This window comes from Croceibacterium ferulae, assembly GCF_003660445.1.
Classification (GTDB): Bacteria; Pseudomonadota; Alphaproteobacteria; order Sphingomonadales; family Sphingomonadaceae; genus Croceibacterium; species Croceibacterium ferulae.
In genome coordinates, this window is sequence record NZ_QZVQ01000003.1 from 115,344 (window position 1) to 230,686 (window position 115,343).

Annotated in this window: 94 protein-coding genes (2 of these 94 cut by a window edge); 44 read left to right on the forward strand and 50 right to left on the reverse strand. The window is 68.1% G+C overall.

Going from position 1 to position 115,343, the window contains the following annotated elements; all coding sequences use genetic code 11:
• Together D5S08_RS03690 and D5S08_RS03695 are read left to right on the forward strand one after the other, a co-directional pair.
• Positions 1-557 carry the 3' portion of a DUF6250 domain-containing protein gene (locus D5S08_RS03690; RefSeq protein WP_241557207.1) on the forward strand. 148 nt of this gene lie to the left of the window's left edge, so only the last 557 of its 705 coding nucleotides appear in the window; its start codon lies off the left edge, out of view; its stop codon occupies positions 555-557.
• Between the two features lie 130 nt (positions 558-687).
• Positions 688-2,664, forward strand: coding sequence for a rhamnogalacturonan lyase (locus D5S08_RS03695; RefSeq protein ID WP_479680437.1), 1,977 nt, complete (start codon positions 688-690; stop codon positions 2,662-2,664).
• Positions 2,665-2,685: 21 nt separating this feature from the next.
• Here the strand turns inward: D5S08_RS03695 and D5S08_RS03700 are convergent, their stop codons facing one another.
• From D5S08_RS03700 to D5S08_RS03730, 7 genes are all read right to left on the reverse strand, one after another.
• Entirely contained in the window at positions 2,686-5,031 is a 2,346-nt protein-coding gene (locus D5S08_RS03700; protein ID WP_121115679.1) for a glycoside hydrolase family 127 protein, read from the reverse strand.
• 65 nt (positions 5,032-5,096) lie between these two features.
• Complete coding sequence (locus D5S08_RS03705) at positions 5,097-6,068, reverse strand: glycoside hydrolase family 43 protein (protein WP_121115681.1); 972 nt, start codon at positions 6,066-6,068, stop codon at positions 5,097-5,099.
• Positions 6,069-6,085: 17 nt separating this feature from the next.
• Entirely contained in the window at positions 6,086-6,535 is a 450-nt protein-coding gene (locus tag D5S08_RS03710) for a tRNA (cytidine(34)-2'-O)-methyltransferase (RefSeq protein ID WP_121115683.1), read from the reverse strand.
• Positions 6,536-6,625: 90 nt separating this feature from the next.
• A complete protein-coding gene (locus D5S08_RS03715; protein WP_121115685.1) occupies positions 6,626-10,288 on the reverse strand; it encodes a TonB-dependent receptor in 3,663 nt (1,220 codons plus the stop codon).
• 337 nt (positions 10,289-10,625) lie between these two features.
• Positions 10,626-11,936 (reverse strand): MFS transporter, encoded by a 1,311-nt coding sequence (locus D5S08_RS03720; RefSeq protein ID WP_241557208.1) that lies wholly within the window; start codon positions 11,934-11,936, stop codon positions 10,626-10,628.
• A 51-nt stretch (positions 11,937-11,987) separates the two neighbouring features.
• On the reverse strand, positions 11,988-13,436 hold the full coding sequence (locus tag D5S08_RS03725; RefSeq protein ID WP_206610278.1) for a mannitol dehydrogenase family protein: 1,449 nt from the start codon (positions 13,434-13,436) through the stop codon (positions 11,988-11,990).
• Positions 13,433-14,950 (reverse strand): UxaA family hydrolase, encoded by a 1,518-nt coding sequence (locus tag D5S08_RS03730; protein ID WP_121115687.1) that lies wholly within the window; start codon positions 14,948-14,950, stop codon positions 13,433-13,435. Before D5S08_RS03730 ends, D5S08_RS03725 begins: the two co-directional genes overlap by 4 nt.
• Positions 14,951-15,017: 67 nt before the next feature.
• Between D5S08_RS03730 and uxaC the strand changes: the two genes are divergently transcribed.
• From uxaC to galA, 3 genes are all read left to right on the forward strand, one after another.
• Positions 15,018-16,433 carry a glucuronate isomerase gene (gene uxaC / locus D5S08_RS03735; RefSeq protein WP_121115689.1) on the forward strand — a complete coding sequence of 472 codons (1,416 nt, stop codon included), beginning with the start codon at positions 15,018-15,020 and terminating at the stop codon, positions 16,431-16,433.
• 15 nt (positions 16,434-16,448) lie between these two features.
• A complete protein-coding gene (locus D5S08_RS03740; RefSeq protein ID WP_121115691.1) occupies positions 16,449-17,477 on the forward strand; it encodes a LacI family DNA-binding transcriptional regulator in 1,029 nt (342 codons plus the stop codon).
• A 70-nt stretch (positions 17,478-17,547) separates the two neighbouring features.
• Positions 17,548-20,025, forward strand: a complete 2,478-nt coding sequence (gene galA / locus D5S08_RS03745; RefSeq protein WP_241557209.1) for a beta-galactosidase GalA — start codon at positions 17,548-17,550, stop codon at positions 20,023-20,025.
• Between the two features lie 44 nt (positions 20,026-20,069).
• Here galA and D5S08_RS03750 read toward each other — a convergent pair whose 3' ends face one another.
• Positions 20,070-20,966, reverse strand: coding sequence for an AraC family transcriptional regulator (locus D5S08_RS03750; RefSeq protein ID WP_121115693.1), 897 nt, complete (start codon positions 20,964-20,966; stop codon positions 20,070-20,072).
• A 153-nt stretch (positions 20,967-21,119) separates the two neighbouring features.
• Here D5S08_RS03750 and D5S08_RS03755 point away from each other — a divergent pair, with 153 nt between their 5' ends.
• Positions 21,120-21,845 carry an SDR family oxidoreductase gene (locus tag D5S08_RS03755; RefSeq protein WP_121115695.1) on the forward strand — a complete coding sequence of 242 codons (726 nt, stop codon included), beginning with the start codon at positions 21,120-21,122 and terminating at the stop codon, positions 21,843-21,845.
• Between the two features lie 21 nt (positions 21,846-21,866).
• Here the strand turns inward: D5S08_RS03755 and D5S08_RS03760 are convergent, their stop codons facing one another.
• Positions 21,867-23,465, reverse strand: coding sequence for a rhamnogalacturonidase (locus tag D5S08_RS03760; protein ID WP_175578865.1), 1,599 nt, complete (start codon positions 23,463-23,465; stop codon positions 21,867-21,869).
• A gap of 199 nt (positions 23,466-23,664) precedes the next feature.
• Here D5S08_RS03760 and D5S08_RS03765 point away from each other — a divergent pair, with 199 nt between their 5' ends.
• Positions 23,665-25,059, forward strand: coding sequence for a glycoside hydrolase family 88/105 protein (locus tag D5S08_RS03765; protein ID WP_162301918.1), 1,395 nt, complete (start codon positions 23,665-23,667; stop codon positions 25,057-25,059).
• A 6-nt stretch (positions 25,060-25,065) separates the two neighbouring features.
• On the opposite strand, the gene D5S08_RS03770 is transcribed toward D5S08_RS03765, so the two are convergent.
• A complete protein-coding gene (locus D5S08_RS03770; protein ID WP_162301919.1) occupies positions 25,066-25,704 on the reverse strand; it encodes a TetR/AcrR family transcriptional regulator in 639 nt (212 codons plus the stop codon).
• Positions 25,705-25,825: 121 nt separating this feature from the next.
• On the opposite strand from D5S08_RS03770, the gene D5S08_RS03775 reads away from it, so the two are divergent.
• Genes D5S08_RS03775 through D5S08_RS03785 form a run of 3 tightly spaced genes read left to right on the forward strand, consistent with a single transcriptional unit; the run spans position 25,826 to position 29,937 of the window.
• Positions 25,826-27,256 (forward strand): efflux transporter outer membrane subunit, encoded by a 1,431-nt coding sequence (locus D5S08_RS03775; RefSeq protein ID WP_241557210.1) that lies wholly within the window; start codon positions 25,826-25,828, stop codon positions 27,254-27,256.
• Positions 27,249-28,388, forward strand: a complete 1,140-nt coding sequence (locus D5S08_RS03780; protein ID WP_121115703.1) for an HlyD family efflux transporter periplasmic adaptor subunit — start codon at positions 27,249-27,251, stop codon at positions 28,386-28,388. The genes D5S08_RS03775 and D5S08_RS03780 overlap by 8 nt, the downstream gene beginning before the upstream one ends.
• 22 nt (positions 28,389-28,410) lie before the next feature.
• Positions 28,411-29,937 carry a DHA2 family efflux MFS transporter permease subunit gene (locus D5S08_RS03785; RefSeq protein WP_121115705.1) on the forward strand — a complete coding sequence of 509 codons (1,527 nt, stop codon included), beginning with the start codon at positions 28,411-28,413 and terminating at the stop codon, positions 29,935-29,937.
• Between the two features lie 4 nt (positions 29,938-29,941).
• On the opposite strand, the gene D5S08_RS03790 is transcribed toward D5S08_RS03785, so the two are convergent.
• From D5S08_RS03790 to D5S08_RS03810, 5 genes are all read right to left on the reverse strand, one after another.
• A complete protein-coding gene (locus D5S08_RS03790; RefSeq protein ID WP_121115707.1) occupies positions 29,942-30,958 on the reverse strand; it encodes a family 43 glycosylhydrolase in 1,017 nt (338 codons plus the stop codon).
• Positions 30,955-32,025 carry a cellulase family glycosylhydrolase gene (locus D5S08_RS03795; RefSeq protein ID WP_121116214.1) on the reverse strand — a complete coding sequence of 357 codons (1,071 nt, stop codon included), beginning with the start codon at positions 32,023-32,025 and terminating at the stop codon, positions 30,955-30,957. Before D5S08_RS03795 ends, D5S08_RS03790 begins: the two co-directional genes overlap by 4 nt.
• A 143-nt stretch (positions 32,026-32,168) precedes the next feature.
• The gene (locus tag D5S08_RS03800; RefSeq protein ID WP_162301920.1) at positions 32,169-34,838 is read right to left on the reverse strand and encodes a TonB-dependent receptor; all 2,670 of its coding nucleotides are present in this window, start codon (positions 34,836-34,838) and stop codon (positions 32,169-32,171) included.
• Between the two features lie 339 nt (positions 34,839-35,177).
• Positions 35,178-36,386 (reverse strand): D-mannonate dehydratase ManD, encoded by a 1,209-nt coding sequence (gene manD / locus D5S08_RS03805; RefSeq protein WP_121115711.1) that lies wholly within the window; start codon positions 36,384-36,386, stop codon positions 35,178-35,180.
• A 158-nt stretch (positions 36,387-36,544) separates the two neighbouring features.
• A complete protein-coding gene (locus D5S08_RS03810; protein ID WP_121115713.1) occupies positions 36,545-39,586 on the reverse strand; it encodes a DUF4982 domain-containing protein in 3,042 nt (1,013 codons plus the stop codon).
• A gap of 177 nt (positions 39,587-39,763) precedes the next feature.
• Here D5S08_RS03810 and lldD point away from each other — a divergent pair, with 177 nt between their 5' ends.
• The 6 genes from lldD to D5S08_RS03840 all read left to right on the forward strand — a co-directional run bounded on the left by lldD (position 39,764) and on the right by D5S08_RS03840 (position 46,493).
• Positions 39,764-40,921: an FMN-dependent L-lactate dehydrogenase LldD gene (gene lldD / locus D5S08_RS03815; RefSeq protein ID WP_121115715.1), complete on the forward strand. Its 1,158-nt coding sequence runs from the start codon at positions 39,764-39,766 to the stop codon at positions 40,919-40,921.
• A complete protein-coding gene (locus D5S08_RS03820; RefSeq protein ID WP_206610279.1) occupies positions 40,918-42,099 on the forward strand; it encodes a rhamnogalacturonan acetylesterase in 1,182 nt (393 codons plus the stop codon). The genes lldD and D5S08_RS03820 overlap by 4 nt, the downstream gene beginning before the upstream one ends.
• A gap of 91 nt (positions 42,100-42,190) precedes the next feature.
• Positions 42,191-42,505 carry an L-rhamnose mutarotase gene (locus D5S08_RS03825; RefSeq protein ID WP_121115716.1) on the forward strand — a complete coding sequence of 105 codons (315 nt, stop codon included), beginning with the start codon at positions 42,191-42,193 and terminating at the stop codon, positions 42,503-42,505.
• Positions 42,472-43,734: a glycosyl hydrolase 53 family protein gene (locus tag D5S08_RS03830; RefSeq protein WP_241557211.1), complete on the forward strand. Its 1,263-nt coding sequence runs from the start codon at positions 42,472-42,474 to the stop codon at positions 43,732-43,734. Before D5S08_RS03825 ends, D5S08_RS03830 begins: the two co-directional genes overlap by 34 nt.
• A gap of 29 nt (positions 43,735-43,763) precedes the next feature.
• Positions 43,764-44,879 (forward strand): beta-galactosidase BglB, encoded by a 1,116-nt coding sequence (bglB, locus tag D5S08_RS03835; RefSeq protein WP_121115720.1) that lies wholly within the window; start codon positions 43,764-43,766, stop codon positions 44,877-44,879.
• 99 nt (positions 44,880-44,978) lie between these two features.
• Positions 44,979-46,493 carry an MFS transporter gene (locus D5S08_RS03840; RefSeq protein ID WP_121115722.1) on the forward strand — a complete coding sequence of 505 codons (1,515 nt, stop codon included), beginning with the start codon at positions 44,979-44,981 and terminating at the stop codon, positions 46,491-46,493.
• A gap of 52 nt (positions 46,494-46,545) precedes the next feature.
• On the opposite strand, the gene D5S08_RS03845 is transcribed toward D5S08_RS03840, so the two are convergent.
• The 5 genes from D5S08_RS03845 to rhmD are packed head-to-tail and all read right to left on the reverse strand — an operon-like array spanning position 46,546 to position 53,092.
• Positions 46,546-49,308, reverse strand: coding sequence for an exo-rhamnogalacturonan lyase family protein (locus tag D5S08_RS03845; protein ID WP_121115724.1), 2,763 nt, complete (start codon positions 49,306-49,308; stop codon positions 46,546-46,548).
• Between the two features lie 54 nt (positions 49,309-49,362).
• Positions 49,363-50,268: an amidohydrolase family protein gene (locus D5S08_RS03850; RefSeq protein ID WP_121115726.1), complete on the reverse strand. Its 906-nt coding sequence runs from the start codon at positions 50,266-50,268 to the stop codon at positions 49,363-49,365.
• A 16-nt stretch (positions 50,269-50,284) separates the two neighbouring features.
• Positions 50,285-51,037 (reverse strand): SDR family NAD(P)-dependent oxidoreductase, encoded by a 753-nt coding sequence (locus D5S08_RS03855; RefSeq protein WP_121115728.1) that lies wholly within the window; start codon positions 51,035-51,037, stop codon positions 50,285-50,287.
• Entirely contained in the window at positions 51,034-51,891 is an 858-nt protein-coding gene (locus D5S08_RS03860; protein ID WP_121115730.1) for a 2,4-didehydro-3-deoxy-L-rhamnonate hydrolase, read from the reverse strand. The genes D5S08_RS03855 and D5S08_RS03860 overlap by 4 nt, the downstream gene beginning before the upstream one ends.
• A 13-nt stretch (positions 51,892-51,904) precedes the next feature.
• Complete coding sequence (gene rhmD, locus D5S08_RS03865) at positions 51,905-53,092, reverse strand: L-rhamnonate dehydratase (protein WP_121115732.1); 1,188 nt, start codon at positions 53,090-53,092, stop codon at positions 51,905-51,907.
• A gap of 150 nt (positions 53,093-53,242) precedes the next feature.
• Here rhmD and D5S08_RS03870 point away from each other — a divergent pair, with 150 nt between their 5' ends.
• Positions 53,243-54,073 (forward strand): IclR family transcriptional regulator, encoded by an 831-nt coding sequence (locus tag D5S08_RS03870; RefSeq protein WP_121115734.1) that lies wholly within the window; start codon positions 53,243-53,245, stop codon positions 54,071-54,073.
• A gap of 25 nt (positions 54,074-54,098) precedes the next feature.
• Entirely contained in the window at positions 54,099-54,866 is a 768-nt protein-coding gene (locus D5S08_RS03875) for an L-rhamnose 1-dehydrogenase Lra1 (RefSeq protein WP_121115736.1), read from the forward strand.
• 45 nt (positions 54,867-54,911) lie between these two features.
• Here the strand turns inward: D5S08_RS03875 and D5S08_RS03880 are convergent, their stop codons facing one another.
• From D5S08_RS03880 to D5S08_RS03890, 3 genes are read right to left on the reverse strand one after another with little or no spacing between them, the layout of a single operon-like run.
• Positions 54,912-55,724 (reverse strand): FadR/GntR family transcriptional regulator, encoded by an 813-nt coding sequence (locus D5S08_RS03880; RefSeq protein ID WP_241557212.1) that lies wholly within the window; start codon positions 55,722-55,724, stop codon positions 54,912-54,914.
• A gap of 46 nt (positions 55,725-55,770) precedes the next feature.
• On the reverse strand, positions 55,771-56,343 hold the full coding sequence (locus tag D5S08_RS03885) for an NUDIX hydrolase (protein WP_175578866.1): 573 nt from the start codon (positions 56,341-56,343) through the stop codon (positions 55,771-55,773).
• The gene (locus D5S08_RS03890) at positions 56,340-58,115 is read right to left on the reverse strand and encodes a DUF885 domain-containing protein (protein WP_421757446.1); all 1,776 of its coding nucleotides are present in this window, start codon (positions 58,113-58,115) and stop codon (positions 56,340-56,342) included. The genes D5S08_RS03885 and D5S08_RS03890 overlap by 4 nt, the downstream gene beginning before the upstream one ends.
• 160 nt (positions 58,116-58,275) lie before the next feature.
• Between D5S08_RS03890 and D5S08_RS03895 the strand changes: the two genes are divergently transcribed.
• Positions 58,276-59,373: a COX15/CtaA family protein gene (locus D5S08_RS03895; protein ID WP_121115740.1), complete on the forward strand. Its 1,098-nt coding sequence runs from the start codon at positions 58,276-58,278 to the stop codon at positions 59,371-59,373.
• Positions 59,370-60,128 carry a hypothetical protein gene (locus D5S08_RS03900; RefSeq protein ID WP_126665484.1) on the forward strand — a complete coding sequence of 253 codons (759 nt, stop codon included), beginning with the start codon at positions 59,370-59,372 and terminating at the stop codon, positions 60,126-60,128. Before D5S08_RS03895 ends, D5S08_RS03900 begins: the two co-directional genes overlap by 4 nt.
• 19 nt (positions 60,129-60,147) lie before the next feature.
• Here D5S08_RS03900 and D5S08_RS03905 read toward each other — a convergent pair whose 3' ends face one another.
• Complete coding sequence (locus tag D5S08_RS03905) at positions 60,148-62,907, reverse strand: DUF5695 domain-containing protein (RefSeq protein ID WP_121115744.1); 2,760 nt, start codon at positions 62,905-62,907, stop codon at positions 60,148-60,150.
• A gap of 127 nt (positions 62,908-63,034) precedes the next feature.
• Between D5S08_RS03905 and D5S08_RS03910 the strand changes: the two genes are divergently transcribed.
• From D5S08_RS03910 to D5S08_RS03940, 7 genes are all read left to right on the forward strand, one after another.
• Positions 63,035-65,416, forward strand: coding sequence for a glycoside hydrolase family 127 protein (locus D5S08_RS03910; protein WP_121115746.1), 2,382 nt, complete (start codon positions 63,035-63,037; stop codon positions 65,414-65,416).
• The gene (locus D5S08_RS03915) at positions 65,413-66,459 is read left to right on the forward strand and encodes an Ldh family oxidoreductase (protein ID WP_121115748.1); all 1,047 of its coding nucleotides are present in this window, start codon (positions 65,413-65,415) and stop codon (positions 66,457-66,459) included. Before D5S08_RS03910 ends, D5S08_RS03915 begins: the two co-directional genes overlap by 4 nt.
• A complete protein-coding gene (locus D5S08_RS03920; protein WP_241557213.1) occupies positions 66,456-68,255 on the forward strand; it encodes a DUF885 domain-containing protein in 1,800 nt (599 codons plus the stop codon). The genes D5S08_RS03915 and D5S08_RS03920 overlap by 4 nt, the downstream gene beginning before the upstream one ends.
• A 68-nt stretch (positions 68,256-68,323) precedes the next feature.
• On the forward strand, positions 68,324-69,238 hold the full coding sequence (locus D5S08_RS03925; protein ID WP_121115752.1) for a dihydrodipicolinate synthase family protein: 915 nt from the start codon (positions 68,324-68,326) through the stop codon (positions 69,236-69,238).
• A gap of 11 nt (positions 69,239-69,249) precedes the next feature.
• The gene (locus D5S08_RS03930; protein WP_121115754.1) at positions 69,250-70,248 is read left to right on the forward strand and encodes a 4-hydroxyproline epimerase; all 999 of its coding nucleotides are present in this window, start codon (positions 69,250-69,252) and stop codon (positions 70,246-70,248) included.
• The gene (locus D5S08_RS03935) at positions 70,245-72,506 is read left to right on the forward strand and encodes a S9 family peptidase (RefSeq protein WP_241557214.1); all 2,262 of its coding nucleotides are present in this window, start codon (positions 70,245-70,247) and stop codon (positions 72,504-72,506) included. Before D5S08_RS03930 ends, D5S08_RS03935 begins: the two co-directional genes overlap by 4 nt.
• 25 nt (positions 72,507-72,531) lie before the next feature.
• Complete coding sequence (locus tag D5S08_RS03940) at positions 72,532-75,657, forward strand: glycoside hydrolase family 2 TIM barrel-domain containing protein (RefSeq protein WP_241557215.1); 3,126 nt, start codon at positions 72,532-72,534, stop codon at positions 75,655-75,657.
• Positions 75,658-75,740: 83 nt separating this feature from the next.
• On the opposite strand, the gene D5S08_RS03945 is transcribed toward D5S08_RS03940, so the two are convergent.
• From D5S08_RS03945 to D5S08_RS03955, 3 genes are all read right to left on the reverse strand, one after another.
• Positions 75,741-78,650, reverse strand: coding sequence for a TonB-dependent receptor domain-containing protein (locus D5S08_RS03945; RefSeq protein ID WP_206610280.1), 2,910 nt, complete (start codon positions 78,648-78,650; stop codon positions 75,741-75,743).
• Between the two features lie 210 nt (positions 78,651-78,860).
• Positions 78,861-80,276 carry an amino acid permease gene (locus D5S08_RS03950; protein ID WP_121115758.1) on the reverse strand — a complete coding sequence of 472 codons (1,416 nt, stop codon included), beginning with the start codon at positions 80,274-80,276 and terminating at the stop codon, positions 78,861-78,863.
• Positions 80,277-80,300: 24 nt separating this feature from the next.
• Entirely contained in the window at positions 80,301-80,960 is a 660-nt protein-coding gene (locus D5S08_RS03955; RefSeq protein WP_121115760.1) for a GntR family transcriptional regulator, read from the reverse strand.
• Positions 80,961-81,128: 168 nt separating this feature from the next.
• On the opposite strand from D5S08_RS03955, the gene D5S08_RS03960 reads away from it, so the two are divergent.
• The 6 genes from D5S08_RS03960 (at position 81,129) to D5S08_RS03985 (ending at position 87,025) form a co-directional block, all read left to right on the forward strand.
• Positions 81,129-82,349: an NAD(P)/FAD-dependent oxidoreductase gene (locus D5S08_RS03960; protein ID WP_241557216.1), complete on the forward strand. Its 1,221-nt coding sequence runs from the start codon at positions 81,129-81,131 to the stop codon at positions 82,347-82,349.
• 13 nt (positions 82,350-82,362) lie between these two features.
• Entirely contained in the window at positions 82,363-83,547 is a 1,185-nt protein-coding gene (locus D5S08_RS03965; RefSeq protein WP_121115764.1) for a M24 family metallopeptidase, read from the forward strand.
• 128 nt (positions 83,548-83,675) lie between these two features.
• A complete protein-coding gene (locus D5S08_RS03970) occupies positions 83,676-85,430 on the forward strand; it encodes a DUF885 domain-containing protein (protein ID WP_206610290.1) in 1,755 nt (584 codons plus the stop codon).
• Between the two features lie 208 nt (positions 85,431-85,638).
• Positions 85,639-86,118: a 50S ribosomal protein L13 gene (rplM, locus tag D5S08_RS03975; protein WP_121115768.1), complete on the forward strand. Its 480-nt coding sequence runs from the start codon at positions 85,639-85,641 to the stop codon at positions 86,116-86,118.
• Entirely contained in the window at positions 86,118-86,651 is a 534-nt protein-coding gene (rpsI, locus tag D5S08_RS03980) for a 30S ribosomal protein S9 (RefSeq protein ID WP_121115770.1), read from the forward strand. Before rplM ends, rpsI begins: the two co-directional genes overlap by 1 nt.
• A 101-nt stretch (positions 86,652-86,752) precedes the next feature.
• The gene (locus D5S08_RS03985; protein WP_126665485.1) at positions 86,753-87,025 is read left to right on the forward strand and encodes a hypothetical protein; all 273 of its coding nucleotides are present in this window, start codon (positions 86,753-86,755) and stop codon (positions 87,023-87,025) included.
• A gap of 24 nt (positions 87,026-87,049) precedes the next feature.
• Here the strand turns inward: D5S08_RS03985 and D5S08_RS03990 are convergent, their stop codons facing one another.
• Genes D5S08_RS03990 through D5S08_RS16350 form a run of 3 tightly spaced genes read right to left on the reverse strand, consistent with a single transcriptional unit; the run spans position 87,050 to position 89,067 of the window.
• Positions 87,050-87,907: a metallophosphoesterase family protein gene (locus D5S08_RS03990; RefSeq protein ID WP_121115774.1), complete on the reverse strand. Its 858-nt coding sequence runs from the start codon at positions 87,905-87,907 to the stop codon at positions 87,050-87,052.
• Positions 87,904-88,755 carry a diacylglycerol/lipid kinase family protein gene (locus D5S08_RS03995; RefSeq protein WP_121115776.1) on the reverse strand — a complete coding sequence of 284 codons (852 nt, stop codon included), beginning with the start codon at positions 88,753-88,755 and terminating at the stop codon, positions 87,904-87,906. Before D5S08_RS03995 ends, D5S08_RS03990 begins: the two co-directional genes overlap by 4 nt.
• Positions 88,756-88,809: 54 nt before the next feature.
• A complete protein-coding gene (locus D5S08_RS16350) occupies positions 88,810-89,067 on the reverse strand; it encodes a hypothetical protein (RefSeq protein ID WP_126665486.1) in 258 nt (85 codons plus the stop codon).
• 248 nt (positions 89,068-89,315) lie between these two features.
• Here D5S08_RS16350 and D5S08_RS04005 point away from each other — a divergent pair, with 248 nt between their 5' ends.
• Positions 89,316-89,627 carry a UrcA family protein gene (locus D5S08_RS04005; protein ID WP_121115780.1) on the forward strand — a complete coding sequence of 104 codons (312 nt, stop codon included), beginning with the start codon at positions 89,316-89,318 and terminating at the stop codon, positions 89,625-89,627.
• A 20-nt stretch (positions 89,628-89,647) separates the two neighbouring features.
• Here D5S08_RS04005 and xth read toward each other — a convergent pair whose 3' ends face one another.
• From xth to D5S08_RS04020, 3 genes are read right to left on the reverse strand one after another with little or no spacing between them, the layout of a single operon-like run.
• A complete protein-coding gene (gene xth / locus D5S08_RS04010; protein ID WP_121115782.1) occupies positions 89,648-90,418 on the reverse strand; it encodes an exodeoxyribonuclease III in 771 nt (256 codons plus the stop codon).
• A 14-nt stretch (positions 90,419-90,432) separates the two neighbouring features.
• Positions 90,433-90,804, reverse strand: a complete 372-nt coding sequence (locus D5S08_RS04015; RefSeq protein WP_121115784.1) for a HesB/IscA family protein — start codon at positions 90,802-90,804, stop codon at positions 90,433-90,435.
• A gap of 32 nt (positions 90,805-90,836) precedes the next feature.
• Complete coding sequence (locus D5S08_RS04020) at positions 90,837-91,295, reverse strand: CBS domain-containing protein (protein ID WP_121115786.1); 459 nt, start codon at positions 91,293-91,295, stop codon at positions 90,837-90,839.
• A gap of 127 nt (positions 91,296-91,422) precedes the next feature.
• On the opposite strand from D5S08_RS04020, the gene D5S08_RS04025 reads away from it, so the two are divergent.
• Positions 91,423-91,722, forward strand: a complete 300-nt coding sequence (locus D5S08_RS04025) for a hypothetical protein (protein ID WP_121115788.1) — start codon at positions 91,423-91,425, stop codon at positions 91,720-91,722.
• On the opposite strand, the gene D5S08_RS04030 is transcribed toward D5S08_RS04025, so the two are convergent.
• The 4 genes from D5S08_RS04030 to D5S08_RS04045 form a co-directional block, all read right to left on the reverse strand.
• A complete protein-coding gene (locus D5S08_RS04030) occupies positions 91,707-92,168 on the reverse strand; it encodes a (2Fe-2S) ferredoxin domain-containing protein (protein WP_241557217.1) in 462 nt (153 codons plus the stop codon). The genes D5S08_RS04025 and D5S08_RS04030 overlap by 16 nt on opposite strands.
• Positions 92,161-92,607, reverse strand: a complete 447-nt coding sequence (locus tag D5S08_RS04035) for a DUF2497 domain-containing protein (protein ID WP_126665487.1) — start codon at positions 92,605-92,607, stop codon at positions 92,161-92,163. Before D5S08_RS04035 ends, D5S08_RS04030 begins: the two co-directional genes overlap by 8 nt.
• Before the next feature lie 32 nt (positions 92,608-92,639).
• Positions 92,640-94,112: a TolC family outer membrane protein gene (locus D5S08_RS04040; RefSeq protein ID WP_121116227.1), complete on the reverse strand. Its 1,473-nt coding sequence runs from the start codon at positions 94,110-94,112 to the stop codon at positions 92,640-92,642.
• Between the two features lie 100 nt (positions 94,113-94,212).
• Positions 94,213-94,839: a protein-L-isoaspartate O-methyltransferase family protein gene (locus D5S08_RS04045; protein WP_241557218.1), complete on the reverse strand. Its 627-nt coding sequence runs from the start codon at positions 94,837-94,839 to the stop codon at positions 94,213-94,215.
• Positions 94,840-95,016: 177 nt separating this feature from the next.
• Here D5S08_RS04045 and D5S08_RS04050 point away from each other — a divergent pair, with 177 nt between their 5' ends.
• Positions 95,017-96,345: a sensor histidine kinase gene (locus D5S08_RS04050; protein ID WP_121115791.1), complete on the forward strand. Its 1,329-nt coding sequence runs from the start codon at positions 95,017-95,019 to the stop codon at positions 96,343-96,345.
• A gap of 5 nt (positions 96,346-96,350) precedes the next feature.
• Positions 96,351-97,130, forward strand: coding sequence for a LytR/AlgR family response regulator transcription factor (locus tag D5S08_RS04055; protein WP_241557219.1), 780 nt, complete (start codon positions 96,351-96,353; stop codon positions 97,128-97,130).
• A gap of 15 nt (positions 97,131-97,145) precedes the next feature.
• Here D5S08_RS04055 and D5S08_RS04060 read toward each other — a convergent pair whose 3' ends face one another.
• The 9 genes from D5S08_RS04060 to D5S08_RS04100 all read right to left on the reverse strand — a co-directional run bounded on the left by D5S08_RS04060 (position 97,146) and on the right by D5S08_RS04100 (position 103,241).
• Complete coding sequence (locus tag D5S08_RS04060; protein ID WP_121115795.1) at positions 97,146-97,802, reverse strand: cell wall hydrolase; 657 nt, start codon at positions 97,800-97,802, stop codon at positions 97,146-97,148.
• Positions 97,803-98,040: 238 nt separating this feature from the next.
• A complete protein-coding gene (locus tag D5S08_RS04065) occupies positions 98,041-98,367 on the reverse strand; it encodes a DUF1491 family protein (RefSeq protein ID WP_121115797.1) in 327 nt (108 codons plus the stop codon).
• Between the two features lie 5 nt (positions 98,368-98,372).
• Positions 98,373-98,834: a PTS sugar transporter subunit IIA gene (locus tag D5S08_RS04070; RefSeq protein WP_121115799.1), complete on the reverse strand. Its 462-nt coding sequence runs from the start codon at positions 98,832-98,834 to the stop codon at positions 98,373-98,375.
• Positions 98,835-98,959: 125 nt separating this feature from the next.
• Entirely contained in the window at positions 98,960-99,526 is a 567-nt protein-coding gene (gene hpf / locus D5S08_RS04075; protein ID WP_121115804.1) for a ribosome hibernation-promoting factor, HPF/YfiA family, read from the reverse strand.
• An 89-nt stretch (positions 99,527-99,615) separates the two neighbouring features.
• A complete protein-coding gene (gene dnaQ, locus D5S08_RS04080; protein ID WP_121115806.1) occupies positions 99,616-100,320 on the reverse strand; it encodes a DNA polymerase III subunit epsilon in 705 nt (234 codons plus the stop codon).
• 20 nt (positions 100,321-100,340) lie between these two features.
• Positions 100,341-100,931 carry a dephospho-CoA kinase gene (gene coaE, locus D5S08_RS04085; protein ID WP_121115808.1) on the reverse strand — a complete coding sequence of 197 codons (591 nt, stop codon included), beginning with the start codon at positions 100,929-100,931 and terminating at the stop codon, positions 100,341-100,343.
• Positions 100,928-101,794 carry a shikimate dehydrogenase family protein gene (locus tag D5S08_RS04090; protein ID WP_121115810.1) on the reverse strand — a complete coding sequence of 289 codons (867 nt, stop codon included), beginning with the start codon at positions 101,792-101,794 and terminating at the stop codon, positions 100,928-100,930. Before D5S08_RS04090 ends, coaE begins: the two co-directional genes overlap by 4 nt.
• Positions 101,791-102,375 carry a Maf family protein gene (locus D5S08_RS04095; RefSeq protein WP_121115812.1) on the reverse strand — a complete coding sequence of 195 codons (585 nt, stop codon included), beginning with the start codon at positions 102,373-102,375 and terminating at the stop codon, positions 101,791-101,793. The genes D5S08_RS04090 and D5S08_RS04095 overlap by 4 nt, the downstream gene beginning before the upstream one ends.
• Positions 102,372-103,241, reverse strand: coding sequence for a pyruvate, water dikinase regulatory protein (locus D5S08_RS04100; protein ID WP_421757447.1), 870 nt, complete (start codon positions 103,239-103,241; stop codon positions 102,372-102,374). The genes D5S08_RS04095 and D5S08_RS04100 overlap by 4 nt, the downstream gene beginning before the upstream one ends.
• Positions 103,242-103,517: 276 nt before the next feature.
• Here D5S08_RS04100 and hemE point away from each other — a divergent pair, with 276 nt between their 5' ends.
• The gene (hemE, locus tag D5S08_RS04105; RefSeq protein WP_121115816.1) at positions 103,518-104,546 is read left to right on the forward strand and encodes a uroporphyrinogen decarboxylase; all 1,029 of its coding nucleotides are present in this window, start codon (positions 103,518-103,520) and stop codon (positions 104,544-104,546) included.
• Positions 104,547-104,603: 57 nt separating this feature from the next.
• Here the strand turns inward: hemE and D5S08_RS04110 are convergent, their stop codons facing one another.
• On the reverse strand, positions 104,604-105,656 hold the full coding sequence (locus D5S08_RS04110; protein WP_121115818.1) for a ferritin-like domain-containing protein: 1,053 nt from the start codon (positions 105,654-105,656) through the stop codon (positions 104,604-104,606).
• Between the two features lie 49 nt (positions 105,657-105,705).
• A complete protein-coding gene (locus D5S08_RS04115) occupies positions 105,706-106,686 on the reverse strand; it encodes a ferritin-like domain-containing protein (RefSeq protein WP_121115820.1) in 981 nt (326 codons plus the stop codon).
• Between the two features lie 111 nt (positions 106,687-106,797).
• Here D5S08_RS04115 and D5S08_RS04120 point away from each other — a divergent pair, with 111 nt between their 5' ends.
• A complete protein-coding gene (locus D5S08_RS04120) occupies positions 106,798-107,421 on the forward strand; it encodes a sigma-70 family RNA polymerase sigma factor (protein WP_241557220.1) in 624 nt (207 codons plus the stop codon).
• Complete coding sequence (locus D5S08_RS04125) at positions 107,411-108,118, forward strand: anti-sigma factor (protein ID WP_121115822.1); 708 nt, start codon at positions 107,411-107,413, stop codon at positions 108,116-108,118. Before D5S08_RS04120 ends, D5S08_RS04125 begins: the two co-directional genes overlap by 11 nt.
• Before the next feature lie 16 nt (positions 108,119-108,134).
• Here the strand turns inward: D5S08_RS04125 and D5S08_RS04130 are convergent, their stop codons facing one another.
• Positions 108,135-109,943: an AMP-dependent synthetase/ligase gene (locus D5S08_RS04130; protein ID WP_175578867.1), complete on the reverse strand. Its 1,809-nt coding sequence runs from the start codon at positions 109,941-109,943 to the stop codon at positions 108,135-108,137.
• A 133-nt stretch (positions 109,944-110,076) separates the two neighbouring features.
• On the opposite strand from D5S08_RS04130, the gene ggt reads away from it, so the two are divergent.
• Positions 110,077-111,822, forward strand: a complete 1,746-nt coding sequence (gene ggt, locus D5S08_RS04135; protein ID WP_121115826.1) for a gamma-glutamyltransferase — start codon at positions 110,077-110,079, stop codon at positions 111,820-111,822.
• Here the strand turns inward: ggt and D5S08_RS04140 are convergent.
• On the reverse strand, positions 111,819-112,850 hold the full coding sequence (locus tag D5S08_RS04140; protein ID WP_121115828.1) for a quinone-dependent dihydroorotate dehydrogenase: 1,032 nt from the start codon (positions 112,848-112,850) through the stop codon (positions 111,819-111,821). The genes ggt and D5S08_RS04140 overlap by 4 nt on opposite strands.
• Positions 112,851-113,246: 396 nt before the next feature.
• Here D5S08_RS04140 and D5S08_RS04145 point away from each other — a divergent pair, with 396 nt between their 5' ends.
• The 3 genes in view from D5S08_RS04145 to D5S08_RS04155 are tightly spaced (each overlapping or abutting the next) and all read left to right on the forward strand, a layout consistent with a single transcriptional unit that may run on beyond the window.
• Positions 113,247-113,663 (forward strand): SUF system Fe-S cluster assembly regulator, encoded by a 417-nt coding sequence (locus tag D5S08_RS04145; RefSeq protein WP_121115830.1) that lies wholly within the window; start codon positions 113,247-113,249, stop codon positions 113,661-113,663.
• Positions 113,660-115,183 (forward strand): Fe-S cluster assembly protein SufB, encoded by a 1,524-nt coding sequence (sufB, locus tag D5S08_RS04150; RefSeq protein ID WP_121115831.1) that lies wholly within the window; start codon positions 113,660-113,662, stop codon positions 115,181-115,183. The genes D5S08_RS04145 and sufB overlap by 4 nt, the downstream gene beginning before the upstream one ends.
• Positions 115,180-115,343: the start of a DUF559 domain-containing protein gene (locus D5S08_RS04155; RefSeq protein ID WP_121115833.1), read on the forward strand. 415 nt of this gene lie beyond the right edge of the window; only the first 164 of its 579 coding nucleotides appear in the window; it begins with the start codon at positions 115,180-115,182; its stop codon lies beyond the right edge, outside the window. Before sufB ends, D5S08_RS04155 begins: the two co-directional genes overlap by 4 nt.

The window sequence follows — 115,343 nt, forward strand, 5'->3', positions numbered from 1 at the left end:
AGCCCGCACAGGTCAGCGCCGCCCATGGCGTGCTCGACATCGCCGCCCCTGCCGGCATCACCGTGTGGTTCCGCCCTGAACTGAGCGGACCGGTGGCGATCGACTATACTGTGACGGCGATCGACCAGGGCGGCCCTTATGACGAGGTCAGCGACATCAACGCTTTCTGGATGGCGACGGACACGCGTGCAGCCACCGGCAATGTGCTGGATGTGGAGCGCAGCGGCGGCTTTGCCGGGTATGACCGGCTGCGGATGTACTATGTCGGCATTGGCGGCAACCGGAACACCAGCACCCGCCTGCGCCGTTATGTCGGGCGCGATGGCGACCGGCCGCTGCTGCCCGAACATGACCGGTCCGATCGCGCCGCCATGATCGTGCCCAACCGACCCATGCGCATCCGCCTGATCGCCGATGGCTCCCGCATCGCGGTGCTGCGCGACGGCGCGCCGCTGTTCACCATGCACGATCCCGACCCCTACATTCGCGGCCATTTCGGCCTGCGCACGACCTGGAGCCATCTGGCGGTCAGCGACTTTGCCGTCTGGCGGCTATAAGCATACAAATTGCGACAATTGGGACGCCGCTTCACATGGTGGGAAGGGGTTGCGTGATGCACCGGCTTGTACGACAACCGCCCTCACACAAGGAGCGGGCGGCAAGCCCGGGCGACAGGGAGACATGATCTTGCGGCACTCATTCACACTGCTGGCCTGCACGGCCACGATCGCGCTGGCGGGTTGCGCCACCACGGGCGGGCTGGCCACGGGCGCGGCGCCCGAGCCGGTGGCTGACGCGACAGGCCCCACCCTGCCGCTGAACGGCCGGCAGATGGAGCGACTGGACCGCGGCGTCGTCGCCGTTCCGGCGCAGGGCGGCGGCACGCTGGTCAGCTGGCGCCTGCTGGCGGGCGACCCGGCGGGCACCGGCTTTGCCGTCTATCGCGATGGCCAGCGCATCACGCCGCAGCCGCTGACCGGCGCGACGGTGTTCGTGGACGCATCCGGCGGCGCTGGCGTCCGCTACAGCGTGGCGGCGATCAATGGGGGCCGCGAAGGGCAGCAGAGTGCGCCCGCGCCGGTGCTGGCCGATGGCTACCTCAACGTGCCGTTGCAGCTGCCCGACGGCGGCACCACGCCCACCGGCGATGCCTATACCTACACCGCCAACGACGCCTCCGTCGGCGATCTGGACGGGGATGGCCGGTACGAACTGATCGTCAAATGGTATCCCAGCAATGCGAAGGACAATTCGCAGAGCGGCTACACCGGTCCGACCTTGCTGGACGCCTACACGCTGGATGGCACGCGCCTTTGGCGGATCGACCTTGGCCGCAACGTGCGGTCCGGCGCGCATTACACACAGTTCCTGGTGGCCGATTTCGACGGCGACGGCCGGTCGGAACTGGCGGTGAAGACAGCAGACGGCACGGTTGACGGCACCGGCGCGGTGATCGGCGACCCAGCGGCCGACTGGCGCGCGGGCGATGCCACGCTGCCCAGCACCGACCGCACGGGATCGGAAACCATGGCGGACGGAACCCGCGTGGCGCGGATCACCGGCCGCATCCTGTCCGGCCCCGAATATCTCACCGTGTTCGAAGGGCCGACCGGCCGTGCACTCGCGACCGTGCCGTTCGAACCGAAGCGGCACCCGGAAACCGACAATCCCACGCCCGAACAGATGCAGGCGACCTGGGGCGACATGTACGGCAACCGGTCGGACCGGATGCTGGCGGGCGTTGCCTGGCTGGACGGGCAGCGCCCCTCCATCATCATGGCGCGCGGCTATTACACGCGCACCAATGTGGCGGCCTACGACTTCCGCGATGGCCAGCTGACGAAGCGGTGGCTGTTCGATTCCACCGTGCCCGGCAACGAACGGTTCGCCGGCCAGGGCAATCACCAGCTCGCGGTGGCCGATGTCGATGCCGACGGGCGGGACGAGATCGTCTATGGCTCCATGGCGCTGGACGATGATGGCACCGGTTTGTGGAGCAACGGCATGGGCCATGGCGATGCCATGCATGTGTCCGACCTCGATCCCACGCGCCCGGGCCTGGAAAAGTTCGGCGTGCTGGAGAACATGCGCGCCAGCGGCAATCGCGGCTCTGCCATGCTGGATGCGCGCACGGGCGAGGTGCTGTGGTCCACGCCTGCGGAGGAGGATACCGGCCGCGGCCTCGCCGCCGATATCGATCCGCGCCATCCCGGTGCGGAGGCCTGGTCCAGCAACAGCCCCAACCTGTTCAGCGCCAAGGGCGAGGTGATCGGCCCCAACAAGCCGCGCGCCGCCAATTTCGCGATCTGGTGGGACGGCGATGCGCAGCGTGAACTGCTGGACGGCACGGTGATCACCAAGTGGGACTGGCAGGCCGGGCAGGAAAGCACGCTGCTGCAGCCAGCCGGCGTCGCATCCGGCAATGGCACCAAGCAGAACCCGGCACTATCGGCGGATATTCTGGGGGATTGGCGGGAGGAGCTGATCGTGCGGACGGAGGACAGCCGGGCGCTGCGCATCTATGCCACGCCCTATCCCACCGACCTGCGGCTGGTGACGCTGATGCACGACCCGGTCTATCGCGCCAGCGTGGCGTGGCAGAACACCGCCTACAACCAGCCGCCGCATCCCGGCTTCGACCTGGCGGGCAAGGCGGCAAAGTAAGGTCCGCCATGCACGATGGCGTCAGCTCTCCGTCTGAGCTGGCGCCATCATCCGCATCTCGTAGACCACCGCATCCTCCTTCGCGGCGGCGACGGTCACCTGCGCCTTGTCACGCCCCTGCTCCCCGGCGGAAGGGACCGGGTAATCGACGGCGGCCAGGTTGCCCACAGTCACGCCCGTGGGTTCGCCGCGCTCCAGCTCCTGCCCGTTGACGGTGACGATCATGTGCCGGTCCACATCGGCACGCGTCACCATCAGCCGCAGGACCGCGGGGCCGGGACGGCGGGCCAGCATCACCTCGAACGACTGGCCGGGCCGCAGGCGGCGGGCCGAGCGCCCGCTCCAGTTCACGACCTCGCTCCCGGCCGATGCGAACTGGTGGTCACGTTCTGGCTGCATCTCGCCCAGATACAGCACGTCCACCGTGCTGCGGGCCAGCGCCTGCGCTTCTTCCGCCGCGCGGACGTAATCCCCGCGCGCAGCCTCCCACCCGCCGGGGGTGAAGGTACGGAAATAGACGGCAGTGCGCTGGTCATACTGGTTGAAGAAGGGCGCGAAACGCAACCGCTCGCCCAGGGCGCCTGCCGCCTGGAAGCCACCGGCGCCATCCGCCGTCAGCGCCGCTGTCGTGGCCCCGGTGGCGACAAGAGCTGGGCCGACCCCCTCGAACTGCTCGTCCGCCGAACCCAGATCGGCGGCCAGCACCAGCGGGCCATGCGTGAAGGCGACGGTTGCCGGATCGTCGGGCGTCGGCTCCGCCTGCAGGCTCATCGGCAGGGTCACGCCGATCACGTCGCCCGCCTGCCAGCGCCGCTCCACCACGGCGTAGCCATCACGCGCGGAGAAGGAGGCCGGCTGCCCGTTCACGGTCAGGGTCGCGCCCGGGGCCCAGCCGGGCAGGCGCACGGCGATGGCGTGGGCACTGCGCGGTGCACGGCGCACGGTCAGCGTGGCGCTGCCTTCCAGCGGCATGGCCGTGTCCATCGTCACTGCCAGGTTCCGCTCTGCCCAGTCCAGGTCCGACGGGATGAACAGGTTGACGTAAAGCGTGGCGTCATCCGCCCACCAGATGGAATCGCCATGCTTGGCGTGGCTTTCCATCCCGGAGCCCACGCAGCACCAGAAGCTGTCCTCCGGACTGGAATAGACCCGCCGCGCCCCGGCGGCGAGCGGCATGAAATAGACAAAGCGGCCGGTATCGGGCCGCTGGTGCGCCATGATGTGATTGAGCTGCACGCGCTCGTAATAGTCGAACCAGCGCGCCTCCGGCTGCCAGCTGTACAGGTGCCGCGTCAGCTTCATCATGTTGTAGCTGTTGCACGCCTCGCACGTCGCCTCGGTGATGCGGGGGGACAGCTGGTCCGGCTCCCCGAAATGCTCGCGTTCGGAATTGCCCCCGATCACATAGGTGTGATGTCCGGTCACCGTATCATGGAAGAAGCGCGCCGCTGTGGCATGGGCCGGATCGCCGGTCAGCTCGTGCAGGCGGGCGAGGCCGATGACCTTGGGGATCTGCGTGTTGGCGTGCAGCCCCGCCAGCCTGTCCTGCTGCGCGGTCAGCGGGTCCAGCACCGCCTTGTGGCGAATCTTCTCCGCCAGGCGCAGCCAGCGCCGGTCGCCGGTCAGCGCGTAGGTTTCGGCATAGGTTTCGTTCAGGCCGCCATGTTCGGCATGCAGCACACGCTGCATCTGCTCGTCGGTCAGCGGCTCCAGCACGTCCGCCAGATAGCCGGCCATGGCCAGCATGATCGGCATGGCGCGGGCATTGCCGGCCAGCATGTGCGCATCCAGCAGGCCGGCATGCACCTTGTGCCAGGTATAGAGCGGCACCCAGCCGCCATTGAGATCGAACCCGCCGCTGCGGATGTCGCCCCGGCGCACCTCCTCGAACACCACCTTGCCGTCCACCGTCTCGCCATCGCGTTCCACGGTGGTGCCGCCGACATAGCCGTCGCCATGCGCGGCCTGGATGCGGGCCATCTCTGCCAGCGCATGGTCCAGCCGGCTTGCGACCTCCGCATCATCGCTGCCCGCGACGATCAGCGCGCAGCCGGTCAGCCAGTGGCCCAGCGAATGGCCGGCAATGCCCATCGCCTCCCACCCGCCATAGACGGGCTTGGGCGCGGGCAGACCGGCCGACAGGTAGAAATTGTGCAACAGCCGTTCGGGATCGAGCGCCATCAGGTAATCGCGATTGGCGCCGAACGAATCGGCGAACAGCGACGGGCGCAGCCGGACATGGCGCAGGGGCACCGGCTCCACCCGGCGGCGCGGCGTGCCGCCGATCTGCGCCAGCGCGCCGCCGGCGGTCAGCGAAACCGCGATGATGCTGGCGCTGCCGAGCAGCGCGCGACGGGTGATGAACATGGCAAACCTCTCCAGATGCCGATCTTTTGTCGGACATTAGCAGCAGCGTGCCCGTTTGCGAAGCCTCAGCCAAGCCCCGCGATCAGCGCCGCCGGTGCGCGCACGATCGTGCCATGGCGCGCCTCCGGCGGCATGGAGATCGCGGCCGAGGCATCCTCCCACCGCACCAGGTCGCGCGAACGGGCCGCGCCCCAGCTGCCCTCGCGATACCGGTCATAGACCACATAGGTCCATTCGCCGATCTGCACGGTGGCCGGCCCTTCCACCCAGTCGGGGGAGAAAGGAGCGGACAGTTCGCCGAACGGCCCCGTCGGCGACGCAGCGCTGGCGATCCGCAGATGCTTCTTCTCGGGCACCAGCGTCTCGTCCTTGACGATCAGGTGCAGGCCCAGCGTGGGGTGATCGTGGAAGGTGCCGTCGATCACGCTGAAGCCCGGATCGAACAGCAGCTGCGGCGGCGACACATCGCGGAAGTCGCGCGTGGTCGCGTAATACAGCCGGTGGTTCCAGGCATCTTCCGATGTGCCCGCGGTTTCCGGAAACCGGCCGGTCACCGTGCTGGACCAGAACAGCATGAAATGCCCCGCGCGCGCATCCCAGATCATTTCCGGCGCCCAGACATTCATCGCGCCGGGCACACCCGCCATCACCGGAATGGCCCGCTGCGGCGACCAGTTGATCAGATCGTGACTGGTCGCATGGCCCAGCGTCACCCCTTCCCAGGCGGTGGTCCACAACAGGTGCCAGGGGTCGCCCGCATTCGGCCCGCGCAGCAGGAACGGGTCGCGCATCAGCCGGCGTTCGCCAACCTCCGGCGCCAGCAGCACCGCGCCGTTGCGTACTGCCCTGTAGGTCAGCCCGTCCGTGCTGATCGCCAAGCGCAGCCCGTCGGCCTCTCCCCGTCCGCTGGTGAAGTAGCTGAAGACGAAACCGCCGGCAGCGCTGCCGGCACGCGGTGCATGGGCGCAGCCGGTGCCGGCCAGCATGGCGGTGCCGAACAATCCGGCGGCGGCCGTGCGGCGGGTCATCATGGTCATGGCAGTCCTTCGCGTGGTCAAGGCAGGGTGGCAGTCTGGCGCAGCCCCTCGCCCAGCGCCAGCGCGGCGGAGGTGGCGAGGTTCATGGACCGGACCTGTGGCCGCATGGGAATGCGCAGCCGCGCATCGCAGATGTCGGCGATGGTGCCGGGTACGCCGGCGCTTTCCTTGCCGAACAGCAGCACATCGTCAGCGCGGTAGGTGAACTCGTAGGCCGACTGCACCGCCTTGGTGGTGAACAGCACCAGCCGCGCCGGGCCGACCGTGGCGTGGAATGCCGCGAAATCGACATGGCGGGTGACGGTGACGTGATCGATGTAATCCATGGCGGTGCGGCGCACGCGGCGATCGTCCCAATGGAAGCCCAGCGGCTCGATCAGGTCCACCGCCGCACCCATGCAGGCGCCCAGCCGCAGCACGGCCCCGACATTGCCGGCGATCTCCGGTTCGAACAGGGCGATGCGCATGGGCCTCTCGGTAACGGGGTGTCGGCCGAGAGGAAAGGGCGCCCTCCGCTGGCGGAAGGCGCCCCCTGTCTCACACGGTCCGGTTGGCGATCAGCTGCCGAAGCGGAACCGCACGCCCGCCATGAAGCGGCGGCCGCCATAACGCAGGCGGTACACCTTGGGCGTGCCGTCGGCGAACTGCTGGTAGTCGCCGGCGCTCTCCGTCTGTGCTTCCTTGCGCAGGTTGCGCCCTTCCACATAGACCTGGAACATCGGGTTGATGTTGTAGGCCAGCTTGGCATCGATGAAGGTCGTCCCATCGATGAAGCGCGGGTTGCCCGGGCTGTAGCCGCTGCCCGCCAGACGGACATTGGTCCACTGTTCGCCCGGATAGTTGAAGTCGATATTGTTGCCACCGCACGGCGTGATGCAGGCAAAGGTCGAGGTGCGGTTCTGATAGGTCACGCGGGCCTGGAACTTGCTGTCATCATACCACAGCGAAACGTTGGTGGTGTACTTCGATTCGTCGGGCACGCCCATGATGTCGCCGGTCAGCGGATCGCGCTGGCCGGTGGTGACGGCGGAGGACAGGATCGCGAGGTTCGCATCCGCGCCGGTGTGACGGAAGATCCACGGCAGGAAGGTGAACGCCGTCTTGGCCTGGAACTCCCAGATATCGCGCGAATAGCCAGGACCATCGGCAAAGGTCGGGATGGTGAAGGTGTAATCGGACAGCGGCAGGCCGGTGCCCGGATCGATCTGGTCGCTGCCCTGGAACGGGCGGGCATCACGCTGCACGCCGATCGGGTTGCCGACGCTCACATCCAGCCGCCCGAAAGTGGCCGACAGCAGCGTGTCGCGGTTGGGGTACCATTCCAGGCTGGCATTGTAGCTCCACGCCTTGAACGGGCTCAATCCCGGATTGCCGACGCGGCCGCCGCAACCAAAGTCGCTGTTGCCGTCCAGCACGTCGCGTTCGTCGATCGTGCAGGTACCGCTGGCGACCAGGTTGTTCATGTTCGGCAAGGCGATGGTCTTGCCGCCATAGGCGCGCAGCACCACCGTCTCGTCGAACGCCCACAGGTTGAGGTTGACGGTGGGCAGCCAGTCGCTGGTGCTCGCATTGATGGTGGTGTTCTGCGAGAACGTGCGGGTCGTGATGCCGCCGGGGGCATTCGGGGTCAGCGGGTTGTAGCTTGGGGTGACCTGGATCGATTCCAGCGTGAGGAATCCGGTGCCCTTGACGTCCCGCATCACGCCGCGGATGCCCATGTTGCCGTTGAACACCAGGCCCAGCGGCAGGTTGTCCAGTTCGAAGTCGAACATGGCATACACGTTCTTGATCGTTTCCTGGATGCTGGTGACCGGCTGGGCATAGACCTGCCCGTCGCTGCCGACGCACTCCTTCAGGCAGTCGAAGTTCATGAAGTTGTTGGCTTCCAGCGCGCCGAACAGCTCGTCCACCCGGATGCCGGTCCAGCTGGGCGGCAGCGAACCGCGGTTGGGCAGGTCGCCGAAGTAAGCGGAATCGGGGCCGTCGGCTGTGTCGATGAACAGCTGGCGCAGCTCGTCAGCCGTCAGCGTGGTCACACCTTCGCGATTGAGGGCGGGGTTGGCATTGGGGACGAAGCCGTAATTGCAGTCCACCACGCTGGTCGCAGTCGGCTCGCAGGCGCGCAGCGACCCACGCACAATCGCCCGCGGCACTGTCACCGCCGGGATGTAGCCGGGCTGACCGAAGGAGCCGACGGCGCTTGCCGCAGTGTAGCCACCATTGTTCCAGCGATCGACCTCGTTCCGGCGATACATCGCCCCCATCTTGAAGCGGGTGAAGAACGGAACCTCGTCATTCACCAGATAGGACACGTCCAGCTTGGCGATCTTTTCCGACGCCTCGCCCAAGGCGGGGGTGTAGGACACGCCGAAATTGGGCGTGGTCAGCGGCAGCTGCGCCTGGGTGTAAGCCGGGGTTGCGAGATTGAACTCCCCGGCCGCAACCTCGCGCTGGGCCAGGCAGTTGGGCGGCGGCACGGCGGCGCCGATGCACGGCGCGGGGTTCAGCTGCACGAAATTGTTCGGGTCGGTATCGTCGTAGTCGGCCGGCAGCTGGATATCCCACAGCCCGTTGGGCTGTAGCGCCAGTGTCGCGTCGCCGTACTGGTAGGAGCGGGAGAAGCGCTTGTCGTTGCGGCTGGTCGTCGCCTTGGTCATGCCGACGAAGGCTTCGATCTCCCACGTCTCGCCATAATAGTTGGTGCCTGCCTGGACGTAGCTGGTCTTCGTATCGATGATGTTGGAGATCTGGTCGATGTTGACCGAATTGTTCGTCAGCGTGAAGTTGGTGAGGTTGTGCGCTTCGTCCACCACCACGCTTTCCGGCCGCACGTTCAGCACGTCGCCCAGCACCGGATTGTTCTCGAACGAACGGATGCCGTAATCCGGGTTGAACAGGAAATAGCCCGGGGGCGCATTGGGCGACACTTCGCGTGTGCCGGGCTGTCCGCCGACACCAGGTGTGGTGACGAAGGTGCCGCCGACATTTTCCCCGAACAGGGTGACCGGCGTGCGGCTGCGGAACTGGTCGTCCACGCGGCGATTGGCGATCGTGCCCTTGGCGAAGACCGTCCATTCCGGCGTGATCTCGAAATCCAGTCGGCCGTCGATCGAGTAGCGCTCGTCCTCCTGCGTGTTGGTGAAGTTGCGGATCAGCGAAGGCGCCTGATCATACCACTGCGCCTGGCAGGACCGCTGTTCCAGCGTGCGCTGGTTCTTGGCCGCGTTGGTCGCATCCGCCGCCAGGAACGGGATCAGTTCGAAACATTCCGCCTGCGTATCGGCGGCGATCATCCTTTCCAGCAGGGTACGGGGCGTGAAGGTGCTGCTGGCGAAAGGCACGTCCGCCTGGTCGGTGCCCAGCGTGTCCAGATTGTATTCGAAGGTCTTTTCCGGCGACCCGTCGAAATCGTAGAAGCGCGAATAGCCGCGATTGCCGCTGGTGGTGGTCTCGTAATTGTGGCCGTTGTTCTGCAGCTTGGTGTAGGTGCCGCTCAGGATCACGCCCAGCCGGTCGTCGAAGAACTGGTTCGCGACAACGGCGTTGAAGTCCGGCGTGTAGTCCTTGCCCAGCGAGTTCTGCGTCACGCCGGCGCGGGCGGTGATGAACAGGTCGTCGAAGTCCAGGCCGGTGCGGGTCTTGATCTGCACGGTGCCGCCGATCGAACCTTCGGTCATGTCGGCGGTGGAGCCCTTCACCACGTCGATGCTCTTGACCAGTTCCGCCGGCAGTTCGCGCAGATCCGCGCCGCGACCGCTTGAGGTTGAGCCAGTCAAAGAGTTGGTCGACTGCACGCCGATGCCGTCCAGTTCCACGCGGGTCAGGTCCGGCCCGTTGCCGCGCACGGCAATGGCCTCGCCTTCGCCGAACTCGTTGCGGCTCAGCGCCACGCCGGGAATGCGGCTGATCGCCTCGTTCACGTTGCGGTCGGGAAAGGAGCCGATGTCGTCGGCCACGATGGAATCGGTCGCGGTGCGGGCGTTGCGCTTGCGGTTGTTGGCGCTCTGCTGGCTTTCGCGCGCGCCGCTGACGATGATCTCGTCGCCGCCGCCGGCCGCATCGGCCACCGTGTCCGGCGCCGGATCGACATCCTGCGTCACGCTGCCGGTCACCACCGGCGAACCTGCCTCGGTGCCCGGTGCCGCCTGTGCCAGCGCCTGCCCGCTGCCTGCCGCCAGGGCGAGCCCCAGCACCGCCCAGGACGCCGTCGCCTGCGCCATCAGACGCAATTCCACTCTCCGCATTCTCTCTCTCCCCTTTTGTTCCGTTCGCGACCGGAAGCCGGCCGGGGCAGTTTTCTGCCTCGCTCGTCTGGAGAATGATGGCGCCTTGCCATTGCGCAGGTCCTGACCGCGGTCCCCACGACCGCTGCCGGACGGCAACCCTCAATCCCCTGTGCGACTCTTGTCCCGTTTGTATGACAAACGAGGCCGGGAAAGGCTACGAAAATATGAGACGTCACTTCGCCATGTGGAATTGCGTCCGCAGGGCGACAATGAAAACGCCCGCCGGCCTGGGGGCCGACGGGCGCGAAAAAGGCCTTGGAAGGAAGTGGCGTCAGGCCGCCGAGCGGTCCGGGATGCGCGGGACCAGCAGGTGGATCACGCCCAGCGCCACCAGGTAGACGCTGCCCGCGACCGCGAAGACCGGCCAGTATGTGCCGGTCGTATCCAGCACCCAGCCGGTGAACTGCGCCATGAACATGCCGCCGATCGCGCCGGCGGTACCGCCGATGCCGATCGCGCTGCCGATGCCGCTTTGCGGGATGGTGTCGGATGGCAAGGTCAGCAGGTTGGCCGACCAGGCCTGATGCCCGGCCGCAGCCAGCGCGATCAGCGCCACGGCGCCCCACAGGCTGTCGACATATTGCGCAAAGACCACCGGCAACACGAACAGGGCGCACAGCAGCATGGTCAGCTTGCGGGCCTTGTTCTGGCTCATGCCGCTGCGCATCATGCGCATGCTGCTCCACCCGCCGGCGACGCTGCCGATATCCGCCACCAGATAGATCGCGACGAGCGGCGGGCCGAACTGCGCCAGCTCCAGCCCGTGCCGGCGGTTGAAGAAGTCGGGCAGCCAGAACAGGAACAGCCACCAGATCGGATCGGTCAGGAACTTGGCGCTGGCGAAGGCCCAGGTCTCGCGCATGCGCAGCACGGCCAGCCAACCGATCTTGGGCGGCACGCCGACCGAAGTGGTGGCGGACGCCGCGGAGATGGCGGGCGCCTCGATCGCATTTTCCGCCGGGGCGGGCGGCGCGACATGGGCGGACTGGTCCACCGGCGGGTTGCGGTACAGCACCAGCCAGGCGACCAGCCACAGCATGCTGACGGCGCCGGTGATGATAAAGGTCCATTGCCAGCCATAGGCGATGGTCAGGATAGGGACGAGCAGCGGCGTGATGATCGCGCCGATATTGGAGCCGGCGTTGAAGATGCCGGTGGCAAAGGCGCGCTCCTTCGGCGGAAACCACTGTGCCACCGCCTTCAGGCTGGCGGGAAAGTTGCCGGACTCACCGATGCCCAGGGCGAAACGCACGGCGGAGAACCCCGCCACCGTGTTGACCAGGCCATGCGCGATATGCGCGCCGGTCCACACCACGAAGGCGATGGCATAGCCGGCCTTGGCTCCGATGCGGTCGATCGTGGCGCCGAAGCCCAGGTAACCGATCGCATAGGCCGCCTGGAACCACAGCACGATGTTGGCATAATCACCTTCGGTCCAGCCGAATTCCTCCTGCAGCGTCGGCTTCAGCAGGCCGATCATCTGCCGGTCGACATAGTTGATGATCGTCGCCGCCAGCAGCAGGCCGACAATCACCCAGCGGTAACGCCGGCCTTGTGCCGCCCCCTGTTCGATCGTGTTCACCAAAATCCTCTCCCTTGTCCCGTCCCGAAAACGCCGCCCCGAAACGTCGGGTCAGCCGGCCATTTTCAGCAGGCTGTGCGTGGCATTCCTGTTCACCATCGCCGCATGGGCCTGCTTCAGCGCGGTCACGAATTCCGCATCGCCGGCCAGTTCGCGCGGGAACACCGCCTGGCAGGCCAGCAGCCCTTCGATGTCACCCGCCGCCGCCAGTGGCGCGAGTTGGTCGCCCAAGGGATCGACCAGCCGGTCGCCCTCTCCCCGCGGAAGTGCCAGGAAGCGGAACCAGGCCGCGATCGGCACTGCCAGCCGTCCGGTCGGCAAGCCGGCGCGGCGCCGGTCGGCCACGGTACCCAGGATGCGGAAGGGCAGCTTCTGCGACCCGTCCCAGGCGATCTGCGCCAGCAGGTGGCGGATCGCCGGATTGCGGAACCGGTCCAGCACGCTGTCGGCATATTCCGCCAGCTCCATGCCCTCCAGCGGGCGCAGCGTGGGGGCGATATCCTCGTGCATCATGCGGGCGACAAAGGCGCTGAGTTCGGCATCGCCCATCGCATCGGCCACCGTCTCGTGACCCAGCAGCACGCCCAGATAGGCCAACGTCGAATGCGGCCCGTTCAGCAGGCGCAGCTTGGCCTCCTCGAACGCGGCGACATCGCTCACGAACTGCACGCCGGCCGCCTCGAAGGGCGGGCGGGCGCCGCGGAAATCGTCTTCCACCACCCATTGCGTGAACTGCTCGCGCTGGATCGGCCAGGCGTCGTCCAGCCCGGTCGCGGCCGCCACCTGCTCGCGCACGGCATCGGTCGTGGCGGGCGTGATCGAATCCACCATGGAAGACGGAAAGCTGACATTGTTCGCGATCCACGTCGCCAGCCCGGCATCGCTGGCCTCGGCATATTCGCGCACCGCCCGGCCCAGCCGCGCCCCATTATGCGCCAGATTGTCGCAGGACAGCACGGTCAGCGGTCCGCCGGCTTCTGCCTTGCGCCGGGCGAGGCCCGCCACCAGCCAGCCGATGAAGGTGGTGGGCTTGCCCCCCGCCAGCTCCGCCGCGATGCTCGGATGGTTGGTGTCCAGCCCGCCATCGGGCGAGAGGCAGTACCCCTTCTCCGTCACGGTGGAGGTCACCAGCTGCGTCGTCGGCGCGGCCAGCCGCTGCAGGATCGCCTCGCCATTCTCGCGCGCGTTCAGCAACTCGGCAATCGAACCGATGATCCGGTACTCGGGTTGGGCGGACAGCAGCGCCAGCACATACAGCCCGTCCTGCGGGCGCAGCGCGTCGGCGGTGCCGGTGGAATTGAGCGCGACTTCGCAGATCGACCAGCGCGGATCGCTTTCCAGCACGGCATCGGCATAGGCGGCCTGATGCGCCCGGTGGAACGCCCCGGGGCCGAAATGGACGATACCGGGGGTGCGCCCTTCCAGCTGGTAGGCGGGCGCGGCGGTGCCGGGCGTCCGCTGGTCCAGCGTGGCGCGCGACAGGCGGGGGGTTCCGTTCACAGGGTCACGCCTCGTTTCCAGATGGCAATATCACGCTCCTCATGCACTTCGTTGCGCGCCGGTTCGCCGCTGGCGACCGCGCAGATCTTGTCCAGCAGCGCCTCCGCCGTGGCGTCCATGCCCCCAAGCGGGCCGGGGTCGAGCACCGATCCAGCATCGAAGTCGATCCAGTCGGGCTTGCGGCCGGCGAGACCATGATTGGTGGCCAGCTTCATGGTCGGCACCGGACTGCCCAGCGGGGTGCCGCGGCCCGTGGAGAACAGCGTCAGCGTGGCGCCGGCCGCGGCCAGCGCGGTGGTGGAGACGGCATCGTTGCCGGGCGCCTCCAGGATGGTCAGGCCGGGCCGGCGCAGCCGCTCGCCATAGCGCAGCACGTCGACCACCTCCGCACGGCCGCCCTTCTGCACCGCGCCGAGCGACTTTTCCTCCAGCGTGGTGATCCCACCCGCGACATTGCCCGGGCTTGGATTCTCGCTGATCGGCTCCCCATGGCTGAGGAAGTATGCCTTAAAGCCGTTCACCAGATCGACCAACGCATGGAACGTGCCTTCATCCCGCGCACGGGCCATCAGCAGGCGCTCGGCGCCGAACACTTCGGGGATCTCCGTCAGCAGCGCGGTGCCGCCGGCTGACACGACCGCATCTGCGGCGCGGCCGATCAGGGGGTTGGCGGTCAGGCCACTGAAGCCGTCCGACCCGCCGCATTTCAGACCTAGCCGCAATGCCGACAGGCCGACATCGGTACGCCGGTCGGCGGCGGCCTGCTCGACCAGCTCGTCGATCGCGGTCGCGCCTTCGCCCATCTCGTCCACGCTGAACTGCGCGCCCAGCGTGCGCATCCGGGCGCGATAGGGTTCGGGGATGCGCTCGATCAATGCGGATAGCTGGTTCTCCTCGCACCCCAGCCCCAGCAGCAGCACGCCGCCGGCATTGGGGTGGCAGGCCAGCGATGCCAGGATACGGGCGGTGCCGTCCAGATCATCCCCCAGCTGCGAACAGCCGAACGGATGGGCAAAGGCCAGCACGCCATCGATGCTGTTGCCGTGGCGCTTGTTCGCCTCCGCCGCCAGCCGCTGCGCCGTGCGGCCGACGCAGCCGACCGTGGGAATGACCCACACCTGGTTGCGCGTGCCCACGCTGCCATCGGCGCGTTCGTAGCCGGCGAAGCGCCAGCGGTCGGCGGCGACCGGCGGCAGGGGGAACTGCGCCGGTTCGTAGCGATACGGCTCCTCCCCCGACAGATTGGTGTGCACATTGTGGCTGTGCACATGCGCGCCGGGCGCGATGCCCTGCGTCGCGCTGCCGATCGGCCAGCCATAGCGCAGCACCTGCTCACCCGCGGTCAGGCCCACCAGCGCGATCTTGTGCCCTTGCTCGATCGGTTCGCTGGCGGAGATGCGTCTGCCGGCAACCTCCACCACTTCGCCGGCGGCGATCGGGCGCAGCGCGACGGCGACATTGTCGCGTCCGTCGATCTGCACGGCGGCGAGGTTCAATTGGTCGATAACACTCATTTGCAGCGTGTTATCATTTGTGCCAACGCTGGCACAAGCGGCCATACAGCCATTATGTGAGGAAATCATGCGTTCACTGGTGTTGCACGAAGATCGCCTGCTCCCCGCCGATCCCGGCACGCGGGCCATTGCACGGCAATTATATGCCGGCATCGCCGACCTGCCGATCGTCAGCCCGCACGGCCATACGGACCCGGCGTGGTTCGCCACCGATGCGAACTGGACCAACGCCACCGAACTGCTGCTGGCGCCCGACCATTACCTGTACCGGATGCTCTATTCGCAGGGGATCGCGATGGAGACGCTGGGCGTGCCGGCGCATGGCGTGGCCCCCGCGCATGATCCGCGCGCGGCATGGCGCCTGTTCGCCGAGCATTACCACCTGTTCCGCGGCACCCCGTCGCGCATGTGGCTGGACCATGCCTTCGCCACCGTGTTCGGCATGGAGGTGGCGCTGGAGGCGGAGAGCGCGGACCTTTATTACGACACCATCACGCAGCAGCTGTCGACCGATGCGTTCCGCCCGCGCGCGCTGTTCGACCGGTTCAATATCGAGTTCCTGGCCACCACCGAAGGCGCGCAGGACAGCCTGGCCCATCACGAGGCGATCCGCGCCTCGGGCTGGAACGGCCGCGTCGTGTCCACCTATCGCCCCGATGGCGTGATCGATGTGGAGCACGAGGCGTTCCGCCCGGCCATGGCGCGTTTCGCCGAACTGACCGGGGAAGATGTGTGGAGCTGGCAGGGCTACCTGGCCGCGCATCGCAAGCGTCGGGCCGACTTCCGCGCCATCGGCGCCACCGCCACCGATCATGGCTTCCTGACGGCGCAGACCGCCAACCTGTCCGCCACCGAAGCCGAGGCCCTGTTCCGCAAGGTCACGGGCGACAACTGGACCCCGGCCGATGCCGAACTGTTCCGCGCACAGATGCTGACGGAGATGGCCGGCATGAGTGCGGAGGACGGCATGGTGATGCAGATCCACCCCGGCGCCTACCGCAACCACAATGGCGGCCTGTTCGCCAGCCACGGGCGCGACAAGGGGGCGGACATCCCCATGCGGACCGATTACGTCAGCGCGCTGAAGCCGCTGCTGGACCGGTTCGGCACCAGCACAACCCTGTCCATCATCCTGTTCACTTTGGACGAGAGCACCTATGCCCGCGAGCTGGCGCCGTTGGCCGGGCATTATCCGTGCCTGAAGCTGGGCCCGTCCTGGTGGTTCCATGACAGCCCAGAGGGGATGCGCCGCTTCCGCGAGATGACGACGGAGACCGCCGGCTTCTACAACACGGTCGGCTTCAACGACGATACGCGCGCCTTCCTGTCGATCCCCGCGCGGCACGACGTCGCCCGCCGGGTCGATTGCGCCTTCCTGGCGCGGCTGGTGGCGGAACACCGGCTGGAGGACTGGGAAGCCGCGGACCTGGCGTTCGAGCTGACCAACGGGCTGGTCCGGCGCGCCTACCGCCTGAACGACTAAGGCAGGGCAACCGGCGTGAGCGGCGCGCCCACCATTGTCGATGTGGCGGCGGCGGCGGGCGTGTCGGTCCGCACGGTGTCGCGCGTCATCAACCGTTCGCCCAAGGTGGGGGCGGCGACGCGCGACGCGATCGAGCAGGTAATCGCCAGCCTGGGCTTCACTCCCAGCGCGCGGGCGCAGGCGCTGGCCAGCGGGCGATCGCAGCTGATCGGGGTGATTCAGGGGGACGAGAACGCCCATGTGCTGGGCGCGATCCAGCGCGGCATCGTGGAAGGCTGCGCCGAGAGCGGGCACGAACTGCTGGTGCGCCCGGCCCGGCTGGCGGATCCGGACATAGTGCAGCAGCTGACCGGTTTCGCCCGCCGATCGCGGGTGGACGGGCTGATCATCCTGTCGCCCGTGTCGGAGGTGCCGGGCCTGCCCGCCGCGCTGTCGCAGCTGGGTGTCCCGGCGGTCGCGCTCGCCAGCCGGCAGCTGGCCGGCTATCCCACCGTGCTGGTGGCGGACGATGCCCGGGCGACCGCGGCGATGGGCGCACATCTTGCCGGGCTGGGTCACCGCCGCATCGCGCTGGTCACCGGCCCGGCGGGCCGCGCATCGTCGCAGGAACGCGCCGCCGGATTCACCCGCGGTCTGGGCGACACCGGCATTACGCTCGATTCTCGGCTGATCGTGGAGGGCGACTACACCTTCGCCTCCGGCATGGCGGCGGGCGCGCTGCTGCTGGACGCGCCGCAGCCGCCCACCGCGATCTTCGCCTGCAACGACCTGATGGCCGCGGGCGTGCTGAAGGCGGCGGAGCAGCGCGGGGTGGCGGTGCCGGGCGAGCTGTCGGTCGCCGGGTTCGACGGCACGGATGTCGCCGCGATGGTCAGCCCGCCGCTCACCACCGTGCGTCGCCCCATGCGCATCATCGCACGCCGCGCCACGCAGTGCCTGCTGGCGCATATCGACAAGGCGCCCGCCGCGCCGGTGCAGGACCACATCGCGCTGGAACTGGTCATCGGCGGCTCCACCGGGCCGGTTCCCCAGTCAAGGCGGTGACGAGAGCGCTGGCGCTTGGCCGGGCCTTGGGTTAGCTCGTGATCCGATAATTTACGGGTAGGACAAGCGCATGAGGATCGGCCGACGCAACCTGATGGCAGCGGGCATGGTGGCAGGTGCGGCGCTGCCGCTGGCCGGCCTGTCGCGGCAGGCAGCGGCGCAGACCCGCGCATCCGCCAGCCCGCGCGCCGTGACACGGCTGGCCGAGTGGCGGTTCCACCTGGGCCATGCCGCCGATGTCGAGGCGGATTTCGGCTGGGGCCGCAACCAGCGCACCTTTGCCAAGGCGGGCGCGGCCACGGCGGATGCGGCGCAGGCCGGCTTCGACGACAGCGGGTGGCGCCAGGTGCGCGTGCCGCATGACTGGGCGGTCGAACTGCCCTTCGCCCCGCCGGCGGAGCCTGCGGGCGAAAAGACCGCCGATGCCGTTGCCGCGCATGGCTTCAAGGCGATCGGCCGGGCGCATCCCGAAAACTCGATCGGCTGGTACCGCATCGCCCTGCCGATCGAGGCGGAAGACCGGACCCGCGCCGTGTGGCTGGAATTCGACGGCGTGTTCCGCGACGCGACCGTGTTCGTGAACGGATACGTCGTGGGCACGAACGAGAGCGGCTATGCCCCGTTCGGCGTCCAGATCGGCGACTTCCTGGATTATGACGGCGGGCCCAACGTGCTGGCCGTGCGGGTCGATGCGACGCTGGGCGAAGGATGGTTCTACGAAGGGGCCGGCATCTACCGCCATGTGGACCTGGTGCGCGCCGCGCCGGTCCACGTGCCGCAATGGGGCAGCTATGTGCGCAGCGCGATGGAGCCTGCCGGCGCGCGGGTGACCGCCACGCTGGAGGTGCGCAATGCGGGCGGGGAGGATGCGACCGGCGTGTTGCGCCAGCATGTCGCCGGGCCGGACGGCCGCGTCGCGGTGCGCCTGCCCGACCGGCCGCTGACGGTGCCGGCGGGCGACACGATCAGCGTGGAGGCGGATGCCATGCTGCCCGCCCCGCGCCTGTGGTCCCCGGCGGAACCGGCAATGTACCGCCTGGTCAGCGAAGTGCGCCTGGGTGATGCGGTGGTGGACCGGTACGAGACGCCGTTCGGCGTGCGCCACATCCGCTTCGATGCGGAGCGCGGCTTCCTGCTGAACGGCCAGCCGGCCAAGCTGCTGGGCGTGTGCAACCACCAGGATCACGCGGGCGTCGGCACCGGCATCCCCGACGCGCTGCACCGCTGGCGCATCGCGCAGATGCAGGAAATGGGCTGCAACGCCTGGCGCAGCGCGCACAATCCGCCGGCCGCCGCGCTGCTGGATACGGCCGACCAGATGGGCATGATGATGATCGTGGAGGCGCGCCGCAACAGCAGCGATCCCGTCGCCATGGACGAGCTGGAGCGCATCATGCTGCGCGACCGCAACCACCCTTGCGTGATCGCCTGGTCGCTCGGCAACGAGGAACCGCACCAGGGCACGCAGCGCGGTGCGCGCATCACCGCCGTCATGCAGGACCGGGTGCGCGAGCTGGATGCGACGCGCCCCACCACCTTCGCGCTGGACAATAGCTGGGACAAGGGCGTGGCGACGGTGGTCGACGTGGTCGGCTTCAATTACCGCACCGACCAGATGGACGCGTTCCATGCCGCGCATCCGGACGTGCCGGTCTATGGCAGCGAGACGGGCAGCACCGTTGCCACGCGCGGTGCCTATGCCAACGATCCGGCGGCACAGGTCGTGCGCGCCTACGATACGGAGCATCCCTGGTGGGCCAGCACGGCGGAGGCCTGGTGGCGGATCGGCGCGACGCGGCCGTGGATCGCCGGCGGCTTCATCTGGACCGGCTTCGACTATCGCGGGGAGCCGACGCCCTTTCCCAAGTTTCCCAGCATCTCCAGCTATTTCGGGGCGGCCGATACCTGCGGCTTCCCCAAGGATAACTTCTATTACTATCGCGCCTGGTGGCGTCCGGCCGAGCCGCTGGTCCACATCCTGCCGCACTGGAACTGGCCGGGGCGCGAAGGCGAGCCGATCGAGGTGTGGGTCCACGGCAATACGCCGGAGGTGGAGCTGTTCCTCAACGGAGACTCTCTGGGGCGCAAGCCCATGCCGGTCGACGGCCACCTGGAATGGCGGGTTCCCTATGAACCCGGCAAGCTGGAGGCGCGCGGCATGGACGGCAGGCTGCGCACCGCGCGCGATATCGTGGAAACGGCCGATGCGCCCTACCGGGTGGAACTGACGGCGGACCGGCGGCGGCTGAGTGCCACCGGCGACGATGTGGCGATCCTGCGGGCCGAGATCCTGGACCGGCGCGGCCGGCCGGTGCCCGATGCCGACAATCTGGTGCGCTTCACCGTGCAGGGCCGCGGCACGGTGATCGGCGTGGGCAATGGCAACCCCACCAGCTTGGAGGCGGACCAAGCCAGCGAGCGGCGCGCCTTCCACGGCCTGTGCCAGGCCATCGTGCGCGTCGGCGCGCGCACCGGCACGGTGGTAGTCCGCGCCGAGGCGGAGGGGCTGGAAGCGGGCGAGGTCACGCTGGTGGTCGGCCCGGCCTGATCCACCCGCATCGTCCCGGCCGGGCGGCGGGACAGTGACCCGGCCTATAATGGCGTCAGGATGCTGCCGCTGACCTGCAAGCGCTGGATGTCGCGCCGGGGTGGTGCGCCGAACAGGCGGCCATATTCACGGCTGAACTGTGACGGGCTGTCATAGCCGACGGCGAAGCCCGCCGCACCCGCGCTCGCCCCTTCGGCCAGCATCAGGCGGCGCGCCTCCTGCAGGCGCAGCTGCTTCTGATATTCCAGCGGGGTCATCCGGGTGACCGCCTTGAAATGCTCGTGCAGGGAGGACGGGCTCATCCCGGCCGCGGCGGCGACCTCGCTGATCCTGAGCTGCCGGTCGAACCCGCTGCGGATGGTGGCGATGGCCCGGCTTACCTGGTTCAGGTGGCTGTCCGCCACCGCCATCGCGCGCAAGGCCGGGCCATGCGGGCCGGACAGCAGCCGGTACAGGATTTCCCGCTCGATCAACGGCGCCAGCGCGGCAATGCTCTCCGGCCGATCCAGCAATCGCACCAGCCGGCATGCGGCATCGACCAGATCGTCGTCGCTGCGATAGACCGCCAGCGGCGGCAGTTCCGCCTTCGGCGCGCGGTCCCCCTCCGCCAGGATCAGATCGGCCAGGGCAGCCTGATCGATGTCGATCTTGCAGCAGAGATAGGGCGCATCGCTGCTGGCCTGCGTGACATGGCCGACCAGCGGCAGGTCGACGGAGACGAGCAGGTAGTGCGCCGCATCGTAGGTCAGGTGCCGGTCGTGCAGAGATACCTGCTTGGCCCCCTGCGCGATCAGGCAAAGCGAAGCATCATAGACGGCCGGAACAGGGGCGGTCGGCTCGTCGGCGCGGAACAGCGACAATCGCCGCACTGCGGTGCTGACCATCCCCGTCCTGTGGACGTGACGCTCTATCAATCGGGCAAGTTCGGCGATGGGGTCCATACCGCTCTTGTGTCACTCACCCCCCACGATCCGCAAGCCGGCGGTCCCGCATTCCGGAGGATCGTGCAACAACTGCGGGCGATCGCTCTCACGCCTGCGGCCCGGTGGCGCCATCTGTTGCTGGCCGCGACATGCGACAGGAAAGGAACGATCATGACCAAGAGCATCAACAGGACCGTGCTGATCAGCGGTGCATCCAGCGGCATCGGCGAAGCGACCGTGCGCGAACTCGCCGCTACCGGCGCCCGCCTGTTCATCGGCGCGCGCCGGACCGACCGGCTGGAGGCGCTGGCGGCAGAGCTGGGGCCGAATGTGGCCTGGCACGCGCTCGACGTGACGGATGCGGCCAGCTTCGCCAGCTTCGCCAATGCGGCCGAGGAGCAGTTCGGACAGATCGACGTGCTGATCAACAATGCCGGGATCATGCCGCTCTCCCCCCTTGCCGCGATGAAGCAGGACGAGTGGGCACGGATGATCGACGTAAATATCCGCGGTGTGCTGAACGGCATCGCGGCGGTGCTGCCGCGCTTCGTGGCACAGGGGTCGGGCCACGTGGTCAACGTCGCCTCGATCGCGGCGCATGTCGTCCTGCCGAGCGCGGCGGTCTATTGCGCCACCAAGCATGCGGTATGGGCGATCACCGAAGGGTTGCGGCAGGAGCATGACGAGATCCGCACCACGCTGATCTCCCCCGGCGTGGTCGCGACCGAACTGGGCCATGACATCACGGACCCGGCAATCGCCTCCGCCCTGCAGGAATGGCGGCAGAAGTCGCTCACACCTGACGCCATCGCCCGCGCGATCCGCTACGCCCTGGAACAGCCCGATGGCGTGGACATCAACGAGGTGATCGTCCGCCCGACCGCTGCCAACATGTAGGTGCCCGCACGTCCCGGCGCGTCAGGCGCCGCCGGGACGTGTCTGGTCTGTAGTCTGATCAGGTACGAGCCGCACACCGGAACTGGCGCGGCGCACGATTTCGCCGGGTGCGCGCAGCCCGCTGACGGAAACATCATGGGCATCCTCCAGATGCACCGCCGGCCGGGCGTCGGGCATGGCGGTGGACAGGTCCAGGCCGTCGATCCGCAAGCCCCGTGCATGGCGGACATACAGGCCCCAGGCTGGCGTGGTGCCGAACATGCTCGGCTCGGGATAGGTTGCGCGCTCTTCCGGCACCGCCCGCTCCGCATCCGCCTTCGTGCCGCCACCGCGATAGCGCAGGCGGATGCCCGACAGGTGCACATCCTCCACCGGCGCATCGGGCAGGCCGGCGATGGTGGCGGCAAAGGCGGGGTCGATGTCGGTCGCCTCGACATTGCTGATGGTGACGCCGCGCAACTGTGCCACGCCCGCTCCCGGTGGCGCCCGGCGCCGGTCGCCCAGGCGCAGAAAGATTGGTGCGGTGGTCACCTCCCGCATGGTGAGGTTGGAGACGGTCACGTTCTCCAGCACCCCGCCATCGACGCTTTCCAGCGCCAGCCCGCGGCTGCGTTCGAACACGCAATTGGTGATCGCGACATTCCGGAAGCCGCCGGTGCTTTCCGTGCCGAGCTTGATCCGCCCCGTCATGCCATCGCGATCGGGCGCGAGGGCCTGCGTGCGGCCGTAGGTGCCGTCCAGCACCGTGCCAGGGTCGAAGCCGCTGACGATGCAGTCGCTGATCGCGACGTTCTCCGTGGGTTGGATCTCGGCCAACGCGGCACTGGATTTCAGCACGATGGCATCGTCGTTCGGCGTGTTGACCCGACAATTGCTGATGGTGACGTCGCGGCAGGCATCGATGTCCAGCCCGTCGCGGTTGGTGTCGACCAGCAGATTGTCGATCGTCATCTGCCGCACTCCGCTCGCGAGCAGCGCGAAGTGACCGGCATTGAGCATGCGGAAGTCGCGCAGCAGCACGTTGCGGCAGTTCTTCAGCGCAATCGCCTTGTTGCCCAGCCCGGCCATGCGCGCGATCGCCGCCTCCATCTCCTCTGCCGGACGCGCCGGCGACGGCCCCATGGAGTTTGGCCCGCTACCGACACCACCCTGCCACCGCGCGCCGGGCCCCTGGCGGGTGAGCCCGCGCGTCCCGTCGATCAGGCCGCCGCCCATGATCGCGACATTCTCCAGCCCGTCGCCCCAGATCAGGCTGTTCTGCCAGTGGCTGTGGCCGAAATCCTGGTAGATATCGTGCGCGTTCGGCTCCGGCGGATCGTAGCTGCCGCCGTCCTGCGCCGGATCGGCGGCGACGATCACCGCACCCGGTTCCAGCAGCAGCGCGATGTTGCTGCGCAGCCGGATCGAGAAGCAGAGATAGCGCCCGGCAGGCAGGACGACGATGCCGCCGCCCTTCTTGGCGGCATCCGCAATGACCGCGTTGATGGCGTGATGGTCGAGCGAGCGCCCGTCTCCCTTCGCCCCGGCGCGGCGCACATCCACCGGTTCGGCCCGCGCCGTTCCGTGCAGGAACGGAAGTGCCAGACTGCCCATCAGCACCGTCCGCCGCGACAGGATCATAGTTCCGCTCCCAAGCCGATTATCCTGCCTGTCATGAAGCCCCGCCTGGTGACCGGCAAGCGACGTTTCACCTGATGAAACGCCGCTTTACATTCTGAACTGTTTGCCGGACGTTTGATGCAAGCCGGCGCGACCGGCAGGACGGAGGAGGGAAGGGCGGATCATGCGCAGGCCACGGATGATAGCTGTGCCGGCACGCATGCTGGCATCGGCGCTGGCGATCACCCTTCTGGCATCGCCGGCCGTCGGCCAGAGTGCTCCGCCGGTTGCGGAACGGGTGATCCCTCCGCTGCCGCCGCAAGGCCTGCGCTTCGATCCCGCCGCCCTGCCTGACCGGGCGCAGGTGCTTGCGGTGCTGAACCACACGGCCGCGGCGCAGATGGTGCAGCTGCAGCGCCGCCCGATCCACATACCGGCGACGCTGGCCAATCGCGGCAGCATCAACGTGAACTGGATTTCGGCCACCTACCTGATCGGCCTGGCCCGGCTCGCGCGGGAGCAGGACAGCATCGGCGCGCGGGACTATCTGCGCAGCGTGGCGGAACACTACAATTTCGGCCTGCTGGGCGGTTGGTCCCCGCGCAATATGCTGGATGCCGACAACATCGCGATCGGCGACGTGTACCAGGAACTGTACGCTCTCAGCGGCTCGCCGGGGGAGATCGGCCCGTTGCGCCAGCGGCTCGACTACACCCTGCCCTATCTGCAGATGGAGCCGGAGCCGGCGAAGCTGGTATGGTGGTGGTGCGACGCCCTGTTCATGGCGCCCCCGGTCTATGCCCGGATGGCCGCGCTGACGGGGGACGACCGTTACCTGCACGCAATGGATGAACAATGGTGGCGGATCCATGATCGCCTGTGGTCGTCCGAACACGGCCTGTTCTTCCGCGACGAACGGTTCATCACCCGCACCACCGCCAATGGCCAGCCGGTGTTCTGGGGCCGCGGCAATGGCTGGGTGGTCGCCGGGCTGGCCCGGACGCTGGAGGTGATGCCGGCGGATTTCGCCAGCCGCGAACGTTATCTCCAGGTGTTCCGCACCATGATGGCGCGGATCGCCAGCCTGCAGCGGGCGCAGGACGGGCTGTGGACCACCAGCCTGCTGGACCCGCAGGATCCGGCGGGGCCGGAGACAACCGGCTCGGCCTTCTACATCTACGCGATGGCGTGGGGCATCAATCACGGCGTGCTGGACCGGGCTACCTATCAGCCGCTGGTGCTGAAGGGCTGGACCGGCCTTGCCAGCCTGATCCAGCCCAATGGCCTGCTCGGCCATGCCCAGCGCGCCGGCGACCAGCCGGAACCGTCCGGGCCGGGCGATCATGCGCTGTACGGCACGGGCGGTTTTCTCCTGGCCGGTACGGAGGTGATGAAGCTGGGCCAGGCGGTCCGTGCCCTGCCGGAGGCGGAACTGGTGCGCGATCCCCCGCCTACAGAAACCCGCCTGCCGATCGCCAAGCGTCCGCCGCCTGCCGACGGCACCGCAGAGGCGATGGCCGGCTGGGCCCGTGCCCAGGCCGAGCGGCAGGCGATGATCGATCTCGGCTACGACCCGCTGCTCGATGGCGGCGAGACGCTCGACCGGGAGCGCTGACGCAGATCAGTGCGGCAGGGCGAACAGACGCAGGAAGTAGCCGACAAACCTGTGCACCTCAGCCTGCGTATCTGTGCCATCAGCGGGTTCCACGCCCCACAGGCGCCGGTGGAGGCCGGCCTTGTGCATTCCGGTCAGCAGGCGCGCCATGTCGAGCGCGCCTTCGTCACGCAGACGCCCGGCATCGATCTGCTGCTGGATGTAGGCCGCCAGCGCGCGTTCGACATGGCCAGCCGCCTGGCGATAGAAGATCTGCCCCACCTCAGGAAAGCGGCTGCTTTCCGCCATCACCAGCCGCCATGTGGCGACACCATCGGGCTGTGACAGCCGGTTCATGAAGCTGCGGCAGAAATTGACAAGCGTCTCCTCCAGCTCTCCCGGCGTCAGCAGGTCGGTCTCGATCTGCTGGCGGAAGGAGGCGGTCACGTCCTCGATCACCGCCGCGAACAGCTCCTCCTTGGATCGGAAGTAGCTCCACAAGGTGGCCTTGGAGCCGCCCAGCGTCTTCAGCAGGCCGGACATGGAGGTTGCGGCATAGCCCCTGTCCAGGAAGGACCGGCGCGCAGCCGCGACGATCGCCGCGCGGCGCTCCTGCTGGCGGGGCGTAAGGTCCTGTTCGGAAGGCTGTTTCGCTGCGTCGTTCACAAAGTGTACTATACGGTACATCTTCTGGTTGACAAGTGTGCGCTGCAGCATCATCTGCCCCACCGTACCACACAGTACGGCCAATCACATGATCCTTCCCGAGTTCCGATCCGTCAGGCGCATGGCGCCCTTCGCAGCCGTTCTGCTGTCCGCTTGCGCGACGGTGCCGGACCTCCATCCCGCCCCGCAGGTCGCCCCCGCGCAGGCCTATGCCGCCAACCAGACCCTTGCCAATGCGGCGGACAGCCCGTGGCCCGATCTGGACTGGTGGCGCAGCTATGGCGATCCGCAACTGGACGCGCTGATCGCGGAAGGGCTGGCCGGCTCGCCCGATCTGGCGGCGGCGACGGCGCGCGTGCGGCAGGCGGAAGGCTACGCCCAGCAGGCCGGCGCCGCGCGCCTGCCCTCGGCCGACATCAATGGCAGCGTCGCCGCGACCAAGCAGAGCTACAACAATGGCATCCCGGCCGCCTTCGTGCCGCGGGGCTGGAACGATACCGGGCGCGTTTCCGCCGATCTGGGCTTCGACCTCGACCTGTGGGGCCGCAACCGCGCTGCCTACGCCGCTGCCCGCTCCGATGCGGAGGCTGCCCGGCTGGACCAGGCGGAGGCCAGCCTGACCTTGTCGACCAACATCGCCGCCGCCTATGCCGACCTGTCGGGCCTGTTCGCCGCCCGCGCGGTGGATGCCACCGCGCTGGACATCCGCCAGCAGACCGAACGCCTCACAGCCGACCGCGTGGCCGCCGGGCTGGATACGCAGGCCGAGCTGAAGCAGGCGCAGTCGGCGGTGCCGGCGGCCCGGGCCGAGATCGCCGCCACGGACGAGCAGATCGCGCTGACCCGCAACCGGTTGGCCGCATTGCTGGGCCAGGGGCCGGATCGCGGCCTTGCCATTGCGCAGCCCGCCGTGGCGATCGCCGCCCGCGGCGTGCCGCAGGATGTCACCACCGACCTGATCGCCCGCCGCCCGGACGTGCTGGCCGCACTGGCCCGCGTGGAAGCGGAGGCCGCCCGCGTGAAGGTGGCGCGCGCCGATTTCTACCCTTCCCTCAGCCTGTCGGCGGTGCTGGGTTTCCAGTCCTTCGGCCTCGACAATCTGCTGCGCGGGGGATCGACCTTCGGCAGCGCCGGTCCGGCGGTGAACCTGCCGATCTTCCGCGGCGGGCAGCTGCAGGGGCAGTACCGGGTGGCGCGTGGCACCTATGACCTGGCGGTGGCGGATTACGATCGCACGGTCACGGCGGCGTTCCAGGCGGTCGCCGATGCGGTGGTCAGCCAGCGCGCGCTGGAGGTGCGGCTGCGCGAACAGCGCGCGTCGCTGGCCGATGCCAGCGCCGCCTACGACATTGCGCGGCTGCGCTACGAAGGCGGGCTGTCACGCTTCGTCGATGTGCTGACCGCGCAGGACCGCGCCCTGCAGGCACAGCGCATCGTCGCCGACCTGCAGGCGCGCGCCTTCACTCTCGACATTGCACTCGTGCGCGCCCTTGGCGGCGGATTCTCCGCCCCGGCCGCCGCCGCCATCAACGAGGACCCGACCCATGGCTGATGCCGCCCCCGCCGATCTCCCCATCGATGGCGCACCCGCACGCAACAACAACCGCAAGCGCGCGCTGGGCGCGATCCTGGCGGCCGTGCTGCTGGGCGGTGCCGGGTACGGCCTCTGGTATGCGCTGGTCGGCAGCCACTATGTGGAGACCGATAACGCCTATGTCGGTGCGGAAACCGCGCAGGTCACGCCGATGGTGGCGGGGCAGGTGGTCGAGGTGCTGGCTTCCGACACGCAACCCGTGAAGCGCGGCGACGTGCTGGTCCGGCTGGACGACAGCGACGCGACCATCGCCCTTGCCGCGGCGGAGGCCGACCTGGCCAAGGCGCGGCGCGAGTTCGGCCAGGCATCCGCCACCAGCACGGCCCTGTCCGCGCAGGTGCAGGCGCGCGGTGCCGATGTCGCCGGTGCGCGGGCGCAGCTGCAGAGCGCGCAGGCCCTGTTCGAGAAGGCACAGGTCGATTTCGACCGGCGGCAGGCGCTGGCGTCCAACGGCGCCGTCTCCGGCGACGAGATCACCGCCGCCACCAATGCCCTCGCCGCCGCCCGTGCCGGGCTGGCGCAGGCCCGTGCGGCGGTGACGCAGGCGACATCGCAGCAGGGCGCCGCCGCCGGCAATCTGGCGGCCAACCAGGCGCTGGTGCAGGGCACCGACGCCAACACCGCACCCGACGTCCTGGCGGCCGAGGCGCGCGTGCGGCAGGCGCGGCTGGACCTGGAGCGTACGGTGATCCGCGCCCCGATCGACGGGGTGGTCGCCAACCGCACGATCCAGCTGGGTCAGCGGATCGCGCCGGGGGCGACGATCATGCGCATTGTCCCGGTCGGGCAGGTCTATGTCGACGCGAACTTCAAGGAAGGGCAGCTGGCCCGGGTGAAGCCCGGCCAGCCGGTGACGCTGACGTCCGACCTGTATGGCGGCGATGTCGAATATCACGGCCGCGTGGTCGGCTTCTCCGGCGGGACCGGTTCCGCCTTCGCGCTGATCCCGGCGCAGAATGCGACCGGCAACTGGATCAAGGTGGTGCAGCGCCTGCCGGTGCGCGTCGCGCTTGATCCGGAGGAACTCGCCGCCCATCCCTTGCGCGTGGGCCTGTCGATGACGGCCGAGATCGACGTGTCGGACCGCTAGGCCAGTTACAGGAGCAGCGGCGATGGCCGGCGAGGATACCTTCAAGCCGTTCACCGGTCCCAAGCTGCTGCTGGCGGGGCTGCTGCTGGGGCTGACCAACTTCATGGTGGTGCTGGACACCACCATCGCCAATGTCAGCGTTGGGCACATCGCCGGGTCCATGGGCGTGTCGACCACGCAAGGCACCTGGGTGATCACCTCCTACGCGGTGGCGGAGGCGATCTGCGTGCCGCTGACCGGCTGGCTGGCCGGGCGGTTCGGCACGGTGCGGACCTTTATCGTCGGGATGATCGGCTTCGGCCTGTTCTCCATCCTGTGCGGGCTGTCGACCAGCCTGACCATGATCGTGGTCGCCCGTATCGGGCAGGGCCTGTGCGGCGGGCCGCTGATGCCGCTGACGCAAACCATGCTGCTGCGTATCTTCCCGCGGGAGAAACATGCCGCTGCGATGGGGCTGTGGGCGATGACCACGGTGACCGCGCCGATCCTGGGCCCGATCCTGGGCGGCAGCATTTCCGACAGCTGGTCGTGGCACTGGATCTTCTTCATCAACGTGCCGATCGCGCTGCTGTGCATCTTCGGCGCGCTGCGGCTGCTGACGCCGGCCGAGACGAAGCTGCAGCGGCTGAGCATCGACAAGATCGGTCTGCTGCTGCTGGTGGTGTGGATCGGCGCGCTGCAGATCATGCTGGATATCGGGCGGGAGCATGACTGGTTCGAGGATCCGACCATCATCGTCCTGGCACTGGTCGCGCTGGTCGTCGGCGCGCTGTTCGTCGCCTGGGAACTGACGGAGGAGCACCCGATCGTGGATTTGCGCGTGTTCCGGCATCGCGGCTTCACCGTCGCGGTCGGCACACTGTCCTTCGCCTTCGCCACCTTCTTCGCCACGGTGGTGCTGATCCCGCAATGGCTGCAGGGCAGCCTTGGCTACACCTCCACCTATGCCGGCTACGCCACTGCCTTCACCGGCATGGGGGCGGTGATCATGTCGCCCATCGTGCCGCGGCTGATGAAGCGGTTCGATCCGCGCGGCATGGTGTGCTTCGGCATATTGTGGCTCGGCCTGTCATCCCTGTTGCGGGTACACTGGACCAGCGGGGCGGATTTCTGGTCGCTCGCCTTCCCGCAGATGGTGCAGGGCTTCGGCATGCCGTTCTTCTTCATCCCGCTGACCACCATCGCGCTGGGTGCCGTGCGGCCGGAGGAAACCGCCTCGGCCGCCGGGCTGATGAGCTTCCTGCGGACCATGGGCGGCGCGATCGGCACCTCCATCTCCACCACCCTGTTCGCCAATCACATCTCCGTCGCGCGCAGCGAGATGGTCGGGCGGTTGAACAGCGAGGCGACCGCGCAGGCGTTGCAGGCGAACGGCTTCTCGCCCGATCAGGTGCGCGCCGCGGTGGAGCAGGTGGTGACGCAGGAAAGCAGCGCGCTGGCGATCAACCACATGTTCCTGCTGGGCGCGATCATCTTCGTGATCGCCGCCACCGCCATCTGGCTGGCCCCGCGCCCGACCCGCATCGCAGGACCGGGCGCGGCACACTGAAACGTCAGTCGACCAGGGCGGCGGCGTCCAGGTCGACCGGCACGATCGAGCCGTCCGCCCGGTACTGCACCGGGGCGAGCGCCACCTGTCGCTGGGCATTGCGGTACGGACCGTCGCCGGCCTGATCTTCCCAGCGGTGATAGGCCATCATCATCTGCCCGCTGCCGGGATCGCGGAAGAAGCTGTGATGCCCTGGCCCCTTGTGCCCGCCCCCGCGGGACAGGATGGTGCCGCGATAGGTCCACGGCCCGGTCGGGCTGGGCCCGGTGGAGTAGCGCACCGAATAGTCGGACCGGTCATAATGGCCCGAGCTGTAGGAAAGGTAATAGGTGCCGTCCCGCTCCTCCACCCATGCCCCTTCGGTGAAGCATTGCGGCTGGTCGACCGGCACCTCGCGCTCGACCGTGACCATGTCGGCCGCCAGTTCCCACACCCGCAGCGTCGACCCGTTGCTGCCACCGACATAGAGCAGGCGCCGGCCGGAGGCGGGATCGACAAAGACCATCGGGTCGATCGCCTCGAACTTGTATTTGCCGGAACCGGAAGGCGCCATGCCGTCGGTGCAGCCGGCGGCCGGGCGGCCGGCGAATCCAGTGGCATCCGCGCCGTCGATCAGCGCGCGGCCGCTGTCGGTGCACGGACCGGCGGGCGTGTCGCATGCCGCAACGCCGATCTTCGCGGGATAAGGCTCCTGCGGGCCGACCGAATAGTAGAAGTAGAACCGCCCATTCGCCGCCGCCATGTGCGGGGCCCATAGCTGTCGGTTCTCCTCCGCCGGGATCCAGCTGATATCGGCCAGGCGGATCAGCGCGGGGCCGCGCCGCCAGCTGCCATCATCGGCCAGGGCCCAGGAATGGAGCGCACCGTCGCCACCCGTAGGATAGAGGTACACCTGATCCTCCACCACCAGCGCCGCCGGGTCGGCCCCGGTGAAGGCCGCCTCGTCCTCCGGCGCCGCGACGGTGCCGCCCAGCCCCAGCAGCAGCAGCGCGGCAGGCCATGCGCCGGCGGGCGACATCATCGGCGGGCCGCCACGGTCTGCGCCACCTTGGGCTCGCTCGCCAGCCGGCGGATCAGATCCGTTTCCGCCGTGCGATAGGGGGTGCCATCGTTGCGGAACACCTCGTGAAACCAGATCGTCGGCTCATCGAAGGTATAGGGCTTCTTCCAGGAATCCCACGGCAGGCGCGTCTGGCTCTTGCCATCCACGAAGCCCCAATTGACCATGCCGATATTCATCCGCTTGCCGATCGGCAGCGATCCGTCGAAGGTCGATCCGTTGCCCCGCGCCATATATTCGGTGCACAGCACAGGCCGGCCATAGCTCAGCATCTGGTTCGCGCGCCGTTCGAACTGTTCGGGCCAGTTGTAGTCGTGGAAGCTGTTCACGTCCGACTCGGCGACCTGGATCCGCTCCACCGGGTCCAGCGTCTCCACCTTGTCCCATGTCTCGCCGATCCACAGGCCGGAGGTCAGCGGCTGTTCGGGATCGGCCGAGCGGGCCCATTCGAACACGTCGTCCAGCAGTCCGGCCACCAGCTCGGTCTTGTTCGGTGTGGGCGCGTAATTGCCGCCGCCGCCATTGTTGGGCTCGTTCCACACATCCCAGGCCAGCACGCGATCATCCTCGGCGAAGTGACCGACCACGTCCTTCACGTAAGCCTCCAGCTTACCGTGCTGGCTGCGATCGGCTAGCCGCGCGGCGCCGGGCGCCTGCATCCAGCCGGAATTGTGGACGCCCGGGATCGGCGGACGCTGCGGACCGGACACCGGGTTCGGGTCCCAGCAGCTGTCGAACAGCACGAACATCGGGCGGATATTGTGCCGCGCGGCGATGGTCAGGAACTCGTCCATCCGCCGCTTCAGCCCCTCGGCATCGTCCTCCCACAGCATGTTGTGCAGGTAGACGCGCATGGTGTTCATGCCGATGCCCTGCGCCCAGCCCAGCTCCTGGTCGATCCGCTGCGGATCCCAGGTTTCCGCCTGCCACATCTCGAACTGGTTGATCGCGCTGGCGGGATTGTAGTTCGCCCCGACCAGCCAGGGCTGCTGATCGTACCAGGCATGCGCCTCCGCCTTCGACCACATGTCGCGCGCATAGGCGTCCGGCGTGGCGGCAAACGCCAGCGCCGATCCGGCCAGCACAAGAAACAGTCTGGATGTCACGATTGCTCTCTCCTGTTGGCGCGCCGGCTCTGCGGCCGGTCGCGCGGAATGCGGATCATGCGCGATCAGAACCGGAAGCGCACGCCCAGCGAATAGGTGCGCTCCAGATAGATGATCTGGCGCGCGAACTCGTCCCCATTATCGTTGAAGTCGCGATAACGCTGCAGCGGATTGCCCAGCACGTTCACGACATCGAACGCCACCGTGATGTTGGGCACGGGGGTGAAGGTGGTCGAGAAGTCCAGCTGGCCGCGGCCCTGCTCCACCAGGCCACGCGTACGCGGGCTGCCATCCGCGCCCACGTCCAGCGGCTCGATGCTGTAATACGTCACGAAGTCGGACCGGTAATTGTAGGCCAGCCGGGCGGAGAACATCGGCTTCTCGTACAGCGCGATCAGGTTGTAGGCCCATTTGGACACGCCGTTGAAGCGCAGCTGTTCCCCCGTCACATTGGGCGACCCCGCCAACGTGCTCGCCAGGTCTCCGGCGGAATCGACATAGGTCGCATTTGCCTGGATGCCGAAGCCCCGCGCCCATTCCGGCACGCTGTCCAGGTCCAGGAAGCTGGTAAAGGCGACCTCCGCGCCCTGGAACCTCGTATTGCCGGTATTTTCCGGCTGGTCGAGCCGCACCAGGCCATAGGTCGGATCGTTCTCGAAGGTGATCGTGCGCGAGATGAAGCCCTGCGCATCGCGGCGGAACAGCGCACCCGTCAGCGATCCGCTGCGCGAGAAGTACCATTCCAGGCTGACGTCGTAATTGTCGGAGGTCAGCGGCGTCAGGTTCGGGTTGCCGCCGGTGATCCCGCGCGCTGCGCTGTTGGGATCGTTGGGGTTGGGGTTCACGACCGGCGGACCCACGGTCAGGGTCGGATTGAGGTCGAAGAAATTGGGCCGGGTGCGCGTCTGGGTGTAGGCCAGCCGCAATTGCAGCTCGTCAGTAAGGGCAATGCGCGCGCTGACATTGGGCAGGTAATCGGTGTAGTCGTTTTCGGCCGTGATCGGCGTGAACACCGGATTGGCGGGGTCGGTCTCGTCCCGCTGGAACCCGCTGATCTGCGTCTCCGTACGGACCGCGCGCAGGCCGACGACGCCATCGACCAGCATGTCACCCGGCAGGTCGAAGCCGTACTTCAGCTGGCCATAGACGGCATAGCCCTTTTCATTGGCGGTGAAGTTCTCCGTCGGATTGAACTCCGGCCTGCCCGCCGGCGCGCCGTAGAAGTCGCGCAGTTCGTCCAGATTGTCGCGGATGCTGCTGGGAGGAATGCCGACAAAGGTGCGGTTCGGGAATCCGCCGCCAAAGTCGAACCCGATCGGGTTGCTGGTGAAGTCGTCCACCGGCAGCGCAGTGATCGGTACGCGGGCCCCTTCGTTCTCGATATAGGGGGCGCCGCGATCGCGCGTGGCGTCACGGTTGTTGAAGCGGACTCCGAAATCGATCCGCTGCAGGAACCCGCCGTCGAAGGTGTACTGCGCATCGGCGCGCGCCTGGATGTCCTTGCCGCTGACGACCAGGTTTTCCTGAAAGAAACCGCGGCTGATGTAATTGGCCGGATCGTTCACGTTGAAGTCGACGAAGTCGAACGACGGCCCGCCATCATCCCCCACCTCGAACGCGACATTGCGCACGGGCGAACGGGCGAACGCGTAATCCAGATTGACCGCATCCGCGGTATACTGGCTGTCGGTATAGGCGATGTCGGCCGTCAGCTTCAGGGCGTCACGTTCCCAGATGACGCCGCCGCCGACCTGGAATGTGTCGGTCTTGCCGTTGAACGATCCGAAATAGCCGTCAGGGCGCTGCGCCCCGGTGACCGTCGCGCTCTGCGCAATGCTCGCCGCGCCGTCGCGGGTGGTGAGGTTGGTCAGCTGGAATCCGTCGCCGCCGAAGATCGGCACGAACATGAAGCGGTTGAAGTCCTTGCCGCGATAGCCCTGGTACAGGCCGTCGGCATAGATCTCCAGCTCCGGGCTGGGCCGCCATTGCACCGCGGCGTTGGCGGAGGGGCGGTACCGGTCGCCATAGCCCAGGAACATGGCCTGCGCATCCGGGAAGCGGACGCCGCCGCTGGTGCCCGGCGCATTGGCCGCGCTGGTGGTGCCGATCACCAGCGACTGTTCGCGCGTCGCATCCAGGAAGTTGATCCCGACATAGGACGCGTTCACCAGCACGCCGATCTCGCCGATGCCGGTGTCCCACCGATTGCTGACCAGCAGATTGCCGTTCCACGACAGCTTGTCAGACTGGTCCCAGTCCACGCCGTTCAGCGATCCGGACATTTCGAAGCCATTGAAGTCGAACGGCCGGCGGCCACGCACATTGACCTGCCCGCCGATGCCGCCTTCCACCAGATTGGCGGTGGGTGACTTGAACACTTCCAGCGCGGCGACGGTGCCGGCGGGGAAATCCTGAATCTGGACGAACCGTCCTTCGGCCGTGAATATCTCCCGCCCATTATAGGTGGTGCTGAGATCCGGCAGCCCGCGCACGGTCACGCCGGCGGATTCGCCGCCGCCACGGGTAACGTTCACACCCGATACGCGCGCCAGGGCGGAAGATGCGAAGGTGTCGGGCAGCTTGCCGATATCCTCCGCCACGATGGCGTCCACGAAGGCGTCGGAATTGCGCTTGATCGCCGCGGCCGATTCCAGGCTGCGGCGCAGGCCGGTGACGATGATCTGGTCGCCACTCTCCGGAACATCGGGGTCGGTACCGGCAGTGGGCGCGGGCACCTGATCGTCAGGGAATGGGGTGCCGGTGGCCGTGGTCGCCCTGCCCGCGCGCGGAACCTGAACGTCCTGCGCGTGCGCCTGTGCTGTACCCGATGCAACCGCAAGAACTGAAACGGCGACGCAAAACCGCATCTTCCTCATGCAACTTCTCCCCTGCTCGGCCATGCTGGCCGTGGCGGCGGTTGTCTCCGCTCGCTCACCTACTCCGATCTACCTGGCCTGCGCGAAAGGCAAGCGCCTGTTGCGCCTGGAACAGAAAGGCCATGTATTGAAGCTGCCGGGCGATGCAGGCAGGCCACAGCGGTGCAGCACCGCGCGGCACCTCCGGGCTGGCCGGTCTTACCAGTTCCACAACTGCCCGTCGGACAGCCGTGCCACCGGCAGGTAAGCAGGCTTGTAGGGATATTTCGCCGCCAGATCTTCGTCGATGTCGACGCCATGGCCCGGCGTCTCGCCGCAATGCAGGTAGCCATCCGCGAAATGATAATCATGCGGGAAGACCGCATCGGTCTCCTCCGTATGGCGCATATATTCCTGGATGCCGAAGTTCGGCACCCAGGTGTCAAAATGCAGCGCCGTGCCCATGGTGACGGGCGACAGGTCGGTCGCTCCGTGGCAGCCGGTGCGGACCTGGTACAGGCTGGCGAGGTCGGCAATCCGGCGCAGATGCGTCACCCCGCCCGCACCCACGATGGTGGTGCGGATGTAGTCGATGAGCTGGTTCTGGATCAGGTCCTTGGCGTCCCAGATCGAATTGAAGATCTCCCCCACCGCCAGCGGGGTCACCGTGTGCTGGCGAATCAGCTTGAACGCCTCCTGGTTCTCCGCCGGGGTCATGTCCTCCAGCCAGAACAGCTGGAACGGTTCCAGCATCTTGCCCATGTTGGCCGCTTCCTGCGGCGTATAGCGGTGATGCCCGTCATGCAGCAGGTGATGGTCGAAGCCGTAGGTATCGCGCAGCTTCTCGAACAGCTTGGGCACGTAGTTCAGCGCCTTGCGCGTGTCCCAGCCGGTCACGGTCGGCAGCGCGGCATCGGCCGGCTCGTAATGCAGGGTGCCGCGGCCCACGCCATAGGCCTTCTCCACCCCCGGCACGCCGCTTTGCGCGCGGATCGCCTTGTAGCCCATGTCGATATACTGGCCGACGGCATCGACCGTTTCTTCGATGTCGGCACCATTGGCATGGCCATAGACCATCACGCCATCACGGCTTCGCCCGCCCAGCAGCTGGTACAGCGGCATGCCGGCCATCTTGGCCTTGATGTCCCACAGCGCCACGTCGACCGCCGCCACCGCGCGCATCGTCACCGGCCCGCGCCGCCAATAGGCGCCGCGATACAGGTATTGCCAGATATCCTCGATCCGCTGCGGGTCCATGCCGATCAGGCATGGGATCACATGATCCTGCAGGTAAGACACGACCGCCAGCTCCCGCCCGTTCAACGTCGCGTCGCCGATCCCGTACACGCCCTGATCGGTCTCGATCTTCAGGGTCACGAAGTTGCGGCCGGGACTGGTAACGATAACGCGGGCGGCGGTGATCTTCACGGCAGGACTCTCCAGCAGGGGCGGCTCGGTGCCGGGCGTTCTATATTGGCCTTACCAGTTGTGACAAGCGGCTATGAACAGCCGGGGTCGAGCCCGAACAAGGGCGCAAGCGGTTTCGACTCGCCAGCATCGCCCGCCCTGCCGGCGCCAGGTAGCCGTCACCATGCACCCGCCGGCCCGTGGAAGTCCGCCTCCACGATGCCCAGGCTCCAGCCCGGGGGCACCTCGTTCGCGCCGGTATCGCCCGCCGCCCGCGCGGTGGCAAGTTCCACGATCTGGCCAAAGGCGTCGCGATCCGCCACCGGTGCCGTCTGCACGATGCGCAGCACCCGCCCGCTTACGGGCGGGAAGGTGATGTTGGCATAGCCCAGCGTGCGTTCTGTCTCCCCTTCCCAGACGGTCCGGCCATCCAGTTCGAACCGCAGCGGATAGGCCCGCGTGCGCCAGCCGACCAGCTTAAGGTCCACTTCGCTCAAGAGCACCGGCTTGCCGAAATCGAAGGTGATCGCCGCGCCTTCCGGCGTGCCGGCGCTGGACCAGCGGGTCAGTTCATTGTCGTCATGCGCGAAGGCGACCTCGCCCGCATTCTCCGCAGCGGAGACCGCAAACGGCTGATGCGTGGTGCGCGTCTGCACAAAGGACGGGCCGTTCGGCGTCGGCCCGCGCGACAGGCTGGCGGTCTGGTGCCGTTCGGGAAAGTCGCGCGACAGGCCGGCGGTGGCGGGTTCCGGTTGCGCGGTGGGCAGCTCGATCGCGACCGGGGCCATGCCTTCCGCTGTCGCCGTCAGCCGCACGGTGCCATTGCCCGTGCCGGCGCGCACCAGCACACGGTTGATGCCACCTTCCACCGGCAGGTTGGGCGACAGGATGAAATTGTCCTCGTCCCGCGCCGTGCCCGGGTGGCTGGTGGTGCCGGGGATGTTCTCGGGCTGCACCGCCTCCGTCGCACGCGGCTTGCCGGAGGAGTCACCCTGCGCGATCCCGCCGCGCCACTCGGCCGAGCCTTCCAGCGTCCAGCGGATGGTGTTGTTGGCCACCGGCACGCGGCGCCCTTGCGCATCCACCACCTCCACATCGACCAGCGCGATGTCCGCGCCATCCAGCACCAGCCCGCGGGGGCTGGTGTGCGGCGTCAGCTTCAGCGCGGCCGGCGCGCCGGTCGTCTCCACCTTGTGCCGGGTGATCGCGCCATTCGCATGCGTCGCCACCGCCTCCAGCGTGCCGCCGTTCCAGACGACGTTCGGCCAGGTGAACAGGAAGCCGTTGCTGCGCTCCCCCAGCCCCAGCGACCGGCCATTCAGGAACAGCTCTACCTTCTCGCCGGTGGAAACCACCATCTGCGGCTTCACCGTGCCGGGGGCGTAGTTCCAGTGGCCGACGATATGCGTACCCGGCTCCGGATCGACCCAGCCGTTCCACATTACCTGATGGGCGTAGAAGCTGGCCTTGGGCAGGCGCACCGCATCGACCTCGCCCGATCGGCGGTAATTGTTGTCGCCGCGAAAATGCGTGTTGCTGTCGGACCAGATGATGTTCACCCCGCCCGAACTGACTCTGGTGCCGGTGCCGGGACGCACGCGGTAATATTCCCACCAGCGCCGCACATCCTCCGCCGCCTGGCTGTCGCCATTGCGGTTGTAGTCGGGCGCGTCCTTGTGGAACGGCGGGGTCCAGTCGTCCTGGTACAGCCGCGCGCTCTCGTCGCGCGAATATTCCATCGACCACATGGGGATGTCGCCGCTCTTGTTGATGTACAGCATCTCCCCGCCATATTCGGCGATCGTGCTGTCCAGCATCTCCCGGCTGCCGATGGCGCGGCCGCCATGGGGATCGTAGCGGTCGCGGATCGCCTTCAGCTCGGCCATATGCGCCTCGCTGATGCTTTCATTGCCGCCCTCCCAGAACACCACGGACGGGTTGTTGCGGTTGTAGATGATGGCATCGCGCATCAATTCCGTGCGCAATTCCCAACGGCGGCCGTCTGCGTCCCGCTCCGCATCACCCGCCGGCACCGCCTGCAGCAGACCGACGCGATCGGCGGATTCCACATCCTGCTTCGATGGCGTGATGTGCATCCAGCGCACCAGATTGCCGCCGCTGTCGACCATCAGCTGGTTGGAGAAGTCGCTGATCCAGGGCGGGATCGACACGCCCACCGCCGGCCATTCGTTGGAGGACCGCTGGGCATAGCCGTGCATCTGGATGGTGCGGCCGTTCAGCTGCACCATCCCCTGCCCGAAATCGAGCTTGCGGAAGCCGGTGACCACATCGACGCTGTCGATCGGCCGGCCGCCTTCCAGCAGGGTGGTGGTGACGGTGTAGAGGTAGCCGTGGCCCCAGCTCCACCAGTTGAGATCCGCCACCTGCTGCTGGGCCGACAGCGTGGCGGTCTGGCCAGCGGCGAGGGGCTGCGGCGCGCTGCCGAAGGTGGTGAGCAGCTTGCCGTCGCGATCCCGCAGCTCCGCCCGCAGGGTCAGCGTGCGCGGGGTGGCGGCCTCGTTGCGCACCTCCGTCTGTGCATGGACCGTGGCGCTGCGGCTGGGCAGGTCGAACCCGTCCGCCCAGACATATTGCCCGGTGGTGCCGAGCCCTGACCAGAGCGGCAGCGTCTGGTAGGTTGGCCCGGTCAGGTGCAGGCGGACATTCTTGGTGATGCCGCCATAATTCACGTTGAAGTTGCGGTCGTTCCACTGGAACGGACTGCCGGTCGCGCGCTCCTTGTAGTCCCAGCGATTGTCCACCCGCACCGCGACCACGTTCTCGCCGGGTTGCAGCGCAGGCGTGATGTCCGCGCCGAAGGCCATCGCGCCGTTTTCCGACAGTACCACGGACCGGCCATTGACCCACACCTCCGCCGCCTGCCGCACGCCTTCGAATTCCAGCAGCGCCTTGCCCGGGGCATCGGCCGGGAGGGTGAAGCGCTTGCGATACCAGGTGATGCCGGTGGAATGTTCGCGGATGTCGCGGGCGAAGGCCTCCTTCTCGTTGAAGGCATTGGGCAGCACCACGGCCTGCCATCCGGCATCATCGAAGCGCACGGCCGCAGCGCCCTCCAGCTCGCCATGATGCATCCGCCAGTCGGTGTTGAAGTTGAAGGTCTGACGCGGTGTGGACACGTGGACGGAGGCATCCTGCGCCACCGCCGAAACAGAGGGCAGGGCCAGGCAGGCGCCGGCAAGCACAAGGGACTTCAAACGCATGCTGGGCCTCTCCACACTGTTCTGGTTGACCGGCAGGCTAGATTGTCCTGACCAATACTTCAACATTTCGGTGGCGGTTTCACATTGTGAAACAATCGGTGGCGTGCGCGCCCCATTCAGAACCTAGCGACCCGTCTCATATCGTGGCATGGCGTTGCCGGATATGAGAGGACTACCATGAAGGCCGCTTCCGCGATCGATTACCGCGACCTTGCCCGGCGCCGCCTGCCGCCGTTCCTGTTCGAATATATCGACGGCGGCTCCTACGCCGAGGTGACGCTGAGACGGAACGTCGCCGATCTGGAAGCGATCGCGCTGCGCCAGCGGGTGCTGAAGGATGTGTCGCGGATCGACCTGTCGACCACCCTATTCGGGCAGGAACTTGCCATGCCCATCGCACTGGCGCCGATCGGCCTCGCCGGCATGAACGCCCGCCGGGGCGAAGTGCAGGCGGTGCGCGCGGCGGAGAAGGCAGGCATCCCTTTCACCCTGTCCACCGTCTCGGCCTGCCCGATCCCGGAGGTCGCCGCGGCGGCCAGGAAGCCGTTCTGGTTCCAGCTCTACATGATCCGCGATCGTGCCTTCATGCGTGACCTGCTGGCGCAGGCGGCGGCGGCGGGCTGCACCACGCTGGTGTTCACGGTGGACATGCCGGTGCCGGGCAGCCGCTATCGCGACTATCGCTCCGGCCTGGCGGGCGCGCCGGGGCTGGCGGGGGCCACGCGGCGCGTGCTGCAGGCGATCCGTCATCCGCGCTGGGCGTGGGATGTGGGCGTGCATGGCCGCCCGCATGCGCTGGGCAATGTCGCCCCGGTGCTGGGGCCGAATACGGGGCTGGAGGATTTCTTCGCCTGGATGCGCGACAATTTCGAACCCGCCGTGGGCTGGGACGACATCGCCTGGATCCGGTCGCAGTGGCAGGGCGAGATCGTGATCAAGGGTATTCTCGACCCGGAGGATGCCCGGCAGGCGGCGGAGGCCGGCGCGGACGGCATCGTGGTGTCCAATCATGGCGGGCGGCAGCTGGATGGCGCGCTGTCCAGCACCCGCGCGCTGCCGCCGATTGCGGAAGCGGTGGGTGACCGCATGGTGGTGATGGCCGATGGCGGCGTCCGTTCGGGCCTCGACGTCATCCGCCTGCTGGCGCTGGGCGCCGATTGCGTGCTGCTGGGCCGCGCCTGGGTCTATGCCCTGGCTGCGGGTGGCGAGTCGGCGATCACCCACATGCTGGACCTGATGCGGGCGGAGATGCGCGTGGCCATGGCGCTGACCGGCACCACCCGCATCGCCGATATCAGCCCCACCATGCTGCACATCCCCGGTGACGGGCATTGAGGGCGGCGCTGATCGCGCTGGCGCTGATCGCCGCCACCCCCGCGATGGCGCAGCCGGTGCCGCATGATCTGACCGATCCGGCCGCCTACGATGATGCCACCGGGCAGGGGTGGGAGGATCCGCAGCGATGGTCGGTGAAGACGGCGCCGGGCAATTACCGCGTCACGCTGACCATCACCGGCCCCGCCCGTCTCAGCGTGCTGGCCGAATCCCGCCGGCTGATGCTGGAGGATGTGAGCGTGCCCGCCCGCGAGACGGCGCAGCACAGCTTTATCGTCAACGTCCGCGACGCCGCCCTGCCCCCGCCGGAACGCAACGCGCCCGGCGCCTCTGCCGTGCGGATTTCCACGCGGGAGCAGACCAGCCTCAACTGGGATGACCGGCTGACGCTGGAGTTCCTGGGCGACCGCGCCGCGGTGCAGGCCGTCTCGGTGGAGCCGGTTACCGTGCCGACCCTGTACCTGCTGGGCGATTCCACCGTCACCGATCAGCCGGACGATCCCGCCGCCAGCTGGGGCCAGATGCTCCCCCGCTTCATGACCGGCGACATCGCCGTGGCCAACCATGCCTGGTCGGGCGAGACGCTGAAGAGCTTCGCCACCAATTACCGCTTGGCCAAGGTCCTGTCGCTGGTGCAGCCGGGCGATATGGTGGCGATGCAGTTCGGCCATAACGACCAGAAGCAGCAATGGCCGCAGACCTATGTCGCCGCCGGCAGCACCTATGATGCCTGGCTCGCCGCCTATATCGCGGAAGTGCGGCTGCGCGGGGCGACCCCGATCCTGATCAACTCGCCCGAACGGCGCAATTATGACGATGCCGGCCGGATCGTCCCCTCGCTGGCCGGCTATCCCGCCGCCGTGCGGCAGGTTGCGCAGGCGCAGGGCGTGCCGCTGGTGGAACTGACGCAAGGGACCATTGCCTTCTACGAGGCGCTCGGGCCTGAGGAAGCCGCCAAGGGGTTCGCCGATGACGGCCGCGACCGGACGCATCACAACACTTACGGCGCGTATCAGCTGGCGCGGATCATCGCCGCCGGCATGGCGCAGGTGCCGCAGCTGGCCGGGCATGTCGCTCCCCTGTTTCGCACCTACGACCCGGCCAGCCCGCCGCTGCCCGCCAGCTTCACCCTGCCGCCCAGCATCGTCAGGTCGAATGCGGAGCAGGCGGGCAGCTGAGCCGCTCCATTCCATAAATTGGGAAGCAGTCCCACTTTACGCATCCACCCCCATGCGGCATAAGCCCGGCGGGGAGATGAGAGGACCGCCTGTGCAAATTCACGCCTTCCGTATGCAATTGCTGCCCGGCATGGCCGACGAATATCGCCGCCGGCATGACGAGATCTGGCCGGAGCTGGTCGATCTGCTGCACGATGCCGGCATCAGCGATTACCACATCTTCCTGGACGAGCAGACCAACGCGCTGTTCGCCACCCTGCGTCTGGCGGAACCAAACAAGCGCGACGCGCTGCCCGGCCATCCGGTGATGCGCCGCTGGTGGGACCACATGGCCGACATCATGCAGGTGGAGCCGGACAACAAGCCGTCCGAATGGCCGCTGACGCCGATGTTCCACCTCGCATGATCGACCTGTCGCGCCGCCAGTTCGCCGCCGGTACCGGCGCGCTCGCCGGCAGCGCGGCGCTGGGTGCCTGCGCGACCGTTCCGCAGCGGACCGCAGGCGGCAAGCGACCCTGGCCTTATCTGCTCGGCGCGGACATCACCTGGGTGCCGGAGGACGAGGCGATCGGCGCCACCTACTGGCAGGATGGCGTGCAGCGCGATCCGCTGGCGATCTTCGCCGATGCCGGGTTCAACGCCATCAAGCTGCGCACCTTCGTCAATCCGGAGAACGGCTATTCACGGGGCAAGTCCGGCGGGCCGTGGGGCAGCGTGGACAGCACCATCGCCTTCGCCCGCCGCATCCGCGCGGCCGGCATGCACCTGTCACTGACGCTGCATTATTCGGACAATTGGGCCGATCCGCAGAAGCAGACCAAGCCCGCCGCCTGGGCCGACCTGCCCTTCACGCAGCTGGTCGATGCGGTGCACACCCACACGACTGACGCGCTGGGCCGCATGAAGGCCGCCGGCGTGGCGCCCGATCTGGTCGTGCTGGGCAACGAGACGACTTTCGGCATGCTGTGGCCGGAAGGGCGCATCCCGCTGCCCTTCGCCACCGGCAACCCGGTTACGGATGCCGAGCATATGGATTCCGCGCCGCCCAGCGGGATGGACCGCTTCGCCGCCTTGCTGAAGGCCGGCATCGCCGCAGCCCGTTCCGTGCTGCCCGGCGTGCCGGTGGCGCTGCACAACCATCTGGGCCGCCACTGGCAGATCACCCGCCACTGGACCGACAGCCTGATCGAACGCGATGTCCGCTTCGATGCGCTGGGCATGTCCTGCTACCAGCAGCAGGCGCAGGGCGACTGGGAGCGCACCTTTGCGGAATTCAGCCGCCGCTATCCCGATCACGGCTTCTTCGCGATCGAATATTCCAGCCGCAAGCGCTACCTCAACGACGTGGTGCAGGCGCATCCCAATGGCTGGGGCAGCTTCATTTGGGAGCCGACCCGCCATCAGGAGGCGATCTTCCTGCAGAACGGCGTCAGTGCGGGCGAAGGGCCCAAGCCGGACCTTCTCAGCCAAGGGCTGAACAGCGCGGAAGCGCCCGGCGCCACCCCGCCGACGGGAGCGCCCGTCGAACATCGGGTCGATCCGGGTGGCCGGTTCGACGCCGATCCCGCATTCGTTAATCTCTACCGTCAGATGGCACGCGATTACGGCGTGCTGGGTCAGCCGATCCGCCGCTGACCCGCAGTTCAAACAGGAGTTATCCAGACGTGGCCGCCCTCAATCACGATATCCCGCAAGCCCAGGTGACCGACGCGATCGGGCGGCTGATGCACAACCTCGTCAACATCAAGGACGAGACCGGCGAATTCCTGCTCCATCTGGAGGACGGCCGCATCATCGACACTAAGGGCTGGGCCGGCTGGGAATGGACCCACGGCGTCGGCCTGTTCGGCATGTGGCGCTATTACGAGCAGACCGGTGATACGGCCGCGCTCGACATCATCAAGGGCTGGTTCGCCGACCGCTTCGCCGAAGGCACGCCGACCAAGAACATCAACACGATGGCCCCGTTCATCACGCTGGCCTATCTGTACGAGCGGGAGCCGAACCCGTCCTACATACCCTATCTGGACACCTGGGCCGAATGGCTGATGGCGGATGACGGCCTGCCCAAGACGGAGGAAGGCGGCTTCCAGCACATCGTCTACAATGACGAGAATCCGGGCGAGATGTGGGATGACACGCTGATGATGAGCGTGCTGCCGCTAGCCAAGATCGGCCTGCTGCTGGACCGCCCGCATTATGTGGAAGAGGCCAAGCGCCAGTTCCTGGTCCACATCAAGTACCTGTTCGACAAGAAGACCGGCCTGTGGTTCCACGGCTGGGACTTCAACGGGCGGCACAACTTCGCCGAAGCCCTGTGGGCGCGCGGCAATTGCTGGGTCACCATCGCGATTCCCGAGATCATCGAGATCCTGGACCTGAAGCCGGGCGACGCCTTCCGCACCTTCCTGATCGACACGCTGGAAGCGCAGGTAAAGACCCTGGCCGCAACGCAGGATGCCGACACCGGCCTGTGGCACACGCTGATCGTCGATCCCTCCAGCTACCTGGAAGCATCGGCCACCGCCGGCTTCGCCTACGGTATCCTGAAGTCCGTCAGGAAAGGCTACCTGCCGCGCCATTACGAGGCTGTCGGCATCAAGGCGGTCGAGGGGGTGCTGGCTAATATCAGCGATGATGGCGAGCTGCAGCAGGTGTCCTTCGGCACGGCGATGGGCGACACGCAGCAGTTCTACAAGGACATCGCGCTGACCTCCATGCCTTACGGCCAGAGCCTGGCCGTGCTGGCGCTGGCCGAGTTCCTGCGCACCTACATCTGATGGCGACCGGCCGGCGGGTGGCAGCACCCGCCGGCCTCTTGCGACACTGAACCGGGCGCCGGCAGCAGACCGGCCGCATATAACAGGAGAGCAGCGGCCATGGCCCTGACCGGCAACTTCGCCACCACCGGAACGCGGCCGGTCCGCTGGTACAACTTCGCCGCCTATGGCGCGAACGACATCATGGGCGCCGGCTCCATGGCCGTCATCAGCGGCTGGGTGCTGTTCTTCTACACCACCTTCTGCGGGCTGGAGGCGTGGCAGGCCGGCCTGATCTTCACCGTGGCGCGCATCCTGGATGCCATTGCCAGCCCGCTGATCGGGCACCTGTCTGACAACATGGCCCATACCCGCATCGGCCAGACGATCGGCCGACGGCGCATCTTCATCCTGGCCGCCATCCCGCTGCTGCCCAGCTTTGCCATCATGTGGGTCAGCGGGCAGAGCTTCTGGTACTATCTTGCCACCTATGTCCTGTTCGAGCTGGTCTATGCGATGGAGATCATCCCGTACGAGACGCTGGCGGCCGAAATGGGCAAGGATTACAAGACCAAGGCCAAGTTTGCCGGCATCCGCATCCTGTTCGCGCAGGCCAGCGCGATCCTGGCCGGCTTCCTGCCGGGCATGCTGATCGAGGCGCTGGGCGAACAAAGCGCCGATACCTTCCTGTATATGGGCATCCTGTTCGCGGTGCTGTTCATGGTCACCGCGACGCTGCTGTTCCTGTTCAGCTGGGAACGCCCGCCTTCCGAAGTCGCTGCGATCCGGCAGGGGGAGGCGAAGCTGAGCCTGTGGCAGGCGTTCCGCGCGCTCTACGCCAATCTGTTCTCCACCCTGCGCATCCGGGCCTTCCGGCTGCATTTGGGCATGTATCTGGGCGGCTATATCAGCCAGGACGTGTTCAATGCCGCCTTCACCTTCTTCGTGGTGTTCGCGCTGGCAGGCACCATCACCGCCGCCTCCACGCTGCTGGGCACGATGTATATCGTGCAGTTCGTCGCGGTGATGATCGCCATCACCATGGCGCTGCGCTCCAGCCCGGCACGCGCCTACCAGCTGGCGGCGCTCAGCTTCGCCATCGGCGTGATCGTGCTGCTGGCGATGTGGTCGGCCGGCGTACGTTCGGGCAGCGCGCTGCTCTGGATCCCGATCCTGTTTGCGGGCCTTGGCCGCGGGGCGCTGAACTTCATTCCCTGGGCGACCTACAACTACATGGCGGATGTGGACGAGCTGGTCACCGGGCGCCGGCGCGAGGGTGCCTTCGCCGGGGTGATGACCTTCGTGCGCAAGGTGACGCAATCGGCGGCGGTGGCCGGCGTCACCGCGGTGATGAGCTTCGGCGGCTTCGTCTCCGGCGCGGAGGTGCAGAGCGAACAGGCGATCAACACGCTGGCGCTGGTGCTGGGCATCGGCACGATCGCCATGCTGATCTTCGGCGTGCTGGTATCGCTGCGCTTCCGCCTGAACGCGCAGACGCACCAGGTGCTGATGACGGAGATCGATCGCTTCAAGGCCGGCGGCACCGGCGAACCCGATGCGGCCACCGTGGCCATTGCAGAGGATCTGACCGGCTGGCGGCACAACCAGCTGTGGGGCCGCAACCCGCTGGGTTGATGGCCGCCTGTCCGGGATGGTCCTGCGACATCCCGGACAGCACGCCCGGCCCTTACCGGCCGGGCTGCGCAACCGGCGGCGCAGCCGGCAGCTGGTCGCCGATCAGCGCCAGGTTCTGGATCGCGGCAAGGCCCCACTGGCTGGCGGCGTTGGTGCTGACATTCGCCGCCTCGTCCACGGGGCGTAGCACGGTTGGGCCATCCAGCCGGCGCAGGCTGCCCGCCACATCCATGCGCAGCCCGGCATCGGCCCCGTAGAACTCGCCCCAAGCACGCTGCGCCAGCGCCGGATCGCCCAGCTGACGCGCGGCATAGGCGGTCAGGCGGGAATGGCCCTGCCCCAGGTTGCGCCCACGCCGGCGGGCACCCGTCATTGCCTCGAACTCCGCGTCAGAGGCGTTGTAGGCGACGCAGTAATCCAGCCAGACGCGGCGATATTCCGGCACGTCCAGCAGGCTCAGCAATTCCGAATTGACCTCCACCGCGCCGAACACCGCGTTCAGGTGGCTCATGCTCACCTCGTCCCCCGGCCCGGTGAAGCGCCCGGTGGCGAGGTCGTAATTGGCGCCGCCGGCGAACCACCCCTTGGGCAGCGCGGCGATGGAGGTCATTCCTGCCACGATCCGGTCGCGCCAGCGTGTGTCGCCGGTCCGCTCCCATTCGGTCAGCCATGCCGCCGCCAGCGAACACCAGGATGTGCCGAAGCTCATCTCCACCTCGCCCTCGCCGGCATTGGTCTGGACCGTCCCGCCATTGCCGACCTCCTGCCCCGCGGGCCGCGCGCCCACCTTGCGGCCGATATCCACCCGGGTCAGCGCCTCGTCACCGGCCAGGCATTCGCGCAGCAGGTCGCCGGTGCGCTCGTCCGCGGTCAGGTAGTAATAGATGCGGCGATAGGCGGCGGTGGAGACGCGCGGCTGCTTGGAACTGTCCGCCCAATGCTGCACGCCGTGGCGCGTGCCCAGGCCCTTCCATGGGCCGAGGTGGTAGCAGTCGACCTCCCCCGTGTGCCGGGTCATCGCCTCCGCCAGGCGGAAGATGGCCGCATCGCCGCTGCGCAGATAGGAATACCACAGCCACAGATCGGGGGAGAGCTCGCTGTTGGCCCAGGCGAAGCCGCCGATGTCGTAGCGCCAGACATGCCGGTCCCGGTCATAGGTGTGCATCCAGTCGCCATAGGACCAGAAGCCGTACCAGCGGCGCTGTTCCACCTGATCGCGGTAGAAGTTCAGCAGGAAGTCGTTCTGGTCCTCGATCGCGGCCCGCGCCGGGGTGGAGCGATCGATGGGCGCCCAGTCGCCGAACAGGCCCGCGGCCTGCAGTGCGGCCGGTTCCGGCATCAGCCGGGCAGGGGTGGCGAGATTGTGCGCCATCTGCGCCAGCCGTTCCGACGAAGGCGTCGCGGGCAGCGCCCACAGGGTGAACTCGGTGGTGCGAGCGATGCCGGTCGGCGATCCCCAGCCGGGCTCGTAATCCTCGTAGGTGACGTCCAGCCCGCGGTTCTGCTCGACATAGGATTCATCCATGCCGAGCCCGTCATGGTAGAAGCGCAGGTCCATCGCCGGGGCGTCGGGCGCATGGTACCACAGGCGGAAGGTCGCCGTGTCGGTCTGCGCATCGCGGATGTCGAGCCGCACCGGGCAACGCTGCCAGAAGTCACCTTGACCGAAGGCGACGCCGCCGGCCGGACCGCCGACATAGCCCAGCCCGCGCGCCCGTTCGCCGCCATCCACGTCGATCCAGCCATGGCCGCTCTTGGTCCGCTTCACGATGGTGAAGCCGTCGGCATTGGGCTGCGACAGGGTGAAGTCGCCCCATTCGGGAATGAACTGCAGATTGCCCCGCACGCTATCGGACATCTGATCCAGCGGCGGCGTGCCCTGGCCGGCGACCTGCGCCTGCCGGAACTCCGCCCCGGGATCGCGGCGCAGGCCGGTCAGCGGGCGCACGGCTTCGGCCCAGATGCCGTCATCGCTGCCGGCGAAGCGCACATGGCGGTCGTGGCTCTCCCCGCGCATCGGCACCTGCCCGGTCAGGCCCAGCCCGCGGATAAAGTCGCGGTCCGCATCGCCATCGAACACGAAAGAATGGACGATCCGCACGGCGGACGATCCGGCGTGAAAGTACAGCCGCAGGGTGAAGGGCAGCCAGTCGCGACCAGCCCCGCGGTGGACGCCCGAGACGCGGACCGTGGCACGCACCGGGCCGGTCTGCTCGATCTCCGCGCTTCCGATCACGCCGTCGAACCGGGTCAGCGGTGCGCCCTCGCCCAGATCGGCCTCGGCCTCCGTCTGGCTGCTGGCGGTCAGCCCCACATCGCGCAGCACCTCCGCGTCGCCGCGGCGGGCGGAACGGATGATGGCCTGCCCGCTGCGGCCCACGGTCCATACCACCGGGCCATTGGTGATCTCGATCCCGTCGCCACGCTCCACCGCACGAACTGGTTCAGCGGGAGCGGCGGGGCGGCCAGGGGCAATGGTCAGGGCGGCGGGATCGCCGCTGCCGCCGGGAAAGGCGTGGCCCGACCATTTCACCGTGCCGTCCGGCCAGCGGGCCGTGACCCAGCTCTGCATCGGCACCGCGCCGCCGCCCGCGCCGGTCGCGGCGAAGCTGGTACGGGCGGGCAGCACGCCGCGCGGCCAGGCGGCGCCGCAGGTCACGCCATCCTGTGCCGGCGGCGGCGTGCCGTCCAGCCAGCGCAGGGCCTGCGGCCGGTTGCGGCTCTCCTGCGCCCACAAGGTTGCCGGGCTGATCGCGAAGGCGGCACAGCCGGCAAGCGCGGTGGACTGCACGAAACGTCGGCGGCTGATGGGCATGAATGTAATCCTCTCGTGGTGACCCCGCCCCGCTTGCCGGGTTTCGGGGTCCGGTCAGATCTCCAGCTCGAGGCCGTAGATCCGGTTGGCGTTGCGCCCCCACAGGTCGCGCCGTTCATCGTCCGACAGGGTGTCGGCGATGTGTTCGTAGAATTCGAGATAGGCGGTCAGCGGCGCGAACAGCTTGTCCGTGGGCGTGTCGCTGGCGAACATGCAGCGATCGGTACCGAACAGCTCGATCACCTCCAGCAGCAGCGGGCGCATGGCATCGGGCGTCCAGTCGCGCTGCGCGAAGCCGAGGCCCGACAGCTTCACCGACACATGCGGCTGCGTGGCCAGCGCCGCCATGCCGGTGCGCCATTCGGCCAAGCCGTCCGGATCGCTCAGCACCGGCATGCCCATATGATTGATGATCACCGGCACATCCGGGTGGCGCGCGATCACCTCTGCCAGCCCCGGCATCTGTGCGGGGTAGCATTGCAGGTCGAAGCGCAAGCGGTGCTTCTCCAGCATCGCAAAACCCGCCTGCCACTGCGCATCGCGCGTCCAGTCCTGCGGAGTGTAGGTGCGGCGGGGATCGGCATGCCAGTTCACGATCTGGCGGATGCCGCGCACGCGGCGGTGCGCCGCCTGCCGCGCCAGCAGGTCGCCAACCGCGGGATCGTGCAGCGGAGCGTAGGCGACGATGCCGGTGGGCACGCCGGTGTCCCCGGCCAACCCTTCCAGCCATTCGGTCTCGGCCAGCGCATGCGCCGGGTCGGCACCGGCATCGACATGCACACTGCCGGCCAGGTTCCAGCCCGCCACATCCGCCAGGTAATCGGCCGGCGTGTAATGCCGCGCAATCGCCTCGACACTGCCATTGGGGCCGTCATCGGCAAAGGGCGGCATCAGCCACGAATAGTGCAGGCGATCCAGCTGCCACAGATGGATGTGGGCATCCACGAAGGGAACGCGCATCGCCTGAACTCCCGTATCAGTAGGTGGTGCGCCCGCCCGACGTGTCGAACACGGAGGCCGTGGTGAACGAACATTCCTCGCTGGCCATGAAGCACACCATCGCGGCGCTTTCGCTCACTTCGCCCAGCCGGCCCATGGGGATCTTGGAGCGCATGTAATCGACCTGGCTCTGCGGCAGCTGCGCCAGGATCGGGCTTTCGAAGGTGGCCGGCGTCAGCGCATTGGCGATCACGCCCTTGCCCGCCAGTTCCTTGCCCAGGCTCTTGGTCAGCCCGATCACCGCCGCCTTGGATGCGCTGTAGGCGCTGGCGTTGGGATTGCCTTCCTTGCCGGCCACGCTGGCGACATTGACGATCCGGCCGTAGCCGCCCTCCAGCATGAAGGGGACGATCGCGCGGTTGCAATAGAACAGGCCGTTCACATTGACGTCGATCACCCGGCGCCAGCTGTCGAGCGGATATTCATGCACCGGCGCGGTCGCACCGGTGATGCCGGCGGAGGCGATCAGGATGTCGATCCCGCCCAGAGCCGCATGGGCATCGGCCGCCGCCTGCTCCACCGCCGCCTGGTCCGACACGTCCAGCGCCACCACATGGGTCGCGCCCGACTGCTCCTTCGCGGTGGCCAGCGCATCGGGGTTCATGTCCCACAGGCATACGCTGCCGCCTTCGGCCACGATCCGGGTGGCGACCGCCAGGCCAAGGCCTGACGCGCCGCCCGTGATCACCGCCCGGCGGCCGGCAAAGCGCCCGCTATAGGCGCCGCTCATGCCGTCTTTCCCAGACGCGCGGGATCGAACGCCACGACCTGCTGGCGCTGCGTGCCCAGCTTGGCGATCGCCAGTTCCATGACGTCGCCATCCTTCAGGAAGATCTTGTCCGGCTTCTTGCCCTCGCCCACACCCGGGGGCGTACCGGTGATCAGCAGGTCGCCCGGCATCAGGGTGACATATTCGCTGGCGTAGGAGATCAGCTCCGCCACGTTGAAGATCATGGTGCGGGTGTTGCCGGTCTGCATGCGCTGGCCGTTGACGTCCAGGCTCATGTCCAGTTCCTGGCAGTCGCCCACCTCGTCCGACGTCACCAGCCACGGACCGGTCGGGCAGAAGGTGTCATGCCCCTTACCCTTGGACCACTGGCTGCCGCGCTCCTTCTGGTTGAAGCGTTCGGACACGTCGTTCACCAGCACGAAGCCGGCAACGGCGTCCAGCGCCTCGGCTTCGGGCACGTAGCGGCAGGTCTTGCCGATCACCACGCCCAGCTCCACTTCCCAGTCGCCATGCGTGGAGCCCTTGGGCAGCATCACGTCGTCATAGGGGCCGGACAGGCTGGACAGCGCCTTCATGAACATCATCGGTTCGGTCGGGATCGGCAGGTTCGATTCGATCGCGTGGTCGCGATAGTTCAGGCCGATGGCGACGATCTTGGTCGCGCCGGCGAAGGGCACGCCCATGCGTGGGCTGCCCTCGACCAGCGGCAGGCTGGCGGGGTCGATCCCGGCCAGCTGGTCCAGCACGTCGACGGTGATGTCGCTGACGGTGCCCGACAGGTCGCGCAGGGCGCCGTCGGCATCGATCAGGCCCGGCTTCTCGGCGCCGGTGGGGCCGTAACGGCACAGCTTCATGGGTTTTCGGTCCTTATCGCGTGTAGGGGCGGTGCAGCGGCACGTCGCGGTTCAGTTCCACGCCGAAGCCGGGCTTGTCGAGTTCGCTGGCGCGGATGCGGCCGTTCACCGGCACCGGCTCGCCCAGCAGCTGCGGCGCGAACATCGGCACCACTTCCGTCGGCCCCGGATGCATCATCAGGAATTCGGCGAAGGGCGAATTGTGGCGCGTGATCACGAAGTGGTAGGAATAGACGGACGATCCGTGCGGGATCATCATAACGCCGCGGCTGTCGGCGTAATTGGCGATCTTGATCAGTTCGGTCACGCCGCCGCACCAGCCCACATCCGGCTGGATGATGTCGCAGCATTCCATGTCCATCAGCATGCGGAAACCCCAGCGGGTCGCTTCATGCTCGCCGGTGGTGACCAGCAGGCCCGGAGGCGCGTTCTTCTTCAGCTGCTGGTAGCCCCAGTAATCGTCGGGGCTCAGCGCCTCCTCGATCCACTTCAACCCGCATTCCTTGTAGGCGCGGTGCGCCAGGCGCGTGGCGTAGTCGATGTCCAGCGACATCCAGCAATCGTACATCAGCCAGAAATCGTCGCCGCACTTGGCGCGCATGTCGGCCAGCAGGGCGATGTTCTTGTCCATCCCCTCCAGCCCTTCGGCCGGGCCGTGATGCAGCGGCAGCTTGCCACCGATGAAGCCCAGTTCCTTGGCCACGTCCGGCCGCGCGCCGGTGGCGTAGAACTGCAGTTCGTCGCGCACGGCACCGCCCAGCATGTGATAGACCGGCTCGCCGCGCAGCTTGCCCAGCAGATCCCACAGGGCCAGGTCGACGCCGGAGATGGCGTTGATGACCAGCCCCTTGCGGCCGTAATATTGAGTGGAGAAGTACATCTGGTCCCAGATCTTCTCCACCTCCACGGGGTTGCGGCCCTCCAGAAAGCGGGCGAGGTGCTTCTCCACGATGTAGCAGGCCGGCTCGCCACCGGTGGTGACGGCGAAGCCGATCGTGCCGTCCTCCGCCTCGATCTCCACCACCAGCGTGCCCAGCACGTTGATGCCGAAGCTCTGACGGCTTTCGCGGTATTCGGGGTAGCGCGCCATTGGCGTGGCAATGTGATCGTCGATCCAGTGCCCGCCCGGCTGGTCATGGTAATCGGCACCCTTGCCGCGCGCCACAAAGGCGCGGACATGCTTGATCCGGGGCAAATTCATGCTGGCAGTCTCCCCCTCAACCCTATACGTCCCACATCATGGGATGGTAGAGCGTCCTATGATGTATGACCACATACCATTGTGCTGGTCTGCGGCAATGATTGTAGATCGGCCTTGCGCCTTTCATATAATGGGATAGGGTATTATTAGATGGAACATGCCCCGTCAATTGACTCCCGCAACGGCGATGGCGAAAGCGACGAAGCGGACGCCCGGGCCGGCAAGGTGCCTGCCGGAAGCCAGACTCTGTTACGCGGGCTGGACGTGCTGGAAGCTGTCGTCGCCGGCCCTGTCTCGCTCAGCGATCTGGCCGGCGGATTGGGACTGACCCGTTCCACCACGCACCGGCTGGCCAATGCGCTGATCGAACGGCGTTATCTGGCCATGGCGCCGGGCCGCGGGTATCAGCTTGGCCCCAAGCTGCTGGAACTGGGCTTTCGCGCGCAGCAGCAGATCGACCTGGTGCAGGTCGCCCGCTCGCGGCTGGAACACTTGGCCGACCGGTCGGAAGACACTGTGCATCTGGGCGTGCGCGACGGCGACCGGGCGCTGTATCTGGACAAGATCGCCGGCCGCCGGCGCATCGCCATTTCCAGCCGCGTGGGCGACCGCCATCCGCTGACGGCCACGGGCCTGGGCAAGGCGCTGCTCATCGACGAGCCGCGCGCGGCGTGGGAGGCGCTGTTCGCCGCCGATCAGGCCGGCGGAGCGGTGCCGATCGCCTGGGATGTCTGGCACGATCGCATGCAGGGCTATGTCCAGGTCGGCCGCGCCTTCGACCTGGAGGAGAACGAGGACCAGATCCGCTGCGTCGCCGCGCCGGTGCGCGACGTGACGGGGCGGGTGGTCGGTGCGCTGAGCGTGTCGAGCGCCGCGCAATACATGGATGACCGCCGGATGGAGGCGCTGACCCGCGACGTGGTGGAGACCGCCCGCCAGGTCAGCGAGGATCTGGGCTGGAGCGGCAATTCCCCCCGTTGAAGATTTCACATATGAGGAGAGTTGAATGACCCGTCTGCTGGAAGGCAAGACCGTGCTCGTCACCGGCGCTTCGGCCGGGATCGGCCGCGCCGCCGCGATCGGCGCCGCGCGCCACGGCGCCGATGTGGCGATCAATTTCAGCCGCGACACCGCCGGCGCGGAATCCGCCGTGAAGGAGATCGAGGCGCTGGGCCAGCGCGGCCTGGCGGTGCAGGGCGACGTGTCCGATCCCGAAACCGCGACCGCCTTCGTCAAGGCGGCGACCGATGCGTTCGGCAAGGTGGACGTGTTCGTCAACAATGCCGGTATCTGCCCGTTCCACGCCTTCCTGGACATGCCGGTCGAGACGTTCGAGCGGACCATGCGGGTCAACCTGCACGGCGCCTATTTCATGGTGCAGGCGGCGGCGAACCAGATGGTGAACCAGGGCCATGGCGGCGCGATCATCGCCGTGTCCTCCATCAGCGCGCTGGTCGGCGGCGAGTACCAGACCCATTACACGCCGACCAAGGCGGGCCTCCATTCGCTGATGCAGTCCACCGCCATCGCGCTGGGCCGGCATGGCATCCGCTGCAATTCGGTGCTGCCGGGCACGATCCTGACCGACATCAACAAGGACGACCTGGCCGATGCGGAGAAGCGCGACCGCATGGCCGCCCGCGTGCCGCTGGGCCGGCTGGGCGAGCCGGACGATCTGGCGGGCCCGATCGTGTTCCTGGCCAGCGACCTGGCGAAATACGTCACCGGCGCGTCGCTGCTGGTCGATGGCGGCGCCTACGTGAACCTGCAGTAGGCGGCCATCGCGGTGGGAGCGATCCCGCCGCCCATGCCCGGAGCCCTACTCCATCGTATGCGCGATGCGGGCCTTGCGCGACAGCGAGGCCCGCCGCGCTTCCTCGATCGCGCGTTCCTCCGTGGCGAACAGCAGGCTGTCCAGCACCGCGTTCAGGTGCGCGCGCATGGCGGCCCGCGCCGCGGCCGGATCGCGCGCTTCCAGCGCCCGCAGGATGGCGGTGTGCTCCTCCACCACCGGCTGGATATTGGCCGCGCGCGCCTTGGCATACAGCAGTGCGGTTTCCGGCGAGGCGGCGCGCAGGGCCCACAGATCCTCCACGATGCGCAGCAAGGCGGTATTGCGGCTGGCCCGCGCGATCAGCAGGTGGAAGTCGCGGTCGGCGCTTTCCGTCCCGGCATGCCGCGCATTCTCCTGCGCGATCCCGTCCACCAGCGCCGCCAGCTGCGCCAGCTCCTGCGCATCGATCTGCGCGGCGGCAAGGCCCGCCACTTCCGGCTCCACCAGCAGCCGCGCTTCCGTCACCTCGAAGGCGCTGACCGCGAAGGCGGCCGGCTCCGCACCGTCGGGCAGGGCCTTGAGATAGGCGCCCGAGCCCAGCCGCACCTCGATCAGGCCCTGCACCTCCAGCGCGATCAGCGCCTCCCGCACGGTGGGCCGGCTGACATCGTAGCGTTGCGACAATTCGCGTTCGGGCGGCAGGCGCTCGCCCGGGCGGACGCCGGCTTCGGCCAGGTCGGCCAGCAGGGTGCGCGCCAGTTCCTGGTACAGCCGGTCACGCCGCGGCGCCCCCGATCCCGGCTCCGCCCCGCTGCTGTCCCGCGCCGCCTGACGCGGCATGCTGCCCGTATCGTTCATGTCCGCTTTCATGCGTGGCAATGCCGCCAATGGCAACGACCGACGGTCAGCCAGCCGCCCACAGATCGGGGCGGCGAAGCATCAGCGCCTGCGCCAGGATCAGCGTCTTGGCGTCCGTCAATGTGCCGCCCAGTGCCAGTTCGCGCAGATGGTCCAGGCCGATCTCGTGCACGGTGATGCACTCATCCACTTCCGACCCGCCACCCGCGCCGCTGTGCTGCGCCGCATCGTAGGGGGCGAGGTAGAGCTGCACCCGCTCGGTCGAGACAGGGCACATCGGCCAGATGTTGCTCACTGGCTCCAGCGCGCCCAGCTGCAGGCCGGCCTCCTCCCACGCTTCCTCCACGATCCGCTCCGCCGGCGCCGCACCGTCCAGATTGCCGGCGATCGCCTCCAGCAGAGGCGGCTCGCCCGCGGCGATCACGGGCGCGCGCGGCTGGCTGACCAGCAGGCAGACGCGCCGGGCGGCATCGTAAGGCAGCACCGCGACCGCCAGCCCGTTGTCCAGCAGGTGCCGTTCCGCCACCACCCCGCCGGGCAGCGCCAGCTCCAGCCGGTCCAACCGGTACCAGCCATCATAGACCCGGGTGCGGGCGACGATGCGCGCCTCTGCCGTCACGCGCCCTCCTCGCCATGCACCGGGGGTCCGCCCGCGGCGATCCAGCGGTCGACCTGCTGTTCCAGCACCGGCAGCGGGACCGAGCCGAGATCCAGCACGAGGTCATGGAACCGGCGCTGGTCGAACCCGGCGCCCAGCGCGGCTTCCGCATCGGCCCGCTTGCGGCGGATGGTCAGCTCGCCCAGCTTGTAGGCCAGCGCCTGCCCCGGCCAGCTGATATACCGGTCCACCTCCGTCTCGACCTCGTGCCGCGAGAGGGCGGTGCGGTCCGCCAGATAGGCGATCGCCTGTTCCCGGCTCCAGCCATAATGGTGGATGCCGGTGTCGATCACCAGCCGCGCCGCGCGCCACATCTCGTATGTCTCGCGCCCGAACCGTTCATAGGGGGTGCGGTAGATGCCCATGCCGATGCCCAGCCACTCGGTGTACAGGCCCCACCCCTCGCCATAGCCGCTGAAATAGGTCTGCCGGCGGAAGGCGGGCCGCGCCGGACCTTCCAGCGCGATCGCCGCCTGCAGGCTGTGCCCCGGATTGCATTCGTGCAGCACCAGGGCAGCGATGTTGTACAGCGGGCGCGAGGGCAGGTCGTGCGTGTTCATGTAACACGCCTCCAGCCCGCCCCGGCCCGCGGTGTAGAACGGCGCAATCGCCGCGGGGACGGGCAGGATGGTGAAGCGATAACGCGGCAGGCGGCCGATGACGTTCTTCAGCTCGCCATCCGCCCGCTTGCTGATCAGCGAGGCATAGCCCAGCAGCTCGTCCGGGTCGCGTGCGGTGAAGCGCGGGTCGGTGCGCAGGAACTGCAGGAACTCCGCGAAAGTGCCGGTGTGCCCGGCCTCCGCCATGGTGACCTGCATCTCCGCCTCGATCCGCCCCACTTCGGACAGGCCGATCGCGTGGATCTGCTCCGCCGACAGCTCCAGCGTGGTGTATTCGCGGATCTGCGCGGCATAGAAGGCCGGGCCATCCGGCAGGTCGCGCGCGGCCAGCGTGGTGCGGGTCTGCGGCAGGTACTCTTCGCGGAAGAACGCCAGCAGCTTCTCGTAGGCGGGCACCACCGCGCCGGCGATCACCGCCTTCGCCTCTGTCTGCAGCGCAGCCTGCTCAGCCGCCGGGATGCCGGCAGGCATGGCCACGAAGGGGGTCCAGAAGGGGTTGTCCTGCGGCTGCGCCACGGCATGTGCGGCGATGGAGGCGTCCCGTCCTTCCAGCGTCACCCGGGGCACGCTGAACCCGCGGGCGAGGCCGGCGCGCATATTGGCGATCTGTTCATCGAAATAGCGCGGCACGTCGCGCATCCGGCCCAGATAGCGGCGATAATCCTCCGCATCGGCGAAGGCCCGCTGGCCGGCCAGGTAGGACCAGAAATTGCTGTCGGCGTTGAGCGGCATCTCCCAGTCGCGATGCTGGCCGTTGGCGACGAACGCCTCCAGGCTGGTGCGCAGCACGGCGGCGTTGATCTGCTCCTCCGCGCTCAGCCGGTCGAGCGGGATCGTGTCCAGCTCCGCCAGCGCGGCCTGCCAGTAGGCCAGCCGCTCGGCCTGCGCCGCGGGATCGACGCGCGGCAGGTGATCGGCCGGCTCGTCGCCCCCCTCGCCATCGGGCACCTGCGCGAATTGCTGCTGCCGCCAGCTCCATTCGCGTTCGTACAAAGCGCGCAGGCGGGCATCCGCGTCGGTGGTGGCGAGGGCGGGCGCGGGTGGCTGCTGCGCCTGGGCCGGCAGGGCGGCGAAGGGCAGGAACAGCGGCAGCAGGAAGGCGATGGGGCGCAAGGGCGGCAAACTCCGGTAGCATGATGCGGCAGGGACGCGATGGGCCCTGCCTGCCCGCAGCGGCGGCCGGCGACAAGCACCGGCGGAGTCTTCGTGGCCGCGTTTACCTTCTTCTACCGCGAGACTTGCGATTTTCGGCGCGTATGCCAACACCCACGACATGGTTACACGCACCAGGGGCAATGCGCACGCCGGCTCCCGTAACGGCCCTGCCGTCCCGTCCACCGCTTCCGGCGGGCCCAGGCCGCTGACCGTGGCGCGGTGGTTGTGGATCGTGGCGGCGCTGGTCGTGCTGATGGTCGTGGTGGGCGGCATCACCCGCCTGACCGAAAGCGGCCTGTCGATCACGCAATGGAAGCCGGTGACCGGGGCCATTCCGCCGCTGACGCAGGCGCAGTGGGAGGCGGAGTTCGCCGCCTATCGCCAGATCCCGGAATATGTTCAGGTCACTGGCCCCGCCGGCATGACGCTGGCCGATTACCAGTTCATCTATTTCTGGGAATGGGCGCACCGTCTGCTGGGCCGGGTGATCGGCCTGGCCTTTGCGCTGCCGCTGGCGTGGTTCTGGGTGCGACGGGCGATCCCCGCCGGTTATGCCCCACGGTTGCTGGCGCTGCTGGCGCTGGGGGCGCTGCAAGGGGTGTTCGGCTGGTTCATGGTCCGGTCCGGGCTGGCGGGCACGCGCACCGATGTCAGCCATTTCTGGCTGTCGATCCACCTGCTGACCGCCCTGTTCACGCTGGCGGGGCTGGTCTGGACCGCGCTGGACCTGCGCCGGCTGCATGCCACCGGCAACCCGGCCGCGCGGTCGCGGCTGACCGGTGCCGGGCTGCTGGCAGCGGCGGTGCTGTTCGTGCAGCTGCTGCTGGGCGCCTGGGTCGCCGGAATGGATGCGGGGCATGCCAGCGACAGCTGGCCGCTGATGCAGGGGCAGCTGGTGCCGGACCTCGGCTGGAGCCAGGGCGTGCTGTGGACGCTGATCAGTGATCCATTCGCCGTGCACTGGCTGCATCGCTGGTGGGCATGGGTCGCGGTGGCGGCGCTGGTGGTGCTGGCGCGGCGCGTGCGCGCGGCCGGGTCGCGGCCGGCCTCCATCGCCATCCATAGCGCTTTCGGCGTGCAGATCCTGCTGGGCATCGCCACCGTGCTGACCGGCGTCGCCCTGTGGATCGCGGTGCTGCACCAGCTGGTCGCCGCGCTGCTGGTGATCGCCACCGCCTGGGGCGTGCATGTGATCGGACGGACGCGCAGGGCATGACGGCCGGCAGACGCTCCCTGATGGGGCATGTCGCCGTGCTGGCGCTGCTGGCGCTGCCGATGCCGGCGCTGGCAGGGGCGGACCAGGCGCTGGCGCCGCCCCCGGCGGACGGGCCGCCGCTGCGGTTCGATCCTCCGGCCACGCCCATGCTCTATACCCGTCGCCTGCAGCGGGAACTGAAGGACGGCAAGCTGTTCGTCGTCACCCGGTCGTTCGCCATCCGGTTCGAACGCGCGGAAGGCGGTTTTCGCGTCACGGGGGAGCAGGTGGCGGTGGAGGTGGACGCCCCGCCGCAGCTTGACCGCTTCGTGCAGATGGAGCGGGAGCGGGTGGAGGACGGCCTGTTCCCGCTGCAGCTGACCGAAGCGGGGCAGATCGTCGGCCTGAAGAAGGTGGCGCCGGCGGAGCAGCTCGACGATGCGATCGCGCAGGTGCTGGCCACCATTGCGGAGGTGGTGAAGCCTGCCGCAGATGCCGAGCAGCTGGGCCGCTTCGCCCGCGCGATCCACGAAAACGCGCTGCTGCTGCTGACGACACTGCCCCCCGACCTGTTCGCGCCCGAACGTGCGCAGCACCAGGAAAGCCGCACGCTGAACCTGCCGGATGGCAGTGAAGGGGTGGTCACGGCCAGCTACCGCATGGCGCGCGCGCCCACGACCGGCCTGCTGACCGAAGCCCAGCGTGAGGTCATCACGGTGGTCGGCGGGCACCACAAGCGCACGGTGGAAAGCTGGACCCTGCAGCCGCTGCCCTGAACCCGGCTGGCTGCCGGGATCAACCTGGGACGAGCGTGATGCTGGTGGGCTCGGCGCCCAGGCCGATGCTGCGGCCGGAACGCTCCGGCGTCCCAGCAGTGGTGGTGTAGGGGCGGCCGCCCGGCGTGGTCGTTTCCAGCATCAGCCGGGCCGTTGCCGTATTGGCACTGGCCGGATCCAGCGTCAGGCTGACCGCGCCGCTGCTTGTGTCGTAAGCGGCGCTGGCGATTCGCCCGGCCTCCAGCGTGATCCACAGCCCGGCTGGCGCGATGAACAGCCGCCGGCGGGCACCGTCGCGCGGGCGGATGCGCAGCGTGCTCCCGTCATGTTCGACATCGCCGCCGAAGCCCAGCCAGCCGAAGCGCGGATCGGCCACGACATAGGTCGCCGCCGTGATCGCATGGCCATAGAAGCCCATGCCGTAATCGCCGGTGATCGCATCCCATCGCATCATGTCCGGCCAGGCGTGGAAGGCGGCCGAACCGAAGCCCTGCTGGTCGATATTGGTGATACCGCCCATCATCCCGCCATAGGCGACGCGCAGCAGATGCAGATCATCCGGGTTGCGGCGGAAGGCTTCGAACAGCGGCACCGCGTTCAGGGCGGAACCGTAATGGTGGATCTGCCGCTCTATGCGCGAGACCTTCCCACCATACAGGAAGTCCCAGTACCGGCGGGCATTGCCATTATAGCCCCAGCTGGGAATGGTCGGGTCATAGCCCAGGATCACCTCCCGCGTGATATCCGCCTGCGGCTGGTAACCGAAATGCCGCATCCAGGCATGAACCTCTGGCTGGCCGGTGGAATCCCACGCCATCTCGCTGCCGAAGGGGTAGCGCAGCGTGCGCCAGTGATCCGCGCGCGCCTTCATCACCCGTTCCATCTCCGCCGCTTCGGCTACCATGCCTTCGCGCTGCAGATCGGTCAGGATGTCGAGGAAGACGTCACCCTCCATCTGCCCGTACTGGGCATAATGCGGTGCGTCGCGTACCATGGCGATGCTCGTGCGGTAGGCCCAGTCCAGGTAGAACCGCCAGTCATGCCGCGTCACAAGGCCGGTCGTATTGCGGGCGAGGCGATAAAGCACCCAATGGCCGATCGCGACATGCGGGTAATTGTAGGACCGGCCGAGATCGTCCGCCCCTTCTTTCGACCATGATGCCCAGGTGCTCCAATCGATCGCGGGATCGTAATGGTCGGGGAACTGCACCGGATCATAGTAGAACAGGCTCTTCTTCACGCCGCCGGCCTGCGGACCCGCGTCCACCTGCAGCCGCCCCAGCACGGTCTCGTCCACCAGCCGCTCCAGCCGCGCGACCTCTTCGGGTACGGGATGGTCGAGCTGCTTGATCATCGCCGCGACCCACGGGCCTGCGCCGCCTTCGTCGCTCATGCCCGCGACCCAGACGCGCGGATCCTGCGTGATGATGCGGTCCTGTTCCCGGTCATAGGACAGGATGGCGGGGGAGCGGTGGAACGGGTCGCCCTGCCCTTCGAACCATTGCGCAGTGGTGGTGAAGCGGCCCAGATCGGCCACCACCTGGTCCAGCGGCTTGGTGATGAAGTAGCTGACGGTCTGCTGCTGCCCGTCGGCATAGGTGACGGTCATCCGCGCCCGGCCCCAGCCGCTGGCTGCCACCTTGTAGCGGGCCCAGCCCGCGCTCCCGTCCGTGCCGGACCCGTCCGGCGTGGCGGTAAGCGCGCCGGCCGGAAAGCTGTCGATCCGCGCCACGCGGGACGGGGCGCGCAGGAACAGGCTGGCGATCTGGTCCGTCGGCAGGACATAGCCGGGAATGCCGATGGCGACCGGCCGGTCATGCGCGACCAGCGTATCCTCGATCGCCCGGATCGACGGGGCGGTGACGAAGCGCAGGCCGATCGTGCGGCTTTCGCCAGGGGCCAGAATGATGCTGGTGGGCTCGTTCCACTGCTGGCCGGCGCCCGCCCATTCGCGGGTGGCAAAGCCCTTGCTGGCGACCGTCCAGTCGTAGAACCCTTCCGCGGTCTGCCTGCGCGCGGTGCGGTCGGTGAAGATGTCGCCCGCCGGCGCGCTGTCTGCCTCCAGGATCGGGCGATAGGCTTCCAGCGGCGTGCCGCGTTCGGGCAGGACCAGCAGGGCGGGCCCTTCCCCGTTCAGCCGCGTCACCTGCATATAGCCCGCGTCGCGGCCGATATAGGGATCGGCGAAGCTGGCCTGGGCATGGGCCTGATCCAGGTCGCGATCGGTGATGATGTTGTCGAACACCATCGGCAGGCCCAGGCCGCCGATCTCCACCGGCTGGGCGCTGGTGTTGCTGATGGAGAAGCGCATGCCCAGCACTCCGTCTTCCTGCGTCCAGCGGCGCTCCACGCGCAGGGGGATGCCCGCCCCCATCGATGCGGTGATGTCGGCCGCGGCCAGCACGCCGCGCCTGGTCGGCAGGGCGGCGATCTGCTGCCGGGCATGGGCGGAGGAGAAGTCCTGCCACGCGCCATCGCCGCTGCGCAGGCGCAGATGGATGTCACCCACATGGACGTAGCCGTCGCCCGCCCGCTCCGCCAACCGGCCGGATGGCACGAAGTCGAACCCGGCCTCACCCTCCGGCGACAGGCGCGCCAGCGTCTGGGTGTCGGTTCTCAGGGCCAGGTCGAAGCCGGCCACCCGCAGGTCGAATTGCGGAGGGGCCGCGGCGGCCGGTGGTGCCGTTTCCGCATGACCGATCCCGCCACCGAGCGGCGGCAGGATCGGCAGCACGGCCAGGGAAACAAGCAGGGACGATCGGGTGAACAGGCGCTTCATGGGGATACCTTCATCCGCCACCCACCGATGTCAACGATAATATACGATATTCGAAACTGGCGTTGAAGCTTGACTCGCGCCCGTGCCGGATGTTTGTATAGTATACGATATTCTGGGAGAGATCGGCATGAAGATTACCCGGCGCAACTGCCTGGCCGGCGCGGCAACCGTGGCGATCTGCGCGATGTGGCTGCCTGCGAATGCGCAGATCGTCACCCCCAGGCTGCCGATCAGGGCGCGTCCCCTGCCGCTGACCGATGTGCGGCTGCTGCCGTCCGACTTCGCCACGGCGGTGGAGGTCAATACCGACTACCTGCTGTCGCTGGATGCGGATCGTTTCCTGCACAATTTCCGCAAATATGCCGGGCTGGAACCGCGCGCGCCCATCTATGGCGGCTGGGAATCCGACACGATCGCCGGCCACACCCTGGGCCATTACATCACCGCGCTGGTGCTGGTGTGGCAGCAGACCGGCAATGCGGAATGCCGCCGCCGCGCCGATTACATCGTGGACGAGCTGGCCGCATGCCAGGCGCAGCGGAGCGACGGCTATATCGGCGCGCTGGGGCGCAAGCGGAAGGACGGCACGATCGTCGACGGGCAGGAGATCTTCCCGGAGGTGATGCGGGGCGAGATCAAGTCCGGCGGCTTCGACCTCAACGGATCATGGTCGCCGCTCTACACCGTGCACAAATATTTCGCCGGCCTGCTGGATGTGCATGCCGCTTGGGGCAATGCCCGCGCGCTGCAGGTGGCGACCGGGCTGGGCGGGTATTTCGAACGGGTCTTCAGCGCGCTGGACGATGCGCAGCTGCAGGAGATGCTCAACACCGAATATGGCGGGCTGAACGAAAGCTATGCCGAGCTGTATGCCCGCACCGGCGATGCCCGCTGGCTTCGCGTGGCGGAGCGGATCTACGACAACAAGGTGCTGGACCCGCTGGTGGCGGGGGAAGACAAGCTGGCCAATTTCCACGCCAACACGCAGGTGCCCAAGCTGATCGGGCTGGCGCGCATCCACGAACTGACCGGAGATCCCGACCCGGGCCGCGCGGCACGCTTCTTCTGGGATCGGGTGACGCAGCATCACAGCTACGTCATCGGCGGCAATGCGGACCGGGAATACTTCTTCGAGCCCGACACGGTGGCACTGCACATCACCGAGGCGACGTGCGAACATTGCAACACCTACAACATGCTGCGGCTGACACGGTCGCTGTTCTCCTGGCAGCCGGATGGCGCCCTGTTCGACTATTACGAACGCGCGCATCTCAACCATGTCCTGTCGGCCCATGATCCGTCCACCGGCGGCTTCACCTACATGACCCCGCTGATGAGCGGGACGGCGCGCGAATATTCGCAGCCGGGGGAGGATTCCTTCTGGTGCTGCGTCGGATCGGGCATGGAAAGCCATTCCAAGCACGGGGACTCCATCTTCTGGGAGGGCGACGACACCTTGTTCGTCAACCTCTATATCCCCGCAACAGCGCGCTGGGCGGACAAGGGCGCGCTGCTGTCCATCGCCACGCAATATCCCTTCGAACCGGAGGTGCGCATCAGCCTGGACGAGGTGCGGCAAGGCCGGTTCCGGCTGGCGCTGCGGATCCCGGCCTGGGCCGGCGACAAGGCGGGCGTGACGGTCAATGGCGAGCCGGCCACCCCGGTCATGGCCAATGGCTATGCGATGCTGGACCGCCGCTGGCGCAAGGGCGACGTGGTCGGACTGACCCTGCCGCTCGACCTGAGGCTGGAAGGGGCGCCGGGCGCGCCGGACGTGGTGGCGGTGGTGCGCGGGCCGCTGGTGATGGCGGCCGACATGGGGCCCAAGGAAGTGGAGTTCACCGGGGTCGAGCCGGCCATGGTCGGCGATGATCCGCTGGCCGCCTTCGCCGCGCTGGTGTCGGACCGGCCGCGCTTCCGCGCCACCGGCGTGATCCGCCCCGCCGACCAGACCTTTGTCCCCTTCTACAGCCAGCATGACCGGCGCAGCGCGGTCTATTTCCGGCGCTTCACCGAAGCCGGCTGGCGCGATCAGGAGGCCGCCTTCCTGGCCGAACAGGCCCGCCAGCGCGACCTGGCGGCCCGATCCGTCGACATCATGCATCTGGGCGAGATGCAGCCCGAACGCGATCACCGGCTGGTGTCCGAGATTTCCTATCCGGTGTCCTATCGCGGCCGCAACGGGCGCGACGCACGATCCGGCGGGTATTTCGAATTCGCCATGAAGGTGCGGCCGGGTCCGCTGCTGCTGCAGGCGACCTATTGGGGTGGGGAGCGGGAGCGCAGCTTCGACATCCTGGTCGATGACGTGAAGATCGCGACGCAGACGCTGAACCATGACGAGCCGGGCAGCTTCATCGATGTGGAATACAAGCTGCCGGAGGCGCTGACGGACGGCAAGGAAGAGGTGAAGGTCCGCTTCGTGCCGCATGATCGCAGCTCGGCCGGGCCGGTCTTCGGGGTGCGCCTGTTCACCGTCGCACCGGCCCCGCAGGCCAGCGACACATGACCGGCCATCCGGCCGACGAACCGCCGGTCGCCCTGTCGATTGGCGAGGCGCGCGATCTGGCGCGGCGGGTGCTGGGCGCCTGTGGCCTGGCATCCGACCACGCGGCTGCGGTGGCGGAGACCATGGTGCGGGGGGAGCGGGATGGCTGCACGTCGCACGGCCTCTACCGCCTGCTGGTCGCCGCCCGATCGGTGGAGCAGGGCGTCGCCGTGCCCGATGCGGTCCCGCAGGTGACGGAACCGGCGCCGGCGCTGGTGCGGGTGGATGGCGGGGGCGGCTTCGCGCAATTGCCGTTCGAACGCGGCATGCCGCTGCTGGTGGCCAAGGCCCGCCGCTATGGCATCGCCGCCCTGGCACTGAACAATGCCGTCCATTTCGCGGCCCTGTGGCCGGAGGTCGAGGCGCTGGCGGAAGAAGGGCTGGTGGCGCTGGCCTTCACCCCCAGCCATGCCTGGGTCGCGCCCGAAGGGGGCACGCAGCCGGTCTTCGGCACCAATCCGATCGCCTTTGCCTGGCCCCGGCCGGGCCGCGCGCCGTTCGTGTTCGATTTCGCCACCAGCGCCGTGGCGCGCGGCGAGATCGAACTGCATCGCCGCGCCGGCAAGCCCGTTCCGCCTGACTGGGGCTATGATCCGCAGGGTCAGCCTTCCACCGATGCCGAGGCAGTGCTGGCCGGCGCCATGCGCACCTTCGGCGCGCACAAGGGCTCCGCCCTGGCGGCGATGGTGGAGCTGATCGCCGGCCCGCTGATCGGGGACATGACCAGCGCGGAATCGATGGCAGCCGATGAAGGGCGCGGCGGATCGCCGATCGGTGGCGAGCTGATCCTGGCGATCGACCCGGCCGGCTTCCTGGGCGCGGGCGTTTCCGACCATCTGGCGCGGGCGGAGGCGATGTTCGCCGCGATCGAACAACAGGGCGCCCGCTTGCCCGGCACCCGCCGGCTGGCCGCGCGCGCCCGTTCCGACACGCAGGGGCTTGCCATACCGGCGCAGGTGCACCGCGACATCATGCAGATACTGGAAGGAAGGCCCCCCAAATGATTGCACGCCATTACCGGATGGCGGGGGCTGCCGGCTCGCTGATGCTGGCCACGCTCGCCCTTCCCGCGTCGGCCCAGATGCCCGCGCCTGCCGCGCAACAGGCGCCGGCCGCATCCGCGGCGGACCAGCGGTTCGAAGCCATCTACACCGACGAATATGCCTGGCGCCAGAGCCAGATGGGCGCGAACGAGGACACGCCCACTGGCGTCAAGGTCGTGCTGCCCGACGTCGGCCTGGCCGCGCAGGCTGATCGGCAGGCCCGCTGGGAGGAGACCGCCCGGCAACTGGCCGCGATCCCGCAAGCGGAGCTGTCACCGGAGAACCGCGTGAACCTCGCCGTCTATCAGGGCCAGATCGACGCGCTGCTGGCCGAACAGCGGTTCCGCGATTTCGAAAAGCCGTTCAATGCCGATACCAGCTTCTGGGGCAATCTGATCGGCTGGGCCGGGCGACCGCTGCGCGACCGGGCGGCGGCGGACAATTACCTGCAGATGCTGCGCGAACTGCCGCGCTATTACGACCAGCAGATCACCAACATGCGGGCGGGGCTGGCGCGCGGCTTCACCGCCCCGCAGGTGACACTGGCCGGCCGCGACACGGCGATCGCCAACGTGGCCAGCGCCGGCAGCCCGGAACAGACCGCGTTCTGGCAGCCGCTGGCAGACCTGCCCGCCACCATCCCCGCCGCCGAGCAGGACGAGCTGCGCAGCCAGGCCCGGCAACTGATCGCGGAGGGCGTCATCCCCGCCCATGCCGCATTGCTGACCTTCATGCGTGGCGAGTACGAGGACGGCGCGCGCACCACGCTGGCCGCCTATGCCCTGCCCGACGGCGAGGCCTATTACCGGTCCAAGATCCGCGAATTCGTGACGGTGGACCGCAGTGCGGAGGATATCCACCAGACCGGCCTGGCGGAAATGGCACGCATCCGGTCACGCATGAACGAAGTCATGCAGCAGGTCGGGTTCGATGGCGACCTGCCCGCCTTCCTGAACTTCCTGCGCACCGATCCGCAATTCTACCCCAAGACGCCGGAAGAGCTGCTGTATCGCGCCGCCTGGATCGCCAAGACCTTTGACGGCAAGGCCGACCAGTTCTTCGGCCACCTCCCGCGCAGCCGCTTCGCCATCAAGCCGGTGCCCGACGACATCGCGCCGTTCTACACCGGGGGGCGCGGCGGGCCGGGGATCTATCTGGTCAACACCTATGACCTGCCCAGCCGCCCGTTCTATTCCCAGATCGCCCTGACCCTGCACGAAAGTGCGCCGGGCCATGCGATGCAGATGCCGCTGTCGCTGGAGAACGAAAGCCTGCCCGCCTTCCGCCGGGAGACCTACCTGTCCTTCTATGGCGAGGGCTGGGCGCTGTATTGCGAGGCGCTGGGCGAGGACATGGATATGTACGAGACGCCGTACGACCTGTTCGGCATGCTCAGCTATCAGGCATGGCGCGCCTCGCGGCTGGTGGTGGACACCGGCATCCACGCCAAGGGGTGGAGCCGGGAACAGGCGCAGGATTACCTGCGCGACAACACCGCCATGTCGGAACACGAGATCGAGACGGAAGTGGACCGCTACATCTCGTGGCCCGGGCAGGCGCTGTCCTATTACATGGGCTATCTCGCCATTGCCGATGCCCGCCGCCGGGCGGAGGAGGCGCTGGGTCCCCGCTTCGATATCCGCGCCTTCCACGATGCCGTGCTGGCGCTGGGCGCGGTGCCGCTGCAGGTGATCGACACGCGGATCGACCAGCTGATCGCAGAGGGCGGCGCGGGCCCGTACACCACCGACGAATAGCTTTTGCCCTTGGCTTCGCAGCCGCAATATCGTATACGGTACACGAAACAGAGCAGGACGATATTTCGATGGCAATAGGTTGGAAGGGCGTATTCCCGGCAGTCACCACCCAGGTCCGCAGCGACCTGTCGCTGGACCTGGCGGATACCCAGCGCGTGGTGGACGATCTGGTCCGCGACGGCGTCACCGGCGTGATCGCGCTGGGCACGGTGGGGGAGAACAATTCCCTGGATCATGACGAGAAGGTGAAAGTCCTTTCCGCCATCGTGGAGGTTGTCGCCGGCCGGGTGCCCGTGATCACCGGCGTATCCGAATACGACACCCGCCGCGCCGTGCGCTACGCCCAGGCCGCGGAGAAGGCCGGCGCGGATGGCCTGATGCTGCTGCCGCCGATGGTCTATGTGACCAAGCCGCACGAGCTGGTCGCCCACTTCAAGGGCGTGGCCGAGCAGACCGGCCTGCCGATCATGCTGTACAACAATCCGCCCGCCTATCGCACGGTGATCGACCGCGAGGTGCTGACCGCCCTGGTGGACGTGGCCAACATCGTGGCGGTCAAGGAATCCGCGCCGGACACGCGCCGCTTCACCGACTTCCGCAACGAATTCGGCGACCGATACGTGCTGTTCGCCGGGCTGGACGACGTGGCGCTGGAAGGGCTGTATCTGGGGGCGCAGGGCTGGGTGTCCGGCCTGACCAACGCCTTCCCGCGCGAATCCGTCGAACTGGTCGCCGCGTTCGAGCGGGGCGATCATGCCAAGGCGCTGGAGATCTATCGCTGGTTCATGCCGCTGCTGCACCTGGATGCGGATCATGATCTGGTGCAGTCGATCAAGCTGGCCGAACAGGTAATGGGCCGCGGGTCCGAACGCGTCCTGCCGCCGCGGCTTGTGCTGCAGGGCGAACGCCGGGCAGAAGTGATCGCGATGGTGGAAAAGGCGGCGGCGACCCGTCCGGACCTCGCCATCGCCAAGGCAGCCTGAACCGGGGGACCATGCGGCACACCTTCTTCTGCATCGACGGCCACACGGCCGGCAACCCCGTCCGCCTAGTGGCGGGCGGGGCGCCGCTGCTGAAGGGGGCCAGCATGTCCGAACGGCGGCAGGATTTCCTGTCGCGGTTCGACTGGATCCGTACCGGCCTGTGCTTCGAACCGCGCGGGCACGACATGATGTCTGGCGGGTTCCTGTACCCGCCGGTGGACCCGGCCAACGATATCGGCATCCTGTTCATCGAGACCAGCGGCTGCCTGCCCATGTGCGGCCACGGCACGATCGGCATGGTGACCTTCGGGCTGGAACACGGCCTGATCCAGCCCGCCATACCCGGCAGTCTGCGCGTGGAGGTGCCCGCGGGCACGATCGACATCGCCTATGAGACCGACGGACCCAAGGTCACGGCCGTGCGCATCACCAACGTGCCCGCCTATGTCGCGGCGCGCGGCATCACGGTGGATGTGGACGGCATCGGCCCGCTGACCGTGGATGTGTCCTATGGCGGCAATTACTACGCCATCGTCGAACCGCAGGGCAATTACACGGGGCTGGACGATCTGGGCGCATCCCGCCTGATCGAACTGAGCGGCAAGCTGCGCGAAGCCGTGCGCGCGAAATACGAGCCCGTCCACCCGCTCGACCCCACGATCCGCGGCGTCAGCCATGTGCTGTGGGCGGACAGGCCCCGGCATGACGGGGCAGACGGGCGCAATGCGGTGTTCTATGGCGACAAGGCGATCGACCGCAGCCCGTGCGGCACCGGTACGTCGGCCCGGCTGGCGCATCTCGCGGCCACCGGGCGGCTGGCGGTGGGCGACAGCTTTGTCCACGAAAGCTACATCTGTTCGCGCTTCACCGGCCGGGTGGAGGCGGAGGTTATGCTGGACGGCCAGCCGGGCATCATCCCGTCCATCGAAGGATCGGCGGTTGCGACCGGGTTCAACACGATCTGGATCGACCGGGCGGACCCGTTCTGGGCCGGGTTCCAGGTCACGTGAGGGGGCTGCAGCGCCTGTTGCTGGCCGCCGCGATGGCCGCCGCGCTGCCCGCATCCATCGTCCGGGCCGAACCCACGGCCGAGCAGGTCCGGCAATCCGTGAACCTGCGGGAAGACTGGCAATATCTCACGCGGGAGATCGCGTGGCCGGCGGTCTGGACGCCCGATGGCGGCGCCTTCACCTACCGCAAGACGGTGGCGGGCGGCTTCGCCTTCGAGACGTTCGATGCCGCCACGCGGGCCAAGGCGCCCGCCTTCGATCACCAGCGGCTGGCCGCCGCGCTGGCGCTGGCGATGGGGCAGGATGTGGCGGCGCTGCGCCTGCCGTTCGACCAGTTCGCCTATGGCGATGACCAGCTGACGATCGCCTTCACGGCGGGCGACGGGCGCTGGCAATGCAGCCTGGCCGAGTACCTGTGCGCGCCGCAGAACCGTGCCGGCCGGCCGCGCGCCTTTGGCGTGGTGCGCGACCTGTCCGTTCCGGCGGACAACCACCCGCGCCGCTCGCCCGATGGCCGGCTGGAGGCGCTGGTGGAAGGGGACAATCTGGTCGTCCGGCAGGCGGATGGCAGCGCGCCCGTGCAGCTGAGCCAGGACGGATCGACCGGCGAGTTCTACGACCCCGAGACGATCGCCTGGTCGCCCGACAGCCGGCACCTGATGATCTATCGCGTGCGCCCCGGCTTCCCGCGCCAGGTGCTGCGCGTGGTCGCCGCGCCGGAGGATCAGCTGCAGCCTGCACTGAACACGCAGCTCTACCCCAAGCCCAGCGATCCCGTGGATCTGGAACAGCCGGTGCTGTTCGATGTGACGACCGGCCGGCAGATCGACATCGATCCGGCCCTGTTCCCCAACCCCTACTCCCTGTCGCCCCCCCGCTGGCGGCCGGACGGAAACAGCGTGGCGTTCGACTATGTCCAGCGCGGGTTCGGGCAGGCGCGGATCATCGCGGTGGATGCGCAGACCGGTCGGGCCCACGCCGCGGTCACCGAGGATACCGACACCTTCGTCTATGCCGATCGCCGCTTCGCGCACGAGGTCGGGCCGGCAGGTGCGGAGATCGTCTGGGCGTCGGAGCGCGATGGTTGGAACCACCTGTATCTGATCGACGGGCGCACCGGGCGGGTGAAGAACCGGATCACGCGCGGCGACTGGGTCGTGCGCGACGTGCTGCGGGTGGACGAGGACAAGCGGCAGATCTGGTTCGCCGCCAGCGGCATGAATGAAGGCGAAGACCCCTATTTCCGGCATTACTACCGCGTGGATTTCGACGGCCGCAACCTGGTGGCGCTGACGCCGGAGCCGGCGGACCACTTCGCCACTCTGTCGCCCGATGGCACGCGGCTGGTCGATACGTACTCGCGCCCCGACCTGCCCAATGTGGCGGTGCTGCGCGACGCGGCGGACGGCACGGCGATCGCCCCGGTGACGCAGGGCGATATCACGCAGCTGACGGCCGCCGGCTTCCGCCCGCCGGAAGTGTTCACCGCCAAGGGACGCGACGGGCAGACCGACATCTGGGGGCTGGTCGTGCGCCCGCGCGATTATGACCCCGCGCGCCGTTACCCGGTGATCGAGAACATCTATGCCGGCCCGCATGACAGCTTCGTGCCCAAGCAGTTCTGGCCCTTCGGCTACCATTCCGGCGGCGACAAGGTCATCGGCATGCAGGCGCTGGCCGATCTGGGCTTCATCGTGGTGCAGATCGACGGGATGGGCACGGCCAACCGGTCCAAAGCGTTCCACGATGTCGCGTGGCACAATCTGAAGGATTCCGGCTTTCCGGACCGTATCGCCTGGCACCGGGCGCTGGCGGCACGCGACCCGTCCTACGATATCGAGCGGGTCGGCATCTACGGCGCCTCCGCCGGCGGGCAGAGCACGCTGAACGCGCTGCTGTTCCACAATGATTTCTACAAGGCGGGCGTCGCCTATGCGGGGTGTTACGACAACCGCATGGACAAGATCAGCTGGAACGAACAGTGGCTCGGCTGGCCGGTGAACGACAGCTATGCCGCGGCCTCGGGCGTGGACAACGCCCCGCTGCTGCAGGGCGACCTGCTGCTGATCGTGGGGGAGCAGGACAGCAATGTGGACCCGGCCTCCACCATGCAGGTGGTCGATGCGCTGATCCGGGCCGACAAGGACTTCGACCTGCTGGTCGTCCCCGGCGGCGAACACAGTGTGGGCCGGTCGAGCGGCCCGATCGACTATGTCACGCGGCGCCAGTTCGAGTTCTTCGTGCGCGCCCTGCAATAGGCCCAACCCCCGCCGGAGAGACGCATTGACCAACCTGATCGGCAAGTCCGCCGCCTGCACAGCCATGGCGCTGGTCCTGTTCGCCGGCGCCATGCCCGCTGCAGCGCAGGTCGATCCTGTCGAATGGGAACAGCCGCAGGTCATCCGCCAGGGCGCGGAGCCCATGCACACCACCTTCGCCGGCTTCGACAGCCGCGCGGGCGCCCTGTCCGGCGATGTGACGCAATCACCCTGGCACCTGTCGCTGGACGGTGCGTGGCAGGTCCATCTGTCGCCCGATCCGGCAAGCCGCCCGGCCGATTTCCACCAGCCCGACTATGACGCCAGCGGCTGGGCCACCATGCCGGTGCCGGGGATCCTGCAGGCGGAGGGGCATGGCCGCGCGGTGTTCGTGGGCAGCGGATACCCCTTCCCTCGCAACCAGCCCTTCATCGACCATGCGCTGAACGAGGTGGCGTCCTACCGCCGGGAGATCGAGCTGCCCGAACACTTCGATGGCCGCCGGCTGCTGCTGACGGTCGGCGCGGCGGGCGCGGCCTATTACCTGTGGGTCAACGGGCAGCGGGTCGGCTATTCGGAAGATTCCAAGCTGCCGGCGGAATTCGACGTGACCGCGCAGATGCAGCCCGGCCGCAATGTGGTGGCGATCGAACTCTACCGCTGGGCCGATGGCAGCTATCTGGAGGATCAGGATTTCTGGCGCGTCAACGGAATCGAACGATCCGTCACGCTCTATGCCGCGCCGCCCACCCACATCCGCGACCTGGTGATCGATGCCGGGCTGAAGAACGGCTATCGCGACGGCACGCTGAAGGTCGCGGTCGATCTCGGCGGGAGGACGGCGCCGATGCGGGTGCGCGCCACGGTGCTGGATGGCACGCGCGAGGTGCTGGTGCGGGACGCCCGGATGCGCAACGGCACGGCCGAACTCGCCGCCACCGTGCCGGCCGTGCGCAGCTGGTCGGCAGAGGCGCCCAATCTCTACGCCCTGCTGGTGGAGCTGTTGGACCGCGACGGCCGCGTGGTGGAGGCGACCAGCCGCCGCATCGGCTTCCGCACGGTCGAGATCGCCGATGGCGAGGTGCAGGTGAACGGCCGGCGCGTCACCATCCGCGGCGTCAACCGGCACGAACATGACCCGCACACCTTCCGCATCGTGTCGGAAGAGACGATGCGGCGCGACATCGCCCTGATGAAGGCGGCCAATGTGAACGCCGTGCGCACCAGCCATTATCCCAACGATCCGCGCTGGTACGACCTGGCCGACGAATACGGCCTGTACCTGATGGACGAGGCCAATATCGAGAGCCACGGCTATCTCAGCGCGTCGCAGCAGCGGGACAACGACCCATCCGTGCTGCTGGGCAACGATCCGGACTGGCGCGCTGCCCATCTGGATCGCGTGGCCCGCATGGTGCAGCGGGACCGCAACCATCCTTCGATCATCTTCTGGTCGCTCGGCAACGAGACCGGCATCGGCGACAGCTTCGAAGCGGCCGCGAAATGGGTGAAGCAGAACGATCCCTCGCGGCTCGTCAGCTTCCTGGGCTGGAGCATGAGCGGGTGGCGCCATCCGGTGAACACCTATGTCGACATCTTCGCACCGATGTATGACGACGTGCCCAAGCTGCTCGACTATGCGCGCGACCCGGCCTTCACGCAGCCGCTGATCATGTCCGAATATGCCCATGCGATGGGCAACAGCCTGGGCGATATTGCCGGCTATTGGGATGCGATGCGCAGCCATCCCAAGCTGCAGGGCGGCTTTGTGTGGGACTGGGTGGACCAGACGATGCTGCTGAACGATGATGACGGGCGGCCTTACTGGGCGCAGGGCGTGGACTTCGACCCAAACCCGGACGCGCCCGGCGTGCATGGCGACAGCAGCCCGGTTGGTGACGGCGTGATCCAGGCGGATCGCACGCCCGACCCGGAATATTTCGAACTCGCCCATGTGCAGGCGCCGATCACCTTCGTGCAGGACGATGCCGGGTGGCGGGTTGTGAACCGGCACGATCACATCGACCTGTCCGCTTTCGCGCTGGAATGGGCGCTGCTGGAAGACGGCGCGGAAATTGCGCGCGGCGCGCTGCCCACGCCGGAGGTTCCGCCCGGCGGCAGTGCCCCGCTGGCCGTTCCCGTGCCGCCGGCACGCGACCCTCTGGCGGAGCGGCGGCTGGTGCTGCGCGCGGTGGCGCAAGACGGGGCAGTGCCTATGCTGCCCGCCGGCCATGTCGTCGGCTGGGAGCAGTTCGCCCTGGGCACCCCGCCCGCCGCGACGTTGCCCGCGGGCGCTGTCCAGCCCATTGCCGTGAAGGACGGCTGGCGGCTGGCGGCCAATGGCGCCACGCTGGAGATCGACGGCACCACCGGCCTGCTGCGCAGCTACACACAGGGCGCCGCTGTGCTGCTGACCGGCGGCGCGCCCAATTTCTGGCGCGCACCGACCGACAACGATATCGGCGCCGGCGTGCCGAAGAGCCATGCGATGTGGCAGCACTTCTCCGCCAATCGCCAGGTCGAGGCGGTGGAGCGGGACGGAGCCGGAATCGTCGTGCGGCACAATATGGGCGTGGGGTCGGTCAGGACTGTGACTCGCTGGACCATGGCGGCGGACGGTACGGTGGGGGTGACGCTGCAGTTCGATCCGCTGCGCGATACCCTGCCCGATCCGCTGCGCATCGGCCTGGCGTTCGAAACGCCCCCGGCGCTGGACCAGGTGGAATGGCATGGCCGCGGCCCGCACGAGACCTATGCCGATCGCGCCACCAGCGGTCTGATCGCGCGCTGGAGCGGGGCGCTCGCGGACCAGTTTCACGATTATGCCCGGCCGCAGGAAAGCGGCAACAAGACGGATGTGCGCTGGATCGCGCTGACCGGCGGCACGGGAGATGGCTTGCGCATCACCGGCATGCGGCCGCTCTCGGTCAACGCGCTGGCCTTCCCCTATGCCGATCTGGCGGAACAGGCGCCAGGCAAGGCGCGCAGTGCTGACATCCGCCCGCACGGCAACGGCACCCTGCTGGTGGACATGGCGCAGGCCGGCGTTGGCGGCGATACCGGGTGGAACCTAGACGGGCGGCCGCACATGCCGTTCCGCATCCCGCTGGCACCCGCGCAATTCTCCTTCACCATCGGCCGCGCGGACTGATCACCCCCTGGATGCAGAAAAGCCCGCCCGGTCCTGAGACCGGGCGGGCTTTCTTCCGTGGCGCGACCCGCGGGGTTCGTGGATCAGAAGTTGGCGGTGAACCCAAAGAACACCGTGCGGCCCAGCGGGTCGAACACGCCCGGATAGGTGTTGCCGTTGCCGAAGGTCTGCAGCAGCCCGGCCGCCAGGGCCGGCGGGTCGAGATCGAACACATTGTTCACGCCGGCGCGCAGCACGAAATTGTCGGCGAAGGGCTGGTTCAACGTCAGGTCGATGTAGTTGTAATCCTTGATCCGGCTGTTCACCACCGTCTGCGGCGCGTTCAGCAGGGGATTGTCGGTCAGGCTGGACAGGTCCGTGCCGCCCAGGTGCCGCCAGGACACCGATACCAGCGTCTCGCTGGGCGCGGTGTAGCTGAAGCGGGCGACGTGGCGCCATTCGGGCGAAGGCTGGCCGCAAGTGTAGCCGAACAGGCCCTTGCAGTCATAGGAGCCGACACCCGGCACCGGCTCCGCCACCTGGTCGATCAGGTAGGTTCCGACCAGGCTGATGGCCAGGCTGCCAGCCTCGCCGATGTCGAAGCCGTAATCGGCCACGATATCGATGCCCGACGTTTTCAGATAGCCGGTGTTCAGCGTGGTGGAGCGGACAAAGCCCGCATTCTGCCCGAACAATGCGCCCGAGCGCGGATCGCGCGACAGCAGGTTGCAGAAGAACGGATCGCCGGTCGCCGCACACCGGCCGATCGACAGCGACGGGGCGATGGTGCCGATATAGTCCTGCACCTTGATGTTGTAGTAATCGACCGACAGCGAGAAGCCGCGCAGCGCCCGCGGCGTCAGCACGAAGCCGGCCGTATAGGTGTCGGCCGTTTCCGGCTTCAGCGCGATGTTGCCGCCCCCCAGGGCCGAGCAGGTGTCCGCCGGACATTCCACGATGCGGCCATATTGCGCCGCCGTGACCCCGGTCAGCTGGCAGATCTCCAGCGAGGCGGTGGGGTTGGAGCCGGAGCACGGATCCTGTGCGGCGACGTTGCCCACCGTCTGCGCGGCGAACAGTTCGCCCACATTGGGCGCGCGGATCGCGTGGTTGTAGCTGGCCCGCAGGCGCAGGTCGCTGACCAGCTGCCAGCTGAGCTCCCCCTTGTACGTCCAGACATTGTAGGAGGACGAGAACCCGGTCGAGCCCTGTTCGTTGTCATAGGCGGAGTAGCGCAGGCCGCCATTGATCGACAGCGACTGGAAGAACGGCCGATCCTCTATCAGCGGGATCTCGATCTCGCCAAAGGCCTCCGTCACGGAGATGACGCCGTCGGACGGCCGCGTGCCGTTCTGCTGCGCGACCTCGTCCGCCGTGAAGTCCAGCGTCTCGCGCCGCCGCTCCGCGCCCAGCGCGATGCCGACGCCGGTGGAGGCGAAGGGCGAGGTGACCCCCAGTTCGCCCAGGTCGCCGCTCAGCGAGCCGGAGAACACTTCCAGCGCATTGCGCGACGCGGTGTTGCTGTCGGTGAACAGATAGGCGGTCTGCTCCTCCGTCACGCCGTAGGGTTGCCACACATTGACCGGTACGCAGTCCGGATCCGATCCGTCGATCACGGAGCGGCAGGTCGGCGTGCCGTTCACGTCGATCACGTTCAGGGCGCGGCCGGCGCGGACCTGGTTCACGTCGTTGAGGTAGGTTTCCTTGAACTTGACCAGCGAATACAGGTAATTGACGTCATAGCTGAAGCCGCTGCCCAAATCGCCGCGAACACCGGCGGTGTAGCGGTAATCGTTATAACGCAGATTGTCCCGCCGCGGGGTGACGGTCGTGCGGTACGCGACCAGCGCATCCTGCGTAGTGTTCGTGCCAGCGTCCGGGCCGCAGATCGCCGTCAGTTGGGCGGCATTGGCCAGCGGGTTGTTGCACGAGATCGGGAAGGCGGTGCCCAGCCAGATGCCGGACGGCGCGACCTGCGAGAACGTCTGGTCGTTCATGTACATGAAGCTGCCGTACAGCTCTGCCGCCTCGGTCAGCTCGAACCGGCCGAACCCGCCGGCAACGATACGCTCCCCCGGCCGTTGGAAGTAGACGTCGGGCGCGTAATTATACGCATATTCGTTGCTGTAGGGCACCACCGTCGGGCTGCCGTCGATGTTGTTGACCAACGTCTGGCCTTGCAGCGGGCTGTTTTCCGACAAGGGTACGAAGGAACCATACGGCGTGTTGCTGGACCCGCCGCAGAACAGTTCCGTGCCGTTGTTCTGGTCCTGCAAGGCGCAGGCGGACACGTCACGGCTGGACTGGCGCACGGGAGCGATGTTGCGGTAGCCGAAGTAGCCGGTCAGGTTGCCACGACCGCCGGCGAAGTTCTTGCCGGCGGCAATGGTGATGTCCTGCTTCGCGCCATCGTCCACCGTGGACGGGGCCAGTTCGAAGCCCCGCTCGCGCACGATGCTGCGGATCGCCTCGTTATTGTTGTCGTGCTGCGCGAAGCCGGCCTGCGCATCGATCCGGATGCCGTCCAGATCCTTCTTCAGGACGAAGTTGACGACGCCGGACAGCGCGTCGGAGCCGTAGACGGCGGAAGCGCCACCCGTCAGCACATCGACCCGCTCCACCAGCGCGCTGGGGATCAGGTTGAGGTTGACCGCCTGCGTGGGCATCAGGCGCTGCCCGTCCACGAGCGTCAGCACGCGGTTGGAACCCAAGTTGCGCAGGTTGATGCGCGACGTGCCGTCAGACCCGTTGGACACGTTCTCGTTCGCGTCGGCGGTGAACTGCGGCAGGCGGTTCAACACCTGCTCCACCCCCAGCGCACCCTGATACCGGATCTCTTCGGACGACACGACCGTCTGCGGGCTGTTGCTTTCCAGATCGGCGCGCCGGATGCGGGTCCCGGTGACGATGATGTCACCGCCGGAGGTCGCGTTCTCGGCGGACACCGTGGGGCCGATGGATGCAGGTGCTTCCTGGGCCTGGGCACCACCGGCAATCAGCGCGGTGAGCGCCACAGCGCAACAAAATTTCCCTCGATGTCCCCGCATGTGCTCGACTCCTCCATGAGATGGCCGATTTATGCAGAACTGTAGTCTTTATGTCAAATACCGTATACGAAATACATAACCGAGCGTGTGGAGGGTGTTGCTCCTTCACACCACATCCCCGCCGCGACTGCGCGCGGCGGGAAATTCGGAAAAGCCTGTCGTGGTCGAATTCTCGTCTCAGGCCGCTGCAGCATCCTGCCGCTCGACGCTGCGACCGCGGCCGTACAGGAAGTAGGCCAGCAGCCCGATGCCGTTCCAAGCCGCGAAGCGCACCAGCGTGCTGTCCGGCAGGCTGAACAGCAGATAGGCGCAGCCCAGGATGGTCATGATGCCGACCAGATAGGGCTGCGGACAGCGAAACAGGCGCGGGATCTCGGGCGAGCGGCGGCGCAGGATCATCAGGCACGCGCCCACCGCCATGAAGGCGACCAGCGTGCCGGCATTGGCCAGCTCCGCGATCTCGTCCAGCCGGAAGATGCCGGCGATTACCGCGATGGAGACGCCCGTCATCAGCGTGATCCGCGTCGGCGCCCCGGTCCGGGGGCTGATCGTTGCCAGCGAACGGGGAAGCAGGCCGTCACGCGCCATGACGAAGAAGACGCGGCTCTGCCCGTACATCATGACCAGGATGACGGAGGGCAGCGCCACGATGGCCGCCAAGGCGACCAGATAGGCGGCGAGCGGCTGATCCAGGCTGCGCAGCACCAGCGCCAGCGGCTCCGGCGAATTGGCGAGCAGCTGGAACGGGGTGGCCCCGATCGCGGCGATCGCCACGGCCATGTAGATCACGGTGCAGGCCGCCATCGATCCGATGATGCCGATGGTCAGATCGCGCTTGGGGTTCTTCGCCTCCTCCGCCGAAGTGGCGACCGCATCGAAGCCGTAGAACGCAAAGAAGACGATCGCCGCAGCCGCCATCACGCCGCGCTTCTGCCCGTCCACTTCCGTACTGCCGAAGCCATAGGGCATGAAGGGTTGCAGATTGTCCGCCTGGAAGGCCGGCAGGGCGATGATGACGAAAACGGACAGCGCGGCCAGCTTGATGATCACCAGCACGATGTTGAGCGTGGCGCTTTCGCGCGTGCCCGCGATCAGCATGCCCATCACCCCCAGCGCCACCAGTACCGCCGGCAGGTTGATGATTCCGCCCCCATGCGGCCCCACCAGCAAGGCCTGCGGCAGATCCAGGCCGGCCGATTGCATCCAGCCGACCAGATAACCTGACCAGCCGACCGCCACCGTGGAACAGGCCAGCGAATATTCCAGGATCAGGCTCCAGCCCACGATCCAGGCGATCCCTTCGCCCATCGCGACATAGCTGAAGGTGTAGGCGCTGCCGGCAGCCGGGATCAGCGTGGCCATTTCGGCATAAGCGAGCGCCGCACAGGCGCAGACCGCGCCGGCAATGGCAAAGGCCAGGATCACCGCGGGCCCGGCGCGTTCGGCGCCCACGCCGGTCAGGGTATAGATGCCGGTGCCGACGATCGCCCCCACGCCCAGGGCAATCAGGTGGGGCCAGCTCAGGGTCTTGGAGAGGGAATGCCGGGAGTCCCGCTGGGCGAGCTTCTCGATCGATTTACGCGGTCCGAACATGTAATCCCCTCGGCAGGTGCTGGCTCAGCCCGTCTGGCTGGCGGTGAAATGATTGCGCAGGTCGTCAAGCGTCTGGGCGATATGCACGGTGAGCATGGAGTGGAGCTGATCCGCGTCCCCGGCGATCCAGGTATCCAGGATGCCGCGATGCTCCAGATGCGCGCGATCCTCGCGGCCTGCGGGTTGCAGATGCGCGATCACGTAACGCTCCGCCAGGATCTCCAGCCGCTCCACCAGTTGAGTGGTCAGCAGCCGCCCGCCCGGGCGGACCAGCGCGACGTGGAACTCCCGGTTGCGGATCGCCACCTCGGCGCGGGTTTCAGCGCTGGCGGCGGCATCCAGCCGCTCGAACGCCTCGGTCACGGCTTGCCGGTCGTCATCGGTCGCCCGGACGCAGGCATAGGCGGCGGCCGCCGGCTCGATCGCCAGGCGCAGGTGGTAGATTTCCTCCGCCTCCGATGCTGACATCGGACGCACGAACCAGCCTCGGTTGGCGCGGCTCGTGACCAGGCCCTCATGCTCCAGCCTGACGAGCGCCTCGCGCAGGGGGATCTTGCTGACGCCCAGCTCCGCCGCCAGCGCATCCTGCCGCACGGGTTCCATCACCACGATCTTGCCCTCCACGATGCGTTCGCGGATTACGTCAAAGATACGGTCGGCTAGCGTGCGGACGACAATGGTCACCAGATAATCTCCAAGCAGGTCCGCACGCCAGTCGGGGCGCGGGGCAGATGAGCAAAGCAGATACCCGGCCTGTGGCCTCCCCGCACATGGATAATCGATCGACCTTGTCTCGGCCGCGATGGTTATATAACGTATACAAAACTTGTACCCACGTGCAACGGAGTTTTTGTGTCCAGGATTGTGGTGGTCGGCGCGGGGATCGTGGGCCTGTGCAGCGCGCTTCACCTGCTGGAGCGGGGCTGCGCCGTGACGGTGATCGACAATGACCCGGCGGGTCAGGCCGCGTCATGGGGCAATGCCGGCCATATCGCGACCGAACAGGTGGAACCGCTGGCCTCGCCCGCAATGCTGCGGTCGGCCCCCGGCCGGCTGTTCATGCGGGGTGGGGCACTGGCCCTGCCGCCGCGCGCGCTGCGGTCGTGGCTGCCCTTTGCACTGCGCTTGGTCGCGGCATCGCGCCCCGCCTCCTTCGCGGCCGGGCGCGACGCGCTGGCGGCCCTGCTGCACCACGCGTTGCCGGCGTGGGAGGACGTGCTGCAGAAGGCCGGCACGCCCGACCTGTTGCGGCAGGACGGGCACTTCGTCCTGTGGCAGGATGCCGCCGCCGCCGAGGCCGGGCAGGCCCATTGGGTGAATGCCGCCACGGGCACCGCCAGCGTCCACCCGGCGCACGGGGACGAACTCGCCCGGCTGACCGCGCTGTGCAGCGTACCGGTCGCGGGCGCGATCCGGTTCGACGGGACGGCGCAGATCGCCGACCTGGCCGGCTTGCGCGCCGCGCTGCGGGAGGCGGTGATCGCGCGGGGCGGACGGCTGGTCGATGGCACCGCCACCCTGCAGATCCGCCGCGGCCGGGCGGAGGTCGACGGCATGGCGGATCACGCCGTGCTGGTCTGCGCGGGCGTGCGCTCCGCGGCGCTGATGCGGCAGGCCGGGCACCGGGTGCCGATCATCGCCGAACGTGGCTATCACATCCGCTCGACCGATCATGACTGGCCCGACGACATGCCCCCGGTGGTGTTCGAACAACGGTCGCTGATCGTCACCCGCTACCGCACCGCGCTGCAGGCCGCGAGCTTCGTGGAACTGCAGCAGCCGGACGCCCCGGCAGACCCGCGCAAGTGGGCGCGGCTGGAACGGCATGTCGGCGAATTGGGCCTGCCGATGCGCGGCCCGTTCCGCCGCTGGATCGGGTCGCGCCCCACCTTTCCGGATTACCTGCCGGCGATCGGCCGTTCCACCCGGGTCGGCAATCTGCACTATGCCTTCGGGCACCAGCATCTCGGCCTGACCCTGGCGCCGGTGACGGCCCGCGCGGTGGCTGCCATGATGGTGGGCGAGCAGCCGGACCTGTCGCTGGCGCCGTTTGACCTGGAACGTTTTGCATGAAGGAACAGATGCGATGATCGGTGGATCGGATGCCCGGGCCGAACTGGACCGGCTGACACCCTGGCCGGACCCTGCCCCGGCGATCACCCCGGCGGAACGCGCCGAGCGCGTGGCGCGGGCGCGTGAGCTCTGCGCCGGGGCGGGCGCCGACGCGCTGCTGGTGAATGCCGGCCCGTCGCTGAGCTACTTCGCCGGCATACCGTGGGGGCAGACCGAACGGCTGGTCGCCATGCTGATCGTCGCCGCCGGCGACCCGGTGATGATCGTTCCCCATTTCGAGATCGGCACGCTGGAGGCCGACCTCGCCATTCCGGTGGCCATCCGTTCGTGGGAGGAGGACGAGGATCCTGTGGCGCTGCTGCGGAATGCCTTGCGCGACCAGGGCGTCCGGCGTCTGGCGGTGGACCCCGAACTGCCGTTCCATTTCGCGGAGAAGCTGCGCCAGATCGCGGACGTCGAGCTGGTCGATGGCGCAGCGGCGATCAGCGGGTGCCGGATGGTGAAGTCGCCCGCCGAACTGGCGCTGTTGCAGCAGGCGAAATCCATGACCCTGCAGGTGCAGCACGCCGCCGCGCGCATTCTGCATCCCGGTATCCGGCAGAGCGAGGTCGTGCGCTTCATCGATGCCGCGCACCGGGCGCTGGGCGCCGCCGGGTCCAGCTTCTGCATCGTCCAGTTCGGCCAAGCGACCGCCTTTCCGCACGGACTGCCGGGGGACCGCGCCCTGGAGGACGGGCAGCTGGTGCTGGTGGATACGGGCTGCACCGTCGAAGGGTACCATTCCGACATCACCCGCACTTACGCCTACGGCACCGTCCCGGCGGAGGTGCACGACATCTGGCACCTGGAACGGGCGGCGCAGGCTGCCGCCTTCGCCGCGGTGCGGCCGGGCGTCACCTGCGAGGCGGTGGACGCCGCCGCACGGGCGGTGCTGGTCGCAGGCGGACTGGGTCCGGACTATCGCCTGCCCGGCCTGCCGCACCGCACCGGCCACGGCATCGGCCTGTCAATCCATGAACCGGCCTATCTGGTGCGCGGCGACACAACCGTGCTGCAGCCGGGGATGTGCTTTTCCAACGAGCCGATGATCGTGGTGCCCAACCGATTCGGTATCCGGCTGGAAGACCATATGTTCGTTACCGAAACCGGCGCACAATGGTTCACCGCGCCGCAGATGAGCATCGAAGGTCCGGAGTGACAAAGGGCGTCAGCAGCGGTTGACAGCATGGGTGCGAGCCGTATCGTATTCCGTATACGATTCTTTTGCTTCTCAGGAGTCAGCTGATGCGGCCTTCGACCCGGATTGTTCTCGCGTCTTTTTCAGCAATGGCCTGCGTGGCGGGCCACCCGCTCCGCGCCCAGCCGGACCCGGCACCGGTAGCGGCCGCGAGCACGGATGCAGATGCGCAGCTGCGTGACCTGTACGAAAGCGACTGGGCCTGGCGCGAACAGCAGGGGCTGACCCGCGGCCGGGGCGGGCAAGGCGCCGCGTCACTGCCGCAGGTCGACCCGGCGACGCAGCAGGTGCGGCTCGCGCACTGGACCGATGTGCTCGCCAGGCTGGATGCCATCGCGCCCGAAGCGCTGTCTGCCGAGGAGCGGATCAACGCCGCCGTGCTGCGGGAGGTGGCGCAGACCGCGGCCGACAATATCCGCTTCCGCACCTATGAACGGCCGTTCAATGCCGACACCTTCTTCTGGTCCGGCCTCAGCCCGATCACGGGCGGCTTCGCCACGGCACAGGAATATCGCGACTACATCGCCCGGATGCGCGACATACCCCGCTATTTCGACGATCAGGTCGCGAACATGCGGGCCGGGCTGGCCCGCGGCTTCACCGTTCCCCGCATTGCCGCGACCGGACGGGAGGAGACGATGCGCGGCTTCCTGCCCGCCGACCGCAGCAACGCATTCTGGACCGCCTTCGCCGCCATGCCCGACACCATTCCGGCGGCCGAGCAGGAGGCCTTGCGGCAGGAGGGCGAGGCCGCGATCCGCGACAGCGTGGCGCCTGCCTATGCGAAGCTGCATGCCTTCATGGTGGACGAATACCTGCCGGGAGCGACCACGGCGATCGGCGCGCGCGACTTGCCGGGCGGGGCTGAATTCTACCAGGCGCAGATCCGCGGCTTCACCACGATCGACCTGACGGCGGAAGAGATCCACGCCATCGGCCTGGCAGAGGTGGCGCGCATCCGGGCGGAGATGGAGCGCGTCAGGCAGGAAGCTGGCTTCGATGGCGACCTGTCGGCCTTCATGGAGTTCCTGCGCACGGACCCGCAATTCGAGGCGAAGACCCCGTACGAGTTGCTGGCCAAGTCATCCTATGTCGTGAAGCGGATGGACAGCCGGCTGGGCGAATTCATCGGCTTCCTGCCACGGCGGCGGCACGGGATCGTGCCGGTGCCGCCGGCCCTGGCCCCCATCTTCACCGGCGGGCGCGGCGGGATCGAGAACTGCATGATGAACACCTACAACCTGCCGGCCCGCAGGCTGTATACCCTGCCCGCCCTGACCGTTCACGAATGCACGCCCGGCCATTCCCTGCAGGCCGCCATCGCGCAGGAGGCGCAGCGCCGGCCGGCCTTTCGCCGCGCCGCCGGCTTCTCCGGCTATGGCGAAGGCTGGGCGCTCTACTGGGAATGGCTGGCGGGGCAGATCGGCATCTACGAAACTCCGTACGAGGAATTCGGCCAGCTGACTTACGAGATGTGGCGCGCCGCCCGCCTAGTGATCGACACCGGGATCCATCAATATGGGTGGAGCCGCGAACAGGCGCAGTCATACCTGCGGGACAATGCCGCCCTGGCCGATCACGAGATCACCACGGAGATCGACCGCTACATCGCATGGCCCGGACAGGCGCTGGCCTACAAGCTGGGTGAGTTGCTTATCCGCCGCAAGCGGGCGGAGGCGCAGGAGGCGCTCGGCACGGCATTCGACGATCGCAACTTCCATGATGCGATCCTGGCATTGGGAGAGGTGCCGTTGCCGGTGCTGGAGGCCAGGCTGGACCAGTTCATCGCCGATGGCGGGCAGCTGCCGCCGGGCTGGAACCCGGCCCTGCCCGAAGCAAGGTAGACGCGCGCCGCCGCTCACGATTACGGCCGACAGTGGTAGCGAAAGGCGCTGCAATTTGGCGCGGTATTATTTTACCGTGCTGCAAACCGGCGGAAAACCTTGACCAATCGCTCTGTTGCGGCTTAGAGCGCGCCCACTTCGCCAGAGGTCGGCCCGTTCGCGTGCCCCGATGCGAATCATCTGAGCAGTTCAAGCAAACGGAGCAGCCATGAAGGCGCTGAGCAAGCAGACACGGTCGATCAAGCCGGCCGAAGTCGAAAAGAAGTGGCACGTCATCGACGCCGAAGGGCTGGTCGTGGGCCGTGTGGCGGTGATCATCGCCAATTACCTGCGCGGCAAGCACAAGCCGAGCTACACCCCGCATGTCGATTGCGGCGATCACGTGATCGTCATCAATGCCGACAAGGTCCGCTTCACCGGCAACAAGCGGCAGGAAAAGACCTACTACAAGCACACCGGCTATGCCGGCGGCATCAAGGCGGTGACCGCGGCCAAGGTGCTGGACGGCCGCTTCCCGGAGCGCGTGCTGGAAAAGGCTGTCGAGCGCATGGTTCCGCGTGGCCCGCTGGGTCGTGACCAGATGCGTGCCCTGCACCTTTATAACGGGACCGAGCACCCGCATGCCGGGCAGCAGCCCGAAACGCTCGACGTCGTTTCCCTGAACCGCAAGAACAAGGTTGCCGCGTAATGGCCGACACCACCAACACCGTCACCGACCTGGCCGACCTGCAGGATCTGGGCACCGCCGCCACGGGCGACGATGAGGCCGGCGAAACCGTCGTAAAGACCCCCCGCGTCTCCAACGCTCCGCTGCGCGAGCAGCAGATCGACGCGCAGGGCCGCGCCTATGCCACCGGCCGCCGCAAGGACGCGGTTGCCCGCGTGTGGATCAAGCCCGGCAGCGGCAAGATCGTGGTCAATGGCCGCGAGCAGGAATCCTATTTCGCGCGTCCGACCCTGCGTCTGGTGATCAACCAGCCGTTCCAGGTGGCCGAGCGTGAAGGCCAGTACGACGTGATCGCCACCGTCAAGGGCGGCGGCCTGTCCGGCCAGGCCGGCGCTGTGAAGCACGGCATCAGCCAGGCGCTGACCAAGTACGAGCCCACGCTGCGTGCCGAGGTCAAGGCCGCCGGCTTCCTGACCCGCGACAGCCGCACGGTGGAACGCAAGAAGTACGGCCGTGCCAAGGCGCGCAAGAGCTTCCAGTTCTCCAAGCGCTGATCGGTTCTCGGCCGAATACGCCAACCGAACACAAGAGGGCGGTCCTGCGGGGCCGCCCTTTTTTGTTGCCTGCATCACGCCGGTGGGTGCAGCCTGCCCGCATGACGAACGCTGCCCTTGTCCGCCCCCTGAGTCGCCCGCTCTGGCTTGGTGCGGCCATGCTGTTGCTGCTGCCGGCGATCGCCGCGCTGTTCACATCGCAGATGCGCTGGGGCGCGGAGGATTTCGCCGCGCTTGCCGTGCTGCTGCTGGGCACCGGCCTGCTGATCGAAGGCGCGCGGCGGATCGGCCCGGCGTGGACGCGGGGTGCGGCGATCGCTGCAGTGCTGGGGCTGGCCGTGCTGGTCTGGGCGCTGCTGGCAACGGCGGACTGATCGCGCCGCCGCCCATTCCGCCTGTCAGTGGACCGGCGGATCGACCGGCGGTACCGCCCTGACGGGGGCCACGGGATCGCCGGGCGCGCGCGGCGGCAGCGCGTCTTCGGGCACGTCGCCGATCTGCATCTCCGGCGTCGGCACCGCTTCCAGATTGCGCGCGCGCACCTGCAGCGTCTGCCCGTCCCAGCGTAATTCGTTGAAGCTGGGCGGAGTGGACCGGACCCGCTGCGACAGCGTACCCGCGCCGATCATCCGCACCGGACCGGCGGGCGTGTCCTCCATGATGTCGAACGGATCGTGCACATGGCCGCTCAGCACGCCCAGCACCCGCCGCTTGGCCAGCTCCGCGAGCGCATGGCTGCCACCGTGAGTCAGTGCGGTGCCCTGGGTGCCGACCTCCCGCAACGGGTGATGCACCGCCACCAGCGCGCGCGTGCCCGCCGGCAGCGCGTCGAGCGCGGCCAGGCATTTGCGCAAGGCCGCCTTCGTTACCCAGCCCTTGGACCAGTTGAAGCGCGGCTGCGCGCGGATGGCGGTCTTCAGCGGCACGATGGCCAGGCCGGGCAGGTCCAGCTCCCGCTCCACCAGCGCCTGCACCGCGCCAAACCGGCGATAGGGCGCGAAGAACCGCTCCAGCAGGTTGAAATAGGGCAGATCGTGATTGCCTACGCCGACCGTCACCGGCGCCTCGAGAGACTGGATCCAGCGGCATGCGGCGGTGAATTCGTGGCTGCGCGCGCGCATGGTCAGGTCGCCGGTCAGCGCCACGCCGGCCGGTTTCTGGCGGGCGATCTCGTCCCGGGCCCAGGCCACGGCACGTGTGTCCTCCAGCCCGAAATGCACGTCGCTGATATGGAACAGCAGGGTCTCGGTACTCATGCGGCGGTCGCTATCAGATCAACCTCGCTCGGGGCCAGGGTGAAGGTCGTGCGCGGCGCGGGTTCTGCCGGCTCGCCGTCGATCAGCATGCCGAACGGCTTGCCGGCCACGCTGGCGAAGGTCACCTCCTGCACGGTGCCAAGCCGGTCATGCGGTCCCTCGCGAAAATTGCGCCGCATCAAAGCCCAACCCTGCTGCAGGTAATCTCCGGCACTGTCGGCGTGATAGGCATCCACTTGCAGGCCGTCATCCCGCGGGGTCAGCATCAGCAGCGGATAGCCCTCGGCCCGGCCCAGCACCGGATCGACACAGGCGATCATGTCGCCGGACAGGGACTCGGTGACGGCCGCCACTGCGCCAGCCGCCAGATCCAGCACCGCGACATCGCGCATCGCCTCCCGCACCTGGTTCCAGCTGGTGCCCGGGCCTGCCAGCACCCCTGCCAGCGCATCGCCCGCCGGGCTGCGGGCCAGGCCGGGGCGGCGCGTCCGGTAACGGCCATTGGCGGCGTCGGCGATCACCTGGTCCATGCTGCGGTCGCCATGCAGGCGATGGAACAGCAGGTTCATGGTGCCGCCGGGCAGCACCAGCACCTCCCCACCCCAGCCGGCCAGCGCGGTGATCGTCGCATTGATGGTGCCATCGCCCGCGAACACCGCCAGCAGCCCGATCCCGGCCGCGTCCAGCATGGCTGGCGTGGGCAGGTCTTCCGCCGGGAAGGTGGTGCGCTGCGCCACGCGCACGCCATGATCGCCGCAGCACTTGTGCAGTGCCTCCACCGCATCATCGTCGTTGCTGCCGCTGGAAGCATTGTTGACCAGCCATAGGGCGCGAGGTTCAGCCATCATCCGCCAAAGCGTCGGAACGCCCGCCTGTTCCCGCGCGATGCTTTGTCGCGCCCCTCAACGCTGCCGCAGCAGCAACCAGGCACCGCCGGCACTGACCAGCGTGTACCCGGCGTAGAACCAGACCCAATGCGGATAGCCGCCCTGCACCAGCAGCAGGGCGCCCAGCAGCACGGCGAATTCCGCCGCCATGGTGGCGCGCCCCGCCCAGCGTGGCCAGCCCATGCCCGCCAGCATGCGCCGCCGCTGGTCCAGCACCGCGGCATGCAGCGCGAAATTGGCGATGCCCAGCAGGAAGGCCAGGATCAGCGCCATGCCGCACCCCCGGTGCCGGTGGCCGCACGCCGCCGGTCGGGCCAGGACGGCGCTTCGCCGGACGCGCCCGGCGGTTCATCCCTGCTGCCGCCCGTGGTCGAACGACGTCCATGCCCGGTCGATGCCGGCGCGCGACGGGCGCGGCGACGGCCTATTGCATGACTCGTGCCCCGCCGGTTCCCTAGTCCCGAACAAGGCGGGGCACACCCGAGACCAGACCAACCCGTGACCACAAGGAGAGAGGCATCATGTTCAAAACCCCCGCCCCGCTGATCGCCGCAGCCATCGCTGTGTCCGGCGCCTTCGCCCTGCCCGCCGCCGCCGCACCCGAGACGGTGAGCATCGCCGTGCTGCACGACGATCTCGACCTCACCACGCAGGGCGGCCAGGACGCGCTGCAGCGCCGGCTGGATCGTGCGGCGAAGCAGGTCTGCCGCTACCCCTCCAACCAGTCGCTGATGAGCGCGCAGGACGAGGCGCGCTGCTATCGCCAGGCCCGGCGCACGGTGGCGGTGCAATTTGCCGAAGTGCTGGCAGACCAGGTGGCGCGCGGCGGCTGAGCGGCGATGCGCGCGGACGATCAGGCCAGCTCCACCCACACAGGTGCGTGGTCGCTGGCCTTTTCCCGCCCGCGATAGTCCTTGTCCACTCCGGCGCTGCACAGCCGGTCCGCCGCCTGCGGGCTCAGCAGCAGGTGATCGATCCGGAACCCATGATCGCGCTGCCAGGCGCCCGCCTGGTAATCCCAGAAGGTCCACACCCCGCCCTGCGGGTTCAGCGTGTCGATCGCATCGGTCCAGCCATCCGCCAGCAGGCGGAAATACGCATCCCGGCTTTCCGGCTGCATCAGCGCATCGTTCGCCATGGCCCGCACGCTGAACGTGTCCCGGTCATGCGGGATCACATTGTAGTCGCCAAGCACCACCGTCGGCCGCTCCGCCGCCAGCAGTTCCTGCATGCGGGTGCGCAGCCGTGCCATCCAGGCCAGCTTGTAATCGAACTTGGGCCCGGGCTGCGGATTGCCGTTGGGCAGGTACAAGTTGACAATGTGGACACCGTTCACCTCCGCCTCGATCAGGCGGGACTGCACATCGTCCGGATCGCCGGGCAGGCCGCGCGCGATCTCCACCGGCGGCGCACCATCGGCCAGAATGGCGACGCCGTTGAAGCCCTTCTGCCCGTGCCAGATCGCATGATAGCCGATCTTCTCGAACTCCTCCGCGGGGAAGGTCTCGTCCTGGCTCTTGATCTCCTGCAGGCAGGCGACCGCGGGGCGGCGTTCCTCCAGCCATTCCAGCAGCCGCGGCAGGCGCGCCTTGACGCCGTTGATGTTGAAGCTGGCGATGCGCACTGGTTGGCCCCGGCTCAGATACCGAAGCTGGAGCCGCAGCCGCAGCCGGCCGCCGCCTGCGGATTGTCCACCTTGAAGGCCGCACCGCCCAGCGATTCCACGAAGTCCACCGTACAGCCCGCGACCAGGTCCAGGCTGACCGGATCCACCGCCAGCCGCACACCGCCGGTCTCGCTCACCCGGTCATCCGGCTCGATGCCGTCGGCCAGGGCGAACTGGTACTGGAAACCGGAACAGCCGCCCCCTTCCACCGCCAGCCGCAGCACGGCGGGCCTGCCCTGCTTGTCGGCGATCGCCTGCACCCGCGCCGCGGCGGCGGGGGTCAGCAGGGGCGTGACGGCGCCGGGGTTGGCAGGGGGGGCGAGGGTGGCGGGGGCGCTGCTCATGCCCGGCAATGTAGGGGTGCGGACCCTGCCGCTCAAGCGCCGCGGATATAGTCGCGCATCTCCTCGGCCTCGCGCTCCATCTTCTCCAGCCGATACTTCACCAGATCGCCGATCGACAGGAAGCCGACGAGCCAAGGGTCGTTCCCGCCGGACTCCATCACCGGCAGGTGGCGGATGCGCCGTTCGGTCATCAGCGACAGCGCATCCAGCACGGCCGTATCGCGGCGTACGCTGATCACGGGGCTGGTCATCACTTCGGATACCGGGCGATCCAGCACCGCCACGCCGTCCTGCGCCAGGCAGTACAGCAGGTCGCGTTCGGAAAAGATCCCCTGCACCGCGCCGCTGACGCCACCGTCCAGCCGCGGCAGCACCGGCAAGGCGCCGATCCGCTTCTCGGCCAGCAGGCGGGCGGCATCGCGCACGCTGGTTTCGGGCGGGCAATGGACGATGGCGTGGTCGCGCCCTTTCAGGATGGCGGCGATGGTCATGGCTTTTCTCCCCCTTGTGGTTTTCTCCTTCGGGCAGGCAGGATGCCATGACTGCGTGCGCCCGGCCAGCGGCGTTTACTTGCCCCATGTTGTTGCGCGCACAGGGCGGAACGGGCACAAGTGTCTCATGTCAGGCCGCTCCCCCCTCGACGATCCGCACGCCGCCGCCCACGCCTGGGCACGGTTCCGCCGGCTGATGTGGGTGATGCTGGCGCTGACGGTCAGCGTGGTGGCGATCGCCATGCTGGTGTTGTGGCAGCAGGGGGCGCTGGTTTCCGTCCACTTCATCATCGCCTCTGCCCTGGGCATCGGCTTGACCATGCTGCTGATGAGCGCGCTGATGGGGCTGGTGTTCCTGTCCAACGGGACGGGGCACGACCATTCGATGGGTCACCGGCCGGATGCCGAGGATCAGGCGCCGGACTGATCGCCCGTCTGATCAATGCCCGCGCCCCGCTGCGGCGCGGGCAGCAGGCGATATTCGGCCACCGGCACGCCGCCGATCAGATGCTGCTGGATGATCAGTTCCAGCACCGCCGGCGTGCAGGAATGATACCATACCCGGTCCGGCCAGATCAGCGCGATCGGCCCAGCGTGGCAGATCTGCAGGCAGTCCGCCTTGGTCCGCCGCACGATGCCGCCGTCCCTGCCGGCATTGGCCAGACCCAGCTGCTTCAGCCGCATCTTCAGGAAGGCCCAGGCCTCCTCCCCTTCCGCCCGGGCGCAGCATTGCTGCTTCTCGGATATGCCGCACAGGAAGATGTGACGGCTGATAGCTTCCCCGCCGACAGCAGCCAGCGCCCGCTCCGCCCGGCCTAGGGCACCGGCGGCCCACTCCGCCTCCGCATCCGTCGGCAGCGGGGCGTCAGCCACGCGGGCCGGCGATGCGTGCGATCTCCTCACGCACCAGCCGCTCGACCAGGGCCGGCAGGTGGGCATCCAGCCATTGCGCCAGCAGCGGGCGCAGCGTGCGTTCCACCACTTCGTCCAGCGGCGCACCGCCATCCTGCGCCAGGCCGGCAATCGCCGTCAGCTGGGTGAAGGAGGCCCGCAGCGCATCGTCGGTGGTGCTGCTGGTCAGCGGCACGGCATCTGCGGAGCCGGAGCCGGTGCCCGTGGCATCCTCTGCCAGCGCCAGCACCTCGCCCGCTTCCTCCGCATCGGCGGGTTCCACCGGATCGGGATCGCGCACCGGCCGCGGTGTCACGAGCGGCGGGACCGGCGGTGCCGGAGCGACCGGTCCATCGCGCGCGATCACCCGCTTGATGGAGGCCAGGATGTCCTCCACCGAAGCTTCGTTACCCAATTGCATGCTGCTGTTCCCTGCCCCTTGCCAGCCCGACCTCAAGGCTGCGGCACCACGGCGGGCTGTTCGCCCTTGTTGGTGTCTTCCAGGATCTCCTGCGCGCCGGAGCCGGGCTGGTCTTCGGTTGGAACGTCCGCCGACTGCGCCGGAATGTCAACGGTGCGCGGGCTCTGCACCACGGGATCGGGGTCGGTGTCCCAGTCCCACCACTTGCCCGCGACGCGTTCGTAATTGTCGGCGGGATCATAGAACGGGACGTCGTCCGCCAGCCCCAGATCCCGCGCTTCCGCCCGGCCCATCGCGGCCAGCAGGGTGAAGGCCGCGACATAGGCGTTGCGCCGTGCGCTGACGAGGTCGACCTGCGCGATCAGCAATTCGCGCTGTGCGTCCAGGATGTCCAGGATCGTGCGGTTGCCCACGGTGTTTTCGGCCTGCACGCCTTCCAGGCTCAGCTCCGCCGCCTCCACCGCCACCTGGCTGGACTCGATCACCGCCAGCGCCGCGCGCCAGTTGCTGAAGGCCGAGCGCGCCTGCTGCACGACATCGCGTTCGATCGCGACGGCATTTTCCAGCGCACTGGCAGCCTGCGCCTGCGACTGTCGGCGGCGCGCAGCGGCCAGACCGCCCTGGTACAGCGGCACCGTCAGGCGAAGCCCCGCCTGCAGCGAGGTATTGGACTGCTGTGCCTCCTGCTCGCCCGGGATGGAGCCCAGCGTGCCGAGGAAGTTCTGGTAACCGCCTTGCGTGAACGCATCCACCCGCGGCAGCCGGTCCGCGCTGACCACGCGGATGTCGAACCCGGCCGCTTCCGCCCGCTCGATCGCGGCGATGACGTCGGGATTGTTCTGCACCGCCACATCGACAGCATCGTCCACCAGCGCCGGCAGATCCGCCAGCGGGGGCGGCGGCTGCAGGTCGGTCGGCGCCAGACCGACCAGCTGGATATAACGTTCGCGCGCCGACACCAGATTGGCGCGGGCATTTTCCAGATCGCCCTGCGCGACCGCCAGGCGCGATTCGGACTGGGCGACATCGGTGCGGGTCAGGTCGCCGATCTCGAACCGGTCGCTGGTAGCCTGCAGATTGATCTCCAGCACCTCCACCTGGTTGGCGGAGAGCGCCACGATCGCCTCGTTGCCGATCACGTCCATATAGGCGGTGACGACCTGGCTGAAGACGACGCTTTCGGTCGATCGCAGGTCGGCCCGGCCGGCCGCGACCCGTTCCTGCGCCGCGCGTATGCCGTTGCGCACCGCGCCGCCCTGAAACAGCGGCACGGCCAGGTCCAGCCCGCCATTCACCGCGCGGTCGGGATTGACGAAGTTCGTCTGCGCCTGCTTCAGGAATTCGGTAATTGTCACGCTGGCGTTGACGGAAGGTCGGCCGAAGGAGCGCTGGATCGCCACATTCTCGTCCACGGCCCGCTGGTCGGCGCGGGCGGCGTTCAGCGTGGGATTGTTCGTGTAGGCGGCGATCAGCGCCTGTTCCAGCGTATCCGCCCGCGCCGGCATGCTGCCCAGCACCAGCGCGGCGATCAGCGACCCGCCCAGCAGGCCGCGCAGCCGGGCCGCACGGCGCGGCGCGTGTGCGACAAGGGTGCGGGTCACCGGGTCAGAAGCTCCAGGGGCGCGGTGCGGCGAATTCCGGCAGCACGGGGATGCCGATCTCGAACAGCGGCAGCAGCGCCGCGCGCCCGTTCACCACCTGCCCGGCGGCCAGCCGGGTCACGCCCGATTCGACCGTGCCCGTGACGATGCGCGCATCGGGCGCCAACGCCGCCAGCAATGCGGGCGGCAGCTGTTCCGCCGCGCCGTCGATCAGCAGCAGCGTGTAGCCGCCATCGCTTGCGGGCACGGTGCCGGCCGCTGCCGCATCCACCCCGATCACTTCCACCGATCCCGCCAGCGGGCGGATCAGCGTGGGCAGGTAACCGCTGCCGCCATCCACCACCAGCACACGATCCGTGGCGCGCGGACGCGCTTCCTGCAGCAGCAGGCCGTGCACCGTGGCCGGGGCCAGCCAACGGCCGCCGGCCAGCGGCACCGCGCGATCCATATAGGCGACGGGCCGGCGGTTCAGCGGCACGAAGTCCTCACGCGGCACTTCGGCCATGCGTTCCAGCACCCAATGGGCGTTGACGCCGCTGGGGCGCAGCTGGCTATCGATCATCGCCCTGCGCGCGACGGCGAAGTCGGCGGCGTCGGAGCGGGTGGGCGTGCGGTCTTCGACAATGGTCACAGGCTGTCCGTCTCAGGCTCAAGGAATTGTGGCAGGGCATTAGGACAGAACCCCGCCATGCGCCAAGCGGTTTGACGGGCGGGGCCGCCCCGTCGCCACGCCTGATCGACCAGCGGCCATCCGCGTCCGACAACGGCACTGGCGCGGCCCGGCCGCGGGGCCTTAAAGCCTTGTCCCATGGACCGCGCCACTATCGCCGAAGATCCCGCGCCGCATGGCGGCGTACCGTTCCGCACCGTGCTCGCATCCGTGCTGGGATTGTGGCTGTGCTATTTCCTGCTCAGCACCATCCGCGCGCATCTGATGGATTTCGGCTTTGCGGAAGAAACGCTGTGGCGCCGGGCGCTGGCCTGCGGGCTGGGCGTGGCCATCACGCTGGCGCTGTGGCTGGTGCTGCGCCTGTTCGATCATCGCCCGCTGCCGGTGAAGATCGTGGCCGCGCTGCTGCTGTCCCTGCCCGTGTCGGTGGCGCTGGCGCAGAGTAATCGGCTGGTGTTCCAGTCGCTGGAGGAACGTGTCTTCACGCGGGAGGCGGAACGGCGCGGCTTCACCATCAACAAGGTGCCCAGCGGCGACCTGCTGGTGGACATACCTGCCATGCCCGCCCTGCCCGAACTGCCTGCGCCACCCGCATCGCCCGGTGCCGGGCCGCCCGCGCTTCCGGTGCCGCCGGCAGCGCCGCTGCCGCCGATCGCCGGCGCCGGCCAGACCATCACCCTGCCCGCGGGAACGCTGCGGGGTGATCCGTGGCATTATCTGGTGGAGGTGGTGTTCAGCCGGTACTTCATGATGCTGGCCTGGTGCGCGCTGTACCTGGCGCTGCTGACCGGGGTGGCGGCCCGCGCGGCGGAGCGGCGCGAGAGCGCCTATCGCCGGGCAGCGCGCGCCGCGGAGCTAAAGTCGCTGCGCTATCAGGTGAACCCGCACTTCCTGTTCAACACGCTCAATTCCCTTTCGGCGCTGGTGCTGACCGGGCGGACCAGCGACGCGGAACGGATGATCGGCACGATGTCGACCTTCTACCGCCATTCGCTGGCGGACGATCCCACCGGGGACGTGCCCTTGCGGCAGGAGCTGGAACTGCAGCGCCTGTATCTCGACATCGAGGCTGTCCGCTTTCCGCACCGTCTACGCACCAGATACGAACTGCCGGCGGAACTGGAAGGCGTGTGCGTGCCGGGCATGATCCTGCAGCCACTGGTGGAGAACAGCATCCTGCATGCCCTGGCGCCGACGGTGCAGCCGGTGACCATCACCATCGCCGCGCGGGCCGAAGGGGACCGGCTGCTGGTGGAGGTGTCGGATGATGGTCCGGGCCGGTCGGAGGATGGCGGCGCCGGGAGCGCGCCGGCGCATCGTGGATTCGGCATCGGCCTTGCCAATGTGCGGGATCGGCTGGCGGCGCGGTTCGGCACGGCCGCGCAGGTCACGTCCGGTCCGCGGCCGGGCGGGGGGTATTGCACGCGGCTGGACCTGCCGCTGCGCGGACAGGACATGGGGGACTGAACAGGATGGATGCGGGTATGGATGGGGGTGGCGGCGCAATGCGGACGCTGATCGTGGATGACGAGCCGCTGGCGATCGAGCGGATGCAGGTGCTGTGCGCCGGGCTGTCCGGTCTGCAGGTGATCGGCACGGCCAGCGATGGCGAATCGGCGCTGCGCCTGGCGGACCGGCTGCGGCCCGACCTGCTGCTGCTGGACATGACCATGCCGGGCATGGATGGCCTCGCCACCGCGCGCCAGCTGGCCAAGCGGGTGCCCGACGCGGCGGTGATCTTCGTCACCGCGCATGGTGATTTCGCGGTGCAGGCGTTCGATATCGATGCGGTCGATTACGTGCTGAAGCCGGTCGCCGCCGACCGGCTGGCCCGCGCCGTGGAGCGCGCGCTGGCCCGGCGGGAGCGCGCCAGCAACGGCGGCGACAATGCCGACGGTACCAGCTGGCTGACCGAGTTCTGGGTACCGCACCGGTCCGAACTGCTGCGGATCGAGGTCGACCAGATCGAACGCATCGATGCGGAGCGCGACTATGTACGGCTGCATGTCGGTGGCGGCCCGGCGGGGGAGGGGCGCAGCCACCTGCTGCTGCAGACCATCGCCGGGCTGGAGGGGCGGCTGGACCCGCAGCGTTTCATCCGCATCCACCGTTCCACCATCCTGCGCCGGGACCGGATCCACGGTCTGCGGCACGAAGGGCTGGGCGTGTGGTGCGTGGAACTGGCCGATGGCACCGCACTGCGGATCGGCCGCACCTATCTGCGCCGGGTCAAGGCAATGGCGGGGCGCTGAGCCCCGCCGCTTGCATCAGCGATAGAAGATGTGGCTGTCGATCGTGGCGCGGGCCAGCTTGGTATGCGACCAGCTGGGGCGCACGCGACGCGCGTGGAAGTACAGCGCATCGCCCACTTCGCTGTCCCACAGATCGTCATGCGCGATACGGGCGATCGCCTTGGCACGATGCCAGGCGCGGGTGCCGGTACGCACATCGGGAATGCGTCCGCCGCGCACGAAGGAGAATTGCGAGCGCTGGGTTACCACGCCGCAATAATTGGCGGGAAAACGGTGGTTCTCGGTCCGGTTGATGATGACCTGCGCCACAGCCAGCTGGCCGTCCAGATCCTCGCCCCGGGCTTCCCAGTAAATCGCCTGCGCCAGGCACTTCAGCTCGTCCGTCAGGTCGGCTTCTTCGGGCACCACCGCCACCAGTTCGGCCAGTGTGTCGGCTTCCGGCTGCTCGGGCATCTGCTGGATCACGGGTTCGGCGATGAAGCGCGGCGCGGGGGCTTCGATGTCCGCGGCCGGCGGCGGGGGCGGGGTGACCGCCACAGGGGCCGCGACCTGGCCGAGATTGGGGCCCAGGTCATCCTGGGCAAAGGCGCCGGAACCGGCGGCGCCGAAAAGCGTACAAAAGAATGTCAGCGCCAGGGCGGTCACCCTGACGCGGGCCGAAGTAAATGCCATTGATCCTGATGCTCAGGGCGGTTGGCGCCTGCCCAGGGCCGGCGGATCGGGAAGGGCGCGCCGGCGGCGTGCCCCTGTAACCCGTTCGATCCGTCCGGCAGCCTGACGGCCACCCCCCGTCTGCGCGCTGGCGTGGAGCGGCGTCCTACCGCACCCGCGCTGCATGCGCTGTCGAAGTGGCGGCGCGTTTACCGATGGCTAAGATCGAGTCAAGCTTTGTGGCGTGATTGTGGCAGGATCAGGCGATGAAGCGTTCCGCATTCGCGACGTCGATCTCCAGCACCCATAGATCGCCGTCCTGCTGGTGCCGCCGATCGCACCATTCCCAGAAGTCCCGCGGCTCATCCATGTCCTGGGAACGACTCAGGCTCCAGCGGCGCGTGCCATCGGCCTGGGGCATCCGTTCGAACGCGCGGGCAGGCGCGCCCCGCTCGCTCAGCACCAGCATCAGGGTGCCGGCGTCGCGTTCCCCCTTGGCGATTACCGTGGCGAAGCCGCCGGCGGCCTGCACCACGCGGATCAGCCCGCCGACCTCCAGATGGGTGGGGATGCGGGCATCGGCCATCGCGATCAGGCCGCGTCGCGATCGACCGCGTTGGTCAGCAGGCCATACAGCACCTCGGCATCCGGGGCGTCGAGCAAGGCGTCATGCACCTTCTCGTCCCGCACCAGGCGCGACAGGGCGGCCAGCGCGTGCAGGTGCGTCGCCCCGCTATTGGTGGGGGACAGCAGGCCGAACACCAGGCTGACCGGCAGGCCGTCGGCCGCGGCGAAGTCGATCGGCTGCCGCAGGCGGATCACCGCCACCACCGGTCGCGGAATGCCGGGAATGCGCGAATGGGGCATGGCCACGCCACGGCCGAAGCCGGTGCTGCCCAATTGCTCCCGCTCCTCCAGGGCATCCAGCACCACTTCGCTATCCAGCCCCCAGCCTTGTGCAAACTGCGCGGCCAGCGCCTGCAGCACGGCCGGCTTGTCAGCCAGCGTGGCAACGCTGATCGCATCAGGGGCCAAGGTGAAGTGGGGGGTCATGGCAGGGCCTGTAGGCCGCACTGGCCGCCCGCGCCAGCCATGCGCGGGCAGAGATGCAGCAACCAAGATTAAGGATGCCGGCGGTGCCGGAGCCTTGCGGCCTCCGGCCCGCCAGCATCACGCTGTCAGCTCTGCGCGGGTTCCACCCAGCCGATCGACCCGTCATCCCGCCGGTAGACCATGTTGTGGCGCCCGGTGCCGGCATTCTTGAAGAACAGCGCGGCCGTGTGGCGTAGGTCGAGCAGCATGACCGCATCGGACACGCTGACATCCGGCACGTCGATCCGGGTTTCGGCGATCACCAATGGTGCATCGCTCGTCACCTCCTCCTGCTCCTCCGCCGCGAAGACCGTATAGGCGGCATCCTGCTCCGCTGCGGTGAACTCGTGCTGCGGGCTGCGGTCGGTCAGCCGGCGCTTGTAGCGGCGCAGCTGCTTCTCCACCTTGTCCGCCGCCTGGTCGAAGGCCTGATGCACGTCGGTGGCGGAGCCGTGGCTCTTGAGGATCAGCCCCTGGTTCACATGCATCACGATATCGCAGGAAAAGGCGGCCGAGGGCGCCTTGCCGAACGTGACTTGCGACGACAGCGCACGGCTGAAATACTTTTCAGCAATGGCCTCGAGCCGGTCGGTGGCATGTTCCTGCAGGGCTGCACCAGTGTCCATCTGGTGGCCGGAAATGCGGATCTCCATGGGTGGGGGTTCTCCTTCTGGTTCTTGTGTCATCCGGCCGTCTTCGGAATCGGCTGCAGCGACCTGTCACCAGTATGCGCCCGCCGCTCTTATTGCGTCCAGAGTGGAGAACTTAACGTCCCGACGAAGGCTTTGTGCCGCGCCAGCTCGTCCGGTGTGGGACCGTGCGGGCGGGGCGTGCGGTAGGCGCGCCGGTTGGGCTGGAACGTGCTGGCCGGGGTTTGGGCAGCATGGCCCGCCGCCAGCGCCTGCGCCGCCTCGCTGGCCAGGGCCAAGCCGATCTGCCGGCCGCCGGTCAGCTCCACATAGACCTGCGCCAGCAGTTCGGCATCCAGCAGCGCGCCATGCAGCACGCGGTGGCTGCGGTCGATGCCATAACGGCTGCACAGCGCATCCAGCGAATGCTTGGCGCCCGGATGCCGTTTGCGGGCCAACATCAGCGTGTCCACCATCCGGTCCATCGCCACCAGCGGGTGGCTGCACAGCTTCAGCTCGTGATTCAGGAAGCCGAAGTCGAACTGCGCATTGTGCGCCACCAGCGGGCAATCGCCCAGAAACTCGATCAGCTCCGCCACATGGTGCTGGAACGCCTTCTGCCCGGCCAGGAAGGCATCGCCCAGGCCGTGGATGCGCTCGGCCTCCACAGGCATGGGGCGACCGGGATTGAAGTAGGCGTGGAAGGTACGGCCGGTTGGGATGCGGTTGACCAGCTCGATGCAGCCGATCTCCACCATGCGGTCGCCGGTGGCGGGGTCCACCCCGGTGGTTTCGGTATCGAACACGATTTCGCGCATGGCGCTGCCTATGCCGTGGGCTAAGCCGTGCTGGCAAGCCTCTCCACCAGCGCCCGCACCGCGGCGCGGGTCTGTTCGTGAGGGGTGCCGGTGTCGATCAGGTGATCCGCCCGGGCGCGCTTCTCGGCATCGGACAGCTGGCGGGCCAGGATCGCGTCCAGCTTGCCGGGCGTCATGCCCGGCCGGGCCAGCACGCGCGCGCGCTGCACCTCCGCGGGCGCGGAAACGACCAGCACGGCATCCACCTCCCCCGTGGCGCCGGTCTCGAACAGCAGGGGAATGTCGAACAGGACCAGCGGCGCAGCGGCATTGATGCGCAGGAACGCCGCGCGGGCATCGCGCACCGCCGGATGCACGATCGCCTCCAGCCGGGCGAGAGCCGCATCGTCGCCGAACACCGCCGCGCCCAAGGTCGGCCGGTCCACCCCCCCCGGGCCGGTCGTCGCGGGGAAGGCGGCCTCGATCGCCGGCAGCAGTGCGCCGCCCGGACCCTGCAGCCGGCGCACCTCGGCATCGGCGTCGAACACCGGTACGCCGGCCTCTGCAAACATGGCGGCGACGGTGGACTTGCCCATGCCGATAGAGCCGGTCAGGCCCAGCTTGAAACTCATGCTGTCAGCAGCGCCCGCAGCTCGGCATCGCCATCCTCCCGCGGTGCGGGCGTGCCGAAGAACAGCGCGAAAGCCTTGGCCGCCTGCCCGATCAGCATGTTCAGACCGTCCACCGTCGGCAGGCCGGCGGCGGAGGCTGCGTCCAGCAGCGGGGTGCGGGCAGGGTGAGTGACGATGTCATAGACCACGCTGCCCGGCGGCATGTGGCTGAGGTCGAAGGCCAGCGGGGGCTGCCCCGCCATCCCCAGCGGGCTGGCATTGACCACCAGGTCCAGCAAACCCTGCCGGTCATCGAAGGCGAAGTCGGTAGGGTCGGCGAAATGCGCCAGCGAGACGGCGTGATGCTCCAGCCCGCCGCTGGCCGGTGCCAGTTCATCCAGGAGCGCGCGGGCCTTGGCCGGATCACGCCCGGCCAGCACCAGCACGAAACCGGCATCCGCCAGCGCCGCCACGATCGCCCGCGCCGCGCCGCCGGTGCCCAGCACCCGCGCCATGCGCAGCAGATGGCTCTGCGCCAGCAAGGGGCGCAGCGGCTCCAGGAAGCCGGGCGCATCGGTGTTGTGCCCGGCCAGCGTGCCGTCGATGCCGCGCACGATCGTGTTCACCGCGCCGATCCGCGTCGCCAGCGGGCTGACATGGTCCAGCAGCGGCAGCACCGCCTGCTTGTGCGGCATGGTCACGTTGCAGCCGTGCCAGGCGGGATCGGCGCGCCGTTCGGCCAGATAGTCGGCCAGCCCCTCGGCGCTGACCAGGCAGCGGCGATATTCGCCTTCGATGCCGGCACGCTCCAGCCAGTGGCCATGGATCACCGGCGACTTGGACTGCGCGATCGGTTCGCCGATCACCTCTGCGTAGGGGATCATGCCGGCAACACGCCCTGATCACGCAGCGCGCCCAGCACGGGCAGCAGCGGCATGCCCAGGATGGTGAAGTGATCGCCTTCCACCGCGTCGAACAATTGCACGCCCGGCCCTTCGATGCGGAAGGCGCCGACGCAGCGGCCGATCGCGGGCCATTCACGGTCGAGATAATGGTTGATGAAGGCGTCGCTGAGCGGCCGCACATGCAGCCGGGCGAGCGCCGCGTGCCGCCAGACCACCGTACCGGCGCGCACCAGCGCCGCGGCCGAATGCAGTTCCATCACCCGCCCCGAAAAGCGGCACAGATGCTCCTCGGCCGCCTGCCGGCTGGCCGGCTTGTCGAACCGCTGGCCGTCCACCACCACAAGGGAATCGCTGCCCAGCACCAGTGCGTCGGGCCGGTCGGCGGCCACGGCCTGCGCCTTGGCCTCGGCCAGCGCCAGTGCGATATCTGGCGGCGGGGCGCCGGCCAGGGAGGCTTCCAGCCCGCGTTCGTCCAGCGAGGGCGGGACGGCGGTGAAGGCGATTCCGGCCGCCTCCAGCATGGTGCGGCGGCTGGCGCTGCCTGACGCAAGGATGATCATATCGGCTTTGGTCCCGATTGACTTGCGCGCCCTTCGGCGATGCGCGCCTGCCGTTCGTTGAAGAGCTTGATAATGGCGGCGGCCGTCTCCTCGATGGAGCGGCGGGTAACGTCGATCACCGGCCAGCCATTGTCGGCGAACATGCGACGGGCCAGCGCCACCTCCTCCTCCACGCGCTCCTGATCGACATAGGCCGTCCGCCCCTGCTCGTTCAGGGACAGCAGGCGGTTGCGGCGGATCTCCACCAGCCGTTTCGGCGCGGTGGTCAGCCCCACGACCAGCGGGCGGTGCAGCCCGTAAAGTTGCGGCGGCGGCGGGCTTTCCACCACCAGCGGGATGTTGGCGACCTTGTAGCCGCGATTGGCGAGATAGATGGAGGTCGGCGTCTTGGACGAACGCGACACGCCCGCCAGCACGATGTCCGCCTCCTCCCAGTTCTCCCACCCGATGCCGTCATCATGCGCGATGGTGAACTGGATGGCATCGACCCGCGCGAAATAGGCCTCGTCCATCACGTGCTGCCGCCCGGGCCGGCCGCCGGCCATCTGCCCCAGCTGCCCTTCCAGCACGCCCGTGACGGGGTCCAGCGGCGCCACATGCGGGATGCCCAGCGAGCGGCAGCGTTCTTCCAGCCGCTGGCGGTTCTCCGGATTGATCAGGGTATAAAGCACCAGCCCCGGATGCAGCGCCAGCTCCTCCACGATACGGTCCAGATGCTGCTGGCTGCGCACCATCGGCCAGAAATGCCGCACCACCCGCGCATTCTCGAACTGGGCGAGCGCGGCTTTGGCGATCATCTCCAGCGTTTCGCCGGTGGAGTCCGAGAGAAGGTGCAGGTGCAGGGCCATGTGGACAGGTCTTGGCATAAACCACGGCACAAGTCTGGGGACAAGTTCGGCAATGAGTCTCGTACCCACTGCCCGGTGATTCGCACCGTGCGAAATGCACAGATGCAGTTTTCCCTCCACAGGCTGGGGATATCGGGGAAAGACTCGACTCGACTCAGGGGAGGGCGGGAGTCGCATCGGGTCGCAGCCGCTATCCGCCCGGGATAAAATGGGGCAGGGCAGCTTGTCCCCGTTTTCCACAGGACCAACAGACTCCATCACCTGAATCGAATCTAGGTATTTATTGGATCAGACATGCCCGGCCTTCTTCTCGACACGCTTAACGGGCTCAACGGCCCCCGCCGCCCGATCTGGATGATGCGCCAGGCCGGCAGGTATCTTCCCGAATATCGTGCTCTGCGGGCGGAGAAGGGCGGGTTCCTGGCGCTGGTGAATGACTCACCCGCAGCGGCGGAGGTGACGGTGCAGCCGATCCGCCGCTTCGGACTGGACGGGGCGATCCTGTTTTCAGACATCCTGATCGTGCCACACGCATTGGGTCAGGACCTCCAGTTCCTGGCTGGTGAGGGGCCGAAGCTGTCGCCGGCGCTGGTGGATGGCACGCTGGAGGCGCTGGAAGCTGTGCCTGAGCGCCTGGAGCCGGTGTACCGCACCGTGACCCTGGTGCGGGCGCAACTGGCGCCCCAGGTAACCTTGCTGGGCTTTGCCGGCAGTCCGTGGACCGTCGCCACCTACATGATCGCGGGGGAGGGCAGCCGCGACCAGCACGTCGCCCGCGCCATGGCCTATCGCGACCCGGCGGCGCTGCAGGCGATCATTGATGCCATTGTCGTCTGCACGATCGATTATCTGGTGCGGCAGGCGGAAGCAGGGGCCGAGGCGGTGCAGCTGTTCGACAGCTGGGCCGGCAGCCTGGCGCCGGCGGAATTCGAACGCTGGGTGATCGCGCCCAATGCCGCCATCGTGGATGGCTTCCGCGCCCGCTGCCCCGGCGTGCCGGTCATCGGCTTCCCCAAGGGTTCGGGCGCGAAGCTGCCAGCCTATGCGCGGGAAACCGGCGTGGATGCGGTGGGCGTGGACGAGACGGTCGATCCGCTGTGGGCCGCGCGCGAACTGCCGGCGGGCATGCCGGTGCAGGGCAATCTGGACCCGCTGCTGCTGCTGGCTGGATCGGCGGAGCTGGAGGTGCGCACCCATGCCATCCTGGATACCTTCGCCGACCGGCCGCATGTGTTCAACCTGGGCCACGGCATCGACAAGGAAACGCCGATTGCCCATGTCGAACGCCTGCTGGCGGCGGCGCGGGGATGGCGGCGCAGCTGAAAAGCTTCCGGGGCGGCCTGGATAGGCAGGTATCGCCCCGGAAGACTCATGCCTCGGTCAGAGGCCGACGCGCAGCGCAGGGTTCGGGTTGTTCGTCCCGTTCGGGAAGAACCCGCCGCCATTGCGGTTCGCGCCGCTGGCATTGAGATAGACGATGTTGTGCACCTGCGGACTGGTGCGGCTGTAGGCGATCGCATTGGCATTGGCCGGCACGATGTTCGATGTCAGCGAATTGCCGCTGCCGGTCAGCGTGATGCCCTGATCGTCGTCCGGCCCGATGCCGCGTACGGCATCTTCCGCCGGCGCCCCGTCCAGCAGATCGCGCGCATCCGAGATCCGCTGCGCCGCGGTGACCAGCGCGGCCGCGTCGATCCCCTTGGCGGTCAGCACCGTGCGCACCAGCCCGGCATGGTAAGCTTCCGCCGCCAGGATGCCCGCCGCCGCTTCCAGGAAGACCTTGCTGGTCAGCAGGGGCGCCGCGCCCTTGTAGGCGGTCACGCCCACATCCTCGAAGATATAGGCGCCCAGCAGGAAGTTTTCCGGCGAGGCATAGGGGTTGAACGTCTCGGTCGCGCCGATCACGCCGGCGGCCCGCGCTGCCGCGGTGAAGGCGCCGGTGGCGTTGCCCGAAATGTTGATGTTGGGCATCGCCACGGCCGCACTGCCGAGTGCGGTACGCAGGAAGGCGACATGCGCCTGCTCGTCCGCCGCGATCTCCCGGGCATAGGCGCCGACCAGCGGATCGCTGCTGAAGTTCACCGCCGAACCGCCGGTCACCGTGCCACCGGCCGCGCCGGTGCCGCTGGCCGTCAGGTTGGCGGGCAGCCCCGCGCCATTGACGGCGAACAGGTAGAACTGCGCTTCCAGATATTCGAGGTTCAGCGCCAGGTTCAGGATATCGGCATCGGTCGTCGCGCCGGGGGCAGGTGTCGGCGTCGGGGTCGGCGGCGGCACCACCACTTCGCCATCATCGTCGGAACAGGCAGCCAGCATGGCCATGCCACCGATGGCCAGCGACGTGCCGCCGGCAACTCTCAGAAACTCGCGACGGGCAGCGCGGCGGTCTATCGCGGCGCCCAGGATATCGAGTGCATTGCGTGGATCGTACATGATGAAAAATCCCTGTGACTGGTCGTGAAACGGATCGGTTGCCGACCGCTCAGGTGGTGGAGCGGATGGTGCCGTTCACGCCGTTGGGGAAGAAGCCGCCCATGGTGGTGGTGCCGGCGTTGAGATAGACGATCTTCAGCACCTGGCCCGTCGTCCGGCTGTAGGCGAGGCCGTTGCTGTTGAGCGGGGCGATGTTGGAGGTCAGCGTGCTGCCGCTGCCGCTGGGGCGGATGCCCTGATCGGCATCGCCGGCGATGCCGCGGATCGGATCGTCGGTGACGGTGCCGTCCAGCGTGTCGCGCGCGGTGGAGATCTGCTCCGTCGCATCGATCAGCGCCGGGATGCCCTTGGCATACAGCGTCGTGCGCACGATCGCGGCGTGATATGCCTCGACCGCCAGAATGCCGGCGGCGGCTTCCAGGAAGGTCTTGTTGGTCAGCAGCGGGGCTGCGCCCTTGTAGGCGGTGACGCCGACATCCTCGAAGATGAACGCCCCCAGCAGGAAGTTCTCCGGCGAGGCATAGGGATTGAACACGCCGCCCGCCGCCACAATGCCTGCAGCGCGCGCTGCGGCGGTGAAGGGACCGTTGGCATCGCCCGAGATGTTGATGTCGGGCATGGCGACCGCCGCGCTGCCCAATGCGGTACGCAGGAAGGCGACATGCGCCTGCTCGTCCGCGGCGATCTCGCGCGCATAGGCGCCGGTCAGCGGATCGCCGGAGAAGTTCACGGGCGCGCCGCCGGTTACGGTGCCGCCTGCCCCGCCCGAACCGCTGGTGGTCAGGTTGGTCGGCAGACCGCTGCCGTTCACGGCGTAGAGGTAGAACTGCGCCTCCAGATATTCGAGGTTCAGCGCGAAGTTCAGCACATCCGCATCGGTGACGGCGGCCTGGGCTGCGGCGGGATTGGAATAGGCGAATGCCGTCCCGACCGCTGCGGCTCCGACAGCCGCGGTGAAGAAGGCGCGCCGGTCGGCACGCCGTTCGGCGCGCGATTCCAGCGCTTCCATGACCTGTTCTTGCTGCGACATCAGTGGCACCTCCCGTGCGCCCGCTTGGGGTTGGGGAACGGTTATGGTCTTGCGGGCTTTCGCAGTTACGGCCGTGGGATGATTGCAGATGCAATTGCGAGAAGATAAATAATGGCAGCGGACAGCGATGAGCCGGCCTCTTCTCCCATCGCCAGCATCACGCCCCCGGACACCTCCGGCAGGGACATGTTGCAAGGCGCGCTGATCGCCACCGGCATGCAGGACCAGGAGGCGTTCCAGCGCCTGTATGAACTGACCGCGGCGAAGCTGTTCGGTATCTGCCTGCGTATCTGTGGTGAGTGGCAGGCCGCCGAGGATGTGCTGCAGGAGGTTTACGTGATCATCTGGCGTCGCGCCCCCAGTTTCGATGCGGCGCGTGCCAGTCCCGTCACGTGGATGGCGACCATCGCCCGCAACCGGGCGATCGACTGGCGACGCGCGAACCGGCGGCCGGTGCATGACGGCATTGCAGGTGTCGGCCAGCCGGCGCACGATCCCATCGACGATGCGCCTGCCGCCGACATGGCGATGATCGGGCAGGAGCAGGTGCAGCAGCTGTATGATTGCCTGCGGGTGCTGACCGACAAGGCGCGCAGCGCCATTCGCGCGGCATTCCTGGACGGGCTGACCTATAGTGACCTGGCGCGGCGCGAAGGGGTGCCGCTTGCCACCATGAAGAGCACGGTGCGGCGTGGGCTGCTGCAATTGCGAAAGTGCCTGACCGATGAACTCTGACGATCAGATCCTGGCCGCCGAGCTTGCGCTGGGCCTGCTGGACGATGCGGAGCATATGGCCGCGCGGCAGCGCCTGCTGACCGATCCCGATTTCGCGGCGGAAGTCGCCTGGTGGCAGGACCGCTTCGCCGGGCTGGCCGAAGGCACGGCCGCGGTCGAGCCGCCATCCGCATTGCTGGCGCGGATCCAGGCGCGGCTGACTCAGGCTGCGCCGGCTGGCGCCGCCCGCCGCTGGAACTGGTTCACCGGCGGTGCGCTGACCGGCGCACTGGCCGCTTCGCTGGCTGCGCTGCTGCTGATGCCGGATGCCAAGGTGATCGAACGGGTGCGCGAACGCGTGGTCGAGATCCCGGTTGCGGCGCCCGCGCCGCTGGTCGCGGTTCTGGCACCCGGCGAAGGCACCGGTCGCGAACCGGTCGCCGCCGTGTATGACCAGCAGACCCGTACCCTTCGGCTGACGGCCACCATCACCGTGCCGGCCGACCGCGCCGCGGAACTGTGGAGCATCGGCAGCGACAATGTGCCGCGTCCGCTGGGCCTGCTGACCGCCGGCACCCGTGGAGCGATCCGGATCGAAGGCGACATGGTGCTGCAGCCGGACGAGACGATCGCCATCTCCATCGAACCTGTCGGCGGATCCCCGACCGGGCAGCCGACCGGGGAGGTGATCGCCGCCGGACCGCTGGTGACGAGCTGACGCCCGCTCCCGCAGCCTAGCCGCGATACAGCCCGGCCAGCCGATCCTCGTACCGGGCGCGGATCATGTGGCGGCGGATCTTCAGGCTGGGGGTCATTTCCCCATTGGCAATTGCGAAGGCTTCGTCGGCGACGGCGAAGCGGCGGATGCGCTCCACGACGCCGAGCGTCGCGTTCACGCGGGAAACGGCCACGTCCAGCACGCTGCGGATCGCCTCCGGCTCGGTAATGCCACGCTCGGCCAGCCAGTCGGCGTCGGGAACCAGCAGCGCGACCATGTAGGGGCGCCGGTCGCCATACAGCATCGCCTGCGCGATCTCCGGCTGCAGCGTCAGGATGCCTTCGACCCGCTGCGGGGCGACATTGTCGCCCTTGTCGTTGACGATCAGATCCTTCTTGCGATCGGGTATGACGATCCGGCCACGGCTGTCGAAATGGCCGATATCGCCGGTGTGCAGCCACCCATCGACCAGCGCCTTCGCGGTCTCCTCGGGATTGTTCCAGTAGCCGGTCATCACCAGTTCGCCGCGCACCAGCAGCTCGCCATCTGCGGCCACGCGCACCTCGTTGCCTTGCAGCGGCGGGCCGACGGTTTCCATGGCGATGCCGGCGCTGGGATAGTTGCAGCTGATCACCGGGGCAGCCTCCGTCTGGCCGTAGCCCTGCAGCAGCGGCAGGCCGAGCGACTGGAAGAACCGCCCGACCTCCGGATTGAGCGGCGCCCCGCCCGAGACCATCGCCTTGATCCGCCCGCCAAATCGGGCGCGGATCTTGGGGCGCAGGGTGCGGTCCAGCAGCCGGTCGAGCAGCCGGTCGCCGAAACGGTACCCGCCCGCCGCCTGCCGTTCACCCAGCGCCAGCGCCTCCGCCATCAGCCGTTGCGCCAGCTTGCCTTGCCCCGCCACCTGCTTGATGATCCGCGCCCGCAGCACTTCGAACAGGCGCGGCACCACCACCATCAGCGTGGGGGAGGATTCCGCCATGTTGCCGGCCAGCTTCTCCAGGCTTTCGGCGTACCAGATCTCCGCACCCAGCCCGATCGGCAGCCATTGCCCGGCCGTATGCTCGTAAGCATGGCTCAGCGGCAGGAAGGACAGGAAGCGTTCCGTGTTCCAGCCATAATCGCCCACCAGCGCGGTGGCGGCGCCGGCGACATTGGCCAGGATCGCGCCATGCGACTGCATCACGCCGCGCGGCGCACCGCCGGTGCCGCTGGTGTAGATGATGCAGGCGAGGTCGCTGCGGCCAACGCCCGACTGGCGCAGCTCGGCCGCGGTACGCGCATGGGCCGCCTTGCCATCGTCTGGCGCGCCAGGATCGACCAGGTCGGACCACAGGTGGACGGCGAAGGGCAGCCCGGCCGCATCCGGCGCATCGCCTGCGTCCATCACCACCAGATGCCGCGCCACGACGGTCTCGCGCATGGCCTGCAGCAGCGGAGCCAGCAGCTTGCCGCCGCTGACGATCACCGCCTGCGCGCCGCTATCGGCCAGGATATGCGCGTGATCGGCGGCGGTGTTGGTGATGTAGGCGGGCGTGGTGACCAGGCCGGCGGCCATGATCGCGATGTCGGCGATGCACCATTCGGGCCGGTTCTCCGCCACGATCAGCACCCGGTCCCCGGTGGCAAGGTCCAGATCGCGCAAGGCCTGCGCCAGCAGGCAGACCTGGTCCGCCGCCTCTGCCCAGCTCAGCGTTTCCCACGTGCCGCCATGCTTGCGGCCCAGGAAGAGGGCATCGCCCAGCGCATCGGCGCGATCGAAGAACAGGCGCACCAGGCTGCTGGCGGCAGGAAAGTCCGCAAGTTGCAACAAAGCCTCTTTCATCCTCTGCCGGCCATATCGGCCTGGGACAGCGGGGTTACGGCACGCCCGCCAGCCCGGCAAGCGGCTGCTACCTTGCACCTGCGAACAGACTGCCCCACACGGGCAACAGGGTTTGCACGCAGGGGAACAGGTGATGGCACGGCTTGGCACATTCGCGGCGCTGATCGGCGCGTTGCTCACCACCGCCTGCGCGACCCTGCCGGCCGAGACACAGCGGACGGGTTCGGCCCCGGTCGCCGCATCCGCGCTGGCGCAACCGCAGATCTTCGTGTCGGCCGCCAACCCGCTGGCGGTGGAGGCGGGCATGGCCGTGCTGCGGCGCGGCGGCAGCGCGGCGGATGCGGCGGTGGCGGTGCAGGCGATGCTCTCGCTGGTCGAACCGCAGAGCTCCGGCATCGGCGGTGGCGCCTTCATGACCTGGTTCGATGGCACGACGGGCGAGGTCGTGATCTATGACGGCCGCGAAACCGCCCCCGCCGGCGCCACCCCGGACATGTTCCTGGACGGTAATGGGCGACCCCTGAGCTATGCCGAGGCGGTGACCAGCGGACGGGCCACCGGCGTGCCGGGTGCGGTCCGGATGCTGGCGATGGTGCAGGACGAACATGGCAAGCTGCCATGGGATAAGCTGTTCACCGACGCGATCCGCACGGCCGAGGACGGCTTCACCGTCACGCCGCGCCTGGGCCGGTTCCTGCAGGGGAACTACCCGCAATTGCAGTCGAGCGACGTACAGACCTATTTCGGCGAAGCGGACGGCACCCTGGTCGACCCGGGCGACACGCTGCGCAACCCAGCCTTCGCCACCTTCCTGCGCCGGCTGGCGGAGGAGGGCACCAATGCGCTGTATCGCGGGGAGACGGCGCAGCGCATTGTCGCGCGTACGCAGGCTGGCCCGTTGCCCGGCACGATGACGCTGACCGACCTGGCCGGGTACCAGCCGGTCAGGCGCGAAGCGGTCTGCAATCCGTATCGCATCTACCGCGTCTGCGTGCCGCCGCCGCCTTCCAGCGGGGTCGGCCTGCTGCAATTGCTGGCGATGCTGGAACATACCGACATTGCCGAGCGCGGCCCGCAGGACCCGCAGGCCTGGTTCCTGTTCGCGGAGGCGAGCCGACTGATGTATGCCGATCGCGACCTGTATGTGGGCGACAGCGCCTTTGTCGACGTGCCCGTCGCCGGCCTGCTGGACCCGGCCTATGTCGCGTCGCGCGCAGGCCTGATCGGGGATCGGGCCGGTCCCGCACCTGCCGCCGGCACTCCGCCGGGCGCACCGGTCCGCACGGCCGATCGCACGCTGGAGCCGGCGGGCACCTCCCACTTCGTGGTGGGGGATGGCGACGGCAATGTCGTATCGATCACCACCACGGTGGAATCGATCTTCGGCAGCGGCCGGATGGTCGACGGGTTCTTCCTGAACAATCAGATGACCGATTTCTCCTTCGCCCCGCTGCTGCCCGATGGCACGCCGGCGGCCAATGCCGTGGTGCCGGGCAAGCGGCCGCGATCATCCATGACGCCGCTGGTGCTGGTGGACGGACAGGGCCGCTTTGCCGGGGCGATGGGATCGGCTGGCGGCAATGCGATCCTGGCCTATGTCGGCAAGAGCCTGGTCGGCGCGATCGACTGGGGGTTGCCGGCACAGGAGGCGCTGGCACTGCCCAATCTGGTCGCGCGCGGAGATGCCTTCCAGGGGGAGGTCGGCAAGTTCCCGCCGGAGGTGCTGGCCGGCCTGGCCGCACGCGGCATCACCCTGCGCCCCGGACAGGGCGAGGATTCAGGCGTTCACGCGGTGATGATCCGCGATGGCGTGTTCGATGGCGGCTTCGACCCCCGACGCGAAGGGCGCGCGGTGGCGGAGCCGGCACCGCGGCCCTAGGCGGCCTCGCTGCCGACGGCTTCGGCCAGGGTGCTGAAGCCTTCGCGCTGCATCAGCCGTTCCACATCGTCGGCCATCGTCCGGGCGATGCCGGGGCCGCGATAGACCATCGCGCTGTACAGCTGCACCAGGCTGGCGCCGGCCTTGATCCGCTGCCACGCATCCACGCCGTTGCCGATGCCGCCCACGCCGATCAGCGGCAGGGCACCGCCGGTCGCCCGGCGGAAGTCGCGCAGCCGTTCCAGCGCCAGCGCCTTCAGCGGTGCGCCGGACAGGCCGCCGGTCTCGTCCGCCTGCACCGATCGCAGCTGGGGGCGCGAGACCGTGGTGTTGGACACGATCAGCGCGCCCAGCCGTCGATCCAGCGCGATACGGGCGATGTCGTCGATGTCGGCGGGCAGCAGGTCGGGCGCGACCTTCAGGAACACCGGCGGGCCATCGGCACCGCGCGCCGCCAGCACCGCGTCCAGCAATGCCCCCAGTGCACCCGCATCCTGCATGGCGCGCAGGCCCGGCGTGTTGGGGCTGGAGACGTTAACCGCCAGATAGGTGGCGAACGGCGCCATCACCCGGGCCATGTGGCTGTAATCGGCGATCCAGTCCGGCGAATCCTTGTTGGCGCCCAGGTTGACGCCCAGGATGCCAGCGCCGGTCCTGCGCGCCAGCCGCTCCGCCGCAACCTCCGCGCCGCCATTGTTGAACCCCATGCGGTTGATGACCGCACGGTCCGCGGCCAGGCGGAACAGCCGCGGCTTGGGGTTGCCGGCCTGCGGGCGTGGAGTGATCGAACCCACCTCCACGAAGCCGAAGCCCATGCCCAGCAGCGCATCGGGAACGCGCGCATCCTTGTCATAGCCCGCGGCCAGGCCGATCGGGTTGGGGAAGGTGATCCCCGCCACGTCGATCGCGCAGGCACCCGGCGGCGCTGGCGGCGCCGGCCGGCGATGTTCCAGCCATTTCAGGGAGAATTCATGGGCCTGTTCGGGATCGATGGTGAACAGGGCAGGTCGCAGCAGGCGATAAAGCATGATGGACGCGCCTATGGCACCGCCCGCCCGTGCTGTCGATTGCTGCGCTGCAGCGTCACAAATCTGCCATGACCATCCATTTGTTATAGTAAACGGCCGTGTGACGATGATATCATAACAGGGATCAGGAAATTACCTTTCTAATTGTCGGATTCCTACAAGCCGGCATCGGTCGAATCAGCTACATGGCCTGTGCGACCCGAAGGGCTCGAAGCAGGAATGCGACGGGTTCTGACTTTACAGGGCGGCCCTGCCATCGGCGTGGGCCGCCCCTTTTTTGCGTCGCGCGCGGTGATCGTTCCGGTTGAAAACCGTTCCGCCCCGCATTAGGTGAAATCGGACCGCAGCGGTCTTATTCAAAGATTCGCCGTCCGGTCGTCACCTCTGGGGTCCACCATGCGCCTGTCCAACCTTGCCGATTATGCGGTGGTCGCGATGACGGCCGCCGCCCGCCAGCCCACCGGATCGCGCTTCAGCGCGGCCAGCCTGGCGGCGGAGACGGGCGTGCCGCTGCCCACCATGCAGAAGCTGGCGGGCAAGCTGGCGGCGGCCGGCCTGCTGCAGTCGGAACGCGGCGCGCGCGGCGGGCTGCAGCTGGCACGCCCGGCGGCAGGGATCACCCTGGCGGAGATCGTGGAGGCGGTCGAAGGGCCGATCGCCCTGACCAATTGCACGCAGAACCAGCGCCATGATTGCGCGCTGGACGGCTGCTGCACCGTGCGCCCGCACTGGGGCGCTGTGAACGATGCTTTGCGCGGGGCGCTGGCCGATGTGCCGCTGACCCGCCTGGCACAGATGGAAGTACCGGCATGAGCGAGTCTATCCTGACCTCCGACCCCCGTGACGTGGCCGAACTGGACGCGCCCGAAGTGACCGATCGCGCCGCGCGCGAGGCGGCGGCGAGCGCGGCCGATTACCAGCATGGCTGGTCCAGCGAGATCGAGACCGAGTTCGCGCCCAAGGGCCTGAGCGAGGATACCGTGCGCTTCATCTCCGCCAAGAAGAACGAGCCGGAATGGATGCTCGACTGGCGGCTGAAGGCGTTTCGCCTGTGGCAGACGATGGAAGCGCCCGACTGGGCCAAGCTGAAGGTCGCGCCGATCGATTACCAGGACGCGTTCTACTACGCCGCGCCCAAGCAGAAGCCGACGCTGGAAAGCCTGGACGAGCTCGATCCAGAGATCCGCCGCGTGTACGACAAGCTGGGCATTCCGCTGGCCGAGCAGGAGCTGCTGGCCGGGGTCGAGGGCGCGCGCCGGGTGGCGGTGGATGCGGTGTTCGACAGCGTCAGCGTCGCCACCACCTTCCGCAAGGAGCTGGAGGCATCCGGCGTCATCTTCCGCTCCATCAGCGAGGCGATCCGCGAATATCCGGAGCTGATCCGCAAGTGGCTGGGCCGCGTCGTGCCGCAGCGCGACAATTTCTTCGCCACGCTGAACAGCGCGGTCTTTTCCGACGGCACCTTTGTCTACATCCCCGAAGGTGTCCGCTGCCCGATGGACCTCAGCACCTATTTCCGCATCAATGCGGAAAATACCGGGCAGTTCGAACGCACGCTGATCATTGCGGAGAAGGGCAGCTATGTCAGCTACCTGGAAGGTTGCACCGCGCCGATGCGCGACGAGAACCAGCTGCACGCCGCGGTGGTGGAACTGGTCGCGATGGAGGATGCGGAGATCAAGTACTCCACCGTCCAGAACTGGTACCCCGGCGATGCTGAGGGGAAGGGCGGCATCTACAACTTCGTGACCAAGCGCGGCCTGTGCCAGGGTGCCCGGTCCAAGATCAGCTGGACGCAGGTGGAAACCGGCAGCGCCGTCACCTGGAAGTACCCGTCCTGCGTGCTGAATGGCGAGGACTCGGTGGGCGAGTTCTACTCGATCGCGGTCACCAACAATCACCAGCAGGCCGATACCGGCACCAAGATGATCCACAATGGCAAGGGTTCGCGCTCGACCATCATCTCCAAGGGCATCAGCGCCGGCAAGTCGAACAACACCTATCGCGGGCTGGTGCGCGTGGCGGCCAATGCGGAGGGCGTGCGCAACTTCACGCAATGCGACAGCCTGCTGCTGGGCGACCAGTGCGGCGCGCACACGGTGCCGTACATCGAGGTGCGCAATCCCGGCGCGCAGATCGAGCATGAGGCCACCACCAGCAAGATCAGCGACGACCAGCTGTTCTACGCCATGCAGCGCGGTCTCGACAGCGAGGCGGCGGTGGCGCTGATCGTCAACGGTTTCGCCAAGGAAGTGCTGAAGGAGCTGCCGATGGAGTTCGCGGTCGAGGCGCAGAAGCTGCTGGCGATCAGCCTGGAGGGGTCCGTCGGATGACCGAACGCAAGACCCTGGGCGTGCGTGAAGGCACCGATCCGCCGGCCATCAAGAAGAAGGGCCGCGGGTGGGAGATCAACACGGCGCGGCTGGACCAACTGCACGAGCGCGCGCGCGACATGCGCCGGCATCCCACGGAAGCGCACAAGGCGCTGGCCGA

Coding starts and splice junctions, on each gene's coding strand:
- D5S08_RS03700 (WP_121115679.1), bottom strand. CDS start 5,031: ATGTTCATCACCCGTCGCGCGCTGCTCGGCAGCGCCAGCATCATCGCG.
- D5S08_RS03705 (WP_121115681.1), bottom strand. CDS start 6,068: ATGACCATGATGACCCGCCGCACGGCCGCCGCCGGATTGTTCGGCACC.
- D5S08_RS03710 (WP_121115683.1), bottom strand. CDS start 6,535: ATGCGCATCGCCCTGTTCGAACCGGAGATCGCCGGCAATGTCGGGGCC.
- D5S08_RS03715 (WP_121115685.1), bottom strand. CDS start 10,288: ATGGCGCAGGCGACGGCGTCCTGGGCGGTGCTGGGGCTCGCCCTGGCG.
- D5S08_RS03730 (WP_121115687.1), bottom strand. CDS start 14,950: ATGAGTGTTATCGACCAATTGAACCTCGCCGCCGTGCAGATCGACGGA.
- uxaC (WP_121115689.1), top strand. CDS start 15,018: ATGCGTTCACTGGTGTTGCACGAAGATCGCCTGCTCCCCGCCGATCCC.
- galA (WP_241557209.1), top strand. CDS start 17,548: ATGAGGATCGGCCGACGCAACCTGATGGCAGCGGGCATGGTGGCAGGT.
- D5S08_RS03750 (WP_121115693.1), bottom strand. CDS start 20,966: ATGGACCCCATCGCCGAACTTGCCCGATTGATAGAGCGTCACGTCCAC.
- D5S08_RS03755 (WP_121115695.1), top strand. CDS start 21,120: ATGACCAAGAGCATCAACAGGACCGTGCTGATCAGCGGTGCATCCAGC.
- D5S08_RS03760 (WP_175578865.1), bottom strand. CDS start 23,465: ATGATCCTGTCGCGGCGGACGGTGCTGATGGGCAGTCTGGCACTTCCG.
- D5S08_RS03765 (WP_162301918.1), top strand. CDS start 23,665: ATGCTGGCATCGGCGCTGGCGATCACCCTTCTGGCATCGCCGGCCGTC.
- D5S08_RS03775 (WP_241557210.1), top strand. CDS start 25,826: ATGGCGCCCTTCGCAGCCGTTCTGCTGTCCGCTTGCGCGACGGTGCCG.
- D5S08_RS03780 (WP_121115703.1), top strand. CDS start 27,249: ATGGCTGATGCCGCCCCCGCCGATCTCCCCATCGATGGCGCACCCGCA.
- D5S08_RS03785 (WP_121115705.1), top strand. CDS start 28,411: ATGGCCGGCGAGGATACCTTCAAGCCGTTCACCGGTCCCAAGCTGCTG.
- D5S08_RS03790 (WP_121115707.1), bottom strand. CDS start 30,958: ATGATGTCGCCCGCCGGCGCATGGCCTGCCGCGCTGCTGCTGCTGGGG.
- D5S08_RS03795 (WP_121116214.1), bottom strand. CDS start 32,025: ATGTGGTCGAAGGCGGAGGCGCATGCCTGGTACGATCAGCAGCCCTGG.
- D5S08_RS03810 (WP_121115713.1), bottom strand. CDS start 39,586: ATGCGTTTGAAGTCCCTTGTGCTTGCCGGCGCCTGCCTGGCCCTGCCC.
- lldD (WP_121115715.1), top strand. CDS start 39,764: ATGAAGGCCGCTTCCGCGATCGATTACCGCGACCTTGCCCGGCGCCGC.
- D5S08_RS03830 (WP_241557211.1), top strand. CDS start 42,472: ATGGCCGCTGACGCCGATGTTCCACCTCGCATGATCGACCTGTCGCGC.
- D5S08_RS03840 (WP_121115722.1), top strand. CDS start 44,979: ATGGCCCTGACCGGCAACTTCGCCACCACCGGAACGCGGCCGGTCCGC.
- D5S08_RS03845 (WP_121115724.1), bottom strand. CDS start 49,308: ATGCCCATCAGCCGCCGACGTTTCGTGCAGTCCACCGCGCTTGCCGGC.
- D5S08_RS03850 (WP_121115726.1), bottom strand. CDS start 50,268: ATGCGCGTTCCCTTCGTGGATGCCCACATCCATCTGTGGCAGCTGGAT.
- D5S08_RS03855 (WP_121115728.1), bottom strand. CDS start 51,037: ATGAGCGGCGCCTATAGCGGGCGCTTTGCCGGCCGCCGGGCGGTGATC.
- D5S08_RS03860 (WP_121115730.1), bottom strand. CDS start 51,891: ATGAAGCTGTGCCGTTACGGCCCCACCGGCGCCGAGAAGCCGGGCCTG.
- rhmD (WP_121115732.1), bottom strand. CDS start 53,092: ATGAATTTGCCCCGGATCAAGCATGTCCGCGCCTTTGTGGCGCGCGGC.
- D5S08_RS03870 (WP_121115734.1), top strand. CDS start 53,243: ATGGAACATGCCCCGTCAATTGACTCCCGCAACGGCGATGGCGAAAGC.
- D5S08_RS03875 (WP_121115736.1), top strand. CDS start 54,099: ATGACCCGTCTGCTGGAAGGCAAGACCGTGCTCGTCACCGGCGCTTCG.
- D5S08_RS03880 (WP_241557212.1), bottom strand. CDS start 55,724: ATGAACGATACGGGCAGCATGCCGCGTCAGGCGGCGCGGGACAGCAGC.
- D5S08_RS03895 (WP_121115740.1), top strand. CDS start 58,276: ATGGTTACACGCACCAGGGGCAATGCGCACGCCGGCTCCCGTAACGGC.
- D5S08_RS03900 (WP_126665484.1), top strand. CDS start 59,370: ATGACGGCCGGCAGACGCTCCCTGATGGGGCATGTCGCCGTGCTGGCG.
- D5S08_RS03905 (WP_121115744.1), bottom strand. CDS start 62,907: ATGAAGCGCCTGTTCACCCGATCGTCCCTGCTTGTTTCCCTGGCCGTG.
- D5S08_RS03910 (WP_121115746.1), top strand. CDS start 63,035: ATGAAGATTACCCGGCGCAACTGCCTGGCCGGCGCGGCAACCGTGGCG.
- D5S08_RS03915 (WP_121115748.1), top strand. CDS start 65,413: ATGACCGGCCATCCGGCCGACGAACCGCCGGTCGCCCTGTCGATTGGC.
- D5S08_RS03920 (WP_241557213.1), top strand. CDS start 66,456: ATGATTGCACGCCATTACCGGATGGCGGGGGCTGCCGGCTCGCTGATG.
- D5S08_RS03925 (WP_121115752.1), top strand. CDS start 68,324: ATGGCAATAGGTTGGAAGGGCGTATTCCCGGCAGTCACCACCCAGGTC.
- D5S08_RS03930 (WP_121115754.1), top strand. CDS start 69,250: ATGCGGCACACCTTCTTCTGCATCGACGGCCACACGGCCGGCAACCCC.
- D5S08_RS03950 (WP_121115758.1), bottom strand. CDS start 80,276: ATGTTCGGACCGCGTAAATCGATCGAGAAGCTCGCCCAGCGGGACTCC.
- D5S08_RS03965 (WP_121115764.1), top strand. CDS start 82,363: ATGATCGGTGGATCGGATGCCCGGGCCGAACTGGACCGGCTGACACCC.
- D5S08_RS03970 (WP_206610290.1), top strand. CDS start 83,676: ATGGCCTGCGTGGCGGGCCACCCGCTCCGCGCCCAGCCGGACCCGGCA.
- rplM (WP_121115768.1), top strand. CDS start 85,639: ATGAAGGCGCTGAGCAAGCAGACACGGTCGATCAAGCCGGCCGAAGTC.
- rpsI (WP_121115770.1), top strand. CDS start 86,118: ATGGCCGACACCACCAACACCGTCACCGACCTGGCCGACCTGCAGGAT.
- D5S08_RS03985 (WP_126665485.1), top strand. CDS start 86,753: ATGACGAACGCTGCCCTTGTCCGCCCCCTGAGTCGCCCGCTCTGGCTT.
- D5S08_RS03990 (WP_121115774.1), bottom strand. CDS start 87,907: ATGAGTACCGAGACCCTGCTGTTCCATATCAGCGACGTGCATTTCGGG.
- D5S08_RS03995 (WP_121115776.1), bottom strand. CDS start 88,755: ATGATGGCTGAACCTCGCGCCCTATGGCTGGTCAACAATGCTTCCAGC.
- D5S08_RS16350 (WP_126665486.1), bottom strand. CDS start 89,067: ATGGCGCTGATCCTGGCCTTCCTGCTGGGCATCGCCAATTTCGCGCTG.
- D5S08_RS04005 (WP_121115780.1), top strand. CDS start 89,316: ATGTTCAAAACCCCCGCCCCGCTGATCGCCGCAGCCATCGCTGTGTCC.
- D5S08_RS04015 (WP_121115784.1), bottom strand. CDS start 90,804: ATGAGCAGCGCCCCCGCCACCCTCGCCCCCCCTGCCAACCCCGGCGCC.
- D5S08_RS04020 (WP_121115786.1), bottom strand. CDS start 91,295: ATGACCATCGCCGCCATCCTGAAAGGGCGCGACCACGCCATCGTCCAT.
- D5S08_RS04025 (WP_121115788.1), top strand. CDS start 91,423: ATGTCAGGCCGCTCCCCCCTCGACGATCCGCACGCCGCCGCCCACGCC.
- D5S08_RS04035 (WP_126665487.1), bottom strand. CDS start 92,607: ATGCAATTGGGTAACGAAGCTTCGGTGGAGGACATCCTGGCCTCCATC.
- D5S08_RS04040 (WP_121116227.1), bottom strand. CDS start 94,112: ATGCCGGCGCGGGCGGATACGCTGGAACAGGCGCTGATCGCCGCCTAC.
- D5S08_RS04050 (WP_121115791.1), top strand. CDS start 95,017: ATGGACCGCGCCACTATCGCCGAAGATCCCGCGCCGCATGGCGGCGTA.
- D5S08_RS04055 (WP_241557219.1), top strand. CDS start 96,351: ATGGATGCGGGTATGGATGGGGGTGGCGGCGCAATGCGGACGCTGATC.
- D5S08_RS04060 (WP_121115795.1), bottom strand. CDS start 97,802: ATGGCATTTACTTCGGCCCGCGTCAGGGTGACCGCCCTGGCGCTGACA.
- D5S08_RS04065 (WP_121115797.1), bottom strand. CDS start 98,367: ATGGCCGATGCCCGCATCCCCACCCATCTGGAGGTCGGCGGGCTGATC.
- D5S08_RS04070 (WP_121115799.1), bottom strand. CDS start 98,834: ATGACCCCCCACTTCACCTTGGCCCCTGATGCGATCAGCGTTGCCACG.
- hpf (WP_121115804.1), bottom strand. CDS start 99,526: ATGGAGATCCGCATTTCCGGCCACCAGATGGACACTGGTGCAGCCCTG.
- dnaQ (WP_121115806.1), bottom strand. CDS start 100,320: ATGCGCGAAATCGTGTTCGATACCGAAACCACCGGGGTGGACCCCGCC.
- coaE (WP_121115808.1), bottom strand. CDS start 100,931: ATGAGTTTCAAGCTGGGCCTGACCGGCTCTATCGGCATGGGCAAGTCC.
- D5S08_RS04090 (WP_121115810.1), bottom strand. CDS start 101,794: ATGATCCCCTACGCAGAGGTGATCGGCGAACCGATCGCGCAGTCCAAG.
- D5S08_RS04095 (WP_121115812.1), bottom strand. CDS start 102,375: ATGATCATCCTTGCGTCAGGCAGCGCCAGCCGCCGCACCATGCTGGAG.
- D5S08_RS04100 (WP_421757447.1), bottom strand. CDS start 103,241: ATGCCAAGACCTGTCCACATGGCCCTGCACCTGCACCTTCTCTCGGAC.
- hemE (WP_121115816.1), top strand. CDS start 103,518: ATGCCCGGCCTTCTTCTCGACACGCTTAACGGGCTCAACGGCCCCCGC.
- D5S08_RS04110 (WP_121115818.1), bottom strand. CDS start 105,656: ATGTACGATCCACGCAATGCACTCGATATCCTGGGCGCCGCGATAGAC.
- D5S08_RS04115 (WP_121115820.1), bottom strand. CDS start 106,686: ATGTCGCAGCAAGAACAGGTCATGGAAGCGCTGGAATCGCGCGCCGAA.
- D5S08_RS04120 (WP_241557220.1), top strand. CDS start 106,798: ATGGCAGCGGACAGCGATGAGCCGGCCTCTTCTCCCATCGCCAGCATC.
- D5S08_RS04125 (WP_121115822.1), top strand. CDS start 107,411: ATGAACTCTGACGATCAGATCCTGGCCGCCGAGCTTGCGCTGGGCCTG.
- D5S08_RS04130 (WP_175578867.1), bottom strand. CDS start 109,943: ATGAAAGAGGCTTTGTTGCAACTTGCGGACTTTCCTGCCGCCAGCAGC.
- ggt (WP_121115826.1), top strand. CDS start 110,077: ATGGCACGGCTTGGCACATTCGCGGCGCTGATCGGCGCGTTGCTCACC.
- D5S08_RS04140 (WP_121115828.1), bottom strand. CDS start 112,850: ATGCTTTATCGCCTGCTGCGACCTGCCCTGTTCACCATCGATCCCGAA.
- D5S08_RS04145 (WP_121115830.1), top strand. CDS start 113,247: ATGCGCCTGTCCAACCTTGCCGATTATGCGGTGGTCGCGATGACGGCC.
- sufB (WP_121115831.1), top strand. CDS start 113,660: ATGAGCGAGTCTATCCTGACCTCCGACCCCCGTGACGTGGCCGAACTG.